Genomic DNA, 112430 nt, shown 5'->3' on the forward strand with positions numbered 1-112430 from the left:
GGCGCGCGCGTGCTGCCCGACAGCGTCGGCGTGTCGGAGTACCGGCGCTTCTACCTCGCCTCGACCGCCTACGCGAAGCGCCGCAGCGACGTGCTGGGCCGCGTCTATGCCGAGCTGCAGAAGGCCGGCACGTGGATCAAGCAGAACCCGCAGGCGGCCGCCGAATGGCATGCGCCGGTCATCGGGCTGGATGCGGCCACCGTGGAAGCCGCCAACGCGCGCCGCAGCTACCGGGTCCAGGCGGTCGATGCCGACGGCCTGGCCGAGCAGCAGCGCATCGTCGATGCCTTCACCGGCGCAGGCGTGCTGCCGCGCAGGGTCGTGGTGGCCGAGTCGCCGGTGTGGCGGCCGGCCGCATGAGTTAGCGCAAACCGCAAGCCCTTGCCGCAGCCGCCGGCATCGCCGCGCGTGGCAGCATGAACGCCTTCGGGTCGACCGCTCGTGTCGACCCGCCTTCATTTCCGAGAGCCTGCATGAGCCAACTGTTCGAACCCGTCGCCGCCGGCGCGCTGCAACTGTCCAACCGCATCGTGATGGCGCCGCTGACGCGCAACCGTTCGCCGCGCGCCGTGCCCGGCGAGCTGGGCGTGACCTACTACAGCCAGCGCGCCAGCGCCGGCCTCATCATCACCGAGGCCACCGCGATCTCGCACCAGGGCCAGGGCTATGCCGACGTGCCCGGCCTGTACGGCGCCGACCAGCTGGCCGGCTGGCGCCGCATCACCGACGCGGTGCACGCGCAGGGCGGCCGCATCGTCACGCAGCTGTGGCATGTGGGCCGCGTCTCGCACGTCGACCTGCAGCCGGGCGGCGCGGCGCCGGTCGCGCCGTCGGCCCTCGCGGCCAAGACCAAGACGGTGCTGATCCGCGACGGCGTACCGACCTTCGTCGACACCTCCGAGCCGCGCGCGCTGCGGCAAGACGAGCTGCCCGGCATCGTCGACGACTACCGCCGCGCGGCGCTGGCGGCGGTGAACGAGGCCGGCTTCGACGGCGTCGAGATTCACGGCGCCAACGGCTACCTGCTGGACCAGTTCCTCAAGACCGGCAGCAACCAGCGCGACGATGCCTACGGCGGCTCGATCGAGAACCGCGCCCGCCTGCTGCTGGAGGTCACCTGCGCGGTGGTCGAGGCCATCGGCGGTGCGCGCGTGGGCATCCGCCTGTCGCCGGTCACGCCAGCCAACGATGTCGTCGATGCCGACCCGCAGCCGCTGTTCGAGCACGTGCTGCGCGAGCTGGGTCCCCTGGGCCTGGCCTACGTTCACGTCATCGAGGGCGCCACCGGCGGCCCGCGCGACCTGGCCGACCGCCCCTTCGACTACGCCGCCGCCCGTGCCGTCTACCTCGCCGCTGGCGGCAGCGGTCTCTGGATGGTCAACAACGGCTACGACCGCGCGCTGGCCGAACAGGCGCTCGCCAACGGTGCCGACCTGGTCGCCTTCGGCAAGCCCTACATCGCCAACCCCGACCTGGTCCGCCGCCTGCGCGAGAACGCACCGCTGAACGAGCCGGACCGCAACACCTTCTACGGCGGCGGGGCGCAGGGGTACACGGACTATCCGGCGCTGGGGTGAAGGCGTTGAACGCCGTCGTGGACCGGAGGCCCATGGGCATCAGCCCGTCGGACACATCGTGTCCGACGCGGTGCCTCACACCCGCTCGACGACCAGCGCGATGCCCTGCCCCACGCCGATGCACATGGTGCACAGCGCGTAGCGGCCGCCGATGCGGTGCAGCTGGTTGACCGCCGTGGTCACCAGCCGTGCGCCGCTCGCCCCCAGCGGGTGGCCCAGCGCGATGGCGCCGCCGTTGGGGTTGACGCGGGCATCGTCGTCCGCAAGGCCCAGGTCACGCAGCACCGCCAGGCCCTGCGCGGCGAAGGCCTCGTTCAGCTCGATCACGTCCATCTGGTCGAGCCGAAGGCCGGTCAGCGCGAGCACCTTGCGCGTCGCCGGGGCCGGGCCGAAGCCCATGATGCGCGGCGCGAGGCCGGCCGTCGCCATGCCGACCACGCGGGCTCGCGGCGTGAGCCCGTGGCGGGCGGCGCTGGCCTCGTCGGCCAGCAACAGGGCGCAGGCGCCGTCGTTGACGCCGCTGGCATTGCCGGCCGTCACGGTGCCATCGGGGCGCACGACGCCCTTGAGCCTGGCGAGCGCCTCCAGACTCGTTTCGCGCGGATGCTCGTCCTGGCTGACGACCACCGCATCGCCCTTCTTCTGCGCGATGGTGACCGGCACGATCTCGGCCGCGAACAGGCCGGCCTTCTGCGCTGCGACGGCCTTCTGCTGCGAGGCCAGCGCCATGCGGTCCTGTGCCTCGCGCTCGATGCGGAAGTCGGTGGCGACGTTCTCGGCCGTCTCCGGCATCGAGTCGACGCCGTACTGCGCCTTCATGAGCTTGTTGACGAAGCGCCAGCCGATGGTGGTGTCGTACACGGCGTTCGAGCGCGAGAAGGCGCTCTCGGCCTTGGGCATCACGAAGGGCGCGCGGCTCATGCTCTCGACGCCGCCGGCGATCATCAGGCCGGCCTCGCCGGCACGGATGGCACGAGCGGCCGAGCCGACCGCGTCCATGCCCGAACCGCACAGGCGGTTGAGGGTCGCGCCCGGCACGTCCATCGGCAGGCCCGCCAGCAGCGCGCTCATGCGGGCGACGTTGCGGTTGTCCTCGCCGGCCTGGTTGGCGCAGCCGTAGAGCACGTCGGTGACGGCGGCCCAGTCGACGTTCGGGTTGCGTTCCATCAGCGCCCGGATCGGGATCGCGCCGAGGTCATCGGCGCGGACGCTGGACAGCGCGCCGCCGTAGCGGCCGAAGGGGGTGCGGATGGCGTCGCAGATGTAGGCGTGGGTCATGGTGATCGTGTCGGACAGCGCCGGCGGGGCCGGCGAACAAGGGCTTCAGGCCGGTGGATTCGCGTTGCGCACGGTGTCGAACAGGCTGGTGGCGTCGATGCTCAGCACCTCCGCGCCGTGCTGGTTGAAGAGCTGCCAGCGCCAGGTCAGGATGCCCAGCTGCGGCTGGCTGCGCGAGCGGCGCACGTCCTGCACGGTGCAGCGCAGGCGCAGCGTGTCGCCGGGGCGGACCGGCTCGGGCCAGCGGATCTTGTCCAGGCCCGGCGAGGCGAACGACTCCGAGCCCTTCAGGAAGGCATCGGCCGCCAGCCGCATCGCGATGCCGCAGGTGTGCCAGCCGCTGGCGATCAGGCCGTTGAACGGGCCGCTGGCGGCGGCCTCGGGCTGGGTGTGGAACCACTGCGGGTCCCATTGCCTCGCGAAGGCCAGCAGCTCGTCCTGGCTGACGTGCCAGGGGCCGGCCTCCAGCACCTGGCCGACGGCGAACTCGTCGAACGTCATGGCTGGCCCTCCTGCCGTGCGGCGGCCTGCCAGGCCTGCTGGCGCAGCCACGGGCTGACGCGGTAGCGCTCGCCGCAGTAGCCGGCATCCAGGCCCTCGATCAGGCGCACGACCGAGGCGGCATCCCAGCGCGCCAGCCACTCGAACGGGCCGGCGGGATAGTTGACGCCGAGCTTCATCGCCGCGTCCGCGCCCTCGGGCGTGCAGACGCCTTGCAGGACCGCGTCGGCCGCCTCGTTGACCAGCATGGCCAGCGTGCGGGCGACCACCAGGCCGGGCGTGTCGGCCACGCGCTGCGGGTGGAAGCCCAGCGCCATCAGCCAGCGCGGCACCTTCTCGGCCCAGGCCTCGGTGGCACGGCCCGACAGCGCCCAGGCCAGCGGCTGGCCGGGCTCGGCACCGGCCGGCTGCATCGGCAGGTCGAAGACGGCGACGTTCACGCCGATCTCGCTGGCGCAGCGGCCATCGGTCAGGCGCAGCTGCGCATCGTCGATGTCCAGGCCGACCCAGTCGCTGTGTTCCTTGCGCTGGAAGACCCGGCCGAGCTGCGTCAGCGCGGCGGCCAGGCGATCGGCGACCGGACCGTGGCCCATCACGCGCAACAGGCCACCGACCGGCACGGCGGCCGGCTCGAAGGCCGGCAGCACCGGGTTGACCGCGCCGGGACGGTGGTCGTAGAAGCCGCGCCCGCTCTTGCGGCCCAGCAGCCCACCGTCGACCAGGTCGCGCTGCACGCCCGAGGGCTGGTAGCGCTTGTCCTGGAAGTTGGCCTCGTAGACCGACTGGGTGACCGAGAAGTTGGTGTCGTGGCCGATCAGGTCCATCAGCTCGCAGGGGCCCATGCGGAAGCCGACCGCGCGCAGGCAGGCGTCCAGCACGGTGGGCGTGGCGGCGCGTTCGTGCAGCAGCGCCAGGGTCTCGGCGTAGTAGGGCCGGGCGATGCGGTTGACGATGAAGCCGGGCGTGGAGCGCGCATGCACCGGCGTCTTGCCCCAGTGCAGGCCCAGCGCGAAGACGGCCTCGGCGATCGCCGCATCGGTGTGCAGGCCCGACACCACCTCGACCAGCTTCATCAGCGGCACCGGGTTGAAGAAGTGCATGCCGACCAGGCGCTCGGGCCGCTTCAGGCCGTTGGCGATGGCGGTGACCGAGATCGACGAGGTGTTGGTGGCCAGCACCGCGTCCGCAGCCAGCAGGCCTTCGAGCTGCTGGAACAGCGCGCGCTTGGCGTCGAGCTTCTCGACGATGGCCTCGACCACCAGCGTGGCCCCGGCGGCCTCGGCCAGGTCGTTGATCGGGGTGATGCGCGCGAGCGCCTGGGCCACGGCGTCGGAACCGAGCTTGCCCTTGGCCACCAGGGCGTCGAGGCTGGCGGCAAGCTTGTCCTTCGCCTGCGCGGCCGCGCCCTCGCGGGCATCGTGCAGCCAGACGGCATGGCCGGCCTGGGCGGCGACCTGGGCGATGCCGGCGCCCATGATGCCGGCGCCGACGACCAGCAGTGGCGCACCGCGCAGGTCGATCGTGGAAGGTGGGGTCATGGTGTCGTGGCTCCAGTGCCGGGGTCAGGCTTGCGGGATCCAGCGGGCGGGGCGCTTGGCCAGGAAGGCCGCGAAGCCCTCGCGGGCCTCGTCGCTGCCGCGCACGCGGGTGATGGTCTGGGCGGTCAGCTCGCGCACCTCGTCGGTGATCGGGCCGACCTCGAGCTGCGCGAACAGCGCCTTGATCTCGCGCTGCGCTTCCGGGCCGCCGGCCAGCAGGTCCTGGACGGTGGCGTCGACGGTGGCATCCAGCCCGTCCAGCGTCGTCACCTGGTGGACCAGGCCGATGCGCAGCGCCTCGTCCGCGCCGATGCGCGCGGTCGTCAGCGCGAGGCGCCGGGCGTGGCGCTTGCCGACCGCGTTGGTGACGTAGGGGCCGATGACCGAGGGCAGGATGCCGAACTTGGCCTCGCTGACCGAGAAGCTGGCGTTGTCGGCCGCGATGGCGACGTCGCAGGCGCAGGCCAGGCCGACACCGCCGCCGAGCGCCGCGCCCTGGATGCGCGCGACCACCGGCTTGGGGCAGCGCTCGATGCGCGCGTAGACGCCGGCGAAGCGGCGCGAGTCCTGCAGGTTCCATTCCGGCGTGGCCTGGCTGGCGCGCTGCATCCACTGCAGGTCGGCCCCGGCGCTGAAGTGCTTGCCGGCCCCGGCCAGCACGATCACGCGCACGGCGGGATCGGCGACCAGGCGGGCGAAGGCGTCGTCCAGCTCGCCGATCATGGTCTCGTCGAAGGCGTTGAAGACGGCCTCGCGCGCCATCGTCACCTGGGCCACGCCGGCCTGGCGCTGGCTGAGTTTCAGGGTGGTGTAGACGGGGGTCGGATCGGACATCGCGGGGGTTTTCCTGAAATGCGTCGCCCCGGTCGAGCCGGGGCTTGGTGGTTCATCGTGGACCGCGCGGCGGACCGAGCGCCGGGCCGCCCCAAGCCGGTCCGCCATCCCATCGGGGGATCGCCCGACGTACCCGGCGGGCGAGGGGCTCAAGGTCAATACGTTTCGAGGTGGAGACGGCCTTCGCGTTTCATCGCAGCACCGACCGTATCCCAGTCCAGGCCGGCCTTCTGCACGATCTCGCGCAGCGCCATGACCACGCCTTCTTCCATGGCCTTGAGGCCGCAGACGTAGAAGCAGGCGTTCGGGTCGGTCAACAGCGGCAGCAGGTCGGCGGCCCGCTCGCGCAGCGCGTCCTGCACGTAGCGCTTGGGCTGGCCCGGGTTGCGGCTGAAGGTGAACTCGATGTCGATGAAGTCCTTGGGCAGGTTCTGCAGCGGGCCGAAGTAGGGCAGCTCTTCCTGCGTCCGGGCGCCGAAGAACAGCATCAGCTTGCCGCCTTCGAACTTGCCTGACTGTCTCAACCTGCGGCGCCATTCGGTCATCGCCCGCATCGGCGCGCTGCCGGTGCCGGTGCAGATCATGACGATGTGGCTGCGCGGGTGGTTGGGCATCAGGAAGCTGCTGCCGAACGGACCGATCACCTGCACCTTGTCGCCGACCTGCAGGTCGCACATGTAGTTGCTGCCGACGCCGCGCACCGGCCGGCCCTGGTGGTCCTCCAGCACGCGCTTGATGGTCAGCGAGAGGTTGTTGTAGCCGGGGCGCTCGCCGTTGCGTGGGCTGGCGATCGAGTACTGGCGGGCATGGTGCGGCCGGCCCTTGTCGTCGGTGCCGGGCGGGACGATGCCGATGGACTGGCCTTCGAGCACCGGGAAGGGCATCGCGCCAAAGTCCAGCACGATGTGGTGGGTGTCGTAGTCGCTGCCGGCGGTGCGGCCGACTTCGGTGACGCGCACGTTGCCCGTGACGGTGGCGGTGATCGTCTTCTCGGCGGCCTTGGGGCCGTAGAGGTTGGTGTAGGCGTGCGCGGCCGACCAGGGCGGCAGCGTGGCGCCGTACTGGGCGCTGTGGAAGGCGGTCTCGCCGGTGACGGCGGCCGGCAGCGCAGGCATGACCGGCTCGACCGCGGCGGGCGCATCGGCGCCGACACCGGCCTCGGCCAGCTGCTCGGGGCTCAGTTCGGCGGGCAGTTCGTCCCAGCCGAGCTGGTCCTCGATCGTCCAGGCCCGCACCTTGGGCATCGTGCGCCAGTTGTCGATCGAGCCGGTCGGACAGGGCGAGATGCAGTCCATGCACAGGTTGCACTTGCCGGCATCCACCACGTAGTTGCGCGAATCGTGCGTGATCGCGCCGACCGGGCAGATCGCCTCGCAGGTGTTGCAGCGGATGCAGATCTCGGGATCGATCAGGTGCTGCTTGATGACGGCGGCGTCGCTCATGTCCATGACCTTGTCTCTTCTGTTCGATGGTCGGTCAGTATCCGGCCTGGGTCGGGTGGGGGTGCTGCTTCATGCGTCAGCGTGAGCGCGGGTGGCCCACTGCGCTCATGTCCCCCGCCGACCCCGCTGGGGTCGGCTCCTCCTTGACTTCGCTTCGTGGGCCACCCTCGCTCACGCTTCGGGGTGGTTCACGTCGTGCGAAGGTCGGAGGGGAGGTGGGGTCAGGCGAAGCGGATGTACTCGAAGTCCACCGGCTGGCGGTTGATGCCCATGACCGGCGGGGCGATCCAGTTGGCGAACTTGCCGGGTTCCACGACGCGACCCATCAGGCTGGCGACGTAGGCACGGTCCTCGGCGCTGGGCAGCCAGTCGTTGACCTTGGCGGCCCATTCGGCCTCGCTCACCACGCGGCCTTCCGGGCTGACCTTCACGCCCTTGAGCGCGCCGATGTTGCGGTGGAAGGCCTTGTGCGGCGTGGTCAGGCGCACGGGGATGCCGGCCTTCTCGATGACCTTGTTCCAGCGTTCGACGCCGGCGATCGAGTCCTTGATGTAGTCGTCGCGCAGCACCTCGTTCAGGGCGTTGAGCATCGGCACCTCGCGCTCGACCAGCTGGCCGTTCTGGACCGCCAGCACGCGGTAGGTCTGGCCGCGCAGCTGGTGGTCGTCCATGCGCTTGCCCTCTTCGTAGCGGCCCTTCAGGCCGGTCGAGTAGAAGGTCGCGGCGTTGCTGGACTCGTCGGCGCCGAACAGGTCGATCGTCACCGAGAAGTGGAAGTTCAGGTAGCGCTGGAGGGTCGGCAGGTCGATCACGCCGGCGGCACGCAGCTTCTGCGGGTCGTCGGTCTTCAGCTCGTTCATCGCCTGGCAGGTGCGGTTGATCACCCGCGACACGCCCGACTCGCCCACGAACATGTGGTGCGCTTCCTCGGTCAGCATGAACTTGGTCGTGCGGGCCAGCGGGTCGAAGCTCGACTCGGCCAGCGCGCAGAGCTGGAACTTGCCGTCGCGGTCGGTGAAGTAGGTGAACATGAAGAACGACAGCCAGTCGGGCGTCGGCTCGTTGAACGCCTCCAGGATGCGCGGGTTGTCGGTCTGTCCGGAGCGACGCTCCAGCAGCGCCTCGCCTTCCTCCCGGCCGTCACGGCCGAAGTACTTGTGCAGCAGGTAGACCATCGCCCACAGGTGGCGGCCTTCCTCGACGTTGACCTGGAAGAGGTTGCGCAGGTCGTACTGGCTCGGCGCGGTCAGGCCCAGGTGACGCTGCTGCTCGACCGAGGCCGGCTCGGTGTCGCCCTGCGTGACGATGATGCGGCGCAGGTTGGCGCGGTACTCGCCGGGCACGTCCTGCCAGGCGTCCTCGCCCTTGTGGTCGCCGAAGTGGATCTTGCGGTCCTTCTCGGCCGGGTTGAGGAAGATGCCCCAGCGGTAGTCGGGCATCTTGACGTGGCCGAACTGCGCCCAGCCCTGCGGATCGACGCTGACCGCGGTGCGCAGGTAGACGTCGAAGTTCTGGCTGCCGTCCGGACCCATGTCGTCCCACCAGCTCAGGAAGTTGGGCTGCCACTGCTCGAGCGCGCGCTTGAGCGTGCGGTCCTCGGCCAGGTTCACGTTGTTGGGAATCTTCTCGCTGTAGTCGATGCTCATGAAGTTCTCCGTCAGGGAAAGCAAAGTGGCCGATGAGCCAGTGGTGCGTGTTGTCCAGTGCCGCGGTGGATCCGGCTTCGCCGGTCCACACGGGGCGCCCCCTTGAGGGGGAGCGGCGTCAAGCCGCAACGGGGGTGGGCCTCAGACCCGATTCCAGTCGAAGGCGGCCTTGTCGCCCTTGCCATAGACCTTCAGCGCGCCCTTCTCGCCGACGGCGTTGGGGCGCTGGAAGATCCAGTTCTGCCAGGCGGTCAGGCGGCCGAAGACGCGGGTGAACATGTTCTCGGGGCCGTTGAAGCGCAGGTTGGCCTCCATGCCGGTCAGGGCGTCGGGCGACATGGCCACGCGTTCCTCGATCGCGATGCGGGTCTCGTCGGCCCAGTCGATGTCGTCGGGGTTGCTGGTGACCAGGCCCAGCGCGTAGGCGGCGTCGGCGTCCAGCGGCTGGCCGATCGCGGCGCGCACGGCGGCCAGCGGGGCGGCCTCGTCATAGAAGCGGCGGCCCAGTCTGCTCTGGCCGGTGACCATCGGGTAGCGGCCGAAGTTGCTGGCGGTGACGGTGAGGCGCGGCGCGGCGGCCTCGTCGTCCGGCAGGGCCAGGTGGTAGCTGCGGTCGCAGGCCAGGGCCAGCTCCAGCAGCGGGCCGGCGAAGCACGAACCCGGCTCGATCAGCGCGAACAGGCTGCGCGAGCTGACGTCCAGGCGGCTGAAGGTGCGGCGCAGCAGGCCCAGGGTCTCGCGCACCAGCCAGTGGTCGGCGTTCGCTTCGAGCACCGCGTCGGTGGCGAGCAGCGCGGCGCTGTCGCCGGCGGTCTTGATCAGCCAGGTGCCGATGTCCAGCTCGTTGGTGCGCATCGACAGGATGGCGTCCTCCAGCTCGCGTGCCATCTGCAGCGGATACCAGGCCGAGCCGGCCGCCTCGATGCCGGCGACGTCGCCCGGCTGCGCGCCCTGCGGGCCTTTGACGGTGAAGGTGGCGGTGCGCTTGGCGCGGTCGATCTCGACGGTCACGAAGGGGTAGCGCAGCGCGTCGGCCTCGATCACGCGCTCGACCGGCGGCAGCGTGACGCCGCGGGCGCCGGCCGGGCGGTCGCTCTGCGCGGCCAGCTGCAGCGCGCGTTCCTGCACCTTGGCGGCGAACTGCGCCGGCTTGGCGATGTCGTCGACCAGGCGCCAGTCCTTGGCCTTCTGGCCGCGCACGCCTTCGGTGGTGGTGCAGAAGATGTCGGCCAGGTCGTGGCGAACGCGGCGCTTGTCGGTCACGCGGGTCAGGCCGCCGGTGCCGGGCAGCACGCCCAGCAATGGCACCTCGGGCAGGCTGACGGCGCTGCTGCGGTCGTCGACCAGGATGATCTCGTCGCAGGCCAGGGCCAGCTCGTAGCCGCCGCCGGCGCAGGCACCGTTGACGGCGGCCAGGAACTTCAGGCCGCTGTGGGCGGAGGAGTCCTCCAGGCCGTTGCGGGTCTCGTTGGTGAACTTGCAGAAGTTCACCTTCCAGGCATGGCTGGAGACGCCCAGCATGAAGATGTTGGCGCCCGAGCAGAACACCTTCTCCCTGGCGCTGGTGACGACCACCGTGCGGACCTCCGGATGCTCGAAGCGGATGCGGTTGATCGCGTCGTTCAGCTCGATGTCCACGCCCAGGTCATAGCTGTTGAGCTTGAGCTTGTAGCCCGGACGCAGGCCGGCGTTCTCGTCGAAGTCGGCGGCCAGCGTGGCGACCGGGCCCTCGAAGCTCAGCTTCCAGTGGTGGTACTGGCTCGGGTGGGTCTGGTAGTCGACGCGGGGGGCGGCGGCGGTGGTGTCGTGGCTCATGGGTCTCTCCTGGTGGGGACGCGTCCTGCACGATGTTGCAACGACGCCGGAAGTCATGATGTGCATTTTGCTGCATCTGACGTGAGCGTCAAGCATTTTTGTGCATGTTGGCCGGTGTCTGCGGGTTTGCACCGACCTGCCCGGGGTCAAGAAACGCTCAATCCGGCATCTGCAGGGCCTGCCTGACCATCGCGCGCAGCGCCTCGAAGGTGGGTTGCAGCGGCTGGTGGCTGGTGTCGAGCTGGAACTCGGCCTTGGAGTAGAACGCCGCCCGCCCGGCCAGGATGCGCCGAAGGTCATCCATCGCCTCGCGGCTGGCCGCCATCGGCCGCAGGTCGCCCTGGGCCTGCACCCGCTTCATGTGGTCCTCGGCATCGGCCTGCAGCCAGACGGTGGTGCAGTGGGCCAGCAGCAGGTTGAAGGTGGCCGCGTCCGACACCAGGCCGCCGGGCGTGGCGATGACGGCTTCGGGGTAGATCTGGATCGCCTCCTCCAGCGCCCGGCGCTCGTAGCGGCGGTAGGCGTTCTGGCCGTAGAGCGCCTGGATCTCGCTGATGCTGCAGCCGGCGAACTTCTCGATCTCGCGGCTCAGTTCGACGAAGGGGAAGCCGAGGTCGTCGGCCAGCATCTGGCCCAGCGTCGACTTGCCCGCGCCGCGCAGGCCGACCAGCGCGACGCAGCTGCTGCGCGCGACCCGGCCGCTGCCGGCCAGGCCGTTGCTGCCGCCGGTGCCCAGCAGCTGGCCGATCGCCTCGCGGGCGCGCCGCAGCGTGGCCTCGTCGCGGTCCTGCAGCAGCTCGCGGATCAGCAGCCATTCCGGGCTGGACGCGGTGACGTCGCCGATCAGCTCGGCCAGCGAGCACTGCAGCGCGCCGGCGACCTGCAGCAGCACCAGGATGGAGGCGTTGCCGGTGCCGTATTCCAGGTTGGCGAGGTGGCGCTCGGACACGTCGGCCGCCGTGGCGACCGCCTTGCGCGTCATGCCGCGACGGGCCCGCAGCGAGCGCACCCGCTCGCCGAGCGCGACCAGGAAAGGGTTCTTCTCGTCGCCCGTGGGGTCGTGCGCCGGCGCGGCCGGCTCGTCGGCGGCGGGCGTCGGGGTTATCCCGGGAGCATGCAATATAGTGCTTGACATGGTTTGGAGGCGGACCTAAGGTGCCGACACGCACAATAATTCATCCGCCCTGGACCCGCAAGCCGGGGCGGTCAACGGAGTTGCACCGTGAGCCTCGAAGCCTTCCGTACCGAGATCGCCGCCGTCACCGCCGACATCGCCGCCGAGCTGGCCGGCCGCCAGCCCGATGCCGCGCTGGATGCCTGGCTGAACGCCCGCCACGGCGCCGGCAGCGCCACCTTCGAGCGCCTGAGCGCGCTGTGCCGCAGCGGCGTCGCCGAGGGCTGGCTGTGCCAGCGCGAGGGCGGCGGCATCCGCTACGGCCGCGTCTTCAAGCCCGATGCCGAGCTGCACCAGCACTCGGTCGACGTGGTGGACATGACCGACATCGCCGGTCCGCACCACAGCCATCCGAACGGCGAGATCGACCTGATCATGCCGATCGACCCCGAGGCCCGCTTCGACGGCCGTCCGGCCGGCTGGCTGGTCTGCCCGCCCGGCAGCGCCCACCAGCCGACCGTCAGCGGCGGCCGCGCGCTGGTGCTCTACCTGCTGCCCGAGGGCCGCATCGAGTTCACGCGCTGATGTGCTGACGCGCTGATGCGCTGACCTGCGGCCCCGCGCCGCCCCGCCGACGAGGAGACACGACATGAGCATCCACCCGACCCACGCGACGGTCCAGCCGCCGCCCGAGCGCTTCAACTTCGCCGCCCACCTGATCGCGCGCAATGCCGGCCGGGCCGCCAAGACCGCCTACATCGACGACCACGGCAGCCTCAGCTACGGCGCGCTGGCCGAGCGCATCGCCCGCACCGCCGCCGCGCTGCAGGCCGCCGGCGTGCGCCGCGAGGAACGCGTGCTGCTGCTGATGCACGACTGCAGCGACTGGCCGGTGAGCTTCCTCGGCGCGATGTACGCCGGCATCGTCCCGGTGGCCGTCAACACGCTGCTGACCGCCGAGGACTATGCCTACATGCTGCGCCACAGCCGCGCGCAGGCGGTGCTGGTGTCGGCCGCGCTGCTGCCGGTGCTGCAGGGCGCGCTGGACCTGTGCGCGGTCGACGGCGGCCACGAGGTCCGCCAGGTGCTGGTCTCGCGCCCGACCGGTCCGCTGGCGGCCGGCCAGGCCGTGGCGCAGGTCGCGCTCGATGCGGCGCTCGACGCGGTCGCGCCGCTGGCCCGCGCGGCCGACACCGGTGCCGACGATCCCGGCTTCTGGCTCTATTCCTCCGGCTCGACCGGCCGGCCCAAGGGCACGCTGCACAGCCAGTCCAACCCCTACTGGACGGCCGAGCTGTACGGCATGCCGATCCTGGGCCTGACCGAGCGCGACGTCTGCTTCTCGGCCGCCAAGCTGTTCTTCGCCTATGGCCTGGGCAACGCGCTGAGCTTCCCGCTGAGCGTGGGCGCGACGACCATCCTGATGGCCGAACGGCCGACCCCGGACGCGACCTTCCAGCGCTGGACCGGCGCGGTCCGTCCGACCGTCTTCTTCGGCGCGCCGACCGGCTTTGCCGGCATGCTCGCGTCGCCGAAGCTGCCGGCCCGCTCGGACGTCTCGCTGCGCATGTGCTCGTCGGCCGGCGAGGCCCTGCCGGCCGAACTCGGCCAGCGCTTCACGGCCCGTTTCGGCTGCGAGATCGTCGACGGCATCGGCTCGACCGAGATGCTGCACATCTACCTGTCCAACCGTCCCGGCGACGTGCGCTACGGCACCACCGGCTGGCCGGTGCCGGGCTACGACATCGAGCTGCGCGGCGAGGACGGCCGGGCCGTGCCGGACGGCGAGACCGGCGACCTCTACGTCCGCGGCCCGTCGTCGGCGCTGATGTACTGGGGCAACCGGGCCAAGTCCCGAGCCACCTTCCAGGGCGAGTGGACGCAGTCGGGCGACAAGTACGTGCGCAACGCCGACGGCACGTACACCTACGCCGGCCGCAGCGACGACATGCTCAAGGTCAGCGGCATCTACGTCTCGCCCTTCGAGGTCGAGTCCACGCTGGTCCAGCACCCGGCCGTGCTGGAGGCGGCGGTGATCGGCGTCAACGACAGCGACGGCCTGACCAAGACCAAGGCCTATGTCGTGCTCAAGGCCGGCGCCCAGGCCGACGAGGCCGAGCTGAAGGCCTTCGTCAAGGACCGCCTCGCGCCCTACAAGTACCCGCGCAGCATCAGCTTCGTCGACGAACTTCCCAAGACCGCCACCGGCAAGATCCAACGCTTCAAGCTCCGCGAGAAAGAGAAGGCCGGCTCGTGAGCATTGCCTTCATCGAGATCCCCTGGCGCGAGCGCACGGTCCGCGTCGAGCACGAGTTCCTGCAGCCGGCGACTGGCGTGGCGGCCGATGCGCCGCTGCTGGTCTTCCTGCACGAGGGGCTGGGCTCGCGTTCGATGTGGCGCGACTTCCCGCAGCGCCTGTGCGATGCCGTCGGCCTGCCCGGGCTCGTGTACTCGCGGCCCGGCTACGGCCGTTCGACGCCGCGGGCGGCCGATGAGCGCTGGGGCCTGGACTTCATGCACCGCCAGGCCGACGAGGTGCTGCCGGCGCTGCTCGATGCGCTGGACGTGAGCCGGCCGGTCTGGCTGTTCGGCCACAGCGACGGCGGCTCGATCGCGCTGCTGCATGCCGCACACCACCCGACGCGCGTGGCCGGCGCGGTCGTGCTGGCGCCGCACATCCTGGTCGAGGAATTCGGCCTGGTCAGCATCCGCCAGGCCCGCACCGCCTACGAGACCACCGACCTGCGCAGCCGGCTGGCGCGTCACCACGACGACGTCGACTCGGCCTTCTGGGGCTGGAACGACATCTGGCTGCACCCCGATTTCCCGGGCTGGACGATCGAGGCCGAGCTGCCCGCCATCGCCTGCCCGCTGCTGGCGGTGCAGGGGGTCGACGACCCCTACGGCACGCTCGAACAGATCCGCGGCATCGCCAGGGCCCGGCCGTCCCGGCCCGGCGCGCCGACCGAGCTGCTGGAGCTGCCGGCCTGCGGCCATGACCCGCAGCGCGACCAGCCCGCAGCGCTGATCGCCGCCGTGACAGCCTTCATCGGCCGCCACCGCTGACCCTTGATTCCGCATCCCCACGACCGACACGACAGGAGACAAGCCCGATGAACACGATGAACACGAAGAACGCCGTGCAACGCCACACGCTGGCGCTGGCCGCCGCCGCCCTCTGCACCGGCCTGGCCGCGCTGCCGGCGCAGGCCCAGTCCGCCAAGCTCAAGGTCGGCCTGATGCTGCCCTACACCGGCACCTTCGCCGCGCTGGGCACCGCGATCGAGAACGGCTTCCGCCTGCACGTGAGCGAGCAGGGCGGCAAGCTCGGTGGCCGCGAGGTCGAGTTCTTCAAGGTCGACGACGAGTCCGATCCGGCCAAGGCGACCGACAACGTCAACAAGCTGATCAAGCGCGACAGCGTCGACGTGCTGATCGGCACGGTGCATTCCGGCGTCGCCATGGCCATGGCCAAGGCCGCCAAGGACAGCGGCACGCTGCTGATCGTGCCCAACGCGGGTGCCGATGCGGTGACCGGCCCGATGTGCGCGCAGAACATCTTCCGCAGCAGCTTCAGCAACTGGCAGCCGGGCTACGCGATGGGTGACGTGGTGGCGAAGAAGGGCCACAAGAAGGTCGTCACCATCACCTGGAAATACGCCGCCGGCGACGAGTCGGTGCGCGGCTTCAAGGAAGGCTTCGAGAAGGCCGGCGGCACGGTCGTGAAGGAGCTGAACCTGCCCTTCCCGAACGTCGAGTTCCAGGCCCTGCTGACCGAGATCGCGGCGCTCAAGCCCGATGCCGTCTACACCTTCTTCGCCGGTGGCGGCGCGGTCAAGTTCGTCAAGGACTACGCGGCGGCCGGCCTGAAGAAGAGCATCCCGCTGTACGGTGCGGGCTTCCTGACCGACGGCACGCTGGAGGCCCAGGGTGCCGATGCCGACGGCCTGTTCACGACGCTGCACTACGCCGACGGCCTCGCCACGCCGCGCGACCAGGCCTTCCGCAAGGCCTATGCGATCGGCTACAAGCTGCAGCCCGACGTCTACGCCGTGCAGGGCTACGACGCCGCGCAGATGCTGGCCACCGGCCTGAAGGCGGTCGGCGGCGACGTGTCGAAGAAGGCCGAGTTCGCCGCCGCGCTGCGCGCCGCGAAGATCGACAGCCCGCGCGGCACCTTCACGCTCAGCGCCGCGCACAACCCGGTGCAGGACATCTACCTGCGGCAGGTCAAGGGCAAGGAGAACGTCTCCGCCGGCATCGCCAGCAAGGCCCTTTCTGATCCCGCACGCGGCTGCAGGATGTGACTCCCCCCCTACGCGCTTCGCGCGCCCCCTCAAGGGGGCAACGCCAGTGGCCGGGCAAAGCCCGTTCCACGGCGTTTGCTGGGTGGGTCCTGAGCGCCGCCAAGTTGGTGGTGTCGGCCAACCTCGAGAACTGACATGGACCTTGCCACCTTCCTGATCCAGTGCCTGAACTCGCTGCAGTACGGGCTGCTGCTGTTCCTGGTCGCCTCCGGGCTGACGCTGATCTTCGGGATCATGGGCGTCATCAACCTGGCGCACGGCAGCTTCTACATGATCGGCGCCTACATGGCCTATGCGCTGGCGCCGATCGTCGAGCGCACCTTCGGCGGCGGCTTCTTCGCCACGCTGGCCTGCGGCCTGGTGCTGTCGGTGCTGCTGGGCTACCTGCTCGAATGGGTGTTCTTCAGCTACCTCTACGAGCGCGAGCACCTGCAGCAGGTGCTGATGACCTACGGCCTGATCCTGGTCTTCGAGGAACTGCGCAGCCTGAGCGTGGGTGACGACGTGCACGGCGTGCAGCCGCCGGCGATGCTGTCGGGCACGCTGCCGCTGGGCGAGCTGATGACCTACCCGGTCTACCGGCTCTTCATCTCGGCGGTCTGCCTGCTGCTGGCGCTCGGCATGTACCTCGTGTTCACGCGGACCCGACTGGGCATGACGATCCGCGCCGGCAGCAGCAACCGCGAGATGGTGCAGTCGCTGGGCATCGACATCCAGTTCCTCTACCGCGTCGTGTTCGCCGCCGGTGTCGCGATCGCCGTGCTGGCCGGCATGGTCGCCGCGCCGGTGTCCTCGGTCTATCCGGGCATGGGCAACTCGGTGCTGATCATCTGCTTCGTCGTCGTCGTGATCGGCGGCATCGGCTCGATCCGGGGCGCGCTGCTGGCCTCGCTGCTGATCGGCGTGGTCGACACCTTCGGCAAGGTCGTGTTCCCGCAGGCGGCCGGCGTGCTGGTCTACGTGCTGATGGCGCTGATCCTGCTCTGGAAACCCAACGGCCTCTTCAAAGCTGGATGATGGGCTCCCCCCCTACGCGCTGCGCGCGCCCCCTCCAGGGGGCCAGGCCAGTGGCCCGGCAGAGCCGGTTCCACGGCCTGTGCTGGCTGAACTCCGAACCTATTCCCGAGGTGACGTGACATGACGACTCAACACGCGGGGCCGCCCCGCACGCGCCGGGCCATCGGCTTCGAGCTGATCGCCTATGCGCTGCTTGCGGCCTACCCGCTGGTGGCCGGTGGCTACGGCATCGACCTGGTCACCAAGATCATGGTCTATGCCGTGCTGGCGCTGAGCCTGGAGCTGCTGGTCGGCTCGACCGGCCTGGTGTGCTTCGGCCAGGCGGCCTTCTTCGGCATCGGTGCCTATGCGGCCGTGCTGGCCGCGCCGCAGGGCGACACGCCGGCGCTGCTGGCGCTGCTGCCACTGAGCCTGATCGCGGCCGGGCTGTATGCGCTGGCGGTCGGTGCGCTGTCGCTGCGCACCCAGGGCGTCTACTTCATCATGGTGACGCTGGCCTTCGCCCAGATGGCCTACTACATCGTTCACGACACGCCGCTGGGCGGCGGCAGCGACGGCATCTACCTCTACATCAAGCCGGTGCTCGACGTGGGCGGCACGGTCTGGCTGGACCTCGACAAGCCCAAGGTCTTCTACGGCTTCACGCTGGCCTGCCTGCTGGCCGTGCATGTCTTCCTGGCCGTGCTGCTGCGCTCGCGCTTCGGCCGGGCGCTGGCGGGCATCAAGGTCAACGAGCAGCGCATGCGTGCCACCGGCTATGCGACCTATCCGTACAAGCTCGCCGCCTTCGGCGTGTCCGGCGCGATCGCTGGCCTCGCGGGCTTCCTGTTCGGCGTCAAGGACGGCTACGTCAACCCCGAGCTGCTGAGCTGGCACATGTCCGGCGCGGTGCTGATCATGATCATCCTCGGCGGCCTGGGCCGGCTGCGCGGGGCGCTGATCGGGGCCTTCGCCTTCGCGCTGCTGCAGGAGTTCTTCAAGTCCGAGGCCATCTTCGGCGCCTACGCCAAGCACTGGCACCTGGGCCTGGGCCTGACCATCATCGCCAGCGTCGCGCTGCTGCCGCGTGGCCTGGTCGGCGTGCCCGGCCAGATCCGTGAACGCCTGGACGGCCGCCTGAGCGGTGCCCGTCGTGTCGAAGGGGAGGCCGCCCGATGAGCGCCATGACGAAGGACGAGACCCTGCCCGGCGACGTGCTGCTGCGCGGCTTGAAGCTGACCCGCCGCTGGGGCGGCCTGGTGGCGGTGGACGGCGTCTCGCTGGACCTGCGCCGTGGCGAGGTGCATGCGGTGATCGGCACCAACGGTGCGGGCAAGTCCACGCTGATCAACCTGCTGTCGGGCGAGATCCCGCCGTCCGACGGTGGCGTCGAGCTGCTCGGCGAGGACGTGACGCGCTGGAGCCAGCCGCGCCGCGCCCGTGCCGGCCTGGGCCGCAGCTACCAGCGCAACACCATCTACCCGACCTTCAGCGTGTTCGAGAACTGCCGGCTCGCCGCGCAGGCCCGCACGCCGCGTCCGTGGGCCTGGTGGCAATCGGCGCAGTCCTGCCAGCCCAGCCGCGAGGCCGCGCTCGCGGCGGCCGGACAGGCTGGCCTGTCCGGCCTGCTGGAGCGCACCGCCGGCCTGCTGTCGCATGGCCAGAAGCGCCAGCTGGAGATCGCGATGTGCCTGGCCACCGGGCCGCAGGTGCTGCTGCTCGACGAGCCGCTGGCCGGCATGGGTGCCGAGGAGACCGAGCGCATGCTCGCGCTGCTGGCCGCGCTGCGTGCGAGCCACGCCATCCTGCTGGTCGAGCACGACATGGACGCGGTCTTCCGCATCGCCGACCGCATCACCGTGATGGTCAACGGCGCGGTCATCGCCAGCGACACACCCGACGCGGTGCGTGCCGATGCCGGCGTGCAGGCCGCCTACCTGGGAGGCCATTGAGATGGCGAGCGAACTGATCCTCGATGCCCGCGACCTGCAGGCCTGGTACGGCTCCAGCCACGTCCTGCACGGCATCAGCCTGCAGATCGCGCGCGGCGAGACGGTCGGCCTGCTGGGCCGCAACGGCATGGGCAAGAGCACGCTGATCCGCACCCTGCTGGGCCACGTGACGCAGCGCGACGGCCACATCGGCCTGTTCGGCCAGGACATGTCGAAGGCGCGACCGCATGCGGCCGCGCGTCTGGGCGTGGCCTACGTGCCCGAAGGCCGCGGCGTCTTCCCCAACCTCAGCGTGCGCGAGAACCTCGTGATGGCCGCGCGCCGTGGCCGCGACGGCCGCAGCGACTGGACCTTCGAGCGCGTCATGGCCACCTTCCCGCGCCTGCAGGAACGCCTGACCAACATGGGCAACCAGCTGTCCGGCGGCGAGCAGCAGATGCTGTCGATCGGCCGGGCGCTGATGACGCATCCCGAGCTGATCATCCTGGACGAGGCCACCGAGGGCCTCGCCCCGCTGATCGTGGCCGAGATCTGGCGCGTCATCGGCGAGATCCGCGCCAGCGGCATCGCCACCCTGATCGTCGACCGCGACTGGCGCAAGGTCCTCGCCCGCAGCGACCAGGCGCTGGTGCTGCAGAAGGGCCAGGTGGTCCTGTCCGGCCGCAGCGCCGACGTCGCGCAGGACCCCGAGCTGGCGCGCTACCTGGGCGTCTGACCTGTCGGCCCCGGAGCGCGCCGCTCGACCGAGGCATGCGTCGCGTCGCGCCCTCCGCGATCGTGGGCTGGCGAACATCGCTGCGTTGGGGCTGTCGTTCACCGCACCCCTTCGCGCCACGTCGACCCCTCGATGCCACACCCGCAGGCCAGCGCCGGGCCGCCCCAAGCGGCCTGCGTTGCCCCCCCGGGGGGCGGCCTTGCGTACCCGCGAGGCCGGGGGCTCTATCTCTCCCGGAATGCGTTCTCGCGCACGCCCAACAAGGGCTTGAGCAGGTACTCCGCCACCGTCCTCGACCCGGTCACGATGTCGCTCTGGGCCTGCATCCCGGACAGCATCTTCAGCTCGCGGCCGAGCGACTCGATGGCCGGGCGGTCGGTCTCGAGGTGGACGATGTAGTGGCTGTCGCCGCGTTCGTTGGTGACGGCGTCCGCGCCCACGCGCGTCACGCGGGCGGGCAGGCTGCCGTAGATCGCGTAGTCGTAGGCGGTCAGCTTGACGCGGGCATCCTGGCCGGTGCGGATGAAGCCGATGTCCTTGGGCAGCACCATCGCCTCGACCACCAGCCGGTCCTCCACCGGCACCAGCTCGACCACCGGTTCGCCGGCCCGGGCGACCGCGCCGACGTTGCTGACGAAGACGCGGTTGACGACGCTGCGCACCGGGGCCTTCAGCGCCGTGCGCTCGATGCGGTCCTGCAGGGCCGGCAGGGTCGGGCCGAGCGCACGCAGCTCGGCCTGCACGCGGTTGAGCTCGTCGCGGGCCTGGGCGCGGAACTGGCGCTGCAGGTTCTCGCGCCGGGCCTGGGTCTCCAGCAGGCTCTGCTCGATGCGCGCCAGCGTGGCGATGGCGCCTTCGCGGCGGCCTTCGGCCTCGGCGATCTGGCGCTCCAGCCGGACCAGCTCGATGCGCGGCTCCAGGCCCTGCTGGACCAGGTTCTCGACCAGCACGCGTTCCTCGCGGGTGGTCTTCAGGCTGCGCTGCGCCGTCTCCAGGCTGTTCTGGACCTCGACCCGCTCGGCCGTCTTCTGCGCCACCTGCGCATCGAGCATCCGCAGCTGCGTGGCCTGCTCGCTGGCGCGGCTCTCCCAGGCGGCCCGTTCGGCGGCCACCAGCTGCGGCTGGCGCTGCCGCAGCGCGGCATCGAAGACCGGCGTGCCGCCACCGGCCTCGGCCTGCAGCCGGGCGCTGCGGGCAAGCTGGTTGTCCGACTGGGCCGAGCGGCTGCGCAGGTCGGCATCGACCTGCACCGGGCTGAGCGAGACCAGCAAGGCGCCGGCCTCCACGACCTCGCCCGGCTGCACGTGGATCTCCTGCACCACGCCGCCTTCCAGGCTCTGCACCACCTGCACCCGCGCCGACGGCACGACCTTGCCGAGCGTCTGTGCCACGGTGTCGATCTTGGCGAGGGCGGCCCAGACGCCCAGCGCGACGAAGGCGGCGGTGATGGTCAGCAGCAGGACCGTCGCCGCACGCGAGACCTCGCCCAGCCGCGAGGCGGTCGACAAGGTCTCGCGGCCGCGCATCGGCACGGCGTGCGGCGACCGGGCCGGCTTGTGAGAGGGCGAGGGCGAGGGCGAGGGCGCAGGCACGGGCAGCGAGAACAGCGGACCGGCGTCGGCGGGGGAAGGCGGGTGTGCGGGCATCGGGACGGCTCCAGGCGTTCGGTCGTTCGGGATTCAGGCGGCCGCCTGTGACGCAGCGGTGGCTGGGGTGCCGGACGTGCTGCCGGACGTGCTGGCCGGCGTGGCGCTGCGCACCGGGGCGACCTTGCCGCCCTGGCGCATCACCACGTCCTTCGGGCCCTGCGCGACGATGCGGCCGCCGTCCATCACGATGACGTGGTCGACCAGCTCCAGCATCGACGGCTTGTGCGTGACCAGCACCAGCGTGCGGCCGGCCAGCTCGGTCTTCAGCCGCGCCAGCAGCTGGGACTCGGCGGCCGGGTCCATCGCGCTGGTCGGCTCGTCGAGCACGACGATCGGCGCATGGCCGACCAGCGCGCGGGCCATCGCGACGGCCTGGCGCTGGCCACCCGACAGGCCGGCGCCGTTCTCGCCCAGCCGCATCTGGTAGCCCTGCGGATGCGCGGCGATGAAGTCGTGCGCGCCGGCGATCTCGGCGGCGCGGCGGATCTCGTCGTCGCCGGGCCGGTCCGCGCCCAGCGCGATGTTCTGGCGCAGCGTGCCCGACATCAGCCAGCAGTCCTGCAGCACGGCCGCGACGTGGCGGCGCAGGTCTGCCGGGTCGATCTGGCGCACGTCGATGCCGCCGACGCTGAGCTGGCCGGAGACCGGCCGGTAGAGGCCCACCAGCATCTTCAGCAGCGTCGACTTGCCCGAGCCGATGCGGCCGATGATGGCCACGCGCTGGCCGGGCTCGATGCGCAGGCTGACCGTGTCGAGCACCGGCACCTCGCTGCCGGGGTAGCTGAAGCGCACGTCGCGCAGCTCGATCGAGCCGCGCAGGCGGTCATGCGGCATGGCCGCGACGCCGGGCGTGTGTTCGCGCGGCAACGCCATCACGCGAGCCAGCGCCCGGTAGGACGCCAGCGACTGGTTCAGCCGCAGCAGCAGCTGGGTCAGCTGGGCCAGCGGCTGGACCGCCCGGCCGCACAGGATCGAGGCCGCGACGATCGCGCCCGAGCCGATCTGGCCGTCCACCGCGAGGAAGACGCCGACGCTGACCACCGCGACCTGCGAGGCCATCAGCACCAGGTTGGCCCAGTGGCCGGCGAGCTGGCCCATCAGCCGGCTGCGCAGGCTGATGCGGGCCTGGTGCGTGACGGCGTCCTGCCAGCGCCGGCGCATCACCGCACCCGCGCCGATCGCCTTGATCGTCTCCAGCCCGGCCAGCGTCTCGATCAGCACCGCCTGCTTGGTCTGGCTGTCTTCCTGGCTGACCTCGGAATCGCGCCGCATCGACGGCTGCATGGCCAGACCCACGATCACCACGAGTGGAATCGCGATCAGCGGCACCCAGGCCATCGGCCCGCCGATCAGCCACAGCACCGCGATGAAGAGCAGCGCGAAGGGCAGGTCGATCAGCGTCGTCAGCGTGGCCGAGGTGGCGAAGTCGCGCAGCGTCTCGTATTCCTTGAGCAGGCTGGCGAGGCCGCCGGAGGAGCCACGCTGCTCGCGCAGGTCGAGGTCGAGCACCTGGTCGAACACCGCGTCGGCGATCTCGACATCGGCGCGGCTGCCGGCCACGTCGAGGAAGTAGCCCCGCACCGCGCGGATCGCGAAGTCGCTCAGCAGCACGATGCCGATGCCGGCCAGCAGCGCCCACAGCGTCTCGGTGGCGCTGTTCGGGATCACGCGGTCGTAGACGATCATCGTGAAGACCGAGGTCGACAGCGCGAACACGCTGGTGACGATCGAGGCCAGCACGGCGCGCAGGTAGAGCGGCCGGGCGACCCGGTTCGGGCCCCAGAACCAGTGGCCGTGGCGGCCGCGCACGGCCTGGGCCTCGGAGGCGGGCAGGCGGCGCGGCGGCAGCACCTGAAGCCAGTGGCCGCCGTGGCGGGCCGACAGCTCGGTGGCGGTCAGCGCGATGACGCGGCCGCTGCGTGGCAGGAAGACCTCCCAGCGCTGCCATTCGGGCGCGCTGCCGGGCTGGCCGAGGGCACCGATCAGCACGTGCGGCTCGTCGTCCGGGCCGATCAGCAGCACCGGCTCGTGCGGGCCGGGCGCGGGCGGCTCGGCACCGTGGCAGGCGACGGTCTCGAAGCCCAGGCGCTCGATCGCGTCGATGAAGTCGGCCTGCGTCCAGGCCCCGTCCGGGCGCGCCACGCGGGCCCGCAGCGCGGCCGGCGACAGCGGGCGCTCATGGTGGTCGAGCAGGAAACACAGGCAGGCTTCCCACGGGTCCTGCGCGGGTGCGTCGGTGGGCTGGGACGCTGGCGGCAGGTGGGGTGCGTCGGCCACCCGCAGGCTGGCGGCGGGATCGGCGTCGGGGAGGGACATCGGGTTCATGGTGGCCTGGGGTGTTGCGTGTCGGAAGCTCGTCGGGAGCGCGGCGGCGAATGCGTCGTCGGTTGCGTCGTCGGGGCCCTTCAGGGCCCTGCCGTGACCCAGGGCAGCAGCGCGGCGGTGAAGTGGGCCAGTCGCCAGTGCGCCAGCGCCCGGGCGTGTTCGGCCTCGACCCAGGCGTTGCCGGCGGCCTGCAGCGCGTCCTGCGCGTTCATGACGTCCAGCAGGCTGCCGCGCCGGTTGGCGAACTGCTCGCGCACGCCGCGCAGCGCATCGACCGCCAGCCGCACGCCTTCGCGCCGGGCCTCGCGCAGCGGCTCGCCGATCTGCGCGTCGGCCAGCGCCTGGCGCATCGAACGATCCAGCTGAAGGCGGGTGTTGCGCAGCTGTTCGGTGGCTTCATCGAGCCGGGCCTGGGCCTGGGCGATGCGTGCATCGTCCGCGCCGCCGCTGTAGAAGCTGTGGCGCAGCGTCACGCCGGCCTGCCAGTCGGTGCCGGCGCGGCGACCGCCGACCAGGTCGCGGCGGCTGATGCCGGCATCGAGGTCGACGCGCGGGCCGTCGCGCCGCCGTGCGACGTCGCGTTCATGCTCGGCGGTGCGCACCGCCGCCTGGGCCGCGCGCACGGCGGCGAAGTCCTCGGCCGCGCGCAGGCTGGCGTCGCGCTCGCGCACCTGCCGGGCCAGTTGCGGCAACGGTGTCAGGCGCGGCAGACCCAGGTCCAGCCCGGCCGGTGCATCGGCGCCGAGCAGCTCGACGCAGGCCGCCTCGGCCTGGGCCAGCCGCGCTTCGGCCTGCACCACCGCCCCGCGGGCCTCGACCGCCCGCGAGCGGGCCCGCCAGACGTCGCTGAGCGTGCCGCCGCCGAGCCGGTGGCGGCGTTCGAGGTCGACCACCATCTCCTCGCGTGCCGCCAGGTGGCTGCGGGCCTGTTCGAGCAGGCGCTGGCTGCGCACCCGCTCCAGCGCGGCCTGCAGCGAGCGCAGCAGCAGGTCGACGCTGCGGGCCTCGGCGCGGGCCTCGACGCCGTCGGCAAAGGCGGTCGAGGCGTCGACCTGGGCCTGGACCGTGCCGCCGTCCCAGAGCGGCTGGCGCAGCGTCAGGCCGATGCTGCCGGTGTCCCAGTCGCGCCGGGGCGTGCCCTGCAGCTCGTTGGCGGCGTTGTCGCGGTGACCGGTCTCGGCTTCAAGCCCGAGCTGTGGCCGTTGCGCCGCCGCAGCCTCGCGGGTGGCCGCGCGGGCGCCCTGGCCGCTGGCGCGGGCGGCGCGGGCCTCCGGGTGCTGCAACAGGCTGTCGGCCAGCTGGCGCCGCAGGGCCTGCCAGGCCGGGCCGGCTTCCGGCCTGTCGTCGCCGTCATCCGCAGCGACCGCCGCGAGCAGGTCGCGGGCCTGCCGCTCGCCCCAGCTGGCGGTCAGGGCCGGGCTGGCGGCTGCCGACTCCGCCGGACCCGAAGGCCCCGCCGGCCCCTGCGCCCATGCGGCTGGGGCCAGGGTGCCGAGGGCCAGCAGGACCGCGGGTAACCGCGCGGTCAACGGCGTGGGCAACCACGTCAAGGAAGGCAGCAGGGCCATGGCAAGGTGCGACGAAGAAAAACGCCTCGCGCAAGGCGAGGCAGAAAGGCGGACACCCACGGGGGGACAAGACGGTGCCCGCACAGGAAGAGCGTCACGGTGACCGGGTGCGTGCCGACGGCCGGGGCCTGCTTCGGGCCCCGGCCGGGCGGGTCACAGCACGAACTGACCGGCGTTGAGCGCCAGCGTGCCGTTGAGCTGGATCTCGAACTCGGCGGTGGCCGTGTTCGCGTCCGTGTTGCCCTGCACGATGGTGTTGCCGCCGGCATTGACGTAGCGCACCTGGCCCGCGGCGGTGAAGCCTGCGGCGCCCCGGAAGGTGAAGGCTAGGTTGCCGGCGAGGGCGCCGTTGGCGTCGATGGCGCTCAGGTCGATCTGGTCGGCGCCGGTGGCGAAGTCGACGATGACGTCGCGCGCCGCGCCGGTGCCCATCTCGCCGATGGCCGCGAAGATGAAACGGTCGCCCGCCGCACCGCCGGTCATCCGGTCGGTGCCGATGCCGCCGCTGAGCTGGTCGGCGCCGGTGCCGCCGTCGAGCGTGTCGTTGCCGCTGCCGCCGTTGAGCTGGTCTGCACCGGCATCGCCCAGCAGCTGGTCGGCACCGTCCAGGCCGTTGAGCGTGTCGGCACCGCCCGCGCCGTTGAGCACGTCGCCCAGCGCGCCGCCGCTGATCACGTTGGCCAGCGCGTTGCCGGTGCCCGAGAAGGCAACCACCGCCGCGCCGGTGGCGGCGTAGACCAGGTTCTCGACGTTCGCGCCCAGCGTGTAGCTCGCCAGCAGCGAGCGCACGAGGTCGGCGCCGCCCCCGGCCAGCTCGGTCACCGTGTCGCCTGCCGCATCGACCACGTAGGTGTCGTCGCCGTTGCCGCCGGTCATCGCGTCGGCCCCGGTGCCGCCGTTCAGCACGTCGTCGCCGTTGCCGCCGAGCAGCGTGTCGTTGCCGGCGTTGCCGTTGAGCGTGTCGTTGCCGCCGCCGGTGTTGGCGATGTCCGCACCGGCCGTGCCGGTGAAGACCTGGGCGCCGGCGCCACTGTTGAACAGGTCACCGACCACCTCGGTGGCGGCCGAGACCTGGGTTTCCAGCGTGCCCTGGCCGTCGGTGAAGGAGGTCTGCACGCGCAGCTGGGCACCGACCTGGGCCTGCACCGGCGTGAAGCTGGCGGTGGTCGCGCCGGCGACGTTGGTCCAGGTCTGGCCGCCGTTGGTCGTGCTCTGCCACTGGAAGGAGAAGGTGCCCAGGCCGTTGGCATCGGTGATGCCGGCCGTCGAGGCGGTCAGCGCGCCGCCCTCGGTCGGCGTGCCGTCACTGATCGTCGGTTCGCCGACCGCGGCGGAGTTGACCGCCGCCAGCGACACGTCCTCCCAGGTCAGCGCCGCGCCGGTCACCGCGTCGCGGGTCAGCACGAAGCGCAGCACCTCGACGTTGCGGACCCGGTCGACGCCCTCGGTGCCGACGTTGTCGGTGATGGTGCGGCTGCCATCGGCCTGGCGCGCGCCGATGGTGAAGTTGGCGCGCGGGCCGTCGAACAGGGCGATGTCGGTGCCGCCGCTGCCCAGCTGGATCACGCGGTCGATGCTCAGCTGGCCCGGGTTGATCGTGCCGTTGAGCATGCGCGTCGTCAGCGGGGCCATCGAGTTGACGTACTCGACCGCGCCGTTGGTGTGGGTCAGCTTGATGCGGGCATCGAGCCAGGCGTCGCCGTCGATCACGTCGTCGCCGGCGCGGCCTTCGAGCAGGTCGGAGCCGCCGCCGCCCAGCAGGATCTCGCCGCCGGTGTAGCCGGCCGCCGTGCCCAGCACGGTCGACAGGCCGCCGATCCGGGCGATGCCGGCCGCGTCGAGCGCATGGCCGACCTGGTCGGCCGCCAGCAGGTCGGTGCCCCGCAGCGTGTCGTTGCCGTTCCAGCCCGAGACGCCTTCGACCAGGTCGAAGCGGTCGCTCACGTTCGCGATGTCCGGCGGCAGCAGGGCGGTGCGGGTGAGGTCGGCATCGACCACCTCGGTCGAGCGGGCGTAGGTCACCCAGTCGAAGCCGAGCATGCCCTCGGCCCGGTTGATGCCCGGCGTGCCGAACATGATGTCGTCGCCCGACTCGGCGTCGTAGTCGTCGTTGGCATCGCCGAACAGCACGTCGTGGCCGATGATGCCGCTCTGCTGGAACGGATCGCCGTTGTCGCCCTGCAGCAGGTCGGCACCGTCGCCGCCCTCGATCCAGTCGTTGCCGGAGTCGCCGAACACCGTGTTGATGCCGGTGCCCGCGCTGATGAAGTCATCGCCGTGGCCGCCGAAGGACTCGGCATCGCCGACGCCGCCGAGGATGAAGTCGTTGCCGTCGCCACCGAACAGCAGGTCGAAGCCGCTGCCGTTGCTGATGACGTCGTGGCCGCCCTGGCCCTTCATGTTGTCGTCGCCGAAGGTGTCGGTGAGGATGTCGTTGCCGTCGCCGGCGAAGAAGAAGTCGTTGCCGGCGCCGCCTTCCATGCGGTCGTTGCCAGCGTCGCCGTGCAGGGTGTCGTCACCGGCACCGGCGCGCATGCTGTCGTTGCCGGCGGTGCCGCCGAAGAGCACGTGCTCCGCGCCGGCATAGCGCACCGTGCCGTCGGCCATGCGCGTCAGCAGCGTGGCCTCGTCATAGCCGGCCGTGCGGCCGTCGTCGACGATCGGCCCGGTGGTGGCCTGGGCGTCCAGCTCGAAGGTGTAGGCCGGCGTCGAGAAGATGTCGCCGGGCAGGTGGCGGGCGCTCGAGTTGCGCATCACCAGCTCGGCCATCGAGCCTTCTTCCAGCTGCGTCAGCACGTTCAGGCCGGCGGTGCGGGCCAGGTAGTACAGCCGGTCGTTGTTCTGCAGCGCACGCAGCTGGGTCGAGAAGACGTAGTCGAAGGTCGAGCCCAGCATGCCGCCGAAGGGCTGGATGTTCTCGGCCAGGCCGCCGATCCAGAAGTCGACGTTGTTCAGGCCGCCCAGCGAGCCGCCTTCATGGGCACCGGTGGCGTTGAGGAAGTCGACCGCGCCGTTGCTGTTGTCGCCGAGCGCGGCCTGGTCCAGCAGGGCCTGGGCAGCCGCGCGCTTGCCCGCCACCGTGGTCAGGTTGGCCAGGCTGGCATGGGTGCCGTAGGCGGCGATGAAGTTGACCAGCGACTCCGGGTTCTTCATGCCCAGCTCGAAGTCGGCCCAGCTCTCGTAGGGCCGCAGGATGGACAGGCCGGTGTCGTCGAAGAACAGCTGGCGGGCCGCGTTCAGGCCGGGGATGCCGGTGTCGCGGCCGCGGGCGATGTTCAGTGCGCCCAGGTCCAGCGGCAGGCCGACGAGGTTGTTGCGCAGCGCCTCGGTGAGGAACTCGTCGATGTCGTTGCCGGTCTGTCGCGTCAGGCCGGTGACGATGGCACCGACCGCGTCATGGGTCGTCGCGCCACTGGCCGCGAACTCGGCCGGATTGAGGAAAGCCTCGATCAGGCCGATGGTGTCGGTCGCGCCACTGTTCGGGTCGATGCGGTCGATGGTGTCGGTCAGCATCGAGTGGCCGAAGCGGTACACCACGTTGGCGAACTCGCTCATGATGGCCGGGTCCACCGTGCTGTTGTAGCCGCTGAACACGTCGATCGAGGGCTGCACCTTGCGGGCGAACTCCTCGAACACGAAGTGCTGGTACTGCATCTCGGTGGCAAAGCGCGCGGCCTGGAACAGCCGTGCGCCGTCCCACTGCAGCGCGTCGATCTGCGCCTGGGTGGTCGGCAGGGCGGTCACGTCGGTGCTCAGCCATTCGTTGAGCGTGGCCAGGTTGCCGCTGCCCGAGACCAGCGTCTTGACCTGTTCGACGATGCGGTTGTGCTCCGAGTGGAAGACGCTGTGAACCGCGGTCAGGCCGATGTTCTCGTTGCCCCGGCCGTCGCCGGTGATGTAGTGCAGGTCGAGCAGCTCGTTGTCGTAGGTGCCGGCCGGCTGGCTGCCCGGCACGGTGCTGACGGCGGCGTCGACATCGGCCGTCTTGGCGATGGGCAGCGTGCTGGGATCGCGGTCGTGATCGAAGGTCCCGGGCGCCGCGTTGTGCGCGATGTCGTCCAGGAAGGCATGGTCGGTGCGCAGCGCGCCGGCGGTCGACACGGGGTTGGCGAGGTTGCCTTCACGCAGCAGCATCGGCGGGCCTTCGCTGAGGACCAGCTGCGGCAGGCCGTTCGCGCCGGGGATGAAGTTGCCGTATTCGTCCGTCAGCAGCAGCGGGATGTTGCCGAGGTCGGCATCGGTCAGGTTGATGCCCAGCATCTCGCGGGCCTGTGCCTTGACCTCGCCCCAGTTGCCGATCGAGCCCTCGATCGCGCCGTCCAGCAGCCGGCCGGTCGAGACCGGGCGTCCGGCGAGGTTGAAGTCGTAGTCGCGCAGGAAGACCTGGTGCGACGGGTGCGAGGTGTAGGTCTGGTTCTGGTCGATCCACGGCGTGGTCGAGTTGTTGTACATCCGCTGGCCGGTGGCCGGATCAGGGTCGAACTGGGCCCGCGTCAGCACCATGAAGTTGGTCTGGCTGCCCGGGATGTAGAGCGGATCGTCCGGCTGCAGCGACACGATCACCGAGCCCCGGCCGCCCTTGCCGATCAGGTCCAGGCCGTGGTCGAAGAACTGGCCAAAGATCGTGAACCACGAGTTGAAGGGCGCGGACAGGCCCTCGTCGGGCGCGACGTTCTCGATGAACAGCGTGCCCTCTTCCGATCTGTCCGGATTCGGGCCGGCCACCGCGACGGCGGCCGAGTTGCGCACGGTCTGGTCGGAGATCAGGTTGCTGATGGTGCGCGGCTGCGAGTCGAACACCAGGCCGCCGGTCTGGCCGTAGCTCGACAGGTCGCCCTGCTGCACGGGTCCGAGGCCGTCGTAGTCGAACAGGACCGATTCGGCCGTGCGCCAGATCTGCGGCAGCGCGTTGGGCATGGGACGGTCGGCCGCGCCGAACTCCTCCTGCCCGGGCACGACGTTGTTGTACGAGCCGTCGACCGTGCGCAGGCCATAGGGCAGCAGCGGGTTGCCGATCAGGGTCAGCAGGTCCTCGCCAGCGGTGTGGCGTTCGGCCAGCTTGATCTGGGCCAGGATGAATTCGAGGTCGTGCAGGACGAGTTGCATGGTGATCTTCCGTTGGCGGTGATGGGGCGCGTACAGGCGCAGGCAAGCCAATCCCCTCCGGTGCGTGCGCACCGGATCAAGGGCCGTTCAGTTCAGGGGCGGGAAGGGGAGCCGAGCGGGATGACCGGGCGGTCGCTCAGTTCCAGACCGGACGCCAACATCGGCGCCAGGACCCGACGCCGCCAGCGGCCATGCCCGACCGATGGGGCGGTCGGGTGGCGGGTGCGCTGCGGTGCAGGTGCATGACTCCTCCGTCGTTGATCCTGTGAAGAGAACCTGCATTAAGGTTCTCTTCAGGTGAATCAATTCTGAATCAGTTCTCTGACCTGACGCAAGACGAGATCGCCCCTGTTTCAGGTGGCAGTCCACGCAGGTCGTTGATTTGAGAGGGCTTTTTCAGAAGTTCGTGAACAGGGTCACGAATCGGGTCTCGGAGAAGCCGATTAAGCTGAACCGAACCTGATGAAACTGACGCCGGCAGAGCGGCTGCAGCCATTAGTGCTGCTACTTGCCTAGGGCCGGGTGTACGCGTCCCCCTGTTCTGGGGGGGGGCGGCGACGCGTCCCCGCGTCACCGGGGCTCGCCGTCACGGCAACCAGCCGTCCAGTTCGCCCAGGCCCCAGATCAGCGCGCTGATCGTGAAGAACGAGGCCACCGTCGCGGCCAGCAGGGCGGCGGCGCAGAAGTCCTCGTCGTGGTGTTTCTGGGCCAGCACCGGGTAGACGCTCAGCATCGGCATGGCCGCGAACAGCACCGCACCCGTGCGCAGCAGCGGGTCGATCGGCGGCAGCAGCCAGAGCAGCGCGGCCATGGCCAGCGGCATCAGCACGAGCTTGCCGAAGACCACCTGCAGGACCTCGCCCAGCATGCCCTGCAGTCGCAGGCCGACCAGCGTGCCGCCGATCAGGAACAGCGCCAGCGGGCTGGATGCAGTCGACACCAGCGCCACCGTCCGGGCCACCGGCTCCGGCAGCCGCAGGCCGGTGAGCGCGCAGAACAGGCCCGCGATGATGGCCAGGATCAGCGGGTTGCGCAGCAGCCCGCGCAGCGACACCGCCAGCGCCGGCCACATGCGGCTGCGCTGCTGCGCGCCGCTGTCGGCCAGGGCCATGGCCAGCGGCAGCACCAGCAGGTTCTCCACGATCATGTTCAGCGCCAGCACCACGCCGGCGATCGGGCCGATCACCTGCTGCGCGATCGGCAGGCCGACGAAGCCGCTGTTGGATGCGGACATGCCCAGCCCGCGCAGCGCCGCCGGCGACAGCGGCAGGCCGCGCACGCGGCGGGCGTACCAGAGGCCGCCCAGCTGCATCGCCAGCGAGCCGCCTGCGTAGGCCAGCAGGTAGACCGGGTGCAGCACCTCGGCGATGCGGCGCTGCGACAGCGCCGTGAACACCAGCGCCGGCAGGCAGAAGCTGACGACGAAGCGCCCCAGCACGCGCATCTCGGCCTTCTGGAACATGCCGCTGCGCACGGCGAGCCAGCCCACCGCGATCAGCAGGTAGATCGGGATGGTGACCGAGAGGATGAAGCGCAAGGGGGTGGCTCAGCCGTTGAGCTGCTGTTCCAGCTCGTGCAGCACGCGGTAGCAGTCCATCACGCCGGCGATGCTGCTGTTGGGCTCGCGGCCTTCGCGGATGGCGGCGAAGAACTCGCGGTCCTGCAGCTCGATGCCGTTCATCGAGACGGCCACGCCGGACACGTCGATCTTTTCTTCCTTGCCGCTGAACAGGTCGTCGTAGCGGGCGATGTAGGTCGCGCTGTCGCCGATGTAGCGGAAGAAGGTGCCGAGCGGGCCATTGTTGTTGAACGACAGGCTGAGCGTGCAGATCGCGCCGTTGGCGGCCTTCAGCTGGATGCTCATGTCCATCGCGATGCCCAGCGCCGGATGGATCGGTCCCTGGATGGCGTTGGCCTTCACGATCGGGCTGCCGCACTGGTAGGCGAACAGGTCGACGGTGTGCGCGGCGTGGTGCCACAGCAGGTGGTCGGTCCAGCTGCGCGGCTGGCCCAGCGCGTTCATGTTGGTGCGGCGGAAGAAGTAGGTCTGGACATCCATCTGCTGGATGTTGAATTCGCCGGCCCTGATCTTGCCGTTGACGTACTGGTGGCTGGGGTTGAAGCGGCGGGTGTGGCCGACCATCGCGACCAGGCCGGTCTGCTGCTGCATCGCCAGGACCTCCTGGCCCTCTCGGTAGACGTCGCACAGGGGGATCTCGACCTGCACGTGCTTGCCGGCCTTCAGGCAGGCCAGGGTCTGGCTGGCGTGCATCTGCGTGGGCGTGCAGAGGATGACGGCGTCGACCTCGGGCAGCGCCAGGCTCTCGTCCAGCTCGGTGGTGACGTGGCCGATGCCGTACTGGGCGGCGACCTCGCGGGTCTTCTCCAGGTCGCGGCTGATCAGCGAGACCACCTCGACGCCGTCGATGTTCTTGATGCCGTCCAGATGCTTGATGCCGAAGGCGCCCGCGCCCGCCAGCGCGACCTTGATCGTCTTGCTCATTGGAGCCCCCCGTTCGTCGAATACGCCGTCCGGCCCCCCAAGGGGGCATCGCCCGCCTTGGGGCGGCCCGGCGCCGGGCGATGCGTTGCGCAGTCCTGTTTCAGTTCCATCTCAGTTCTCCTCGAGGATGACGTGACCGACCGCCGTGTTCGACGCGGGCACGTGATAGAAGCGGTGGCGCAGCGTGGGCTTGGGGCCGCCGGCGACATCGGCCATCGCGCCGCGCGCGATCAGCCACATGACCAGCTCGATGCCCTCGCTGCCGGCCTCGCGCACGTAGTCGATGTGCGGCGTGCTGGCGGCGGCTTCCGGGTCGTGGATCAGCTGGTCCAGCCAGGCGTTGTCCCACTCGCGGTTGATCAGGCCGGCGCGTGCGCCCTGCAGCTGGTGGCTCATGCCGCCGGTGCCCCAGATCTGCACCTTCAGCGGCTGGTCGTAGCTCTCGACCGCCTTGCGGATGGCCTTGCCGAGGTTGAAGCAGCGGCGGCCGTTGGGCACCGGGTACTGCACCACGTTGACGGCGAAGGGGATGACCGGGCAGGGCCACGCGTCCGGCTGGCCGCACAGCAGGCTCAGCGGCACGGTCAGGCCGTGGTCGACGTCCATCTTGTTGACGATGGTCAGGTCGAAGTCGTCCTGGATCACGCTCTGCGCGATGTGCGCGGCCAGGTCGGGATGACCGATGACCTTGGGCACCGGGCGCGGGCCCCAGCCCTCGTCGGCGGGCTGGAACTCGGCCGCGCAGCCGATCGCGAAGGTCGGGATCATCTCCAGGCTGAAGGCCGTCGCATGGTCGTTGTAGACCAGGAAGATCACGTCGGGCTGGTTGTCCTTCATCCACTGCTTGCTGGGCTCGTAGCCGGCGAAGAGCGGCTGCCAGTACGGCTCGGCGGTCTTGCCCAGGTCGAGCGCCGCGCCGATGGCCGGCACGTGCGAGGTGTAGACGGATGCGGTGATGCGGGCCATGGTCAGGCGTCCTTCTTCTGGTGGGCCAGGCCCTGGGGCAGGGGCCGTCCGGCGGCACCCTGCGGTTGCCGGTGCGGTTGCGCGTCGCCGTCCTCGCCCAGGTGGCGGTTGCCTTCGGCCGAGCGGCCACCGGCCAGCATCATGGCCATGTACTCCTCCTGCGTCATGCCCGTCATGCTGGCGGCCATGTACTGGAAGCTCTTGCCGTCGGTCGCGCCGATCTTGGCCAGGAAGTAGATGTTCCCGCCGGCGGCGATGCAGCGGTTCAGGTCACGCGTGAGCACGCCCTGCTTCTGCTCCTCGGTCATCGGCCACTGGTCCAGGTAGGCGCGCTCGTCGGCCTTGAAGCGCTCGCGGTTCTCGGCCTTCATCAGCGACATGCAGAACTGGTTGAGCCAGTAGCCCTTGCGCGACTGCTCGGCGTCGAAGATGGTCGTGCCGGGCACGTCCTTGTAGGGTTTGTCGAGTGCCATGGTGCTCAGGCTCCCTTCGATTCTTCAGGCCAGTACAAACGCATCGGGTTGTCGACGAGGAGCTTCTTCTGCAACTCGGCGGTCGTCGCGATGTGCGGGATGAAGTCGACCAGCAGGCCGTCGTCGGGCATGTGGTCCTTGAGGTTGGGATGCGGCCAGTCGGTGCCCCACAGCACGCGGTCGGGGAACTCCTCGACCACGCGGCGCGCGAACGGGATCACGTCGACATAGGCATGGCGCTCGCCGTCCAGCGCCTTCGGGCCGGTGACCGACAGGCGCTCCGGGCAGCTGACCTTGCTCCAGACGTTCGGGTGCTGGCGCATGAACTTCAGGAACAGCTCGAACTCGGGGCCGTCGACCGGCTTGGACACGTCCGGGCGGCCCATGTGGTCGACCACCACGGTGGTGGGCAGCGCTGTGAAGAAGTCCCACAGCTCGGGCAGGTCGACCGCCTCGAAGTAGATGACCACGTGCCAGCCCCACTTGGAGATGCGCGCGGCGATCTCCATCAGCTCGTCCTTGGGCGTGAAGTCGACCAGGCGCTTGACGAAGTTGAAGCGCACGCCGCGCACGCCGGCATCGTGCATGGCCTGGATCTCGGCATCGCTGACGCTGCGCTTGACCGTGGCCACGCCACGCGCCTTGCCGCCGCTGTGCACCAGCGCGTCGACCATCGCGCGGTTGTCCGCGCCATGGCAGGTCGCCTGCACCACCACGTTGCGGGCGAAGCCGAGGTGGTCGCGCAGCGCATAGAGCTGCTGCTTGCTGGCGTCGCAGGGCGTGTACTTGCGCTCGGGTGCGTAGGGGAACTCGGCGCCGGGGCCGAAGACGTGGCAATGCGCGTCGACCGCGCCGGCCGGCAGCTGGAAGGCGGGCTGGCTCGGGCCGGTGTACCAGTCCATCCAGCCGGCAGTCTTGGTGAAGTCGCCCGTGACGGGTTTGCTCATGGTGGTCACTCCTTGTGGGGTTGGACGAAGGCGAGGATGCGATCGGCCTCGGTGCGCCAGTCGGCGCTGCGGGCGAAGGCGGGCGTGCCCTTGTGGCCGAACAGGCCGTTGTCGGCCAGGTCGGCGACCCAGGCCTGGCGCTCGGCGGTGCCGCTGGCCGACCACGGCGTCAGGCCGGCCTCGCGCACGGTCTCGGCGACCTCGCGCACTTCCTCGCTGCGACGGCGGCCGTGCTCGATGACGCGCTGGAAGAAGTAGCTCGCCTGCTTCTCCCAGTCGATGCCGGGAAAGGTCTCCTGCAGCGAGGCGATCACCGCGTCCTCGACGCCGTGGAAGCGCGCGGCGGTGAAGCTCTCGATGACCATGGCCTCCAGGCCCTTGATCATCACGCTGCGGCACATCTTGGTGGCCGAGGCGACGCCCAGCACCGGGCTCGACACCTTGGGCGCGAAGCCCAGCGCGGCCAGCACCGGCTGCAGCGCCTCGGCCGAGCCGCCGCCCAGCAGCAGCGGCACGCGGATGCGGTAGGGCGGGATGCTGGTCATCACCGCGCCCTCGACGTAGCGGCCGCCGGCCGCGTCGATCAGCGCGGCGGCGCGCTGCTTGGCACCGGGCGAGGCGGAGTTGAAGTCCAGGAAGAAGCTGCCGTCGCGCACGCCCGGCACGCAGGCCTTCGCGACCGGCACGGCCTGGCTGGCGGTCACCGCGCTGAGGATCAGGTCGGCACCGGCGGCCAGCGCCGTATGGCTGTCGGACAGGCTCACGCCGTGAGCCTGTGCATGCGCGACCAGAGGGCCGCGCGTGGCCGCATCGGCCAGCTTGAGGTCATGGGCACTGACCGCGACGCCCTGCGCGCGCAGGTCCTCGGCCAGGATGCGGCCGACCTCGCCGTAGCCGACGATGCCGACCTGCCAGGCCAGCGGGGTGCGGCCGTCGGAGATGCCCGTGCTTGGCATGTCGGTCTCAGTCCAGGGAGGCCTTGGCGCGCTGGACCACGCCGGCCCACTTGCCCGATTCGCCGCTGATGAAGGCATTGAACGCGTCGCGCGTGACGGGGAACTGCTCGTAGCCGAAGGTCGCGTAGCGCTGCGCGATGTCCGGTTCGGCCAGCGCGTCCTGGATGTCCTTCTGGATCTTGTCGGCAACCGCCTTGGGCAGGCCGCGGGGCGCGGCGATCGCCGTCCAGCCGGTCACCTCGTAGCCGGCCGGGCCGCCCGATTCGGCTACCGTGGGCACGTCCGGGAAGGCCGGATGGCGCTTGGGCGCGGTCACCGCGATGAACCTGATCTTGCCGGTGCGCTGCAGCGGGCCGGCCGTCGCCAGCGAGCCCAGCGACCAGTTCAGTTCGCCGTTGGCCACGCCGGTGTAGAGCATCGACGTTTCCTTGTAGATGATGTGCTGCATCTCGGTGCCCGTCATCGACTCCAGCAGCGCCGACCCCAGGTGCACCGGGTTGCCCACGCTCCAGGAGCCGTAGTTCAGCTTGCCGGGATGGGCCTTGGCATCGGCCACGATGTCGCCGACCGTGCGGTACGGGCTGTTGGCGGCCACGCCGACGAAGAAGTAGGTGCGGAACAGCGGCGCGATGACGTCGAAGTCCTTGACCGGGTCGTAGGGCAGCTTCTTGAACAGGTGGGGATAGGCGACCAGGTGGACGTTGTCGATCTGGATCAGGTCATGGCCATCGGTGGCGCCGCGCTTGAAGGTGTCGATCGCGATGAAGCCGTTGCCGCCGGGCTTGTTCTCGACCACGACCGGCTTGCCCCACTTCTTCTGCAGCTTCTCGGCCAGCACGCGCAGCACGGCCTCCGGACCGGCACCGGCCGGGAAGGGCGTCAGGATGCGCACGGGCTTGCTCGGGAAGTCCTCGGCCTGCGCGGGCAGACCGGCCAGCAGGGCGGCGCTGGCCAGCATGGCCAGGCCGACGTGGCGCAGGGTGCGCCGACGGGCGCTCGGGTGTCGCGTGTTCATGGGGGTCTCCTTGTGGCAGGTCCGGGGCAGGCCCGTCTCAGTCGATGTACTTGAGGCCGGCGGCGGCCAGCGGCTCGCGCATCTTGTACATGTCCAGGCCCAGCACGCCGCTGGCCAGCTTGGCGCGCTTCTCGCCCTCGAAGCTCTCGCGCTTGATGGCGGCTTCGAGCGTCTGCGCCGCGCGGGCGGCCGGCACGCAGACGACGCCGTCGTCGTCCGCCACGATCACGTCGCCGGGGGTGACCAGCATGCCGGCGCAGACCACCGGGATGTTGACCGAGCCCAGCGTCGCCTTGATCGTGCCCTTGCTGCTGATGGCCTTGCTCCAGACCGGGAAGCCCATCTCCTGCAGCACCTTCACGTCGCGCACGCCGGCATCGATGATCAGCGCACGCGCGCCGCGGGCCTGGAAGCTGGTCGCCAGCAGGTCGCCGAAGTAGCCGTCGCTGCACTCGGCCGTGACCGCCGCGACGACCACGTCGCCCGGCTGGATCTGCTCGGCGGCCACGTGCATCATCCAGTTGTCGCCCGGTTGCAGCAGCACCGTGACGGCCGTGCCCGAGACCTGGCAGCCCGGGTAGATCGGGCGCATGTAGGGCTTCAGCAGGCCGACGCGGCCCATGGCCTCATGCACCGTGGCCGAGCCCAGCGCAGCCAGGCCATCGGCGGCGGCGCGGTCGGCGCGGTTGATGTGGCGGTAGACGACTCCGAGTTCGTACATGGTCTTGCTTCCTTGTCAGTGAGACTTCGATCGAAGGGCTGGCATAACGCTGGGCGTTGCCGGCCGAGCGCCGGGCCGCCCCAAGCCGGCCGGCGAGCCCCCTCGGGGGGCAAGGCTGGCGTACCCGCCAGCCTGGGGGCTCACGTTCACAGGCCCTTGGCCTTGAGGGCGGTATCCAGGCGAGAGAAGACGCGGCGGGCGTTGCCCTCGAACACCATGTGGCGCTCCTCGTCCGTGAGGTTCGCGGTCGCCGCGACGTAGCGCTTGGTGTCGTCGTAGTAGTGGCCGGTGGTCGGGTCGATGCCGCGCACCGCGCCGATCATTTCGCTGGCGAACAGGATGTTCTTCACCGGGATCACGTGGGTCAGCAGGTCGATGCCCGGCTGGTGGTACACGCAGGTGTCGAAGAAGATGTTGTTGAGCAGGTGCTCGTCCAGCAGCGGCTTCTTGAGCTCCTGGGCCAGGCCGCGGAAACGGCCCCAGTGGTAGGGCACCGCGCCGCCGCCGTGCGGGATCAGGAACTTCAGCGTCGGGAAGTCCTTGAACAGGTCGCCGGTCAGGCACTGCATGAAGGCGGTCGTGTCGGCGTTCAGGTAGTGCGAGCCGGTGGTGTGGAAACACGCGTTGCAGCTGGTGCTCACGTGGATCATGGCCGGGATGTCGTGCTCGACCATCTTCTCGTAGATGGGATACCACTGGCGGTCGGTCAGCGGCGGGCTGGTCCAGTGGCCGCCGGACGGATCGGGGTTCAGGTTGATCCCGACGAAGCCGTAGTCCTTGACGCAGCGCTCCAGCTCGGGGATGCAGGTGGCGGGGTCGACGCCCGGCGACTGCGGCAGCATGGCCGCGCCGATGAAGTGGTCGGGAAACAGCTCGCTGACCCGGAAGCACAGCTCGTTGCAGATCGCCGCCCAGGTCGACGAGGTCTGGAAGTCGCCGATGTGGTGGGCCATGAAGCTGGCGCGCGGGCTGAAGATGGTCAGGTCGCTGCCGCGCTGCTTCATCAGCTTGAGCTGGTTGGTCTCGATCGACTCGCGCAGCTCGTCGTCGCTGATCTTGAGCGACTTCGGGTCCGGCGTCTGGCTCGGGTCCTTGAGCGCCGCGATCTGCAGGTCGCGCCAGGCGCCGAGGGCGGCCGGTGCGGTGGTGTAGTGGCCGTGGACGTCGATGATCATCGGGGCTCTCCGGGTGGGGCTTGAGGCGGAACGGGTCTGTGGGCCTCCCCGGAAGCGATGCCACCCCGGTTCAGCGTGGCGCGATTGTGAGAACGCGCAGCCATGCCGGCAACGGGGGGTGACGGACTAGCAGCTATCGCGGAGCGGCATGGATTGGCCTGCGGCTCGCACCGGCTCCGTCCGGCGGCTCCCTCACCCCGGCAACGACCCCGCCGCCGCGTTCTGCGGCAGGCGGGTGACCAGCTCGCGCAGGACCTGGCAGCTCTGGCGGACCAGGGCGTTGGGACGCTTGTGGGCCGGGGTGGCCAGGCAGAGCACGCTGCTCAGGGCCGGACCGGTCAGGGGGCGCACCACCAGCCGGTCGGCCTGGCCGCTGGCCTGCACGGCGCTGGCGGTCAGGACCGCGTGGCCATAGCCGGCGGCGACCAGGTCGATGATGGCGGCGATGCTGGAGACCTCCCAGGCGATGTCCAGCTGCAGGCCGACCAGCGTCGCCTGGCTGTCGAGCAGGCGGCGGATGACGTGCTGGCGTTCGGGCAGCACCAGCGCGTAGCCGGCCAGCTCGCGCAGCGGCAGCGGGGCACGGCTGGCGTCGGCCGGGTCGGGCGTGGCGGGGCTGACCAGGCAGAGCGTTTCCTGCAGCAGCGGCGAGATCTGCAGGGCCGGCTGGGCCTCCGGGTTGTAGAGCAGGCCGAGGTCGACCCGGCCGGTGGCGATCCATTCGCTGACGTGGGCGGACATGCCCTCGACGATGGCCAGGCGGGCCTGCGGCAGGCGGCGCTGGAAGGCGTCGATCAGCGGCAGCGTGAGCTGGCGGCCGATGGTCGGCGGCAGGCCGATGTTGACGCGGCCGACCGGGGCGTCGCGGCTGGTGCCCATGTCTTCCTGGGCCTGCGCGACCTGCTGGAGGATCTGCACGCAATGGTCGAACCAGCGCCGGCCGGCCTCGGTCATCTCGACGCCGCGGCCGTTGCGCGTCAGCAGGGTCTCGCGCAGCTCGGTCTCGAGCGTGCGGACCTGCCGGCTCAGCGCCGGCTGGGCAATGTCCAGCACGACGGCGGCCTTGCTGAAGCTGCCCAGTTCGGCGACCTGGACGAAGTATTCGAGCTGCTTGAGGTTCATCGCGGTGCGGCAGGGGTGGCCGTGCCAGTGTCGCCCAGCGGACCGGCGTCGCCGCGTGCGGGCATACCCCGGCGGGTGAGTCTGCCGCTTGGCGGCGGACATCGGCCCGGCCCGGAGGGCATGACATGATCCGCGCCCGTGCCATGAAGATCGGAGACCTCGCGTGCGTCGATACAAGGGCTGGCTGATCGCCGGCGTGCTGCTGGCCGTGGCGATCGGTGGCGGAACCTGGTGGTGGCGCCTGTCGCCGCTGGAGGTCACGACCGCCCGGGTCGGCCGCGGGCCGGCGGTCGAGGCGGTCTATGCGACCGGGCTGGTCGAGCCGACCGTGCAGATGCCGGTGGCGCCGCGCACCGGCGGGCGACTGGTGCAGTGGCTGGTCGAGGAGGGCGCGCAGGTGCGGCGTGGCCAGGTGCTGGCCCGGCTGCAGGCCACCGAGCTGGACCAGACCGTGCAGGAGCTGGGCGCACGCGAGAAGCTCGCCCGCATCCAGCTGGACCGCACGCAGGCGCTGGTCAGCGAGCAGTTCCTGTCGCGCGCCGAGCTGGACCGGGTCCAGGCCGAGGTCAGCGCCGCCGAAGCCGCGACCCGGCGCGCCCAGGCCCAGCGCGACGACATGGAATTGCGCGCCCCCGCCGACGGCACGGTGCTGCGGCGCGACGGCGAGCCCGGCCAGGTCATCGCCGCGGGCCAGACGCTCTACACGCTGGCCTGCTGCGCGCCGCTGCGCGTGACGGCCGAGGTCGACGAGGAAGACATCGTGCGGGTGCGCCGCGGCCAGCGGGTGCTGCTGCGCAGCGAGGCCCTGCCCGGCCGCGTCTTCGAGGCCGAGGTGGCCGACATCACGCCCAAGGGCGACCCGGTGGCCCGCAGCTGGCGCGTGCGCATCCGCCCGCGCGAGGCGGCGGTGCTCGAAGCCGCCGGTGCCCGCGCGGGCATGACCATGGACGCCAACATCGTCATCGCCCGCCGCGACGACGTGCTGCTGATGCCCAGCCGCGCGCTGACGGTGCCGGGGCTGGCGCCGGAGAAGGGCGCGTCGAACGCGTCGAACGCGGTGGCGACCGGTGCGATCGAGCCGGCGTCGGCTGCGTCGACGTCTGCATCTGCATCTGCGGCTTCGGCGCCGCCGCCCGTCACGCCCAGCCGCAAGCTGCAGGTCTGGGTGGTCGATGCGCGCGGCGCACTGCGGCGCCAGCCGGTCACGCTGGGCGTGGCCGGTGGCGAGCGCAGCGAGGTGCTGGCCGGGCTGGCCGAGGGCGACACGCTGGTGGTTGGCGCGGTCGAGCAGGGCGCCGGCCTGCGTGAGGGCCGTCAGGTCCGCGCCCAGCCGGCCGCTGTGTCGCCGGTTGTGGTGCCGGCGGCGGCGCCGCGCTGAACCGGCGGTCCCGCACGACATGGCGATCGCCCTCGACATCGCGCTGGCGCACCTGACCAGCCGCCGCCGCCAGACCCTGGTCTCGCTGACCGGCGTGGTGCTGGGCGTGGCCTTCTTCCTCGCGGTGTCCTCGCTGATGCGGGGCTCGGAGGCCGACTTCCTCAGCCGCCTGGTCGATAACAGCCCGCACATCACCGTCTACGACGAGTTCCGCAGCGCGCCGGTGCAGCCGGCCGAGCTGGCCTTTCCGGATGCGGCGGTGTCCATCGCGCACGTCAAGCCGCAGCGCGAGACGCGCGGCATCCGCGGCTGGCGCGAGCGGCTGGCGCAGGTGGAGTCGCTGCCCGGCGTGCGGGTCGCGCCGGTGCTGTCGGGCTCGGCGGTGCTGACCTTTGCCGGGCGGCAGCAGGGTGTGTCGCTCAGCGGCGTGGTGCCCACGCGCATGAAGGACGTCAGCACGATCGAGCAGAAGATGCGGGTCGGCTCGCTCGATGCGCTGTCGGCCGACTCGAACGGCGTGATCGTCGGCCAGGGCCTGATCGACAAGTTCGGCCTGCGCCTGGGCAGCGCCATCAGCGTGGCCGGGGCCGACGGCCAGGCCCGCACGCTGCGCGTGGTCGGCATCTTCCGCACCGGCAACGCCGGCTACGACGAGGGCCAGGCCTTCGTGCTGCTCAAGCGCGCGCAGAGCCTGCTGGGGCGCGAGAACCGGGTCAACCGCTTCGTGATCCAGCTCGACGACGCCTACCGGGCGCGCGACGTGGCGCTCGCGATCGAGGCGGCCACCGGCTACAAGAGCGTCTCGTGGATCGAGGCGTCCGAGGACTTCCTGAGCCTGCTGCTGGTGCGCAACATCATCATGTACAGCGTGGTCGCCGCCATCCTGGTGGTGGCGTCCTTCGGCATCTACAACACCATCTCGACCATCGTGATGGAGAAGACCCGCGACATCGCGATCATGAAGTCGATGGGCTTCCACGCCCGCGACATCCGCCACATCTTCCTGCTCGAAGGCGTCATCGTCGGCCTGCTGGGCAGTGCCGCCGGCGTGCTGCTGGGCGTGGGGCTGATGCGGCTGCTGGGCATCGTCGAGATCAAGCCGCCGGGCGTGCAGGAAACGGTGCGCCTGCCGCTGTGGTGGGGTGCCGACCAGTTCATGCTGGCAGCGGCCTTCGCGCTGGTGTCCTGCGTGGCGGCGTCCTACTTGCCGGCGCGCCGGGCCGGCCGGGTCCATCCGGTCGACATCCTTCGGGGGGCGGCATGATCGAGCCGAGCTTCGGGCCGGAAGCCGGCGGCGGCGCGGCGGTCGCCGTGCCGGTCGATCCGGTTGGTGATCCGGTCGGCGATCCGGCCACCGCCGCCATCGCCGCGCAAGGGCTGCGCAAGCGGCTCGACGGCGAGGTGCCGGTCACGCTGATCGACGGCGTGGACCTGCGCATCGAGCGCGGCGAGTTCGTCTGCATCATGGGCCCGTCGGGCTCGGGCAAGTCCTCGCTGCTCTACCTGCTGGGCCTGCTGGACGTGCCCACCGAAGGCCGCATCTGGATCGCCGGCCAGCGCACCGATGCGTTCGACGAGGACGCCATCACCGACCTGCGGCTGGCGCGGCTGGGCTTCGTCTTCCAGTTCCACTTCCTGCTGGCCGAGTTCAGCGCGCTGGACAACGTGCTGCTGCCGATCCGCAAGCTCGGCCGTCTGCGCGACGAAGCCGCGATCGAGCGCGGCCTGGCGCTGCTGGAACGCTTTGACCTGAAGGCGCATGCCCACAAGCATCCGAGCCAGCTCTCGGGCGGCCAGCGCCAGCGCGTGGCGATCGCCCGGGCGCTGGCCAACGACCCGCCGGTCATCCTGGCCGACGAGCCGACCGGCAACCTCGACTCGGCCTCCAGCGCCAACGTGCGCGACCTGCTGCGCGAGCTGACGCGCGAGATGGGCAAGACGGTGGTGGCGGTGACGCACGAGAGCCGCTTCGCGTCGGTGGCCGACCGCCGCATCGGCATCGTCGACGGCCGCATCGACCTGGACTGGCGTCCCGCCTGATCGGGCGGCGTGCGGCTCAGGCCGGCGAGCGCTGTTCGTCGTCCGGCAGCGGCATCGGGTAGGTCGACGGCGGCGGTGCCGGGGCCGGTGCCGGTTCCAGCGGCAGGCCGTGGCCCAGCGGTCGGGCGGCGGCGTGGGCGTCGCCCTGGCGGGTCGACGGCGCGCTCAGCATGTGGGCGCCGACCAGGTGCAGTGCGCGCGGCAGCACCCGCACGCTGAAACGGGTGGTGGCGGGCTGCGGTTCGCCGTCGATCGAGATCGGCATCGGCTCGGCCGCGTCGACCAGCAGCTTGCGGGTGTTGTGCAGGCTGACCTGCGGCGGGTGGACGTGGCGGCCCTGGCGCATGCGCCACAGCACGGCCGGGCCGGCATCGGCCAGCACCAGGGTGTCGAGCCGGTGGTCGTCCAGCCGCGCGTGCGGTGCCTGCGGCAGGCCGCCGAGCGCGCCTTCGGCATTGCAGACCGACACCGACCAGGCCGTGCCGTCGTGTTCGAGCTGGCCGTTGACCCAGATCTTCAGCGCCTGCGATTGGCTCGCGGCGCGGGCGGCCAGGCCGCTCCAGAGCTGTCGCACCGGCAGCGGCCACCAGCGCGGCAGCGCGCTGGCGCGGGCGTCCTGGCGCGCGGCCAGGCCGGCGCCCAGGCGGCCGACGAAGTGGCGCGTGTCGGTGTCCGTCTCGTACTGGCCCAGGTCGACCGCGGCGGTCGGCGCGTAGAGCGCGTAGGGCAGGGCCTCGCGCCAGGTCAGGCCGGCCACGCCGAGCGCGCGGGCGATGTCGTTGTGACGGCCGGCCGCGATCAGCCCGACGCGGTGGCCGCAGCGCATCAGCGCGGGCAGCATGCGCTGCAACGTGCCGTCGCCGCCGACCAGCACGACGCGGGTCCGCACCGCCAGGATGGCCAGCGTGGCCAGTGCGGCATCGGGGCTGTCGGGCACCAGCAGCGCGACACCGGGCGCGTGGCGCGCCAGCCAGGCCTCGATGGGCCGGCGCAGCGCCAGCGCACGGCCGCCATCGGCATGGCGGTTGAGCATCACGACGCCCGCAGGCTGGCTCGACGGAGGGAAGGGCATCGGCAGGCGCGGGCTCGTGCGGCGGGCGGGTCCGGACTCAGTAGGTGTAGACGCCGCGCCCGGTCTTGCGGCCCAGCCAGCCGGCCGCGACCATCTCCTTGAGCAGCGGCGCGGGGCGGTACTTGCCGTCGTTGTATTCGGCCATGTAGACGTTCATCACGGCCAGGCAGACGTCCAGCCCGATCATGTCGGCCAGCGCCAGCGGGCCGATCGGCTGGTTGGTGCCGAGCTTCATGCCCGCGTCGATGTCCTCGGCGGTGGCGATGCCCTCGGCCAGCACGAAGAAGGCCTCGTTGATCATCGGCACCAGGATGCGGTTGACGACGAAGCCCGGCGCGTTCTTCACCGTGATCGGCGTCTTGCCCAGGCGCTCGGCCAGGTCCTTGACGGCGGCGTGCGTGGCATCGCTGGTCTGCAGGCCGCGGATGATCTCGACCAGCGCCATCAGCGGCACCGGGTTGAAGAAGTGCATGCCGATGAAGCGGTCGGCGCGCTGCGTCGCGGCGGCCAGCTTGGTGATCGAGATCGAGCTGGTGTTGCTCGCCACGATCACCTCCGGTGCCAGCAGGCCGTCGAGCTGCTGCAGGATCTTGACCTTCAGCGCCTCGTTCTCGGTCGCGGCCTCGACGACGATCTGCGCGCCGCTCAGCGCGGCATGCTCGGTGGAGGTCTGGATCAGCGCCAGCGCCGCATCCTTCTGCGCGGCGGTCAGCTTGTCCTTCTTGATCAGGCGGTCCAGGCTGCCGGCAACGGTGGCGACGCCCTTGGCCAGCGCGGCCTCGGCCACGTCGATCATGACCACGTTCAGGCCGGCCACCGCGCAGGCTTGCGCGATGCCGTTGCCCATCGTGCCGGCGCCGATGATGCCGACGGTCTGGATGCTCATGGGAATGCTCCGGATCAGGGGGAAAGGCAGGTCGGACACGGGGCACGGCGGCACCCGCATCCAGGGGTGCGGCGCATTCTGCCGTCGCGACATGGCCGGCGTGGCGGTCCGGCGGTGCCGCACTCCATAAAATCCGCCCCTCCGATCCCGCAGCCCGGCCGCGAGTGTGGCGACCCCACCACTCGGAACCCCTCGCCGCAGCCGCGCAGCCACCCCAGAAGAGCCATGAGCGACGCCCTGACCAAATCCTTTGAACCCGCCCCGATCGAAGCCAAGTGGGGCCCGGCCTGGGAGGCCAGCGGCGCCTACGTCCCGACGCTCGACGCCTCGCGGCCGAGCTTCTCGATCCAGCTGCCGCCGCCCAACGTGACCGGCACGCTGCACATGGGCCACGCGTTCAACCAGACCATCATGGACGCGCTGACCCGCTACCACCGCATGCGCGGCCACAACACGCTGTGGGTGCCGGGCACCGACCATGCCGGCATCGCCACGCAGATCGTGGTGGAGCGCCAACTGCAGGGCCAGGGCATCAGCCGGCATGACCTGGGCCGCAAGAACTTCGTCGCCCGGGTCTGGGAATGGAAGGAGCAGAGCGGCTCGACCATCACCCGCCAGATGCGCCGCATGGGCGACAGCGTGAGCTGGGCGCACGAGTACTTCACGATGGACGAGAAGCTCTCGAAGGTCGTGACCGAGACCTTCGTGCGCCTGCACGAGGAAGGCCTGATCTACCGCGGCAAGCGGCTGGTCAGCTGGGACCCGATCCTGAAGTCCGCCGTCTCCGACCTGGAGGTCGAGAGCGAGGAGGAGGACGGCTCGCTCTGGCACATCCGCTACCCGGTTGACGGCTCGGATGCATCGCTGGTCGTGGCCACCACCCGGCCCGAGACGATGCTCGGCGACACGGCGGTGATGGTCCATCCGGAGGACGAACGCTACGCCCACCTGATCGGCCGCAGCGTGCGCCTGCCCATCACCGGCCGCCTCGTGCCGGTGATCGCCGACGACTACGTCGACCGCGCCTTCGGCACCGGCGTGGTCAAGGTCACGCCCGCGCACGACACCAACGACTACCAGGTTGGCCTGCGCCATGGCCTGCCGATGATCACGATCTTCACGCTCGACGCGAAGGTGGTCGACACGCTCGACGAGATCCCCGCCGCCTACCGCGGGCTGGACCGCTTCGTCGCCCGCAAGCAGATCGTCGCGCAGCTGGAGGCCGACGGCCTGCTGGTCGAGGTCAGGAAGCACAAGCTGATGGTGCCGCGCTGCGCCCGCACCGGCCAGATCATCGAGCCGATGCTGACCGACCAGTGGTTCGTCGCGATGAGCAAGCCGGGCCACAACGGCCAGTCGATCGCGCAGGAGGCGATCGAGGCGGTCGCCTCCGGCGACGTGCGCTTCGTGCCCGAGAACTGGGTCAACACCTACAACCAGTGGATGAAGAACATCCAGGACTGGTGCATCAGCCGCCAGCTCTGGTGGGGTCACCAGATCCCCGCCTGGTACGGCAGCGGCGGCGAGCTGTTCGTCGCCCGCAGCGAGGCCGAGGCGCGCGCCAAGGCCGATGCGGCCGGCTACGTCGGCGAGCTGGTGCGCGACGAGGACGTGCTCGACACCTGGTACTCGTCCGCGCTGGTGCCCTTCAGCACGCTGGGCTGGCCCGAGCAGACGATCGAGCAGGACCTGTTCCTGCCCAGCAGCGTGCTGGTGACCGGCTACGACATCATCTTCTTCTGGGTCGCCCGGATGATCATGATGACCAAGCACTTCACCGGCCGCGTGCCCTTCCGCGACGTCTACATCCACGGCCTGGTGCTCGACGCGCAGGGCAAGAAGATGAGCAAGTCCGAAGGCAACGTGCTCGACCCGGTCGACCTGATCGACGGCATCGCCCTGCCCGAGCTGCTGGACAAGCGCACCCAGGGCCTGCGCAAGCCGGAGACCGCGCCCAAGGTCCGCAAGGCGACCGAGAAGGAGTTCCCCGACGGCATCCCGGCCTACGGCGCCGACGCGCTGCGCTTCACCTTCGCGGCCATGGCCAGCCTGGGCCGCAGCGTCAACTTCGACAGCAAGCGCTGCGAGGGCTACCGGAACTTCTGCAACAAGCTCTGGAACGCCACCCGCTTCGTGCTGATGAACACCGAGGGCGAGGACTGCGGCCTGATGCCGCACACCAAGGCCGAATGCGCGGTCGGCGGCGCGGCCCACGGCTACATGCGCTTCAGCGCGGCCGACCGCTGGATCAGCAGCGAGATCCAGCGCGTCGAGCAGGCGGTCGAGCAGGGCTATGCCGACTACCGGCTGGACAACGTCGCCAACGCCATCTACCAGTTCGTCTGGGACGAGTACTGCGACTGGTACCTGGAGATCGCCAAGGTCCAGCTCGCCGAGGCCAAGGCCGCCGGCGACGAGGCCAGCGCGCGCGCCACGCGCCGCACGCTGATCCGCGTGCTGGAGACCATCCTGCGCCTGCTGCACCCGATCACGCCCTTCATCACCGCCGAGCTGTGGGAGGTGGTCGCGCCGGTGGCCGGCCGCAAGGCGCCGGGCTCGACCGACGGCATCGTCACCGCCGCCTACCCGAAGGCCGAGCCGGACCGCATCGACGCGGCCGCCGACGCCTGGGTGGCCCAGCTCAAGAGCCTGGTCGGCGCCTGCCGCGCGCTGCGCGGCGAGATGGGCCTGTCGCCGGCCGAACGCGTGCCGCTGATGACGCTGGGCGACGCCGCCTTCATCGACGTGGCCGCGCCGGTGCTCAAGGCGCTGGCCAAGGTCAGCGAGGTGCAGCGCTTCGACGACGAGGCCGCCTACGCCGCCGCCACCCAGATGGCGCCGGTGCTGGTGCAGGGCGAGGTGCGCCTGGCGCTGAAGGTCGAGATCGACGTGGCCGCCGAGCGCGAGCGCCTGGGCAAGGAAATCGCCCGCCTGAGCGGCGAGATCGCCAAGGCCGAGGCCAAGCTGGGCAACGAGAGCTTCGTCGCGCGCGCCCCGGCCGCCGTGGTGGCGCAGGAGCGTCAGCGCATGGCCGACTTCGGCGCGACCCTGGTCAAGCTGCGAGACCAGCTGACGCGTCTGGCCTGACGCGTCGCGGCGCGCCGCCCGGGTCCGGGCCGGGACCCGGTTCGGGCGCCTGCCCGCCGGTGCCCTGCAGGTGAGAGGGCATCGGCCGGTGGCCGTTCCCGTTCGTGTTCCCGTTCCCGTTCCCCGGCGTCGGCATGTGCCCGTTCACGCCGGCCGCCCGCTGGGCCGATTCGGCCGCCGCCGCCTGCCGCCGCGTGCCGGGGCGCGGTGCCTGCGGCGCCGTGCGCAGCACCTCGTCGACCTGCTTGGCGACGCCCCAGGCGCTGCGCACGCGGGCCTCGCGGGTGTAGGCCGCCAGGCGCGGCGTGGCCAGCAGGCCGCGCACGCCGTGCAGCGGCTGGCCGGGCTCCAGCGAGCTGGCGCCGATGTTGTCCATCCAGGCGGCGGTCAGCTGGCCGCCGGTCAGGGCCTGGGCCAGCACGTCCTCGTCGAACAGCTCCAGCGGCGACACGCTCACCAGCACCTGGCCATGCTTGGCGAACGCGAGCGCCCGCTCGCCCAGCAGGCCGCGGTAGCGGCTGAAATAGCCCATCTGCACGCAGACCGCGTCGCAGCTCTCGAACAGCTCGCGCAGGCCCAGCGGCTGGATGCCCCAGCGCGGCCAGTTGCCGTCGCTGGCATGCAGCGACGGGTCGTAGCCGACCACCCGGGTGCCCAGCGGCTGGACCATCCGGGCGACGGTGCGCGCGGTCGCGTTCATGCCAATCAGGCCGACGGTGCTGGTGCCCAGCTCGCGGCCGGCGACCCGGCCCATCTCCTCGGGACTGGGTCGCAGCAGGGCCAGCAGGGCGCCGAGGATGAACTCGGCCTCGGCCGGCGCGGCCGCCTCGATGCAGCGCACCACCTCGACGCCGGCGCGGGTGCAGGCGCTCAGGTCGATGTTCTCGTGACCGCCGACGATGCGGCCGATCACCCGCAGCCGTGGCGACTGCGCCAGCACGCGCTGGTCGACCGACAGGTGCGGCGGCAGCAGCACGCCGCGGGCCTGCGACAGGGCATCCAGGAAGACCCGCCGGTCCTGTGCCAGGCGCGGCGCATAGAACAGCTCATGGCGGGCATCCAGCCACTGCAGGACCTCGGCTTCGAGCGGTTCGGCGATGAGCAGGTCCATGCGGGGGCGCGGGCGGTCTGGGCACTATTTGGAGTCTCTCGATGGTAGGGAGAGGGGCGCCCCGGACGTCCCCCTCGAACAGGGGCCAAGCGGTCATGTCTGCGTGCCAGAATGAATCCGTTTGTCCAGTTCCAGACCACCCGGATGTGGCACCCAGGCCTTCCGCGATCCCTCCAGCACCATCCATGAACACCCTCAGGCAGGACATGAAAGTCAACAAGGCAATCTTTCCCGTGGCCGGTCTCGGCACCCGTTTCCTGCCGGCCACCAAGGCCCAGCCCAAGGAAATGCTGCCGGTGGTCGACAAGCCGCTGATCCAGTACGCGGTCGAGGAAGCCTATGCGGCCGGGGTGCGGGAGATGATCTTCGTGACCGGCCGCCACAAGCGCCCGATCGAGGACCACTTCGACATGACCTTCGAGCTGGAGGTGGCGCTGGAGCAGGCCAACAAGCTGGAGCTGCTGGAGGTCGTGCGCAGCGTCAAGCCCAAGGACATGGAATGCATCTACGTGCGCCAGGCTCAGGCGCTGGGCCTGGGCCACGCCGTGCTGTGCGGCCAGCGCCTGGTCGGCAACGAGCCCTTCGCGGTGCTGCTGGCCGATGACCTGATGATCGGCCAGCCGCCGGTGCTGTCGCAGATGGTCGAGCAGTTCAACGAGTGGCGCGCCTCGATCCTGGCCGTGCAGGAAGTGCCGGCCGAGCACACCAAGCGCTACGGCATCGTCGCCGGCACGCTGGTCAACGACCGGCTGATGGACGTCACCAAGATCGTCGAGAAGCCGGCTCCCGAGGTCGCACCATCGCGCTGGGGCGTGGCCGGTCGCTACATCCTCACGCCGGGCGTCTTCCACGAGATCGCCACCCAGCCGCGCGGCGTGGGCGGCGAGATCCAGCTGACCGACGGCATCGCCGCGCTGCTGCGCCGCGAGAAGGTCTTCGCCTACCGCTACGAGGGCAAGCGCTACGACTGCGGCAGCAAGGAGGGCTTCCTGCAGGCCAACGTCGAGCTGGCGCTGGACCACCCCGAGGTCGGCGAGAGCTTCCGGGCCTTCCTGCGGGACCTCAAGGTGTGAGTTGAGCCCCTCGTCCGACGGGTACGTCGGCCGATCCCCCAAGGGATGTCCGAGCTACCGGGCGGGCAGCGGGCGGCCCTGAATGCAGGAAGCCCACGCAGCGATGCGTGGGCTTCGTCGTTTCTGGTGGCCGGAGCGGGTTCAGCGGTGCCGCAGCACGTGCAGGAACTCGTTGTTGGGCAGGTTCTCCTGCTCGATCAGCAGGTGGCCGGTCTGGCGCGCGAAGGCCTGGAAGTCGCGCACCGAGCCGGGGTCGGTGGACAGCACCCGCAGCGTTTCACCGGCGGCCATGTCGGCCAGCGCCTTCTTGGTCTTCAGGATGGGCAGCGGGCAGGTCAGACCGCGCGTGTCGAGTTCCTTGTGGGCATCCATCAGCATCTCCTTATGCATGGATTCTAGCCAGACACCCACGCCGGTCCGCGTCGACCGGCATCACCGGGCCCCTGGGTTTTCTCGCGTGACGGATGCTGGCTGCTGACTAACATGTCAGTGTGCTTCCAGTTCTTCCTGCCTCTTCCCACCGCATGCACGTGCCCCGCAGGCTCAGGCCGGGCAAGGGGCTGGCATGAGCTCCCTGCGAGAGCGGGCCTACGAGAATTTCCAGCAGCAGATCGTCGAGGCCCACATCCGCCCCGGCCAGTTCGTGTCGCAGCGTGAACTGATGCAGCTGCTGGACATGCCGCTGGGTGCCGTGCGCGAGCTGATCCCGAGGCTGGAGGCCGAAGGCCTGCTGCGCACCGTGCCGCAACGCGGGCTGCAGATCGTGCAGGCGGACATCACGCTGGTGAACAACGCCTTCGGCCTGCGCCGGCTGATCGAGCTGGAGGCCGCGCGGCGCTACGTCGAGACCGTCTCCGGTACCGAGCTGGATGCGGTCGAGGCGGCCCACCGCGCCATCGTCGAACGCGCCCGCAGCGGGCCGATCGACGATGCGCTGCTCAACGACGCCACCGCCGTCGACTGGGGCCTGCACGACCGCATGGTCGATGCGCTCGGCAACGCGCTGGTCTCGCAGACCTACCGCATCAACAGCCTGCGGGTGCGGCTGATCCGGCTCGAAGGCTCGCTGCTGTCGGCCGATGCGCTGCTCCCGGCGATGGAGGAGCACCTCTGGTTCCTGACCGCGCTGCGGCGCCGCGATGCCCCCGCCGTGCTGGCGCGGCTGGGCCACCACATCGACAGCGCGCATCGCCGCGTGCTGGGGCTGGCGCGGCCACCGCTGCCGGCCGAGCCTGGCGAAGCACAGACCGCGAACGACGCGAACGACGCGAACCCAACGACCTGAAGGAAGTCCCGCCATGAGCCCCCATCCCATCGACCGCCTGCCCGGCATCTGGCCCGCGATGCTGACGCCGCTGCGCGCCGACGGCACGATCGACCTTGAACGCTTTGCCGCCCATGGCCGCGCGCTGCTGGCCTCCGGCTGCGGCGGCCTGACGCCCTTCGGGACGACCGGCGAAGGGCCTTCCTTCAGCGTGGCCGAGCGCATCGCCGCGGTCGACGCGCTGGTCGCCGGCGGCATCCCGGCCGAGCGGCTGCTGGTCTCGACCAGCGCGTGCGCGCTGACCGACCTGATCGATCTGACCGTGCACGCTACCCGCATCGGCGCCTGGGGCACGATGCTGATGCCGCCCTTCTTCTTCAAGGGCATGTCCGATGCCGGCGTGGTGGCCGTCTACGATCAGGTCATCGCCGCCGCCCGCGCGGCCCATGCCGAGCAGGCACGGACCCAGCCGTTGCGCCTGATGCTCTATCACATCCCCCAGGTCGCCGGCATCGGCCTGACCCACGGCGTGATCGGCACGCTGCTGGCGCGGCATGCCGACCTCATCGTCGGCGTCAAGGACAGCCAGTGCCAGCTGGCTCATTCGCTGAGCCTGCTGGAAGCCTTCGGTCCGGCGCTGATGGTGCACGTCGGCAACGAACCCGACCTGCCCGAGCTGGGCCGGCGCGGCAGCACCGGCGCGGTCAGCGGCCTGGCCAACTTCATCCCGCGCACGGTCCAGCGCCTGGTCGGCCAGCCCGATGCGCCGACCACGCCGGACGACCTCGCCTTCGTCCAGGCCCTGCTGGGCGCCCTTGGCGGCTATGCGCTGGTGCCGGCCTTCAAGGGCATCCTGGCGCTGCGCGAACACGACCTCGGCTGGCTGCCGGTGCGCGCGCCGCTGCAGGCGCTGACGCCCGAGGACCTGCCGAAGCTGCAGGCCGCGCTGGCCGCCGTCGGCCATCCGCAGCGACCCGATTGACGGCCCTGCGCAGGCCCACGACAAAGCGCACCTGACGACCCGTTCCACCGAGGAGACACACCATGAAGAAGACCGCCCTGCTGCGCTGCCGCAGCTTCCAGACCCTCGCCGCCGCCGCCGCGCTGGTCGGCCTGGGTGCGCTGATCAGCCCGCTGGCACAGGCCCAGTCCAAGGTGCTGCTGCGCATCTCGACGCCGGCCGTGCCGGACGACTGGCACGGCAAGATGTGGACGGTCTTCAAGGACGCGCTCGACAAGAGCGCGCCGGGCGAGTTCGACGTCCAGATCAACCTCAACGCGACGCTGTTCAAGCAGGGCACCGAGCCGGCCGCGATGGCGCGCGGCAACCTGGAGCTGTCGTCGATCTCGGCCTTCGACATCGCCAAGCAGGTGCCGGAGTTCAGCCTCTTCACCGCCGGCTACGTGATCCGCGATCCGCAGCACCAGGCCAAGGTCTTCGCCGGCCCGGTCGGCCAGGAGATGTTCAAGCTGGCGACCGAGAAGATGGACGTCACGCTGCTGACCCCCATCTACCTCGGCACCCGCCAGGTCAACCTGCGCGACGTGCGCGACGTCAAGACGCCGGCCGACCTCAAGGGCGTCAAGCTGCGCATGCCCGGCAGCAAGGAATGGCTGTTCCTCGGCGAGGCGCTCGGGGCGACCGCCACGCCGCTGGCCTTCGGCGAGGTCTACCTGGGCCTGAAGACCGGCACCATCGACGGCCAGGACAACCCGCTGCCGACCGTGCGCGCGGCCAAGTTCTACGAGGTCACCAAGCAGCTGGTGATGACCAACCACCTGGTCGACGGCATCTTCATCGCCATCTCCGACAAGGCCTGGAAGGCGATGACGCCGGCCCAGCAGCAGAAGGTTCAGGCGGCGGCCAACGCGGCCGCGGCCTACAACAACGAGAACCGCATCAAGGAAGAGGCCGCCATCGTCGACTTCTTCAAGCAGCAGGGCCTGAGCGTGACCACGCCCGATGTCGAGGCCTTCCGCCGCCACGTCCAGCAGGCCTATGCCGGCAGCGACATGGCCAAGACCTGGCCCAAGGGCATGCTCGAGCGCATCAACGCGACCAAGTAAGCCGGACGGCCCGCGATGCGCCAGCTGTTCAAGCGCCTGGGCGACGGCGTGTCCGTCGCCCTGTTCACCGCGCTCTTCCTCGTCTTCATCGTCCAGATCGTCGCCCGCTTCGTCTTCCAGCGGCCCTTGCCGTGGACCGACGAGCTGGCGGTGATGCTCTACGTCTGGGTGATCCTGTGGTCGGCCGCGCTGGTCGTGCCCGAGCGCGAGCACGTCATGTTCGACCTGGTCTGGAACGCGGTCGGCCCGGCCGTGCGGCGGGTGCTGCGCATCGTCGGCCACGGGATGCTCGGCGGCCTGTGCGCCTGGGCCTTGCCGGCGACCTGGGACTACGTCCACTTCATGGCCCGGGAAGGCACACCGGTGCTGGGCGTGCCCTTCATGCTGGTGTTCGCGCCCTTCGTGCTGCTGATGGTGGCGCTGATCGTGCGCAGCGCCGTGGCGATCGTGCGGGCCTGGCGCGGCCTGGACCTCGGCGACGCCGCCATTCCCTCGGCCTGAGAACGACATGAACCTTGCCCTCTTCGCCTTGGCGGGCGTGCTGGTCGGCGGCATGCTGATGCGCCTGCCGATCGGCTTCGCGATGATCGCCTCGGGCATCGCCTACCTCACGGTCAAGCAGCAGGACCTCGGCCTGGTGGCCGAGCAGATCGGCAACGGCCTCTACAACAGCTATGTGCTGCTGGCCGTGCCGATGTTCGTGCTGGCCGCCAACCTGATGAACGCGGGCACCGTCAGCGAGCGCCTGTTCGACTTCTGCCGCATCCTGGTGGGACGCATGCGCGGCGGGCTGGCGCAGGTCGACATCCTCGTCAGCGTGATCTTCTCGGGCATGAGCGGCAGCGCCATCGCCGATGCGGCCGGACCGGGCCTGGTGACGATCCGGCAGATGCTGCGCAAGCCCGAATACAGCCGTGGCTTCGCCGGTGCGGTGGTGGTGGCGAGCGCGACGCTCGGGCCGATCATCCCGCCGTCGATCCCCATGGTGATCTACGGCCTGGTCTCCGGTGCATCGGTCGGCGCGCTGTTCCTGGGCGGCGTGCTGCCGGGCGCGCTGATGGCGCTGTCGATGATGGCGGTGGTCCACGTCATCGCCGTGAAGCGCGACATGCCGCGCGAGGCACCGGTGCCCTGGTCCGAGTGGCCGGCGGTGATCTTCCGGGGCGCGCTGCCGCTGTCGATGCCGGTGGTGCTGCTGGGCGGCATCTACTCGGGCGCGTTCACGCCGACCGAGGCGGCGGCCGTCGCGGCCTGCCATGCGCTGATCCTGTCGACCGTCATCTACCGCGCGCTGAACCTGCGCCAGCTCGCCGGCGTGGTGCTGGAGTCGGCCCGCTCCAGCGCGGTCATCACGATGATCCTGGCCGGCTCCTTCATGCTGAACTACGCCTTCACGGCCGAGGGCGTGCCGCAGGCCATGGCCCAGTGGGTCGATGCGATGCAGCTCGGACGTGTGGCCTTCCTGCTGCTGGTCAACGTGATGTTCCTGGTGCTGGGCTGCTTCCTGGACGTCTCGGTGCTGCTGCTGGTCTTCGTGCCCATGCTGCTGCCCGCGGTCAACGCGCTGGGCATCGACCGGGTCCACTTTGGCGTGCTGGTGGTGCTCAACATGATGATCGGCATGATCCACCCGCCCTTCGGCATGCTGCTGTTCGTGACCAAGGCGCTGACCGGCATCCCGATCGGCGAGATGATGAAGGAGGGCTGGCCCTTCATCGTCATGCTGCTGATGCTGCTGCTGGCGCTGACGCTGTTTCCGCAACTCGTTCTTTGGCTTCCGCAAACCATGGGCTACGGGATCAAGTGATGAGCCACCCTCCTTGTGATGTCGTCTGCCTCGCCAGCTGGAACGCCGACCTGGTCTCGCGTGTGCCGCGTCCCCTGGCAAGGGGCGAGACCCTGATGGCCAGCGCCTTCGAGGTCAGCCCCGGCGGCAAGGGCAGCAATGCCTCGGTCGCGGCGGCGCGGCAGGGCGCGCGGGTCGCGGTGCTGGCGCGCATCGGGGCCGACGACTTCGGCCGCATGGCGCTGGACCTGTGGCAGCGCGAGGGCATCGACACCGCGCAGGTCGAGGTGGTCGAGGGCGAACGCAGCGGCGTCGCGCAGATCTGGGTCTACGACGGTGGCGACAACAGCATCGCGGTGTTCGCCGGTGCCGGCGCCGGCCTGGGGCCGCGCCATGTTGAGGCTGCCGCTTCGACCCTCGCCGCCGCCCGGGTCGTGATGGCGCCGTGCGAGGTGCCGATCGAGGCCACCCAGGCCGCCTTCGCGCTGGCCCGCCAGCATGGCGTCACGACGCTGCTGAACCCCGCGCCGGCGCGACCACTGCCCGACGCGCTGCTGGCCCTGTGCGACCTGCTGACGCCCAACGAGGGCGAGCTGCTCGCGCTGGCCGGGCTTGGTGAGGACGCGCCGCTGGAGACTGCCGCGCAGGCGTTGCTGGCGCGCGGCGCCGGCGCGGTGATGGTCACCTGCGGGGCCGATGGCGTGCGGCTGTTCCGGCCCGGCCAGCCGGCCCTGCACGAGCCCGGCTGGTCCGTCGACGTGATCGACACCATCGGCGCGGGCGACACCTGCACCGGCGCGCTGGCCGCGGCGCTGGCCCGCGGCCTGGCCCTGCCCGAGGCGATGCGGCAGGCCAACGCGGCCGCCGCGCTGGCCGTCACCGGCAGGGGGGCGATCGTCGCGATGCCCGATCGCGACGGGGTTTCCGCCCTGCTGGCCACACGGCCGACGGCCTGACCGGATCCGCCCCGCGCGATGTGGCTGTGGGGTGTCGGTGAGGTGTCGGTGAGGTGTCGGTGAGGTGTCGGAGAGGTGTCGGAGAGGCGTCCGTGGCGCGGCAGGGATCACCGGCCCTGCCTAGAATCGCCCGCTTTCCCTGAACCACCCTGACCGGGAGAGCCTGATGACCGAGACCGTGACGCCGCCCGAGACCCTGCGGGGCGACACACGCGACGACAGCCGCCGCGACTTCCTGCGCACGGCGGTCGGCACCGGCTTCGCGGCGGCCGTGCTGCCGGTCGTGGCGCAGACCGAGGTCCGCACCGACAGCGTCGGCCTGGACGTTGGCGAGGTCATGATCGACGTGGCCGGATTCCAGCTGCCGGCCTACCGCGCCGCGCCCAGCGGCAAGACCGGCCTGCCGGTGATCCTGGTGGTCAGCGAGATCTTCGGCGTGCATGAGCACATCGCCGACGTGGCCCGCCGCTTCGCCAAGCTCGGCTACCTCGCGATCGCGCCGGAGCTGTTCGTGCGCCAGGGCGATCCGTCGTCCTACGGCGAGATCGACAAGCTGATGGCCGAGATCATCCGGTTGACGCCCGATGCGCAGGTGCTGGCCGACCTCGATGCGTGCGTGGCCTGGGCCGGCAGGCAGGGCGGCGACACCCGTCGGCTCGGCATCACCGGCTTCTGCTGGGGCGGCCGCATCACCTGGCTCTATGCCGCGCACAACCCGGCGGTGAAGGCCGGCGTCGCGTGGTACGGCCGCCTGACCGGGCCGGTGACACCGCAGAACCCGCGCCATCCGGTCGATCTCGCCGGCGAGCTGAAGGCGCCGGTGCTGGGCCTCTACGGCGGCCAGGACGGCGGCATCCCGCTGTCGGCGGTCGAGCAGATGAAGGCCGCGCTGGCCGCAGGCTCGACGCGGTCGGCGGCGGCCCAGGCCTCGCGGTTCGTGGTCTATCCGGACGCGCCGCATGCCTTCCATGCCGACTACCGCCCGAGCTACCGCCAGGCCGATGCGCAGGACGGCTGGCGCCGCTGCCTGGACTGGCTGGCCAGCCATGGTGCGGCCTGAGGCCGGCGACCGATGATCCTGGCCTCCATCCTGATCGCGACCTTCGCCAGCGGCGTGCTGTCGGTGCTGCTGGCCGGCTGGCTGGCGCTGCCCTTGCTGGCTCGCATGCTGCCGCACATGGTCAGCCTGTCAACCGGCGTGATGCTGGCCGCCGCGCTGCTGGACATCATGCCGGAGGCCTTCGAGTCGCACGTCGGCGCCGGCCATGCCGAGCCGCAGGCCCTGTTCGCGACGCTGCTGGGCGGCCTGCTGTTCTTCTTCCTGCTGGAGAAGGTTGAGCTCTACCGCCACAACCATCACCACGAGGGCGACGACCCGCACCACCACCACCACCACGGCTTCGATGCCGAGCAGGCCGGCAAGGGCGGCTGGAGCGTGCTGGTGGGCGATGCGACGCACAACTTCTGCGACGGCGTGCTGATCGGCGCGGCCTTCCTGGCCGATCCGGCGCTGGGCTGGCTGACCGCGCTGGCGGTCGGCGTGCACGAGATCCCGCACGAGTTGAGCGCCTTCATCGTGCTGCTGCATGCGGGCTTCTCGAAGCGCCGCGCGCTGATGTTCAACTGCTTCACCGGGCTGGCCTCGGTGCTCGGCGGCGTGCTGAGCTATGTCGCGCTGGCGCCCTTCGAGGCGGCCTTGCCCTACATGCTGATGGTGGCCGCCAGCACGCTGATCTACATCGCGGTGGCCGACCTGATCCCGCAGCTCCAGAAGCGCCTGGACTGGCGCGACACCGCCACGCAGCTGGCCTGGATGGCCGGTGGCATCGGCCTGATCGCCACGATCAGCGGCGTCGCGCACGGCCACTGACGCGACACCGTCCCGCCCGCAACGACGAAGGCCGCTGGACAGCGGCCTTCGTCATGGGCGTTCGGACCGGACCGGGCGCCGCTTCAGTGTTCCTCGCCGGCCATCTGCCGCAGCGCGCTCAGGTCATGCACGGTGACGTTGTAGCCGCGCACGCTGAACACGCCACGCGACTCGAAGCTGCGCATCAGGCGCGACAGCGTCTCGGGCGTCATCGCCAGCTGCTGGGCGATGTCGCGCTTGCGCTCCTGCAGGCGCAGCTCGCAGCTGTCGCCATGGCCGGGACAGCGCTGCACCAGCCAGCGCGCGAACCGGGCCGGCGCGTCGTTGTGCAGCAGGTTGCGCGAGGCCTCGGTCAGCGAGCGGACCTCGCGGGCCAGGTTGGCGCAGAAGCGCAGGCCCAGCAGCGGCATGTTCACCAGGTGCAGGCGCAGCAGCTCGATGGGCAGCTCGGCCACGACCACGTCGGACAGCGCCAGCGCCTCCATCGTGTGCGGCTCGGCCAGCCAGGCCGAGTGGCCGTCCAGCCAGGCCGGTCCGGCGACGCTGCGTTCGGTGCGCAGGCTGCCATCCGCCGCGCGCGAGCCCAGCACGGCGTCGCCCGACAGCAGCAGCACCAGTGCGCGGGCCGGCTGGCCATCGCGGAAGACCGAGTCGCCCGCGGCGACCGGACGCCGGATCGCGATCTGCTGCAGCACCGCGACCTCGCCGGTGCCCAGCGGCGGCGTGCCGAAGGCGATCAGCCAGGGCGTCGGGTCGGCCGGTGCCGGCGGCGCGGCCGCGAGGCGGCGCCGGGGCTTGGGCAGATGCACCGCTCGCGGCGCACGGGTGATCGGGTGAGGGGTGTCCAAGAGCTGCACAACCAAGAACCAGCGAGTGATTCGACAAGGCGGTTCGGCGAACCGCATGTTGTCGAATGTGCGCCAGTGAACATGCGTGGCGCTTGAGGCAGGTCAACCCCCAGTCAGCAAACCCCGATGGTTTCGGGGGGTATGCGACGGTTGGGCAGCAATTCTTTCAATCCAGGCCCAGTTCCTGGATCTTGCGGGTGATGGTGTTGCGGCCGATGCCCAGCTTGTGCGCGGCCTCGATGCGGCGGCCCTTGGTGATGGCCAGCGCGGTCGTGATCAGGCGGCCCTCGAACAGCCGGGTCAGGTGGTCCCAGACGTCGGGCTGGCCGCTCTCCAGCAGCGAACGGGCTTCCTGCTCCAGGTCGGCCAGCCAGCCGCTGCCCAGCATGACCGGCGCCGCGCCGCGCGGGGCTTCGCCGGGCTGCGCGTGGGCGACGGTCGCCGACGCGCTCGGCACATGGCCGATCGGCGCGGACGACAGCCCCGCCAGGCCGTGGCCATGGCTGGGCAGCGAGCCCAGCACCTCGGGCGGCAGGTCCTTGGGATCGACCGTCTGGGCCGGCGCCATGACGGTCAGCCAGTGGCACAGGTTCTCGAGCTGGCGCACGTTGCCGGGGAACTCGAAGCCGACCACCAGCGCCATCGCGGCGTCCGACAGCTTCTTGGTCTCGACACCCAGTTCCTTGGCGCTGCGCTGCAGGAAGTGGCGCGTCAGCGAGGGGATGTCCTCGCGCCGCTCGCGCAGCGCCGGCAGGCGCAGGCGGATCACGTTGAGGCGGTGGAACAGGTCCTCGCGGAAGGCCCCGTCGCGCACGCGCTCCTCCAGGTTCTGGTGGGTCGCGGCGATCACGCGCACGTTGGACTTCAGCGGCGCGTGGCCGCCGACGCGGTAGAACTGGCCGTCCGACAGCACCCGCAGCAGCCGGGTCTGCAGGTCGAAGGGCATGTCGCCGATCTCGTCGAGGAACAGCGTGCCGCCCTCGGCCTGCTCGAAGCGCCCGCGCCGCGTCGCCTGTGCGCCGGTGAAGGCGCCGCGCTCGTGGCCGAACAGCTCGCTTTCGAGCAGGTCCTTGGGGATCGCTGCCGTGTTGATCGCGACAAAGGGCCCGCCCTGCCGCGGGCTGTGCTTGTGCAGCGCGCGGGCGACGAGTTCCTTGCCGGCGCCGGACTCGCCGGTGATCAGCACCGTCACGTTGCTCTGGCTCAGGCGGCCGATGGCGCGGAACACGTCCTGCATCGCCGGGGCCTGGCCGAGCATCTCGGGCACCTCGGCGGCATGTTCGTCGACGCTTTCCTCGCGCTGGCTCTCGTCGACCGCACGCCGGATCAGCTCGACCGCCTTGGGCAGGTCGAAGGGCTTGGGCAGGTACTCGAAGGCGCCGCCCTGGAAGGCCGACACGGCGCTGTCCAGGTCGGAATAGGCCGTCATGATGATGACCGGCAGGCCAGGCAGCCGTTCCTTGACCTTGGCGAGCAGGTCGAAGCCGGAGCCGCCGGGCATGCGGATGTCGCTCACCAGCACCTGCGGCTCGTCCTCGTCAAGGGCGGCCAGCACGTCGCGCGGGTTGGTGAAGCTGCGCACCGGCAGCTCCTCGCGCGCCAGCGCCTTCTCCAGAACGAAGCGGATGGATTGGTCGTCGTCAACGATCCAGATGGGTTTCATGCGTGGGCCTGTCCTGGCTGAGCCGTTCCGGTTGACGGGCCACGCCGGCCCGTCATGGCAGAGGGATCTGAATCTTGAACACGGTACGCCCGGGGTCGCTCTCGCATTCGATCAGGCCCTGATGCTGCTGCACGACGTCCTGCGCCAGCGTCAGCCCGAGGCCTGAACCCCCGTCCCGGCCGGTGACCAGCGGGAAGAAGATGCGATCGCGGATGTCGGCGGGCACGCCGGGTCCGTTGTCCTCGATATGCAAGTCCAGTGCCAGTCGATAGCGGGTCCGGCCGATCGTGACCTGGCGCGAGGCGCGGGTGCGCAGCACGATGCGGGCCTTGCCGTCGGCGATCTGCCCGACCAGCGCCTGGGCGGCGTTCTGGGTGATGTTCAGGACCGCCTGGATCAGCTGCTCGCGGTCGCCGCGGAACTCGGGCAGCGAGATGTCGTAGTCGCGCACGATCACCAGGCCGCGCGAGTGTTCGGCCAGCACCAGCGAGCGGACCCGCTCCAGCACCTCGTGGATGTTGACGTCGGCCACCACGCGAGGACGGCGGTGCGGCGCCAGCAGCCGGTCGACCAGGGCCTGCAGCCGGTCGGCCTCGTGGATGATGACGCCGGTGTATTCGGTCAGCGACTTGTTGTCGAGCTCCATCTCCAGCAGCTGCGCCGCGCCGCGGATCCCGCCCAGCGGGTTCTTGATCTCGTGGGCGAGGTTGCGGATCAGCTCCTTGGTCACGCGGGCCTGGTCGAGCGTGCGGCTCTCGCGGTCCTGGCGGGCCTGCTGCTCGATCTCGACCAGCTCCAGCAGCACCTGCTCGCCGTGGCCGATCTGGGTCAGGATCGCATGCACCGGCAGCGGCTCGCCGCCGGTGGCGGTGCGGCGCATCAGGGCCTCCAGCCGCCCGGTGGCGTATTCGTTGTCGACCACCGAGCGGAAGGTCGTCTGTAGCAGCGCCGGATCGACGAACCAGTCGAAGATGCGCGACTTCTGCAGCGTGCGCCGGGGCAGCCCGAGCGTGGCCTCGAAGGCGGCGTTGACGAACACGCAGCGGCCATCCGCGCGCAGCACGGCGACCATGGTGGCGAGGTGGTCGAAGGCGTCGTAGCCAGGACCGCGCAGCAGGCTCATCGGTTTTCCTTCCGGCTCAGGGCGTGGCGCCGAGCTTGGCCAGTTCGCGCCGGATCGCGGCCACGTCGGCCTCCTTGCGGGCGAGCGCCGCGCGCAGCTCGGCCTGGCGTTCGGGCGTGGCGCTGCTGGCGTCCTTCAGGTCCTTCTGGAGCTGGGCCAGGCGGTCCTCTTCCTTGCGCAGCTCGCCGTCGAGGATGCGGCGCGCGTCGGTGTCACGGGCCCGCTGTTCGGCCGGGTCGATGCGGGCACCTTCGTTGGCCGAGGGCCGCGAGGCCGGGCCACCGGCCGACGAGGCCGCCGCAGCGCCCGAGGCCAGCGGCTTGGGCGCGTCCGGACGGCGGGTCTGCACGACGGTGACGGCCGCGCCTTCCAGCGTCTTGCAGCCGCGCTCGGCCGCCTCGCGCACGCTGATCTGGTCGGTGTAGAGGTTGCCGGGGCAGCGGTAGACGGAGCGGTCCTGGGCCAGTGCCGGGGCCGACAGGGCCACCAGGCCCATCGCGCAGGCGGTCGAACCCAGCGCAAGCAGCGTGGTCGGCAGGGACTTCGGTCGGGTCAGGGAAGGCATCACGAACCAGTATCGCCCAAGCATCCCGGCAAAAAAAAGACGGCCCCGAAGGGCCGTCCACGCGTGTGACTGGGTCACGTGAGCCGCAGCAGCCGGGGGCCGCCGCCGGGCATCACAGCGTGTAGTACATGTCGAACTCGATCGGATGCGTGGTCATGCGCATGCGCTGCACTTCCTGCATCTTCAGGTCGATGTAGGCATCGATGTACGCGTCGGTGAACACGCCACCCTTGGTCAGGAAGCCGCGGCCCTTGTCCAGGTACTCGAGGGCCATTTCCAGGCTCGAGCAAACGGTCGGGATCTTCGCGTCCTCTTCCGGCGGCAGGTGGTACAGATCCTTCGTGGCGGCTTCGCCCGGGTGGATCTTGTTCTCGACGCCGTCCAGGCCGGCCATCAGCAGCGCGGCGAAGCCCAGGTACGGGTTCATCAGGGGATCCGGGAAACGCGCCTCGACGCGACGGCCCTTCGGGTTCGCGACATAGGGGATGCGGATCGAGGCCGAGCGGTTCTTGGCCGAGTACGCCAGCTTGACCGGCGCCTCGTAGCCCGGGACCAGGCGCTTGTAGCTGTTGGTGCCGGGGTTGGTGATCGCGTTCAGCGCACGGGCGTGCTTGATGATGCCGCCGATGTAGTACAGCGCGAAGTCGCTCAGGCCGGCATAGCCGTCACCGGCGAACAGGTTCTTGCCGTCCTTCCAGACCGACTGGTGCACGTGCATGCCGCTGCCGTTGTCGCCGACGATGGGCTTGGGCATGAACGTGGCGGTCTTGCCGTAGGCAGCGGCCACGTTGTGGATGATGTACTTCTGCAGCTGGACCCAGTCGGCGCGCTGGATCAGCGTGCTGAACTTGGTGCCGATCTCCATCTGGCCGGCGTTCGCCACTTCGTGGTGATGCACCTCGACCGGGATGCCGACCGATTCCAGGATCAGGCACATCTCCGAGCGCATGTCCTGGCCGCTGTCGACCGGGGGCACCGGGAAGTAGCCGCCCTTGACGGTCGGGCGGAAGCCCTTGTTGCCGTGCTCGTAGTCCTTGCCGGTGTTCCAGGCCGCTTCTTCCGCCTCGATCGAGCAGAAGGAGCCGGACATGTCGGCGCCCCAGCGCACGCTGTCGAACACGAAGAACTCGGGTTCCGGACCGAAGTAGGCGGTGTCGCCCAGGCCGGTCGACTTCATGTAGGCCTCGGCGCGCTTGGCCAGCGAACGCGGGTCGCGCTCGTAGGGCTTGCCGTCGGCCGGGTCGATGACGTCGCAGGTCAGGATCAGCGTCGACTCTTCGAAGAAGGGGTCGATGTTGGCGGTGTTCGGGTCGGGCATGAGCTGCATGTCCGACGCCTCGATGCCCTTCCAGCCGGCGATCGACGAGCCGTCGAAGGCGTGACCCGACGTGAACTTGTCTTCATCAAAGTGCGAAACAGGCACGGAAACGTGTTGTTCCTTGCCGCGGGTGTCGGTGAAACGGAAGTCGACGAACTTGACTTCGTTTTCCTTCACCATCGACATCACGTCGGCGACGGTCTTGGCCATCAGGAGGCTCCTAGCGAGAAGGGAAGTGACGGGGGAGAAAGTGCGGTCGTACCGGGCGCAAGCGCCGAGACGGCGGGAAATTTAGCAGAAAGCGTGCCCGCGCCCGAGGTCGGTGCAAGCCCGGATGGCGAGGCGGCGGCGGCTTGGGCTCTCACGGGCTTCGGTGCGGCATCGGTCACAAGGCTGCACCGAAAAGGTGCCATGCGACGCACCAGGTTCGTGAATCACGGTCGCACCATTTCGGGGCCCAGTTCGGCGCCGAAGTTCCGCAGGCCGTCGAGCAGCGCGGCGTAGGCGTCCGACAGGGCCTGGCCGTCGCGGCCCTTCACGCCCAGCTCGATGTGGCGGCCGTGCACCGGGTGGTCGACGCTGGGCAGGCTGAACACCTTGATCGGCGGGAAGCGGGCTTCCAGCTCGATCATCAGCGGCGTCAGGCTGGCCTCCATCGAACCGTAGACCACCACCGATCGCTCGACCTGGGCCGCGCCGCCGTGCAGGTGCGCGTAGCGGCTGTCCAGCAGCGCCTCGATCATCGGGTGCGCCATCACCGGGAAGCCCGGCACGAAGTGGACGTCGCCGACCGAGAAGCCGGGGATCTGGTTGTAGGGGTTGGCGATGATCTCCGCGCCGACCGGGAACACGCCCATGTTGAGGCGGTGCACGGTGTCGGGGTGCTCGGGATCGTCCGGCCAGCCCTTCTCGGCAGCCATCAGCCGGACCCGCGCCATGATCAGCTCGCTCGCTTCGGGATGCAGCGCCAGCGGCCGGCCCAGCGCGGCGGCGGCGCAGGGGCGGGTGTGGTCGTCCGGCGTCGCGCCGATGCCGCCGCAGCTGAAGACCACGTCGCCGCTCTCGAAGGCGGTGCGCAGGATCGCGGTGATGCGTGCCGGGTCGTCGCCGACGTAGTGCGACCAGGCCAGCGCGAGGCCGCGCGCGGACAGCAGCTCGATGACCTTCGCCAGGTGCTTGTCCTGGCGCTTGCCGGAGAGGATCTCGTCGCCGACGATGATGAGGCCGAAGTTCATGGTGTGGACGTGGGTGGGTTCGCGGGGGAAGCCGGCGGCAGCGCGATCGGCGGATCGGCGGCCAGCGCGGGCAGGGGCGGCAGGTTGTCGCGGGCGGGCTGGACCGGCGCGGGCGGCGGCACGATCTCCGGGAAGCTGCGGGCGCGCAGCTCGGCCAGCGCGGCCAGCGCGTAGTGCGCGAACCAGGCCGAGGCGAAGGCGAACACCAGCGTGTAGAGCCAGACGAAGCCCGGCAGCAGCAGCGGCATCATCGGCAGCGCCATCGCGCCGGTGGCCCAGATCAGCGACGGCGCCGCGCCCAGGTAGCCGGTGATCAGGCCGATCGCCAGCAGCGGCAGGCGATGCTCGTGCATCAGCAGCACACGTTCCTCGCGGCTGGCGTGGTCGGCCAGCGCGTCGTAGCTCATCAGCCGCATCGCCAGCCAGCCCCAGATCAGCGGCGGCAGCACCAGCGCCAGCGGCGGGATCAGCCACAGCGGCAGCGAGGCCACCAGCATCAGCAGCGCCAGCAGCGTGTGGAACAGCGAGCCGGCCAGCGAGCCGAGCCAGTTGCCGCCGCGCTTGCGGGCCAGCTCGGGGAAGCGGCGCCGCGCCACCAGGTCGACGATGGCGCTGCTCATGAACACCGACACCAGCAGCAGCGAGGCGATCAGCAGCACCGGGATCGACAGTGCCACGACCACCAGCGGGCCGATCACGCTGCGGAAGCGCCCGCCGCTGATCTCGTTGAACCAGCCGGTCAGCGGCGACAGCCAGGCGATGCCGTCCAGCCACAGCCGGACCGCGTCGATCGCCGGCTCCCAGAAGAACCAGGCCAGTCCGAAGGCGGCCGCGCCGGCCACCAGCACCGGCAACAGCGACAGCACGATCACGCGCGGGTGCAGGCAGTAGGCGGCGGCGCGCCAGAAGGCATTCATCACGGACAACATGGGCCGCGAGGATAGCGGCGGCACCTGTCAGGCCGTGAGGCGGCCGGCCCGCATCCTGGTGCAAACCCTGGTTCGTGCTTCTTGCGGCGTCGGATCAAGTCTCGAATAATTTACCGACCGGACGGTTAATGAAAGACCGCCCCCACTGAGCGAGGACAGGCATGTACACGCAGGCGATGGACACGATGGGCAAGGAAGGCGCCGCCGAGGCGCCGAAGACGCTGCGCAGCGCCGAGGAACTGGCGCTGCAGGTCCGCTTCGACGAACGCATCGACGCCGGTGCCTTCATCGAGGCCAAGGACTGGATGCCCGAGAACTACCGCAAGACGCTGACGCGCCAGATCAGCCAGCACGCCCACAGCGAGATCGTCGGCATGCTGCCCGAGGGCAACTGGATCAGCCGGGCGCCGACCCTCAAGCGCAAGGCCATCCTGCTGGCCAAGGTGCAGGACGAGGGTGGCCACGGCCTCTACCTCTACGCCGCAGCGGAGACGCTGGGCAGCAGCCGTGACCAGCTGCTCGATGCGCTGCACACCGGCAAGGCCAAGTACAGCTCGATCTTCAACTACCCGACCCTGACCTGGGCCGACGTCGGCGTGATCGGCTGGCTGGTCGACGGCGCGGCGATCATGAACCAGGTGCCGATCTGCCGCTGTTCCTACGCGCCGTATGCGCGGGCGATGGTGCGCATCTGCCGCGAGGAAAGCTTCCACCAGCGCCAGGGCTACGACGCGCTGCTGACGATGATGCGCGACGGCACCGACGCGCAGCGCGCGATGGTCCAGGACGCCGTCAACCGCTGGTGGTGGCCGTCGATCATGATGTTCGGCCCGCCCGATGACCAGAGCCCCAACAGCGCGCAAAGCATGCGCTGGGGCATCAAGCGGATCTCCAACGACGATCTGCGCCAGAAGTTCATCGACGCCACCGTGCCGCAGGCCGAGGTGCTGGGCGTGAGCCTGCCGGACCCGGACCTGAAGTGGAACGAGGCGCGCGGCCACCACGACCATGGCCCGATCGACTGGGCCGAGTTCTGGCGCGTGGTCGGCGGCGACGGCCCCTGCAACCGTGACCGACTGGCCACCCGCGTGCGGGCCTGGGAGGACGGCGCCTGGGTCCGCGAGGCGGCACTGGCCCATGCCCGCAAGCAGGCCGAGCGCGACGCCGCTGCGCAGGGCCGGGCGGCCTGAGCACCGTCGCCGGCCATCCCCGCATCCATCGACCTTCCGGAGGCTCCACCCATGAGCAACGCCAACCCCGCCAGCCCCGCCGCCGGCCCCGCCACCACGACCGAATGGCCGCTGTGGGAAGTCTTCGTGCGCAGCAAGGCCGGCCTCGACCACAAGCACTGCGGCAGCCTGCATGCGGCCGACGCGGCCATGGCGATCCAGCTGGCGCGCGACGTCTACACCCGGCGCCAGGAAGGCACCAGCGTCTGGGTCGTGCGCAGCAGCGACATCGTCGCCAGCGACCCGTCCGACAAGGACATGTACTTCGACCCGATGGAAGACAAGGTCTACCGCCACCCGACCTTCTACCAACTCCCCAAGTCCGTCGACCACATGTGACATGTCGGCCCCCACGCTCACTTCGTTCGCTGCCCCCCAAGGGGGCGCGCAAGGCCCTTCGGGCGGCCGTGCGGGCCTTGCGAGATGAAGGCCCCCACGCTCACTTCGTCCGCTGCCCCCCAAGGGGGTGCGCAAGGCCCTTCGGGCGGCCGTGCGGGCCTTGCGTCCGCCAGGAACACCATGCAAGCCTCCATCCTTCGTCCCGCCGACCCGTCCGCGCAGTACGTGCTGCGCCTGGGTGACACCTGCCTGATCCTGGCCCAGCGGCTGGGCGAGTGGTGCGGCCATGCGCCCATCCTCGAGGAGGACATCGCGCTGACCAACATGGCGCTGGACCTGATCGGCCAGGCCCGCGGGCTGCTGACGCGGGCCGGCCAGCTGGGCGCGGCCGCCGGCGACCCGCCGCTGGACGAGGACCAGCTCGCCTTCCTGCGCGAGGAGCGTGACTACCTCAACCCGACCCTGGTCGAGCTGCCCAACGGCCCCTATGGCGCGCTGGCCGGCGGCGGGCGCGATTTCGCGTTCACCGTGATGCGCAACGCCATGGTCGCGACCTGGCTGCGGTTGCTGTGGGAGCGCCTGCAGGGCTCGTCCGATGCCGAGCTGGCCGCCATCGCCGCCAAGGCCGTCAAGGAAGCCCGCTACCACCAGCAGCATGCGGCCGACTGGGTCGTGCGCCTGGGCGACGGCACGGCCGAATCGGCCCAGCGCATCGCCCGCGCACTGGAGGCACAGTGGCGCTATGCCGCCGAGCTGTTCGAGGACGACGCGCTGGATCGCCACGCCCAGGCCACCGGCCTCGGCCCGGCCGCCTCCGGGCTGCGCCAGCCCTGGCTGGACGAGATGAACGCGCTGCTGGCCGCCGCGCAGCTGGCCGCGCCGGCCGAATCGGCCTTCCGCAGCACCGGCAAGCGCGGCCTGCACACCGAGCACATGGGCCCGCTGCTGGCCGAGATGCAGACGTTGCAGCGCACCTATCCCGGCGGCGCGTGGTGATGGACGCCGCCACCGCCGCCACCGCCGTCGACCGGGCCTGGCAGGTGCTGCACGGCGTGCCCGATCCGGAGGTGCCGGCGGTGTCGGTGACCGACCTCGGCATCGTGCGCGACGTGCAGGCCCGACCCGATGGCGACGGCCTCGACGTCGTGCTGACGCCGACCTATTCCGGCTGTCCGGCCACCGAGGTGATCGAGGCCAGCGTGCGCGAGGCGCTGGAGCAGGCTGGGCTTGGCCCGGTCCGAACGACGCTGCGCCGCGACCCGGCCTGGACCACCGACTGGATCAGCGCCGAGGGCCGCGACAAGCTGCGCGCCTACGGCATCGCGCCGCCCGGACCGGCCGACGGTGGCGCGCTCGAACCCGGCACCGCCGTGCTGCGCTTCGTGCCGCGCGCACCGCAGGCGCTGGCCTGCCCGCGCTGCGGCAGCCGCGACACCGAGCGCCTGTCGGCCTTCGGCTCGACCGCCTGCAAGGCCCTCTGGCGCTGCCGGGCCTGCCGCGAGCCCTTCGAGCACTTCAAGCCGATCTGATCGGCCTTCCCGTCCATCCGCCTCCACACGAGGACCGCCCATGAGTGTTCTCTTCCACCCGCTCCAGGTGCGCGCCATCGAGCCCGACACCGCCGAGGCCGTCATCGTCACCTTCGCGGTGCCAACCGGGCTGCGCGAGGCCTTCGGCTTCACCCAGGGCCAGTACCTGACGCTGCGCCACACGGTCGACGGCCAGGACCTGCGCCGCTCCTACTCGATCTGTGCGGGTGTCGACGACGGCGAACTCCGCGTGGGCGTGCGCAAGGTGCGCGGTGGCGTGTTCTCGAACTGGATCAACAGCGCGCTGAAGGTCGGCGACACGCTGCAGGTCATGGCCCCGCAGGGCCGCTTCTTCGTGCCGATCGAGCCGGGCGCGCGCCGCCACCACCTCGGCATCGCCGGCGGCAGCGGCATCACGCCCATCCTGTCCATCCTCAAGACCGTGCTGGCGCGCGAGCCGCACAGCCGCTTCACGCTGATCTACGGCAACCGCACGCTGCAGTCGACGATGTTCAAGGAGGCGCTGGAAGACCTCAAGAACCGCTACCTGACCCGGCTGGCGCTGCACCACGTCTTCTCCGACGAGCAGACCGACGTGACCGATGGCCCCCACGCGGCTGCGCAGCTGCCCCCCGAGGGGGCGCACGGCGGGCTTGGGGCGGCCCGGCGCCCGCCGCCGATCAACGCCGGCCTGATGAACCGCGACAAGCTCGGCGAGTTCCTGGCCACGCTGGTGCCGGCCGCGAGCATCGACCATGCCTATGTCTGCGGACCGTTCCAGATGAACGACGAGGCCGAGGCCGCGCTGCTGGCCGCTGGCGTTGACGAGTCGCGCATCCACATCGAGCGCTTCGGCATCTCCCAGCCGGCCGCCGGCAGCGCGGCCACGCAGGTCGGTGCGGTCATCCACGAGCCGCAGCCCGGCGACGCCGAACAGGCCCGCGTGACGCTGATCCGCGATGGCCTGAGCCGCGAGATCCTGTTCCGGCGCGACCAGCCCAGCATCCTCGACGCCGCCAGCGCGGCCGGCATGGAGCTGCCGTTCTCCTGCACCTCGGGCGTGTGCGGCACCTGCCGCGCCAAGGTGATGGAGGGCGAGGTCCGCATGGAGCGCAACTTCGCGCTCGACAAGGCCGAGGTTGCCGCCGGCCACGTGCTGTGCTGCCAGGCCCACCCGCTGACCGAGCGCGTGGTGCTGAGCTTCGACGCGCGCTGACGCGTCCGGCGCCCGCACCGATCGATGGCACGCCCCCGCGCCCCCGGCCACGACGAGCAGCGCGAGGCCATCCTCGGCCACGCGGCGGCGCTGTTCGCGGCCCAGGGCTACCCGAGCACGACGATGACCCAGGTCGCGGCTGCGGCCGGCCTGTCCAAGGCGGCGCTGTACCACTACGTCGCCGACAAGCAGCAGCTGCTGCGCGAGATCGCGCACACGCAGGTCGACCGCCTGCATGCCAGCGTCGACGGGGTCATCACCGGATTCGATGTCGACCGGACAGGCTCGCCTGATGAGCCACCCGAACGGGCGCTGGTGCGGGCGCTGGTCCATCACCTGGTGATGGCCTACGACGGCCGCAGCGACGCCCTGCGCGTGCTGACCGACGAGGTGCGTTACCTCGATGCCGACGAGCATGCCCGCCTGCTGCAGCGCCAGCGCGAGCTGGTCACGCGCATCGCGGACGCCATCGCGCGCTGGCAACCGGCGCTGGACTCGTCCGGCCTGGTCAAGCCGGTCACGATGCTGCTGTTCGGCATGGTGAACTGGCTGGGCACCTGGCTGCGGCCTGGCGGCGAGCTGGGCCACGCCGCGCTCGCGCCGCTGGTCGCCGAGCTGTTCGTGCGGGGCGTGCCCTGTGTCCGAGCGCCCCGTGTCCAGCCCGACACCGAAACGATTTCCTTCGGAGACCTTCCCACGTGAACACCCAGACGCATGCTCCCGTCCGCCAGCTGCAAAGCCACATCGCCGGTCGCTGGTTCGGCACGCAGCCCGGCGCGCTGCTGCGCAGCGCCGTCAACGGCCAGCCGGTCGCCCGCACCCATGCCGATGCGATCGACTTCGGCGAGGCGGTCGACTTCGCCCGCCGCGTCGGCGGTCCGGCCCTGCTGGCGCTGGACTTCCAGCAGCGCGCACAGCGCCTGAAGGCTCTGGCCAAGTACCTGCTCGAACACAAGGAGACGCTCTACGCGATCTCGGCCCACACCGGCGCGACCCGCGTGGACAGCGCGATCGACATCGAGGGCGGCACCGGCACGCTGTTCGCCTACGCCAGCATGGGCGGCAACGAGCTGCCCTCGGGCAACCTGATCCATGAAGGCCCGGCCACGCCGCTGGGCAAGACCAACCGCTTCGCCGGCAGCCACATCCTGGTGCCGCGCCAGGGCCTCGCGGTCCACATCAACGCCTTCAACTTCCCCGTCTGGGGCCTGCTGGAGAAGTTCGCGCCGTGCTTCCTCGCGGGCATGCCCTGCATCGGCAAGCCGGCCACCGCGACCAGCTACCTGACCGAGGCGCTGGTGCGCCTGGTCGACGCCAGCGGCATCCTGCCGCCCGGCGCGATGCAGCTGGTGATCGGTGGCACCGGCGACCTGCTCGACCGGCTCGACGGCCGCGACGTGGTCACCTTCACCGGCTCGGCCGACACCGCCGCGACGCTGCGCACGCATCCGAACGTGGTGCGCCAGTCCATCGCCTTCAACGCCGAGGCGGACTCGCTGAACTGCGCCATCCTGGCCCCGGACGTCACGCCCGACGACGAGGAGTTCGACCTCTACGTCAAGGAGGTGGCGCGCGAGATGACCGTCAAGGCCGGCCAGAAGTGCACCGCCATCCGCCGCGCCATCGTGCCGCGCCGGCACCTCGACGCGCTCGCGCAGGCGCTGCGTGCGCGGCTCGCCAAGACGGTGGTCGGCGATCCGTCGCTGGCCGCCGTGCGCATGGGCGCGCTGGCCTCGCAGGCGCAGCTGGCCGACGTGGCCGGGCGCGTCGCCCTGCTGCAGCAGGGTGCCGAGACCGTCTGCAGCGGCGCCGACGGCTTCGCGCCGCAGGGCGAGGGCGTGGCCGAAGGCGCGTTCTTCGCGCCGACGCTGCTGCTCAGCCGCCAGCCGCTGCAACACGATGCCGTGCACGACATCGAGGCCTTCGGCCCGGTCAGCACGCTGATGGCCTACGACGACCTCGACGAGGCGCTGGCGCTGGCCGCACGCGGTCGCGGCAGCCTGGTCGGCACGCTGGTGACGCGCGATCCGGCGGTGGCCGCCCGCGTCATCCCGGTGGCCGCGGCCCATCACGGCCGCATGCTGATCCTGGACCGCGAGGCCGCAGCCGAATCGACCGGCCATGGCTCGCCGCTGCCGATGCTCAAGCACGGTGGCCCGGGCCGCGCCGGCGGCGGCGAGGAACTCGGCGGCATCCGCGCCGTCCGGCACTACCTGCAGCGCGCCGCCATCCAGGGCTCGCCGACCATGCTGGCGGCCGTCACCGGCGAACACGTGCGCGGTGCGCAGGTGATCGAGACGGAGGTCCATCCCTTCCGCCGCCACTTCGAGGACCTGCGCATCGGCGAGAGCCTGCTGACGCACCGCCGCACCGTGACCGAGGCCGACATCGTCAACTTCGGCGGTGTCTCGGGCGACTACTTCTACATGCACTTCGACGCCATCGCCGCGCAGGACACGCAGTTCGGCCAGCGCATCGCGCATGGCTACTTCGTGCTGTCGGCCGCCGCCGGCCTGTTCGTCAGCCCGGCGCCCGGACCCGTGCTGGCCAACTACGGCCTGGACACGCTGCGCTTCGTCAAGCCCGTGCCGATCGGCGACACGATCCAGGCCCGCCTGACCGCCAAGCGCAAGATCGACCGCAACCGCACCGACGCCAGGGGCATCGGCCAGGGCGTGGTGGCCTGGGACGTCGAGGTCACCAACCAGCACGGCGAGCTGGTCGCGAGCTACGACATCCTGACGCTGGTCGCCAAACGGGCCTGACCCGCGCCCGATCCCCGGCAAGCCCGTTCCACACGGGCAGAAACGACAAGAGGCCCCGCGGGGCCTCTTGTCGTTGCACGACCGCGTCAGGCGCGGCGTGAGGTCACTTCTTCTTGGCGGCCTTCTTGGCCGGTGCCTTGGCGGCGGGCTTCGCGCCGGCGGCCTTGGCGGCCTTGCGCGCAGCGGCCTTCGGGTCGACGGCGGCCTTGAAGGCGGTGCCCGGGGTGAACTTGGGCAGCTTCACCGCAGCGATCTTGATCTTGTCGCCGGTGCCGGGATTGACGCCGTTGCGGGCCGCGCGCGAGTGCTGCTTGAACGTGCCGAAACCGGGCAGCGTCACCGAGCCGCCCTTCTTGACGGTCGTCACCACGGTGTCGAGCACGGTGGCGATGATGCGGCCGGCAGCGGCCTTGGTCAGGCCATGGTCGGTGGCCAGTTTCTCGATCAGTTCGGCTTTGTTCATGGGGCTCCTCTGGTGGGCTGGTTGGCCGCCGAGCGCTGGCGGACGGGGCGAATTGTCGCCGAGAGCGATCTGACACCCGCGTCGGCGGACACGGGCTGCGCTGGATCAGGCCACGGGCGTGATCGGATGTCAGTGTGGCCATGCCCGATTGACAGCCGCTTACAACTGTTCCGCCTGCGACTCGCCAGCGCGTGTCGGCGGCGCTCCAATCGCGCCCGTTGCAGGTTCTGGCCGGATGGCCTGAAGGCTCGACGGCCGGACCGCCTCGGCAACCGAAACGGGCGCATCGCCTGCCCGTCCCCGGACGACACGAACACACAGCAGAACGGAGTTCCCCCATGGCCCAGATCCTGGATCCCCACGTCGTCGACGTCACCCCCAACGCCCGCGCGTCCGGCGCGATGACCTCGGTGCCCGGCAGCCCCATCGCTGCCGCACCTGCGCGGTCGGTGCCGGCCGGCTGGATCGTCGGCGGCGTGATCGCCCTGCTGGCCGTCGGCGCGGGCGCCTACTTCGCCGGTCGGCAGTCGCCGACCGCACCGACCGAGGCCGCCGCTGCCGTCGCGCCGACCGGCAAGGCCGCCAACGCAGGCGCCGCCAAGGCCCCGGGCGTCCGATCGGACCGGGTCGACGCGTCGGCTCCTGCTCCGGTCTGCGGCAACTGCGGCGTGGTCGAGTCGGTCACCGCCGTCAAGCGCAAGGGTGAAGGCAGCGGTGTCGGCGCCGTCGCCGGCACGGTGGTCGGCGGGGCCGTCGGCAACCAGTTCGGCAAGGGCGACGGCCGCACCGCGATGACGGTGCTTGGCGCCATCGGCGGTGCGGTCGCCGGTCACGAGGTCGAGAAGCAGGTCAAGGCCACGACCGTCTACGTCGTCAAGGTCCGCACCGATGACGGCGAACTCCGCACCGTCGAGCAGGCCAGCGCGCCGGCCGTTGGTGCCCGCGTCAAGGTCGAGGGCAAGACGCTCAAGCCGCTGCAGGGCTGAAGGCCGGTCCCCGCGCGGGCGCGCTCGCCGGCGGCCTGACACCGGGATGTCACACGGGGCCCTCCGGGGCTTCCTATGATCCCGGCATGACGACCTCGCGCGGCCCCCGTGCCCTGTTTCCCTGGCTGATGCTCGCGGCAAGCCCGTGCCTGGTGGGCCTGGCGGGCCCGGCCCGGGCCCAGTCGCCCGCCGCCCACCAGCATGGCCAGGTCGACCTTGCGATCGGCCTGGACGGCCCGATGCTGACCCTCGCGCTCGAAGCCCCGCTCGACAGCCTGGTCGGCTTCGAGCATGCGCCGCGCACCGCCGCGCAGCGGCAGCTGGCGCAGGCCCTGCTCGCCCGCCTGCGCGTGCCGACTGGCCTGTTCACGCCGGACCCGGCGGCCGGCTGCACGCCGGGCGCGGCCGAGCTCGATGCCGGCGTGCTCGAACCCGGCGCGAAGCCATCGGCCAACGGCCATGCCGAGCTGTCGGCCACCTACACCTGGACCTGCACGAGCCCGGCCGCGCTGCGCAGCGTCGACCTGGCTGGACTGATGTCGGCCGCGCCGCGCATCGCCCGTGTCAACACCCAGGTCGCCGGTCCGCAAGGGCAGTTCAAGGTGACCCTCAGGCGCCCGGCCACCGTGCTGCGCTGGGGTCGCTGAATGTCCGGACGGCCCGACGCGGTGCCCGCCGCCGCCGCACCGCTGCTGCGCCTGAGTGGCCTGCGCCACGGCTGGCCCGGCGAGGCGCGCGACGTGCTCGACATCGACACGCTCGACCTCGCGGCCGGCCAGACCGCCTTCGTGCGCGGCCCGAGCGGCTGCGGCAAGAGCACGCTGCTGGCGTTGATCGCCGGCGTGCAGCGGGCCCGCGCCGGCAGCGTCGAGCTGCTGGGCCAGGACTGGGCCGGGCTGTCCGGCTCGGCCTGCGACCGCCGCCGGGCCGACCACATCGGCATCGTCTTCCAGCAGTTCAACCTGCTGCCCTACCTGAGCGTGCTCGACAACGTGCTGCTGCCGTGCCGGCTGTCGGCGCTGCGTGCCTCGCGAGCCGGTGCGGATGCCGCCACGCGCGAGCGCTCGGCCCGCGAGCTGCTCGACCGCGTCGGCCTGCGCGGCGAACTGGCCACGCGCCGGGCCGACCGGCTCAGCGTCGGCCAGCAGCAGCGCGTGGCGGCCGCCCGCGCGCTGGTCGGCGCGCCCGAACTCGTACTGGCCGACGAGCCGACCTCCGCGCTGGACGAGACCCGCCGCGACGCCTTCATGGACCTGCTGCTGGGCGCCTGCGCCGAGGCCGGCAGCACGCTGGTCTTCGTCAGCCACGACGCCCGCCTGGCGCCGCGCTTCGACCGCGTGATCGACCTGCCGACCCTCAACCGCGCCGCCACGGCCGAGGAGGCCGCATGAACGCCGCCCTGCTGTCGCTGGCCGCGCGCAGCGCCTGGAACCGGCGCGGCGTGCTGGCGCTGGTGGTCGCCTCGATCGCGCTGTCGACGCTGCTGCTGGTGGGCATCGAGCGCATCCGCCACGAGGTGCGCGAGAGCTTCTCGCAGTCGGTCTCCGGCACCGACCTGATCGTCGGTGCGCGCACCGGGCCGGTCCAGCTGATGCTGTATGCGGTCTTCCGCATCGGCAGCGCGACGAACAACATCAGCTGGGATGCCGCGCAGATGCTGGCCCAGCATCGCGCGGTCGCCTGGACCCTGCCGATCTCGCTGGGCGACAGCCACCGCGGCCATGCGGTGGTCGGCACCCGCGCGGCCTACTTCGAGCGCTTCCGCTACGGCGAGCGCCAGGCGCTGGCGCTGGCCGAGGGCCGCGCCTTCGTCGATGGCATCGAGGGTGTCTTCGATGTCGTGATTGGCTCGGAGGTTGCACACCGGCTCGGCTACCGGCTCGGTCAGCGCGTCGTGCTCAGCCATGGCGATGGCGCCATCGCGGCCAACGACCATGCCGACAAGCCGTTCAAGGTGGCCGGCATCCTCGCGCCCACCGGCACGCCGGTGGACCGCTCGCTGCATGTCTCGCTGGAGGCGATCGAGGCGCTGCACCTGGACTGGCAGGCCGGCGTGCCGATCGCCTCGATGGCCGTGCCGGCCGACCAGCTGGCGCAGCAGGACCTGACGCCGCGCAGCGTCACCGCCGTGCTGGTCGGGCTGAAGTCGCGCGCGGCGGTGTTCTCGGTCCAGCGCCAGGTCGCCAACCACCGCGCCGAACCGCTGATGGCGGTGCTGCCCGGCGTCGCGCTGGACGAGCTGTGGGAGGTCATCGGCGTGGGCGAGCGTGGCCTGCTGGCGGTCGGCGTGCTGGTGTCGGTGGTCAGCTTGGCCGGACTGGTCGCGGTGATCCTGGCCGGGCTGGCGCAGCGTCGACGCGAGCTGGCGATCCTGCGCACGGTCGGCTGCGGACCGCGCACGCTGCTGGCGCTGCTGGCACTCGAAGGCGCGCTGGTGACGTTGGCCGGCGTCGTGCTGGGCCTGCTGGCCGGCGCGCTGCTGCTGGCGCTGGGCGCGGACCTGATCCAGCAGCACACCGGCCTGCGCCCGGGCCTGGGCTGGCCCGGCGCGGACGAATGGCGCTGGGTCGGCGCGGTGCTGGCCGGTGGCTGGACCGCCAGCCTGCTGCCGGGCTGGCGCGCCTACCGCCTGTCGCTGACCGATGGCCTGTCGCCGCGCCTGTGACCTATGCACGTCTCGAAGCCAAGACCATCCCCATCCTGCGGAGCTCGACCATGAACGCTGTTTCCCCCCTCGAACGCCGCCGCCTGCTGCAACTGGCCCTGGCGGCCAGCCTGTCGGCCCTGTCGCCCTGGGGCCTCGCGGCCGAGCCGAAGGAGACCTCCTGGGACGCGCTGATGCCCAAGGGCTGGGACCCGATGAAGGGCTTCAAGGGCCGCAACTTGCAGAACCTGGTCGACGGCGACCCGAAGACGCAGGCCCTGATGGACGAGCTGCGCGCGGCCTGGGACCAGGCCCCGACGGTGGCCGAGATGGACGGCCGCAGCATCCGCATCGCCGGCTACGTCGTGCCGCTGGAAGAGGGCAAGGGTGAGCTGCGCGAGTTCCTGCTGGTGCCGTACTTCGGTGCCTGCATCCACACGCCGCCGCCGCCGGCCAACCAGATCATCCACGTCGAGCCGGACAAGCCGGTCAAGGGCATCAAGGGCATGGTGCCGGTCTGGGCCAGCGGCACGCTCAAGGTCCGGCGCGACGCGTCGACGATGGGCGTCAGCGGCTACCACCTCGATGCCGTGAAGGTCGAGCCGTACGAGGAACGTGCCGGGCGCTGATCGCCGCGGCAGATCGTTCGTTCGAGACGTCGTTCACGGTGTGCGCCACCCCGTGCGTTCAGGCTACGTGTCGGGATGCAAAGGCCTTGTTCCAGCTCTTAGCACTCTCAGGGGTCGACTGCTAACATCGAGGAACTCAAGGAGCCCAGACCCGTCTATGTCCACCATGAACCTGTCTGCTGCCACCGCCAACACCGCCGTCATCGTCCGCGACCCCTGGTCGCTGCTGCCGTCGCTGGGCAACCTGGACGCCTACATCAGTGCCGTCAACCGCCTGCCGCTGCTGACGCCCGAGGAAGAAGGTCGCTTCGCCCGCCAGCTGCGCGACGAGCAAAGCGTCGAAGCCGCCGGCCGCCTGGTGCTGTCGCACCTGCGCCTGGTCGTCTCGGTGGCGCGCCAGTACGTCGGCTACGGTCTGCCGCAGGGCGACCTGATCCAGGAAGGCAATGTCGGCCTGATGAAGGCCGTCAAGCGCTTCGACCCCGAGCAGGGCGTGCGCCTGGTGAGTTACGCGATGCACTGGATCAAGGCCGAGATCCACGAATACATCCTGAAGAACTGGCGCGTCGTGAAGCTTGCGACCACCAAGGCGCAGCGCAAGCTGTTCTTCAACCTGCGCTCGATGAAGCGCCAGCTCAAGGGCGTGGCCTCCGAGTCGCCCGACGGCGCGACCCACCGCAGCACCCTGACCGACGCCGAGATCGACACCGTCGCGCGTGAACTCAACGTCAAGCGCGAGGAGGTCATCGAGATGGAGGCCCGCTTCGCCGGCGGCGACGTCGCGCTCGAACCGGGTGCCGACGAGGACGACGAGAGCTACGCCCCGATCGCCTACCTTGCCGACGAGCGCCAGGAGCCGACCCGTGCGCTGGAAGCCCGCCACCGCGACGAGCTGGCCGGCCCCGGCCTCGTGCGCGCGCTGGACGTGCTCGACGCCCGCAGCCGCCGCATCGTCGAGCAGCGCTGGCTGCAGGTCAACGACGACGGCTCCGGCGGCATGACGCTGCATGAGCTGGCGGCCGAGTACGGCGTCAGCGCCGAACGCATCCGCCAGATCGAGGTCGCGGCGATGAAGAAGATGCGCAAGGCGCTTGTCGAGCACGCCTGACCAGCGCCTGCCCCTCGCCCGGCGGTTACGCCGGGCGATCCCCCGCGGGGATGGCGGGCCGGCTTGGGGCGGCCCGGCGCTCGGCCCGCTCGAACGCACCCGACACCAGATCCCGAACACCCAGCATCACGCCGGCCCCGAGCCGGCGTTTTTCATGGTCGACCGCGCTGCGGTGAACGCCTTCCAGAATGCCGCGTCCTGCGAGGAGGCGAAGTTGATGCGCATCGCGGTGCTGGGGCGGCGGTGGGCGTGGAACAGGCTGCCGGGAGCGATCAGCCAGCCGGCGTCGAGCAGGGGCAGGGCCAGGCGTTCGGTGTCGACGCCGGTGTCGACCCAGCCGAACAGGCCCTGCGGCGGCGTGATGAAGCGGCAACCGGCCGACTCGGCCAGGCGCACGCTGCGGCCGCGTGCGCTGGCCAGCAGGGCGTCGACCTTCTCGGCGTGGCGGCGCAGCAGGCCCTGTTCGAGGCAGACCGCGACGGCCTGTTCGAGCAGCGCCGGGCTGGTCAGCGTGCTCAGCATCTTGGCGTCGATCAGCCGCTCGACCAGCCCGGCCGGCGCGGCCAGGTAGCCAACCCGCCAGCTCGGCGCCAGGATCTTCGAGAAGCCGCTGACGTAGACCGTGCGCTGCAGCCCGTCCAGGGCCGACAGGCGCGGCGCGTGCGGCGGTGCCAGGTAGGCATAGGTGTCGTCCTCGGCGATCAGGAAATCGTGTGCCTGCGCCAGCTGCAGCAGGCGGTGCGCGGTGTGCAGGCCGAGCGTGTGGCCGGTCGGGTTGTGCAGCACCGACACGGTCACGTACAGCCGCGGCCGGTGCTCGCGGGCCAGCGCCTCCAGCACGGCCAGGTCCGGACCCTCGGCGTCGCGCGGCACCGGCAGCAGGCGCAGCCCCTGCCGCGACAGCCGTGCCGACTCGACCGCCCAGCCCGGGTCGTCGATCAGCACCGCATCGCCGGGCGCGAGCAGGGTGCGCGAGACCAGGTCCAGCGCATGCGTCGCGCCCACCGCCGTCACGATGCTGGCCGGCGTGGCGGGGATGCCCAGGTCCTGCAGACGCACCGACAGCGCCTCGCGCAGGCGCCGGTCACCAGCCGGCTCGCCGTAGAGCAGCGAGCTGGCCGCCGCGCCCGCATGCCGGTCGTCGGCCAGCACACGCCGCAGCGCACCGTGCAGCAACGGCAGGTCCAGCCAGGTCGCCGGCAGGGTGCCCAGGCCGGGCCCCGGCCTGCCGCCGCCGGCCTGGAACATGCCGCGGATCAGCGCGGTCGCGTCGATCGGGGCGACGCGCGGCGTGTGCGGGTCCTGCGGCCCGGGCCCGGCGGCGGGCGAGCTGCGGCTGCGCGGCGTCGACGCGTCGGGCTGCGGTCCGCGCACGAAGAAGCCGCGCTGCTTGCGGGCCTCGACCAGGCCTTGCGCCAGCAGCTGGTCGTAGGCCGCGACGACGGTGTGCGGGCTGACGCCATGCCGCCGCGCCGCATCGCGCACCGAGGGCAGCCGCGCGCCCGGCCCCAGCAGGCGCTGGCGGATGCGATCGGCGACCTGGCTGGCGAGCTGCTCGCTCAGGGTCTGGCCGCTGTGGCGGGTCAGGGGTGCGGCCGACAATGGCAGGTCGTTCTTCATGGGACGGCTCCGGCAGGGCGTGTATCGCCCGGATCGGCGACACAGATCGATGCTGTGATCGGGTCAACTGTACTGCACTTGTATTGTCGCTGGCGCCTAGACTGTGGCGCATGTTCCCCACCTTCCAAACGAGCCGCGATGCCGCTTGCCGACTACCTTGCGCTGCTGGCGATGATCACGGCGATGGCCTTCACGCCCGGTCCGAACACCACGCTGTCGACCGCGCTGGCCGCCAACCTGGGGCTGCGCCATGCGATGCGCTTCGTGCTGGCCGTGCCGGTGGGCTGGTTGCTGCTGCTGCTCGGTGCCAGCCTGGGCGTGGCCGGCGCGGTGCAGGCCTGGCCGCCACTGGGCTGGGTGATCCAGGCGATCGGCCTGGGCTACATGACGTTGCTGGCCTGGCGGCTCTGGCACGCGCGGCATCTGTCCGAGGCCGATGCGGCCCAGCTGGGCGTGGGCTTCCGCGAGGGCGTGGCGCTGCAGTTCGTCAACATCAAGGCCTGGATGGCCGCGCTGACCGTCAGCGCCGGCTGGGTGCTGCCCGGGCCGCTGGGCGAGCGCTTGCTGGTGGTCGTGCCCACCATGATGTTCTATGCCTTCGCCAGCAACTTCAGCTACGCGCTGATCGGCGCGCTGCTGCGGCGCTGGCTGGCGCAGGGCCGGCGTCTGCTGGTCTTCAACCGGGCCATGGCGACGCTGCTGGCGCTGACCGCGCTGTGGCTGGCGCTGGGTGGTGCTGCGCTGGGTGGTGCCGCGCGGGGCTGAGCGCATGAGCGCCGCCCCGTCCCACCCCTCGCGCCGCGACGAGGCCCGCGGGCTCTGGCTGGGCCTGCTGGGCGTGCTGATCTTCGCGCTGACCTTCCCGATGACGCGGCTGGCGGTCGGCCCGCAGGACGCGCCGCAGCTGCCGCCTTTCTTCGTGACCGCCGCCCGCGCCGCCGGTGCCGGCCTGCTCAGCGCGGCCTGGCTGCTGTGGCAGCGCGCCAGCCGGCCGCGCCGCGACGAGTGGCTGCCGCTGGCCGTCAGCGCGCTGGGCACCGTGCTCGGCTTTCCGCTGTTCATCGCGCTGGCGCTGCGCCAGGTGCCGGCCATGCATGCGGCCGTCGTGACGGGCGTGCTGCCGCTGGCGACCGCCGCGCTGGCCGCCGTGCGGCTGCGCCAGCGGCCGTCGACCGGCTTCTGGCTCTGCGCGGTCGGCGGCTGCGCGCTGGTGCTGGCCTTTGCCTGGCAGGCGGGTGGCGGCGGCCTGGTGCTGGCCGACCTCTGGCTGCTGCTGGCGGTGCTGAGCGCGGCGACCGGCTACGTGTCGGGCGCGCAGTTGTCGGCCCGCCGGCCGGCCGAGCAGGTCATCGGCTGGGTGCTGGCCTGCAGCCTGCCGCTGACCGTGCCGGCCGCGCTGCTGGCCTGGCCGGAGGCGCCGGCCCGCGCCGCATCCTGGGGCGCGCTGGGCTACCTGACGGTGTTCTCGATGTGGCTGGGCTTCTTCGCCTGGTACCGCGCGCTGGTGCTGGGCGGCATGGTGCGCGTCAGCCAGGTGCAGCTGGTCCAGCCCTTCCTGGCGCTGCTGATGGCCGTGCCGGTGCTGGGCGAGCCGCTCGAAGCCGTGACGCTCGGCTATGCGCTGGCCGTGCTCGCGCTGGTGCTGATCGGCAAGCGCCTGCCGGTGCGCGCCGTGTCGCCACGCTGACAATCGATCCCTGGACCTGCTGACCGTACGGAACCCGACATGACCTCGACCTCGCACCCTTCGACCTCACCCTGGCACCTGGCGCAGCGCGCCGCGCGGCTGAACCCGTCGGTCATCCGCGAGATCCTCAAGGTCACCGAGCAGCCCGGCATCCTGTCGCTGGCCGGCGGCCTGCCCTCGCCCGACGCCTTTCCGATCGAGGCCATGCGCGAGGCGAGCGAGCGCGTGCTGCGCGACCACCCGCGCGAGGCGCTGCAGTACGCCGCCAGCGAAGGCTACGGCCCGCTGCGCGACTGGGTGGCCGAGCACCTCAAGACCCAGGGCCTGGCCGTGCAGGCCAGCCAGGTGCTGATCACGACCGGCTCGCAGCAGGGCCTGGACCTGGTTGCGAAGGTGCTGGTCGATCCGGGCGCGCCGGTGGCCGTCGAGACGCCGACCTACCTCGGCGCGCTGCAGGCCTTCTCGCCCTTCGAGCCGCGTTTCATCCCGGTCGACAGCGACGAGCAGGGCGCGCGGCCCGAGTCGCTGCGCTCGCTGTCGATGCATGCGCCGGCCGGCCGCTTCTTCTACGTCCTGCCCAACTACCAGAACCCCACCGGCCGGGTGATGGGCGAGGCCCGCCGCGTCGCGCTGGTCGAGGCGGCCGAGCAGTGCGGCGTGCCGCTGGTCGAGGACAACCCCTATGGCGACCTCTGGTACGACGCACCGCCGCCGCCCGCGCTGAGTGGCCGCTGGGCCGAGGGCTCGGTCTACCTGGGCTCGTTCTCGAAGGTGCTGGCGCCGGGCCTGCGGCTGGGCTACGTGGTCGCACCGCCGGCGCTCTACCCCAAGCTGCTGCAGGCCAAGCAGGCGGCCGACCTGCACACGCCGGGCTACAACCAGCGCATCGTGCATGCGGTCATCGCCGACGGCTTCCTGGACCGCCACCTGCCGACCGTGCGCGCGCGCTACAAGGCCCAGCGCGACGCGATGCAGCAGGCCCTGACGCGCCACCTGCCGGCCGGCACACGCTGGCAGCCGCCGCAGGGCGGCATGTTCTTCTGGCTCACGCTGCCCGACGGCTGCGACGCGCTGGCGCTGCTGCCGCAGGCGGTCGAGGCCGGCGTCGCCTACGTGCCTGGCGCGGCCTTCTATGCCGACCATGCCGACACGCGCACGCTGCGCCTGTCCTTCGTGACGCTGAGCCCCGAGCAGATCGATGCCGCCGTCGCGCTGCTGGGCGGCGTGCTGCGTCGCCACCTCGAACGCTGAGCCGGAGTCCCGCATGCCGAACCCGTCCCGCCGCTACGCCCAGGTCGACGTCTTCAGCGCCGTGCCCCTGCTCGGCAACCCCCTCGCGGTCGTGGTCGATGCCGAGGGCCTGGACGACGCCACGATGCAGGCCTTTGCCCGCTGGACCCAGCTGAGCGAGACGACCTTTCTGCTGCCGCCGACCGATCCGGCCGCCGACTACCGGGTGCGCATCTTCACGCCCGGCCGCGAGCTGCCCTTTGCCGGCCACCCGACGCTGGGCAGCTGCCAGGTCTGGCTGGACCACGGCGGCCGGCCACAGCACGATGGCGAGGTGGTGCAGCAATGTGGCGTCGGCCTGGTGCGCATCCGCCGACAGGTCCGGGAGGACGGCCACGCGCGGCTCGCGTTCGCGGCGCCGCCGTTGCGCCGCAGCGGTCCGGTCGATGCGGGGCTGCACGCGCAGGTGCTGGCCGCGCTGCAACTGCCGGCCGAGGCGGTGCGGGCGGTCCACTGGGTCGACAACGGCCCGCCGTGGATCGCCGCGCTGCTGCACGACGCAGCGGCGGTGAACGCGCTGCGGCCCGATCCGGCCTTCATGCGCGGGCTCGAACTGGGTGTCGTCGGCGCCTACCCCCAGGGCAGCGATCTGGACTTCGAGGTGCGTGCCTTCGTGCCCGAGCTGGGCGTGCCGGAAGACCCGGTCACCGGCAGCCTCAACGCCGGCATCGCGCAGTGGCTCATCGGTGCCGGGCTGGCGCCGCGCCGCTATGTCGCCGGACAGGGCCGGGCGCTGGGCCGCGACGGGCGCATCCACGTCGAGGCCGAGGCCGGCGCCGACGGCGACACGGTCTGGATCGGCGGCGACGTTTGCGGGCTGATCGCCGGCAGCGTCCGTCTATCCTGAGCGCCATGCACGTCGAACCCGATCACCTCGTCCTGGCCTGCCGCGATCTCGACAGCGGCGCGCGCTGGCTGGCGCAGCGCCTGGGCGCCGAGCCCGTCGCCGGCGGTCGCCATGCCTTCATGGGCACGCACAACCGCCTGCTGCAGGTCAGCTCGCCGACCCACGCGCGCTGCTACCTCGAACTGATCGCGATCGACCCGGACGCGCCCGCGCCGGCCCGGCCGCGCTGGTTCGGGCTCGACGATGCCGCGCTGCAGGCCCGCCTGGCCGACGCGCCCGAACTGGTCGCCTGGGTCGGCCGTTCGCCGCAGGTCGACATGCACCGCTGGGGCCTGATCACGATCGGCCTCCAGCCAGGCACCCTCGTGGCGACCGAGCGTGCGGTGCCCGGTTCGGCGACGCCGTTGCGCTGGCAGGTCGTGCTGCGCGAGGACGGCGCGACCTTGCTGGGCGGCGCGGTGCCGGTGCTGATCCAGTGGCAGGGCGGCCACCCCTGCGATGGCCTGCCCGCCAGCCCGGTGGCGCTGCGCCGCCTGGTCGTTCGCGGCCTGCCGCCTCGCGCAGCCGAGGTCATGCGCCTGCGCGGCGTGCAGCGCGACGAGGTGCCCGACGCGCCGGTGCTGTCGGCCACCTTCGACACGCCGATCGGCGAAGTCGTGCTGCGCAGCGCGACCTGAGCAGGCGACGTCGGGCCGATCGGGGCACGGCCATGAAAAAGGCCCGTCGATGACGGGCCTGTTCGATGACGCGAGCGGGCCGCAGCCCGCCAGCATCACTCCTTGCGGTAGTCGTCGTGGCAGCCCTTGCAGGTCTTGCCGGTCTCGCCGAAGGCGGCCTTGAACTGGTCGGCATTGCCGGACTTGGCGGCGACGTTCAGCGCGGCCATCGCGTCCTGCATCTTCTTGGCGGCGGCGTTGAACTTCTCGGTCTCGGACCAGATCTCGGCCTTCGCCTTGGTGTCGCCCTTGTCGGTGCCGGGCACGAAGCCGGCGAACGGCAGGCTCGACATCGACGCGGCGATCGCGATGTTGTCAGCGACGGTCTTGGCATCGAACGGCACGCGGCCCTGGGCCATCGGGCCGAGGCGACCGAAGTGGGAGGCCATCACCGTGAAGGCGGCCTTGCGGTACTTGATGGCGTCTTCAGGCTTCTGGAACTGCGCAGCGGCCGGCAGGGCCAGCATCAGTCCAACGGAGGCGCTCAGGGCCAGGGTGAGGCGTTTCATCGACGGTGACTCCAGTGCATTCGTGACGGTTTCGTGAGGTGCGCGCTCTGAGGCAGGTCAAGACCTGTCCAGAAGCTGACTCAGTGTACGCTTGGGTTCCGTGAATTTAAGACGCACTTCATCTGCGTGATCCGTGCGCAACAGCGTGGGGATCGGGCTTCCTGGCGCGCGGCGTCCGCGTCGATGACCGAGGATGGACCGCTACGATGACGGCCGTGAACCGCGCTGAAACCTCTTCCGCCAACGTGCGCCGCGTGCGCGTCTGGGACCTGCCGACGCGGCTGTTCCACTGGACCTTGCTGGTCTGCGTCCTCGGGTCCGTCGTGACCGCCAAGGTCGGTGGCAACGCCACCGTCTGGCACTTCCGGCTGGGCCTGGCGACGCTGGCGCTGATCGCCTTCCGGCTGGTCTGGGGCCTGGTCGGCGGGCGCTGGTCGCGCTTCACGTCCTTCATCTACGGCCCCGGTGCGGTGCTGCGCTACCTGCGTGGCCAGCCGCGCCCGGGCGAGCACTTCGAGGTCGGCCACAACCCGCTCGGCAGCCTGTCGGTGTTCGGGCTGCTGGGCATCCTGGCCGTCCAGGTCGCCACCGGCCTGGTGGCCGACGACGAGATCGCCAGCACCGGTCCGCTGATCACCTTCGTCAGCGGCGCGGTGTCCAGCGCGGCGACCGCCTGGCACCGCACCGGCGGGCAGTGGCTGATCTTGGCGCTGGTCGGCCTGCATGTCGCGGCGATCGTGTTCTACCGCCTGCACAAGCGTGTCGACCTGGTCGGGCCGATGCTGCATGGCGACAAGCTGCTCGCGGTCGAGGCACCCGACACCGGCGACACCGCGCTGCGGCGTGTGCTGGCCCTGCTGATCGGCGCGGCCTGCGCGGCACTGGCCATCTGGGTGAACTCCTTCGGGGCTTGACGTGGACGACGCGATACCGGCGCTGTCGCTGGTCCGGGCCGAGTCCCCGGAATCGATCGAGGCGGTGCGTCTGGTGTTCCACGAATACGCCGCCAGCCTCGGCATCGACCTGTGCTTCCAGGGCTTCGAGGACGAGCTGGCCGGCCTGCCCGGCGACTATGCCGAGCCGCGTGGCCTGCTGCTGCTGGCGATGGTCGACGGCGAGGTCGCCGGCTGCGGCGCCTTCCGGCCACTGCCCGATGCCGACGAGCCCAATGCCTGCGAGATGAAGCGCCTGTTCGTGCGCCGCGCCTTCCGCCGTTTTGGCTTCGGCCGGCTGATCGCCGAGCACCTGCTCGACCGTGCCCGCGAGGCCGGCTACTCGTCGATGTACCTCGACACGCTCGACGACATGGAGGCCGCGCGCGAGCTCTACGCCTCGCTCGGCTTCACCGAGGTGCCGCCGTACTACTACAACCCGATCCCTGGCGCGCACTACCTGCGGGCCGACCTGTCGGACGGCGTCACGCGGTACTAGCTCCGGCCGACGACGGGCCGCGCCGGCTCGCGCCCGCCCGGGTCGGGACATGCCCGGAGCGGCGCGGTTACCGCGAGGTACGGCCTTAGCATCGCGCCGCCGCCGACCCCGGCGTACCGCTATCCGGAGACCGTGCCCATGCATCCCGACGACGACATCCGACCGGTTACCGAGCAGGCCCTGCTCGGTGAATCGCCGATGTGGCACCCGACCGAACAGGTCCTGTATTGGTGCGACATTCCCGGCCGCCGCCTCCACCGGCTCGATCCGGCCACCGGCGCGACGCGGCACTGGGACTTTCCGGTCGAGCCGTCCTGCTGCGCGCCGCTGCTCGGCGGTGGCCTGCTGCTGGGCATGCGCGATGGCATCTGGCGCTTCGACCCCGGGACCTCCGGCCGCGCCCGACTGTCCGCACCGCCCTACGACGTCGCCAGCGAGCGCTTCAACGACGGCAAGTGCGACCCGCAGGGCCGTTTCTGGGTCGGCACCATCCACGAGCCGCGTCAGCCGCAGGCCGCGCTGTACCGCTGGCAGCCGGGCGCGCTGGACCGTGTCGCCGGCGACATCACCGTCAGCAACGGCCTGGCCTGGAGCCCGGACGGCCGCACGCTGTACTGGTCCGACACCAAGGCCCATCGCATCAGCGCCTTCGACTTCGATCCGGCCGAGGGCAGCCTGAGCCGCGAGCGCGTCTTCATGGACTTCCCCGTCAAGCAGGCCGGCCAGGACCTGTCGACCTACGGCGGTCGGCCCGACGGCGCGGCGGTCGACAGCGAAGGCTGCTACTGGGTGGCGATGTTCGAGGGCCAGCGCCTGCTGCGCATCGCGCCGGACGGGCGGATCGTGCGCGAGGTCCGCCTGCCGGTGCGGTGTCCGACCATGCCCTGCTTCGGCGGCGCCGACCTGCGCACGCTCTACATCACGACCTCGCGCGAGAACCGCCCCGAGGCCGAGCTCGCCGCGCAGCCCTGGGCCGGTTGCGTGCTCGCGATGCGGGTCGACGTGCCTGGACTGCCGGCGCATTTCGGGCGAGCCTGAGCCACATCCGAGGGCCGGTCAGCAAGTCATTTCCGGGCGACCTTCGGGGCTATCCCAAGCGTCGTGACCGTTTGTTGTTTTCAGCGCACGTTCGCGGTGCGGCTGCCCCGGGTTGGTGTTTTGCCGCTCAGGAAGTGGCTGGAAGTGTGGGGGTTTCCACGTACAATTCGCCGGCTTTGCTGGACCCGACCGGAAGAACGCCCATGTCCACGGTTTCACGAGAACCCGACGGCGAACCCGACAAGGCGTGGCGCGACAGTCCGGTCGATCCCAACGAGGCTGAAGAGCCGATCAAGGTCTGGACCCGTGAAGAGGTCCTGGCCATGAGGTCTCGCCATCCGCTGCTGTCTCCCTGGCGGGTGGTTGCGGCGCAAGCCGCGGCGGGTTGCCTGCTGGCCATCTTCGCGTGGCTGCTGGCAGATCGTCAGGAAGTTGTGTGGTCCGCGCTGTATGGTTCGGCCGCCGTGGTTCTGCCCAACGCCTTGATGGCGCGCGGGATGGGCCGGCTTCAGGTCGAGAAGGCGGGCGCTGCGGCGTTCGGCTTCATGGTCTGGGAGTTCGCGAAAGTTGCATTGACCGTCGCCATGCTGGCGGCGGCGGTGAAGGTTGTGCCCGATCTGAGCTGGCCAGCGTTGTTGGTCGCCGTGGTCGTGTGCCTCAAGATGAATTGGCTGGCTCTGCTGTTGCAGGGCTGGAAGATCAAACGGTCTCCGGACCAGCGTTCGAGTACCCACGATGGCTGCTGAAGGACAAGTTGCGGAACACGGCCCGAAGGCGGGCGAGTACATCGTTCATCACCTGCAGCATCTGCAGAAGAACTTTGACTTCCAGAGCGTCAAGCAGACGTCGATCGTCGATTTCAGCGTGTTCAACCTGGATTCGGTCTTCTATTCGATCGTGCTGGGCGTGATCGGCTGCTTCCTGATGTGGCGCGCCGCTCGCGCCGCGACTTCGGGTGTTCCGGGTCGTTTCCAGGCTGCGGTCGAGATCCTCGCGGAGATGGTCGAGAACCAGGCCAAGGGCGTCATCCACAACGCCAAGAGCCGCAAGCTGGTCTCCCCGCTGGCGCTGACCGTGTTCGTCTGGATCTTCCTGATGAACTTCATGGACATGCTGCCGGTCGACCTGATCCCCCAGTTCTGGCACTCGGCAGGTCCCGCGCTGGGATTCAAGGACTACATGCGCGTCGTGCCGACGGCCGACCTGTCGACCACGCTCGGCCTGTCGACCAGCGTGCTGCTCGTCTGCGTGTTCTACAACATCAAGATCAAGGGCATTGGCGGCTGGGCGCATGAGCTCGTGGCCGCGCCGTTCGGCGACAAGGTCGTGCTCTACCCGGTCAACTTCCTGATGCAGATGATCGAGTTCCTCGCCAAGACCGTGTCCCACGGCATGCGACTGTTCGGCAACATGTTTGCCGGCGAACTCGTGTTCATGCTGATCGCCCTCATGGGCGGTGCCTTCACCCTCAGCGCCACCGGCATCGGCCTGGCGATCGGTCACCTGATCGCGGGCACGGTCTGGACGCTGTTCCACATCCTCGTGATCACGCTTCAGGCCTTCATTTTCATGATGCTGACGCTGATCTACGTGGGTCAGGCGCACGACGCGCACTGAGTCCGAGGCGTCGTCCGGCCCTCACTGCTCCCTCCCTTTTCCTCACCCTTCCTTTCCAATCCAACAGGAGAACTTCATGGAAAACGTCCTCGGCTTCGTCGCTCTGGCTTGCGGTCTGATCGTCGGTCTGGGTGCCATCGGCGCTTCGATCGGTATCGCCCTGATGGGTGGCAAGTTCCTTGAATCGTCGGCTCGCCAGCCTGAGCTGATCAACGAACTGCAGACCAAGATGTTCATTCTGGCCGGCCTGATCGACGCGGCCTTCCTGATCGGCGTGGCCATCGCCCTGCTGTTCGCCTTCGCGAATCCGTTCGTCATCGCGGCCTGATTCCTCACGACCCTTTCACGAGCGAAAGGATCGAGCCGTGAACATCAACGCAACCCTGTTCCTGCAGGCGATCGTCTTTGCGATCCTTGTCTGGTTCTCGATGCGCTTCATCTGGCCGCCGCTGACCAAGGCACTGGACGAACGCGCCCAGAAGATTGCCGACGGCCTCGCGGCTGCCGACAAGGCCAAGGCTGAGCTGGCCACCGCCAACAAGCGGGTCGAAGAGCAACTGGTCCAGTCGCGCAACGAGACGACCAAGCTGCTGGCCGACGCCGAGAAGCGTGCCCAGGCCATCGTCGACGAGGCGAAGCGCCGTGCCGAGGAGGAGGGCGCGAAGATCGTCGCCGCCGCCAAGGCCGAAGCCGAGCAACAGTCCATCCAGGCTCGTGAAGCTCTGCGTGAACAGGTCGCCGGCCTTGCCGTCAAGGGCGCCGAGCAGATCCTCAAGCGCGAAGTCAACGCCGCCGTGCATGCAGAACTGCTTGCGCGTCTGAAGACGGAGCTCTGAGCATGGCCGAGCTCGCAACCATCGCGCGTCCCTATGCGGAAGCGCTGTACCAGGTCGCGCGCCAAGGCAACCTCGCGGACTGGGGCCGGCAATTGCAGGTCCTGGCCGAGGTGGCAGCTCACGAAGGCGTGCGCCAGCTCGCCGGCAACCCCAAGGTGACCTCTGAACAGGTCTACGAGGTGGTGGTCGGTGCGGCGCGCTCCGAGCTGCTTCCTGGCGTGCAGAACTTCCTGCGCACCGTGATCGACAACGGGCGCCTGACTGTCCTGCCGCAAGCGGTTGAACAGTTCCATGCGCTGGTCAACGCGGCCACGGGCGTTTCTGACGCGGTCATTCACAGTGCCTACCCGATCGATGCCCAGCAACTGGCTGAGGTCGTGTCGGCACTCGAGCAGCGTTTTGGACGCAAGCTCGCAGCCACCGTCGTCGAGGCCCCCGAGTTGATCGGTGGTGTCCGCGTGGTGGTTGGCGACGAGGTGCTCGACACCTCGGTGAAGGCCCGTCTTGAACGCATGAAGGTGGCGCTCGGTGCTTGAAGCACCTTGCGCTTTCCCCCATCCCCGAGTCAAACGACGCCACTCAGCGATGAGGCCGATTGACCAGACTGGGAGCAAGCTATGCAACTGAATCCCGCAGAAATTTCCGAACTGATCAAGAGCCGCATCGAGGGCCTTGGCGCGAACGCTGACATCCGCAACCAGGGCACCGTCGTGTCGGTGACGGATGGCATCGTGCGCGTCCACGGTCTGAGCGACGTCATGGCCGGTGAAATGCTCGAGTTCCCGGGCAACGTCTTCGGCCTGGCGCTCAACCTCGAGCGCGACTCCGTCGGCGCCGTGATCCTGGGCGAGTACGAGGGCATCTCCGAGGGCGACACGGTCAAGTGCACCGGCCGCATCCTGGAAGTCCCCGTCGGCCCCGAACTGGTGGGTCGCGTCGTCAACGCGCTGGGTCAGCCGATCGACGGCAAGGGCCCGATCAACGCGAAGATGACCGACGTCATCGAGAAGGTCGCTCCGGGCGTGATCGCACGGAAGTCGGTCGACCAGCCGGTGCAGACCGGTCTGAAGTCGATCGACGCGATGGTGCCCGTCGGCCGTGGCCAGCGCGAGCTGATCATCGGCGACCGCCAGACCGGCAAGACCGCCGTGGCGATCGACGCGATCATCAACCAGAAGGGTCAGAACATGACCTGCATCTACGTCGCGATCGGCCAGAAGGCTTCGTCGATCAAGAACGTGGTGCGCGCTCTGGAACAGAACGGCGCGATGGACTACACCATCGTCGTCGCCGCGTCGGCCTCCGAGTCGGCCGCCATGCAGTACATCTCGGCCTACACCGGCTGCACGATGGGCGAGTACTTCCGCGACCGCGGCCAGGACGCGCTGATCGTCTATGACGACCTGTCCAAGCAGGCCGTCGCCTACCGTCAGGTCTCGCTGCTGCTGCGTCGTCCCCCGGGCCGCGAAGCGTTCCCCGGCGACGTGTTCTATCTCCACAGCCGTCTGCTCGAACGTGCAGCCCGCGTGAACGCCGACTACGTCGAAGCGTTCACCAAGGGCGAGGTCAAGGGCCAGACCGGCTCGCTGACCGCGTTGCCGATCATCGAGACGCAAGCCGGTGACGTGTCCGCCTTCGTTCCGACCAACGTGATCTCGATCACCGACGGTCAGATCTTCCTGGAAACCAGCCTGTTCAACGCCGGTGTCCGCCCCGCCATCAACGCCGGTATCTCGGTGTCGCGCGTCGGTGGTGCCGCCCAGACCAAGCTGATCAAGAGCCTGTCCGGCGGTATCCGTACCGACCTGGCGCAGTACCGTGAACTGGCCGCGTTCGCGCAGTTCGCCTCGGACCTGGACGAAGCGACCCGCAAGCAGCTCGACCGCGGTGCCCGCGTGACCGAGCTGCTCAAGCAGGCCCAGTACCTGCCGCTGCCGATCAGCCTGATGGGTGCTTCGCTGTACGCCGCGAACAAGGGCTTCCTGGACAACGTGGACGTCAAGAAGGTCCTGGCCTTCGAAAGCGGTCTGCACCAGTACCTGAAGACCAGCCACGCCGCGCTGCTGAAGAAGCTCGAGGATGCCAAGGCCATGGACAAGGACGCGGAAGCCGAGCTGCAAGGCGCGATCGCTGCGTTCAAGAAGTCCTTCGCCTGATCCCCCACGGTTGACCCACTAGGAGCACCGTCATGGCGGCAGGCAAGGAAATCCGCGGCAAGATCAAATCGGTGGAGAACACCAAGAAGATCACCAAGGCCATGGAAATGGTCGCCGCGTCCAAGATGCGCAAGGCGCAGGAACGCATGCGGGCGGCCCGCCCGTATGCGGACAAGATCCGCAACATCACGGCCAACCTGTCGCGTGCGACGCCCGAGTACCGCCACCCCTTCGTGGTGAAGAACAGCGGGACCGGGGCGGTGGGCATGATCGTCGTCACGACCGACAAGGGTCTGTGCGGCGGCATGAACACCAACGTGCTGCGCGCGGTCACGACCAAGATGCGCGAGCTCGACGCGGCGGGCGTGAAGGTCCAGGCTGTTGCCATCGGCAACAAGGGCCTGGGCTTCCTCAACCGCATCGGCGCGAAGGTGGTCTCGCAGGCCACCCAGCTCGGCGACACGCCGCACCTGGACAAGCTCATCGGGCCGGTGAAGGTGCTGATGGACCAGTACGCCGAAGGCAAGCTCGACGCGGTCTACTTCTGCTACACGCGCTTCATCAACACGATGAAGCAGGAGCCGCAGGTCGAGCAGCTGCTGCCGCTGTCGGACGAGCGCCTGGCGCAGTCGGCCGACGAGCAGAAGTCGCATGGCTGGGACTACATCTATGAGCCGGATGCGCCGTCGGTCATCGACAACCTGATGGTGCGATACGCCGAAGCCCTGGTCTACCAGGGCGTGGCCGAGAACATGGCGTCCGAGCAGTCCGCGCGCATGGTCGCGATGAAGGCGGCGACCGACAACGCCGGCAACCTGATCGCCGAACTCAAGCTGGTCTACAACAAGACCCGCCAGGCCGGCATCACGAAGGAACTGTCGGAAATCGTCGGTGGCGCTGCCGCCGTGGGCTGATCCGCGCCACAGGCCGGACGACGCAACGAATCAAGTTTGAAGGAACGAAAAATGGCAAACACGACTCAGGCGGTCGGCAAGATCGTTCAGTGCATCGGTGCCGTGGTGGACGTCGAGTTCCCGCGCAGCAACATGCCCAAGATCTACGACGCGCTCAAGCTCGAAGGCACGGCGCTGACCCTCGAAGTCCAGCAGCAGCTGGGCGACGGCGTGGTCCGCACGATTGCGCTGGGCTCGTCGGACGGTCTGCGCCGCGGCATCGAGGTGACCAACACCGGCGCCCCGATCACGGTGCCGGTCGGCCCCGCGACGCTGGGCCGCATCATGGACGTGCTGGGCAACCCGATCGACGAGCGCGGTCCGGTCAGCATGGAGCTGTCGGCGTCGATCCACCGCAAGGCCCCGGCCTATGACGAGCTGAGCCCGTCGCAGGAGCTGCTGGAAACCGGCATCAAGGTGATTGACCTGATCTGCCCGTTCGCCAAGGGCGGCAAGGTGGGTCTGTTCGGTGGTGCCGGCGTGGGCAAGACCGTCAACATGATGGAGCTCATCAACAACATCGCCAAGGCGCACTCGGGTCTGTCCGTGTTCGCCGGCGTCGGTGAGCGCACCCGCGAAGGCAACGACTTCTATCACGAGATGGCCGACTCCGGCGTCGTCAACCTCGAGAACCTGGGCGAGTCCAAGGTGTCGATGGTCTACGGCCAGATGAACGAGCCCCCGGGCAACCGTCTGCGCGTCGCGCTGACCGGCCTGACCATCGCCGAGTCGTTCCGCGACGAAGGCCGTGACGTGCTGTTCTTCGTCGACAACATCTACCGCTACACGCTGGCCGGTACCGAGGTGTCGGCGCTGCTGGGCCGCATGCCTTCCGCCGTGGGCTACCAGCCGACGCTGGCCGAGGAAATGGGCCGCCTGCAAGAGCGCATCACGTCGACCAAGGTCGGCTCGATCACCTCGATCCAGGCCGTGTACGTCCCTGCGGACGACCTGACCGACCCGTCGCCTGCCACGACCTTCGCCCACCTGGACGCCACCGTCGTGCTGTCGCGTGACATCGCTGCGCTGGGCATCTACCCGGCCGTGGACCCGCTGGACTCGACCTCGCGCCAGGTCGACCCGAACGTGGTCGGCGAGGAACACTACTCGACCACCCGTGCGGTGCAGGCCATCCTGCAGCGTTACAAGGAACTGCGCGACATCATCGCCATCCTGGGCATGGACGAACTGGCTCCGGAAGACAAGCTGGCCGTCTCGCGCGCCCGCAAGATCCAGCGCTTCCTGTCGCAGCCCTTCCACGTCGCCGAGGTGTTCACCGGCTCGCCGGGCAAGTACGTGCCGCTGAAGGAAACCATCCGTGGTTTCAAGATGATCGTCGCCGGCGAGTGCGATCACCTGCCGGAGCAGGCGTTCTACATGGTCGGCACCATCGACGAAGCCTTCGAGAAGGCGAAGAAGATCCAGTAAGCCGCACGCACGACGCCCGGGCGCCCAGTCCGGACGTCGTCTGCTTGCTTACTGAACTGTCTTCAATCGCAAAAGAAGGAAAACCATGGCAACGATTCACGTCGACGTCGTCTCCGCCGAAGCGCAGATCTTCTCGGGCGAGGCGAAGTTCGTCGCGCTGCCGGGCGAGAACGGCGAGCTGGGCATCCTGCCCAAGCACACGCCGGTGATCACCCGGATCAAGCCGGGTGCGGTGCGCATCGAGCGCGCCGACAGCGGCGAAGAAGAGTTCGTCTTCGTCGCTGGCGGCATCCTCGAGGTCCAGCCCGACCGCGTCACCGTGCTGGCCGACACCGCCATCCGCGGTCATGACCTGGACGAGGCCAAGGCCGAAGAGGCCAAGCGCGTGGCCGAAGAGGCCATGAAGAACGCCAAGAGCGACCTGGACCTGGCCCGTGCACAGAGCGAGTTCGCGGCCATGGCCGCGCAGATCGCCGCCGTGCGCCGCTTCCGCAAGAAGTGAGGGTCCGGCGATGCCCGACACGGCATCGCCCGACGAGACCGGACGCTGCGCGTTCGAGGCTCATCCCGCAACGCCCGCCTGCCAGCGGGCGTTGTCGTTTCTGGAGCTGCCCCCGCGGGGCGCCGTCTGACGCTTCCTACAATCGCACGATGAACGCTCCACTGCTCAACGACACCTTCCTGCGCGCGCTGCGCCGCCAGCCCACCGACCACACGCCCGTCTGGCTGATGCGCCAGGCCGGTCGCTACCTGCCGGAGTACTGCGCCACGCGCGCGAAGGCCGGCAGCTTCATGGGGCTGGCGACCAACGTGCAGTACGCGACCGAGGTCACGCTGCAACCGCTGGACCGCTATCCGCTGGATGCGGCGATCCTGTTCTCCGACATCCTGACCGTGCCCGACGCGATGGGCCTGGGCCTGAGCTTCGCGCAGGGCGAAGGTCCGAAGTTCGCCAAGGTCGTGCGTGACGAAGCGGCCGTCGCGGAACTCGCCGTGCCCGACATGGCCAAGCTGCGCTACGTGTTCGACGCGGTCACCTCGATCCGGCAGGCGCTGAACGGGCGCGTGCCGCTGATCGGCTTCTCGGGCAGCCCGTGGACGCTGGCCTGCTACATGGTCGAAGGCGGCGGCAGCGACGACTACCGCCTGGTCAAGTCGCTGATGTACCGCCGGCCCGACCTGATGCACCGCATCCTGGCGGTCAATGCCGACGCGGTTGCGGCCTACCTGAACGCCCAGATCGAGGCCGGTGCCCAGGCCGTGATGGTGTTTGACAGCTGGGGCGGCGTGCTGGCCGACGGTGCCTTCCAGGCCTTCAGCCTCGCCTATACCCGCCGCGTGCTCGACCAGCTGCACCGCAGCCACGACGGCCAGCAGATCCCGCGCATCGTCTTCACCAAGGGCGGCGGCCTGTGGATCGACGAAATCGCCGGCCTGGACACCGACGCGATCGGGCTGGACTGGACCGTCAATCTCGGCCGCGCCCGCGAACGCGTCGGCCACCGCGTCGCGCTGCAAGGCAACCTGGATCCGAACGTGCTGTTCGCCGGTCCCGATCAGATTGCCGCGGAGGCCCGCAAGGTGCTCGACAGCTACGGCAACCACCCCGGCCACGTCTTCAACCTGGGCCACGGCATCAGCCAGCACACGCCGCCCGAAGCGGTCACTGCACTGGTCGAAGCGGTGCACAGCCACTCCCGTCGGATGCGGCAGACGACCTGAGCGTGACAGGCTGCGCGGTCGCGTCGGCCTGCCTGTTTGGGGGTGCAATGCCACAAAGATGTGGGTTCCGGCCACCACTTGTCCCCAGACCAGAGGAAGAACCCGCAGCATGTCAAGCTTGCTGCAATGGCACATGCCAACGCACAAGACAGGTGCTAAGTCCTTGATCTGGCAAAACTTTGGGGCTGCCTCCCAATTGCGCAATCCAAGGCCGGGGCTTGATCTGCAAGGGCTTGCGAGCCGTTTTCGCAGCTTACCCACAAAGTTATCCACAGGACTCGTGGACAGATCGGGAAAAGCCTTTTCGATCATGGACTTGCGTCCTCAATCTCGAAGGCGCGCGAACTCCGCCGGCTAACTGAATGGCTCTGGACGATCGGACACCCCCGCAAACCGGGCATGGCGTGGCGGTGCTCGTTGAGCTACCGAAACATGCAGGTCTGTCGGGCACCCTGAGCTACCGCGCCGCCACGCCGCTGCCCGTCGGCCAGCTGCTGAGGGTGCCCTTGGGGCGGCGGGTGGTGTGCGGCATCGCCTGGGGCGACGAAGGACCGCTGGCCGACGCCCGCGCCACCCCGGTCCTCGACGAGGGCGCCGCCGATGCACCGGTCCGGCGCGACGTTGCCGAGGTGCTGGACGCCCTGCCGCCGCTCGGCCCGGGCTGGCGCGCGCTGATCCGCTTTGCGGCCGCCTACTACCAGCGCGCGCCCGGCGAACTGGCGCTGTCGGTGCTGCCGGCCGACTTGCGCGAGCTCGACACCGCCGCGCTGCAGCGGCGACTGCGCCGGCTCGACAAGCGTCTGGGCCGCACGCCGCCGCCGGCCCCGAAGCGGCGACGTGGTGCCGCTGCCGCGACGACCGCGCCCGAGACACCCGTCGAGCCTGGGCCGGAGCCCCTGCCCCCTCCCGTCCTCCCCGACCTGAGCGAGGAACAGCGCCTCGCCCTCGACGCGCTGGCCGATGCCGCCGAGCGCGCCGATCCGGTCTTGCTGCACGGTGCCACCGGCAGTGGCAAGACCGAGGTCTACCTGCGCCGCGTCGCCGCTGCGCTCGACGCCGGTCGACAGGCGCTGCTGCTGGTGCCCGAGATCAACCTGACGCCGCAGCTCGAAGCCCGCATCCGGGCCCGCTTTCCTGGCCGCGTGACGGTCGCCCTGCACAGCGGCCTCGGGCCGGCCGAGCGGCTGCAGAACTGGCTGGCGGCGCACCTGGGCTGGGCCGACATCGTGCTCGGCACGCGCATGGCGGTGTTCGCGTCATTGCCACGGCTGGGGCTGATCGTGGTCGACGAGGAACACGACCCGTCCTACAAGCAGCAGGAAGGCGCGCGGTATTCGGCCCGTGACCTGGCGGTCTGGCGGGCCCGCCAGGAGGGCGTGGCGGTGATCCTCGGTTCGGCCACCCCGTCGCTGGAGACCTGGCACAACGCCTTGCCCTCGCCCGAAGGCACCGGCCGCTACCACCGCCTGGGCATGCCCACGCGCATCGGCGCGGGTGCACTGCCGCAGGTCCGGCTGGTCGACCTGACGCGGCTGCAGGAACAGTTCGGCCGCCAGATGCTGCGTGACCAACCCTTCGCGCCGCCGCTGCTGGCCGCCTTGCGCGACCGGCTCGAACGCGGCGAGCAGAGCCTCGTGCTGCTGAACCGGCGTGGTTATGCGCCGGTGCTGCACTGCCCGGGCTGCGGCTGGAAGAGCGACTGCCCGCACTGCAGCGCCTGGCGGGTCTTCCACAAGCTCGACCGCACGCTGCGCTGCCACCACTGCGGCTTTGCCGAGCGCGTGCCGCGTGCCTGCCCGTCCTGCGGTGACCCGGACATCCAGCCGATCGGCCGCGGCACCGAACGGCTGGAGGAGCAGCTCGCCACCGCCCTGCCCGGCGCGCGCATCGGCCGCATCGACGCCGACACCACGCGTGGCAAGGGCAGCCTGGAGGCGCAGCTCGCGCAGGTCCACGATGGCGACATCGACGTGCTGGTCGGCACGCAGATGGTGGCCAAGGGGCATGACTTCCGCCGCATCACGCTGGTGGCCGCGCTGCAGGCCGATGCGGCGCTGTTCAGCAGCGACTTCCGTGCGCCCGAGCGCCTGTTCGCGCTGCTGATGCAGGCCGGCGGACGGGCCGGTCGCGACGCCGCCCAGGCCGCGCGCAGCGAGCTGTGGATCCAGACCTGGCATCCGCAGCACCCGCTCTATGCGGCGCTGACGGCGCACGACTACCCGGCCTTCGCCGCCGGCCAGCTGCTGGAGCGCCAGCAGGCCGGCCTGCCGCCGTTCTCGCACCTGGCGCTGCTGCGCTGCGAGGCGCGCACGCAGGAGTCCGCCATGGCCTTCCTGGCCCAGGCCGCACGCCGGGCCGCCGAGCTGCAGACCCAGCAGCCGGCCTGGGCTGACATCCTGGTCTACCCGCCGGTGCCGCCGTCGGTGCAGCGGGTGGCCAACGTCGAACGCGCGCAGATGCTGGTCGAATCGCCGTCGCGGCCGGCGCTGCAGCGCCTGCTGGCGGCCTGGCTGCCGTCCTTCCAGGACGATGCACGGCAGGCCGGCGCGCGGGTGTTGCGCTGGGCGGTCGACGTCGATCCGCTGGCGATCTGACGCGTCCGGTTGCCGCATCGGCTTGACCTCGCCGGCCTCGTCGTTGCGACCGACCCGCCAGAATCTGCCGTTCTTCACGGACCCCACGATCGAGCCCTCGCCATGACGCCTGACGCCCCCGACCTCGCCGACGCCACGTCCCCATCGACGCCGCCGCCGCACGCGCTGCGCCTGGCCATCATCGGCGCCGGTCCGGTCGGCCTGGCGCTGGCGCTGCAGGCCCGGCGCGCGCTGCCGCAGGCCCGCATCACCGTGCACGACGCGCTGCCGCCCGAACACGATGTCTCGCACGATGCCCGGACGCTGGCGCTGGCCCAGGGCTCCGTGCTGGACCTGGCCCGGCTGGACCTGTGGGACGGCGCGATCGCGGCCCAGGCCGAGCCGATCCGCGCGGTCCATGTGTCGCAACAGCAGCCGGCCTTGCTGGACCTCCTGCCGCTGCCGGGCCGCAGCCGCCTGGGCGAGCCGGAGGTGCTGATCCGGGCCGAGACCGAAGGCCTGCCGCAGCTCGGCGCGGTGATCGCCTACGGCCACCTGGTGGCGCCGATGCGCGCGGCCTGGCTGGCCGCCTGTGCCGAGGAGCCGCAGCGCCTGTCGGCCCGCTGGGGCACCAAGGTCGCGGCGGTCGTGACGCGCGGTGCAGAGGTCGAGATCGACGCCGGCGTGACCGAGACCCACGACCTCGCCGTCATCGCCGAAGGCGGCGTGTTCGCCGACCAGGCCCGCAAGGGCGTGCACCACGACTACCAGCAGTCGGCCTGGGTCGGCACGGTCGAGCTCGAAGGTGCCGAGCCTGGCACCGCCTACGAACGCTTCACGCCGCAAGGCCCGCTGGCGCTGCTGCCGCTGCCGGCGCGCGAAGGCCGCCAGCGCGCCGCGCTGGTCTGGTGCGTGCCGACCGGCGACGACCCGGTGCGTGACCTTGACGACCGCCAGCGCCTGATGGTGCTGGCCGACCAGCTGCCGCGCCGGGTCGGACGGCTGACCGCCATCGGCCCGCTGAAGTGCTTCCCGCTCGGCCTGAACGCCGAGCGCAGCCTGGTGCAGGGCCGCACCATGCGCATCGGCAACGCGGCGCAGACGCTGCATCCGGTGGCGGGGCAGGGCCTCAACCTCGGGCTGCGGGATGCCCATGTGCTGCTCGACGCGCTGGCCGACGTGCGCGATCCGGCCACCGACGTCGAACGCGCGCTGGCCCGGGCCGCGCTGCGGCGTGCGCCGGATCGCTGGACGCTGATCGCCACGACCGACTTCCTCGCCCGCAGCTTCACCTGGAACGCGCCCGGCCTGAGCACGCTGCGCGGCGCGGGGCTGGCGCTGCTGGAGCGGCTCGGACCGGTGAAGTCGCAGGTCGCACGACGCATGATGTTCGGCTCGCGCTGAGCATCCCGTCCAGCCAGGCCTGGCGCGCCGCGCCGGAGCGCCTCACATCACCCGATGCGCCAGCGCCGGCAGCTGGCGCCGCACGTCACCCTGGCGGGCCAGGTCGACCTGGCCCATCACCACGCCTTCGCCTTCGGGCTGCACGGCCTGCACGACGCCCCAGGGGTCGATGACCAGGCTGTGGCCCCAGGTGCGCCGGCCGTTGGCGTGGGTGCCGCCCTGCGCGCTGGCCAGCACGTGGCACTGGTTCTCGATCGCGCGGGCGCGCAGCAGGACGTCCCAGTGCGCCTGCCCGGTCGGCCAGGTGAAGGCCGCGCCCATGACGAACAGGTCGCAGGACTGCGGCGACATCAGCGCGCGGTAAAGCTCCGGGAAGCGCAGGTCGTAGCAGGTCGACAGGCCGACCCGCACGGACGTGCCGGCGCGCGAACGGATGTCGAAGGCGACCGGCTGGCTGCCGGCGCAGAGCGTGGCGGCCTCGTCGTAGCGGCGCTCGCCGTCGTCGTAGCGGAACAGGTGGATCTTGTCGTAGCGCGCCGCCAGCGAGCCGTCCGGCGCATAGGCCAGGCAGGTGTTGCTGGCATGGTCGGGATCCCCCGCGATGCGCAGCGGCAGCGTGCCGCCGACCAGCCAGATGCCGTGCTGCGCGGCCCAGCCGGCCAGCGCCGCCTGGATCGGCCCGTCGCCGGCGGGCTCGGCGATGGCGAGCTTGTCGCGGTCCTTGTGGCCCATCAGGCAGAAGTACTCGGGCAGGGCGACGAGCTCGGCGCCGGCCGCGGCGGCCTGGGCAATCAGGCGTCCCGCCCGCACGAGGTTGTCGGCCACATCGGGGCTGGAGACCATCTGGACGGCGGCGACGGCAAGGCTCGAAGTCATGGCGGATGTCCTGCAGAAACTTCACGGCCGGACCCTGGGGCGGGGCGGCTCTCCGGCGATTCTGGCGTGGCGGGGGAGAATCCCCATTGCCCCGTCAGCGCGGGCGCGACGACGATACTCGCGCCGTTTCTGCTGCGGTTCCCCTTCGGGTGACCACCCCGACAGAGCCGGAGCCAACCACGCTGGCCCGGGCATGCGAGGGCGACGACTTGACTGACAACGTGACCAACGAGACGGGCCTCGAGGCCCTGCCACAGGCCGACGCGGCCCACAGCCGCTACGTGCAGCGGGTGCGCCGCGTGCTCGGCGACAAGCTGGCGCTGCTGCCACCCGGACCGCCCTGCCGCGCCACCATCGAGGCCGCGATGGCCCGCCTGGCACACCGGCCGCTGCCGGCCGCGCTGCGCACCGTGCGACAGCTGGTGATGGAGCGCCTGGTCGTGCTCGACATCGAGCAGCAGGCGCCGATGCCGGTGGTGACGCTGGCGATGACCGAGCTGGCCGAGGTCACGCTCGATGCCGCGCTGGCCCATGCCCGCGCCGAACTGGATGCGCTGCACGGTGCGCCGCGCAACGAGGCCGGCGGCGACATCGACTTCTGGATCATCGGCATGGGCAAGCTCGGCGCGCGCGAGCTCAACGTGTCCTCCGACATCGACCTGGTCTACGTCTACGAGGAAGAAGGCCAGACCACCGGCCAGCCCGACGGCCGTGGCGTGATCACCGCGCACGAGTACTTCGCGCGGCTGGCGCGCTCGCTGCAGACGCTGATCGGCGAGGCGACCGAGGATGGCTTCGTCTTCCGCATGGACCTGGCCCTGCGCCCCAACGGCAACGCTGGCCCGCCGGTCGTCAGCCTGGCGATGCTGGAGGAGTACTTCCTCGTCCAGGGCCGCGAGTGGGAGCGTTTCGCCTGGCTCAAGAGTCGCGTCGTCGCGCCGCGTTCGGCGGTCGAGACCGGGCGGGCCAGGCCGCTGGGCGAGGTGGTCGCGCCCTTCGTCTACCGCCGCTACCTCGACTACGGCGTGTTCGAGGGCCTGCGCCAGCTGCATCGCAAGATCCGCGACGAGGCCAACCGCCGCGCCGCCGGCCGGCCCGAGCGCGCCAACGACGTCAAGCTCTCGCGCGGCGGCATCCGCGAGATCGAGTTCATCGTGCAGCTGCTGCAGGTCGTGCGCGGTGGCCAGTTCCCCGAGATCCGCACCCGCCAGACGCTCAAGGCCTTGCCGAGGCTGGCGGCGGTCGGGCTGATCAAGCCGGAGATCGCCGACAAGCTGGCCCTGGCCTACACCTTCCTGCGCCGCGTCGAGCACCGCATCCAGTACCTGGACGACCAGCAGACCCACCAGCTGCCGACCGCCGATGCCGACCTGGCCTGGATCGCGCGCTCGCTGGGCCTGGTCTGCAAGGCCGAGGCCTGCGAGCTGATCGACCAGCTGTGTGACCACCGCGAGACCGTGGCCACCGAGTTCGACGCGCTGCTGCACGACGGTCGTCCGCCGGTCCGCAACGGTGGCGGCTGCAAGGGCTGCGGCGGCGAGCCGGTCAGCCTGGACAGTCCGGCGCTGCTGGTCGGCCTGAGCGCCGAGGTGGCCGAGCGGGTGCAGCGCTTCGTCGAGCATCCGCGCGTGGTCATGCTGCGCGACGAGGCCCGCCAGCGCCTGACCCACCTGTTCGTGCGGGCCCGCAAGACCATCGATGAACACGAGGCCCTGACGCCGCGCCAGCGTGACGAGGCGATGCTGCGCTTCATCGACTGGGTCGAGCCGCTGCTGCGCCGCGACAGCTACCTCGCGCTGCTGGCCGAGCGGCCGCAGGTGCTCGGCCGGCTGCTGCGCCTGCTGGCGCTGGCACGATGGCCGATGCGCTACCTGATGCAGCACCCGGGCGTGATCGACGAGCTGGCCGATGCCCGGCTGGCGCGCGAGCGCTTCGATGCCACGGGCTTCCAGCAGGACCTGGAAGACCGCCACTCGGCCTGGGTCCGCTCCGGCCAGGCCGACGAGGAATCGCTGCTCGACACGCTGCGCCGCGCCCACCATGCCGAGACCTTCCGCACGCTGGTGCGCGACGTCGAGGGCGAGATCACGGTCGAGCAGGTCGCCGACGACCTGTCCCTGCTGGCCGACGCGACGCTGGACTGCACCCTGCGCTGGGCCTGGCAGCACCTGCGCCAGCGCCACCGCGAGACGCCGCGCTTCGCCGTCATCGCCTACGGCAAGCTGGGCGGCAAGGAACTGGGCTACGGCAGCGACCTCGACATCGTCTTCCTGTTCGATGACGAGGACGAGCGCGCGCCCGAGGTCTATGCCGCCTTCGCCCGCAAGCTGATCCCGTGGCTGTCGCTGCGGACCTCGGCTGGCGCGCTGTTCGACATCGACACCGCCCTGCGGCCGAACGGCAACTCGGGCCTGCTGGTGACCTCGCTGGCCTCGTTCGAGCGCTACCAGCAGGGCCGCGGCAGCAACACCGCCTGGACCTGGGAACACCAGGCCATCACGCGGGCGCGCTGGTGCGCCGGGGCGCGCGAGCTGGCCGGGCCCTTCGAGGCCACCCGCCGTGCCGTGCTGTGCGCGCCGCGCGACGAGGCCGCGCTGCGCGAGGAGATCCGCGCCATGCGCGAGAAGGTCCGCGCGGCCCATCCGGTGCCGGACGGCCAGTTCGACCTCAAGCACGGCCCCGGCGGGATGATGGACGTCGAGTTCGCGGTCCAGCACCTCGTGCTCAGCCACAGCGCAACCGTGCCGGCGCTGCAGGACAACGCCGGCAACATCGCGCTGCTCCAGCGTGCCGAGCACGCCGGCCTGCTCGGCCCCGGCATGGGCCACGCCGCTGCCGACGCCTACCGCGAGATGCGTCGCGCGCAGCACCGGGCCCGTCTGGACGAGGCCGCGACGCGGCCGTCGCTGGACGATCTGGGCGAGATGGCCGCGCACCGCGAGGCCGTGCTGGCGCTCTGGCGTCACGTCTTCGGCGCCTGAGTCCGGGCGCACCGACCGCCACGCCGGGCCATGACCTGGAAGCTGCTGCGGCGGCCTCGCCGCTGGAGTTCCGGCCAGGTCGCCTGGCTGGTGATGCTCAGCGTGCTGGTCGTGCCGGCGCTGCTGGAAGGGCCGGGCGACGCGCTGGGCCGCGAGGTGCTGGCCTGGCGTCCGGACCGGGCCTTCAGCGAGCCGTGGCGCTGGTGGAGCGCGGCCTGGATGCACCTGAGCACGACCCACCTGCTGGCCAACCTGGCCGGCGCCACGCTGGTCGCTGCACTGGGCTGGCTGCTGCAACCGGCCCGCCAGATGGCCTGGGCCTGGGCGCTGGCCTGGCCGCTGACCCACCTGAGCCTGCTGCTGCAACCGGGGCTGCAGCGCTACGGCGGTCTGTCGGGCGTGCTGCACGCCGGCGTCGCGGTCTGCGCGGTCTGGCTCTGGTCACGCGGTGAGCGGCGCGGCGAGCGCTGGCTCGGCCTTGCGCTGGCTGGCGGACTGCTGCTCAAGCTGCTGCTGGAGCGGGCCTGGGAAGTCCCGCTGAACCGCGTCGCCGGCTGGGACATCGTGGTCGCCCCCCTGGCCCATGCCGCCGGCGCCTTCTGGGGCGCCCTGCTGGCGCTGCTGGTCGTCCGCCTGATGCGGGGGTGAGGCAGAACAGCGTTGACATCGCTCACCTGGAGGTGGGCGAAGGTCGGTCGAGCGCCGGGCCGACACCCCCTCGGGGGGGGCTGCGGTAAGCCGCAGCCGGGGGCCGTCAGATCTCGACTTTTGCGCCGAGTTCGACGATGCGGTTGGACGGCAGGTTGAGGAAGTCCGCCGCCGCCGCCGAGTTGCGGTGCATGTTCGCGAACAGCTTCTCGCGCCAGATCGCCATGCCTTCGCCGATCGTCGGGATGACGATGTCGCGCGAGAGGAAGTAGCTGGTGTCCATCTCGTCGAGCGGCACGCCGCGGCCTTCGAGCAGCTTGAGCGCTGCGGGCACGTCGGGGTCGTCCTTGAAGCCGAAATTGAGCATCACCTGCCAGCAGTCGTTGCCCAGCGGCTCCATCTGGATGCGCTGGTCGTGCCGGATCCAGGGAATGTCATGGTGGCGCACCGTCACGAACAGGTTGTGTTCGTGCAGCACCTTGTTGTGCTTGAGGTTGTGCAGCAGCGCATTGGGCGTCATGCCGGCCTCGGCGGCCAGGAAGACCGCCGTGCCCTCGACGCGGGTGGGCGGGCTGATGAAGACGGCTTCCAGGAAGCTCTTGAGGTCGATCGCGTCGTCGCGCAGGCGCTCGCTCATCAGCGCGCGGCCCTGCTTCCAGGTCAGCATCAGCGTGAACATGCCGACGCCGATGACCAGCGGGAACCAGCCGCCGCCGAACAGCTTGAGCATGTTCGAGGCGAAGAAGGTGACGTCGATGATGAAGAAGAAACCCGTGGCCGCCAGGCACAGCCACAGCGGGTAGCGCCAGCCGTAGCGGATCACGTAGAAGGTCATGACGGTGGTGATCGTCATGTCCAGCGTCACCGCGATGCCGTAGGCCGAGGCCAGGTTGGACGAGCTCTTGAACAGCGCCACCGCCAGCACGATGAACACGTACAGGCCCCAGTTGATGAAGGGCACGTAGATCTGGCCGGTGTCGCGCTCGGAGGTGTGCTTGATCGCCATGCGCGGCAGGATGCCCAGCTGGATCGCCTGCTTCGTGACCGAGAAGGCCGCCGAGATCAGCGCCTGCGAGGCGATCACCGTCGCGGCGGTCGACAGGATGACCAGCGGCAGGCGGGCCCATTCCGGGGCCATCAGGAAGAAGGGGTTCTCGATCGCCGCCGGATCGGCCAGCAGCATCGCGCCCTGGCCGAAGTAGTTGACGACCAGCGCCGGCATCACCAGGCCATACCAGGCCAGCCGGATCGGCAACTTGCCGAAGTGACCCATGTCGGCATAGAGCGCCTCGCCGCCGGTCACGCACAGCACCACCGCGCCCAGCGCGATGAAGGCCACCAGCGTGTTCTCGGCAAAGAAGTGGATGGCATGGCCGGGGCTCAGCGCCACCAGCACCGACGGGTTCTCCAGCACGTGCGGCAGGCCCAGCGCGATCAGCACCATGAACCACACCAGCGTGATCGGGCCGAAGAACTTGCCGATGCCGCCGGTGCCGAAGCGCTGCACCGCGAACAGGCCGGTCAGCACCACCAGGGTGATCGGCAGCACCACGTGGTGCAGCTGCGGCGCGGCGACCTCCAGGCCCTCGACGGCCGACAGCACCGAGATCGCCGGCGTGATGACGCCGTCGCCATAGAACACCGCCGTGCCGAACAGGCCGACCACCATCAGCGTGTCGCGCAGCTGGGGCCGCTCGCGCACCGCGTGGGTGGCCAGCGCCAGCATCGCGATCAGGCCGCCTTCGCCGTTGTTGTCCGCGCGCAGGATCAGCAGCACGTACTTCAGCGAGACCACGATGGTCATGGTCCAGAAGATCAGCGAGAGCACGCCGAGGATGTTGTCTGGCGTGGCCGGCACATGGCCGGCGTGGAAGACTTCCTTGAGGGCGTACAGCGGGCTGGTGCCGATGTCGCCATAGACCACGCCGAGGGCGCCGAGGGTCAGTCCGGCGAGTGCGCGCGGACTGGCATGCGAGGAGGAGGAAGTGCTCACGAAGCAAGGCCGGTGCGAGGCCGACCAGGGGGGCAGGGAGCGCGATTGTGCGCGTCGGTCCTGTCGATGCAAGCGTCCCGGCGTGACGTCCGCGCCACGCAGGGCCTTGGCATCGAGCGCCGCCTCAGGCCGCTTGCAGCAGCGCCTGGAGACCGCCGCGCTGGTCCAGCGCGATCAGGTCGTCGCAGCCGCCGACGTGGGTCTCGCCGATGAAGATCTGCGGCACGGTGCGCCGGCCGGTCAGCGACATCATCGCGTCGCGCTGCTGCGGGTCGAGGTCGATGCGGATCTCCTCGATCTGATCGACCCCGCGCTGCTTGAGCAGGGCCTTGGCGCGCAGGCAGTAGGGGCAGACCTGCGTGGTGTACATCTTGACGTGGTTCATGACGGGCAACTTCGCAAGCATCGGGCCAGGGAGGGCGGTGCGCGGCGGAACGGGCCGCGCATCGGGGTCAGGCCGGAATTGTCATCGGCCCGTCACGTCCTTGCAGCGCCGGGGCGTCGCGGCCCCGTTGCGAACAGGACGAATGTGGCGCGGCTCAGGCCGTTTTCTCGACCGGCAGGTTGGCGTCGCGCCAGGCACCCATGCCGCCGCTGAGGACGTGCACGTTCTGGTGGCCGAGCTTGACGAGCCGGGCGGCTGCACGCGAGGCGCGGCTGCCGGTGGCGCAGACGATCACCAGCGGCTGGTCCTTGTTCGACGGCAGGTTCTTGGCGCCCTCCAGCTGGTCGAGCGGGATGTTGCGCGAGCCAGCGACGTGGCCGCCGGCGTATTCGTCGCTCGAGCAGACGTCGATGACGACGGCCTTCTCGCGGTTGATCAGTCGGACGGCATCCTGCACGGCGATGCCGGCGCGGCTGCTGCCGAGGCCGGGAACGAGCAGCGCAATGCCGGAAACCACGGCTGCTGCGAGCCAGTACCAGTTGTCGATGAGGAAGCTCACGGGGGTGCGGCCGGGTCGGGCCGATCTCAGCAAAGAAGGGGGCGGATTATAGAATTCGCCGCCCCAACGAACCGGCCCGACCACCATGTACAAGCTCGTCCTGATCCGCCACGGCGAATCCACCTGGAACCTCGAGAACCGCTTCACCGGCTGGACCGATGTGGAGCTCACGCCGACCGGCGTCGAGCAGGCCAAGGAGGCCGGTCGGCTGCTGAAGGCGGGGGGCTACGAGTTCGACCTGGCCTACACGTCCGTGCTCAAGCGCGCGATCTGGACCCTCTGGCACACGCTCGACCAGATGGACCGCACCTGGCTGCCGGTCGCCCACAGCTGGCGCCTCAACGAGCGTCACTACGGTTCGCTGCAGGGCCTCAACAAGGCCGACATGGCCAAGCAGTACGGCGACGAGCAGGTGCTGATCTGGCGCCGCAGCTACGACACCCCGCCGCCCTCGCTGGAGGCCGATGACCCGCGCGGCCAGCGCGCCGACGTCCGTTACGCCAAGCTGAACCCCGAGGACATCCCCCTGACCGAGTGCCTCAAGGACACCGTGGCACGCGTGCTGCCGTTCTGGAACGACGCGATCGCGCCGGCCATCCGCTCGGGCAAGCGCGTGCTGATCGCCGCGCACGGCAACTCGATCCGCGCGCTGGTGAAGTACCTCGACAACATCGCCGACGCCGACATCGTGGGCGTCAACATCCCCAACGGCGTGCCGCTGGTCTACGAGCTCGATGCCGACCTCAAGCCGATCCGCAGCTACTACCTGGGCGATGCCGAGGCGGTCGCCAAGGCCGCCGCAGCCGTGGCCAATCAGGGCAAGGCCTGAGGCCGCGATGAGTTCGCGCCACACGCCTGTCGCCCAGCCCGTCGCGCTGACGCTGCACCAGCAAAGCCGGATGCTGGCCATCGAGTTCGCCGACGGCGCGAGCTTCTCCATCCCCTTCGAGCTGATGCGCGTGTACTCGCCCTCGGCCGAGGTCCAGGGCCACGGCCCCGGCCAGGAAACCCTGCAGACCGGCAAGCGGCTGGTCAACGTCGACGCGGTCGAGCCGGTCGGGCACTACGCCATCCAGCCGCACTTCAGCGACGGCCACGACAGCGGCATTTTCACCTGGGACTACCTGTACCAGCTGGGCGCGCGTCAGGCCGAGCTGTGGGCCGACTACGAGGCCCGCCTGAAGGCCGCCGGCGTCGACCGTGACGCCGCCATGCCCCCGCCTGCGGGCAGCGCCTGCGCCAGCCACTGAGGCACCCGATGAGCGACACCCATTTCGGTTTCAAGACCGTCGACGAACGCGAGAAGGCCCGCATGGTGCGGGGCGTGTTCGATTCGGTGGCCTCGCGCTATGACGTCATGAACGACGTCATGTCGATGGGCCTGCACCGGGTCTGGAAGGCTTACACGATCGCGGTGTCGGGTGCGCGCGAGGGCCAGCAGGTGCTGGACATCGCCGCCGGCACCGGCGACCTGACGCAGCAGTTCGCGCGCAAGGTCGGACCGACCGGCCTGGTGGTTCACACCGACATCAACGAGGCCATGCTGCGCACCGGCCGTGACCGCCTGCTCGATGCCGGCATGAGCCTGCCGGCGGCCTGCTGCGATGCCGAGAAGCTGCCCTTTCCGGACGCCCGCTTCGACATCGTCAGCGTCGCCTTCGGCCTGCGCAACATGACCCACAAGGACGCCGCGCTGGCCGAGATGGCGCGTGTGCTCAGGCCCGGTGGCAAGCTGCTGGTGCTGGAGTTCTCGCAGGTCGCCGCACCGCTGCGCAAGGTCTACGACTGGTACTCGTTCAAGGTGCTGCCGCGCATGGGCCAGCTGATCGCCGGCGATGCCCAGAGCTACCAGTACCTGGCCGAGTCGATCCGCATGCACCCGCCCCAGGCCGAGCTCAAGCGGATGATGAAGACGGCCGGCTTCGGCCATGTCGACGTGCACAACCTGTCGGCAGGCGTGGTCGCGCTGCATGTCGGCCTGAAGTGTTGAGTGACGTGCTGGATGACGTGCTGGAAGGCGTGCCGGATGACCTCCTGAAGCATGTCCCGACGGCGGCGCCCCGCCACTGACGACCCGCCCGGCCCGGGCGCAGCACGCGTCCGCGACGCCCTGAGGGTTTTCCATTTCCGGCCTTGGCGTCGCCTGAAGTGAACAAACGCGTTGCCGCCACGTTGCAACAGCGCGCCACTCCTTCACGCTTCCCCGCTGTTGCATGCGATAAGGGCCTTCAACACGCGGATGAAGGGTTGTTCCGGGCAGGTCCGTGCCGAAAATCCCTCTCATCGTGTCAAGGAAGCCACCGGAACACCGGCCGGCAGTGACACACGAGGGAGTCCCTGAATGTTCCGAGTCTTTCAGCATCGCACGTCCGGCACGCATTTCGTCGAGCTGCTGGCCGACGGTCTGCTGTGCTTCGTCGCCACCCTGATGGCCGCGATGACCCTGTCCCACGCGACCGGCGGCTCCGCCGCGATCGCCTCGGTCAGCACGCCCGACGTGATCCTGTCGGCCCTGGCCTTCGCGCTGGTGATGGCGCTGATGTATTCCTTCGTGGGCCTCTACCGGCACCGCAACCTGGGCCTGGTCCCGGTCGTCCTGCGGGTCGCCTTCGTCTTCCTGGTCGGTGGCTACATCACCTACCTGGCCGTCAAGTTCATGGCCTACGACGGCTATGCCAGTCGCCTGACGGGCTACTCGCTGCTTTACCTCATGGGCGGCATGGCCCTGTACCGCGGCACCGCCTTCATGGTCCGCCGCGCCGTCGGCACCCGTCGCGTGATGATCGTCGGCAGCGGCGCCGAGGCCCACCAGGTCTGCGCCGACCTGCGCTCGGCCGAGCAGTGGCAGGGCTACGAGGTGGTCGGCGTGTTCCCGTCGGCCAACGCGGCGGCCGAATCCGGCTCGACCCTGGAGGCTGGCGTGCCGATGTTCGACGTGCGTCGCCGCATGACCGACCTGGTGCGCGAGCACCGCGTCAACGAGATCATCGTGGCCGTGCGCGAACAGCGCGGCGGCGGCGTGCCGATGGACCAGCTGCTGGACTGCCGCATCGCCGGCGTGCCCATCCTGGACCTGGCCGGCTTCTACGAGCGCACCAAGGCCGAGGTGCCGGTCGACAGCCTGAAGTCGAGCTGGCTGGTCTACGGCGAAGGCTTCGTGCAGGGTCGCCTGCGCGAGTTCACCAAGCGCACCTTCGACATCGTCAGCTCGGCCACGCTGCTGACGCTGGCCTCGCCGCTGATGCTGGTGACCGCCGTGCTGATCAAGCTCGACAGCCGCGGCCCGGCGCTGTATCGCCAGGAGCGTGTCGGCCTGGGCGGCCAGACCTTCCAGTGCATCAAGTTCCGCAGCATGCGCACCGATGCCGAGAAGGACGGCGTGGCGCGCTGGGCGACCAAGAACGACAACCGCATCACCCGCATCGGCGCCTTCATCCGCAAGACCCGCATCGACGAGCTGCCGCAGCTCATCAGCGTGCTGCGCGGCGAGATGTCGATGGTCGGCCCGCGCCCGGAGCGTCCGTCCTTCGTGGCCCAGCTGCGCGAGCAGATCCCCTTCTACGACCTGCGCCACACCGTCAAGCCGGGCCTGACGGGCTGGGCCCAGGTGCGCTTCTCCTACGGCGCGTCGATCGAGGACGCCCGCCGCAAGCACCAGTTCGACCTGTACTACGTCAAGAACAACTCGCTGCTGCTGGACGTGCAGGTGCTGATCGAGACGGTCTCCGTTGTCCTTTTCCG

The 112430-nt window shown here is 70.5% G+C and carries 102 protein-coding genes (2 of these 102 only partly in view); 62 read left to right on the forward strand and 40 right to left on the reverse strand.

Annotation, left to right across the window (positions count from 1 at the left end; genetic code table 11):
* Positions 1-360, forward strand: the 3' portion of a protein-coding gene (locus Q8X39_RS11355; RefSeq protein WP_369538102.1) for a type 2 periplasmic-binding domain-containing protein. 147 nt of this gene lie to the left of the window's left edge; the window shows 360 of its 507 coding nt (coding positions 148-507); the start codon falls outside the window, past its left edge; the stop codon is at positions 358-360.
* Positions 361-473: 113 nt separating this feature from the next.
* Positions 474-1577 (forward strand): alkene reductase, encoded by a 1104-nt coding sequence (locus tag Q8X39_RS11360; protein ID WP_305749781.1) that lies wholly within the window; start codon positions 474-476, stop codon positions 1575-1577.
* A gap of 75 nt (positions 1578-1652) precedes the next feature.
* Here Q8X39_RS11360 and pcaF read toward each other — a convergent pair whose 3' ends face one another.
* The 8 genes from pcaF to Q8X39_RS11400 all read right to left on the reverse strand — a co-directional run bounded on the left by pcaF (position 1653) and on the right by Q8X39_RS11400 (position 11766).
* Positions 1653-2855: a 3-oxoadipyl-CoA thiolase gene (gene pcaF / locus Q8X39_RS11365; protein ID WP_305749782.1), complete on the reverse strand. Its 1203-nt coding sequence runs from the start codon at positions 2853-2855 to the stop codon at positions 1653-1655.
* A gap of 45 nt (positions 2856-2900) precedes the next feature.
* On the reverse strand, positions 2901-3356 hold the full coding sequence (locus Q8X39_RS11370) for a MaoC family dehydratase (protein ID WP_305749783.1): 456 nt from the start codon (positions 3354-3356) through the stop codon (positions 2901-2903).
* Positions 3353-4894, reverse strand: a complete 1542-nt coding sequence (locus Q8X39_RS11375) for a 3-hydroxyacyl-CoA dehydrogenase (protein ID WP_305749784.1) — start codon at positions 4892-4894, stop codon at positions 3353-3355. Before Q8X39_RS11375 ends, Q8X39_RS11370 begins: the two co-directional genes overlap by 4 nt.
* Before the next feature lie 24 nt (positions 4895-4918).
* Entirely contained in the window at positions 4919-5728 is an 810-nt protein-coding gene (locus tag Q8X39_RS11380; protein WP_305749785.1) for an enoyl-CoA hydratase-related protein, read from the reverse strand.
* Between the two features lie 155 nt (positions 5729-5883).
* Positions 5884-7176: a benzoyl-CoA 2,3-epoxidase subunit BoxA gene (gene boxA / locus Q8X39_RS11385; protein ID WP_305749786.1), complete on the reverse strand. Its 1293-nt coding sequence runs from the start codon at positions 7174-7176 to the stop codon at positions 5884-5886.
* Positions 7177-7391: 215 nt separating this feature from the next.
* Entirely contained in the window at positions 7392-8816 is a 1425-nt protein-coding gene (gene boxB, locus Q8X39_RS11390) for a benzoyl-CoA 2,3-epoxidase subunit BoxB (protein ID WP_305749787.1), read from the reverse strand.
* A gap of 141 nt (positions 8817-8957) precedes the next feature.
* Positions 8958-10631, reverse strand: coding sequence for a 2,3-epoxybenzoyl-CoA dihydrolase (gene boxC, locus Q8X39_RS11395; protein WP_305749788.1), 1674 nt, complete (start codon positions 10629-10631; stop codon positions 8958-8960).
* Between the two features lie 157 nt (positions 10632-10788).
* Positions 10789-11766, reverse strand: coding sequence for a helix-turn-helix transcriptional regulator (locus Q8X39_RS11400; protein ID WP_305749789.1), 978 nt, complete (start codon positions 11764-11766; stop codon positions 10789-10791).
* Between the two features lie 87 nt (positions 11767-11853).
* Here Q8X39_RS11400 and Q8X39_RS11405 point away from each other — a divergent pair, with 87 nt between their 5' ends.
* The 8 genes from Q8X39_RS11405 to Q8X39_RS11440 all read left to right on the forward strand — a co-directional run bounded on the left by Q8X39_RS11405 (position 11854) and on the right by Q8X39_RS11440 (position 19715).
* On the forward strand, positions 11854-12330 hold the full coding sequence (locus tag Q8X39_RS11405) for a DUF4863 family protein (RefSeq protein WP_305749790.1): 477 nt from the start codon (positions 11854-11856) through the stop codon (positions 12328-12330).
* 64 nt (positions 12331-12394) lie between these two features.
* Positions 12395-14002, forward strand: a complete 1608-nt coding sequence (locus tag Q8X39_RS11410; RefSeq protein ID WP_305749791.1) for a benzoate-CoA ligase family protein — start codon at positions 12395-12397, stop codon at positions 14000-14002.
* Positions 13999-14811, forward strand: coding sequence for an alpha/beta fold hydrolase (locus tag Q8X39_RS11415; RefSeq protein ID WP_305749792.1), 813 nt, complete (start codon positions 13999-14001; stop codon positions 14809-14811). Before Q8X39_RS11410 ends, Q8X39_RS11415 begins: the two co-directional genes overlap by 4 nt.
* Before the next feature lie 47 nt (positions 14812-14858).
* Positions 14859-16052 carry an ABC transporter substrate-binding protein gene (locus Q8X39_RS11420; RefSeq protein ID WP_407068003.1) on the forward strand — a complete coding sequence of 398 codons (1194 nt, stop codon included), beginning with the start codon at positions 14859-14861 and terminating at the stop codon, positions 16050-16052.
* Positions 16053-16187: 135 nt separating this feature from the next.
* A complete protein-coding gene (locus Q8X39_RS11425; RefSeq protein WP_305749793.1) occupies positions 16188-17069 on the forward strand; it encodes a branched-chain amino acid ABC transporter permease in 882 nt (293 codons plus the stop codon).
* 120 nt (positions 17070-17189) lie between these two features.
* Positions 17190-18227 (forward strand): branched-chain amino acid ABC transporter permease, encoded by a 1038-nt coding sequence (locus tag Q8X39_RS11430; protein ID WP_305749794.1) that lies wholly within the window; start codon positions 17190-17192, stop codon positions 18225-18227.
* Positions 18224-19000: an ABC transporter ATP-binding protein gene (locus Q8X39_RS11435; RefSeq protein WP_305749795.1), complete on the forward strand. Its 777-nt coding sequence runs from the start codon at positions 18224-18226 to the stop codon at positions 18998-19000. Before Q8X39_RS11430 ends, Q8X39_RS11435 begins: the two co-directional genes overlap by 4 nt.
* Before the next feature lies 1 nt (position 19001).
* Positions 19002-19715 (forward strand): ABC transporter ATP-binding protein, encoded by a 714-nt coding sequence (locus Q8X39_RS11440; protein WP_305749796.1) that lies wholly within the window; start codon positions 19002-19004, stop codon positions 19713-19715.
* A gap of 224 nt (positions 19716-19939) precedes the next feature.
* Here the strand turns inward: Q8X39_RS11440 and Q8X39_RS11445 are convergent, their stop codons facing one another.
* The 14 genes from Q8X39_RS11445 to Q8X39_RS11510 all read right to left on the reverse strand — a co-directional run bounded on the left by Q8X39_RS11445 (position 19940) and on the right by Q8X39_RS11510 (position 40241).
* Positions 19940-21361, reverse strand: coding sequence for an HlyD family type I secretion periplasmic adaptor subunit (locus Q8X39_RS11445; protein WP_305749797.1), 1422 nt, complete (start codon positions 21359-21361; stop codon positions 19940-19942).
* 33 nt (positions 21362-21394) lie between these two features.
* A complete protein-coding gene (locus Q8X39_RS11450) occupies positions 21395-23680 on the reverse strand; it encodes a type I secretion system permease/ATPase (RefSeq protein ID WP_305749798.1) in 2286 nt (761 codons plus the stop codon).
* 89 nt (positions 23681-23769) lie between these two features.
* Positions 23770-25257: a TolC family protein gene (locus Q8X39_RS11455; RefSeq protein ID WP_305749799.1), complete on the reverse strand. Its 1488-nt coding sequence runs from the start codon at positions 25255-25257 to the stop codon at positions 23770-23772.
* Positions 25258-25410: 153 nt separating this feature from the next.
* Entirely contained in the window at positions 25411-30363 is a 4953-nt protein-coding gene (locus Q8X39_RS11460) for a peroxidase family protein (RefSeq protein ID WP_305749800.1), read from the reverse strand.
* Positions 30364-30949: 586 nt separating this feature from the next.
* A complete protein-coding gene (locus tag Q8X39_RS11465) occupies positions 30950-31900 on the reverse strand; it encodes an AEC family transporter (RefSeq protein WP_305749801.1) in 951 nt (316 codons plus the stop codon).
* Between the two features lie 9 nt (positions 31901-31909).
* On the reverse strand, positions 31910-32866 hold the full coding sequence (locus Q8X39_RS11470; protein ID WP_305749802.1) for a Gfo/Idh/MocA family oxidoreductase: 957 nt from the start codon (positions 32864-32866) through the stop codon (positions 31910-31912).
* A 111-nt stretch (positions 32867-32977) separates the two neighbouring features.
* Positions 32978-33832, reverse strand: a complete 855-nt coding sequence (locus tag Q8X39_RS11475; RefSeq protein WP_305749803.1) for a class III extradiol dioxygenase subunit beta — start codon at positions 33830-33832, stop codon at positions 32978-32980.
* Between the two features lie 2 nt (positions 33833-33834).
* On the reverse strand, positions 33835-34305 hold the full coding sequence (gene ligA, locus Q8X39_RS11480; RefSeq protein WP_305749804.1) for a protocatechuate 4,5-dioxygenase subunit alpha: 471 nt from the start codon (positions 34303-34305) through the stop codon (positions 33835-33837).
* 5 nt (positions 34306-34310) lie between these two features.
* The gene (locus tag Q8X39_RS11485) at positions 34311-35252 is read right to left on the reverse strand and encodes an amidohydrolase family protein (protein WP_305749805.1); all 942 of its coding nucleotides are present in this window, start codon (positions 35250-35252) and stop codon (positions 34311-34313) included.
* Between the two features lie 5 nt (positions 35253-35257).
* Positions 35258-36208, reverse strand: coding sequence for a DUF1932 domain-containing protein (locus tag Q8X39_RS11490; protein ID WP_305749806.1), 951 nt, complete (start codon positions 36206-36208; stop codon positions 35258-35260).
* A 7-nt stretch (positions 36209-36215) separates the two neighbouring features.
* Entirely contained in the window at positions 36216-37223 is a 1008-nt protein-coding gene (locus tag Q8X39_RS11495; protein ID WP_305749807.1) for a Bug family tripartite tricarboxylate transporter substrate binding protein, read from the reverse strand.
* Between the two features lie 37 nt (positions 37224-37260).
* Positions 37261-37944 (reverse strand): 4-carboxy-4-hydroxy-2-oxoadipate aldolase/oxaloacetate decarboxylase, encoded by a 684-nt coding sequence (gene ligK / locus Q8X39_RS11500; protein ID WP_305749808.1) that lies wholly within the window; start codon positions 37942-37944, stop codon positions 37261-37263.
* Between the two features lie 146 nt (positions 37945-38090).
* Positions 38091-39119, reverse strand: a complete 1029-nt coding sequence (locus tag Q8X39_RS11505; protein ID WP_305749809.1) for an amidohydrolase family protein — start codon at positions 39117-39119, stop codon at positions 38091-38093.
* Positions 39120-39311: 192 nt separating this feature from the next.
* The gene (locus Q8X39_RS11510) at positions 39312-40241 is read right to left on the reverse strand and encodes a LysR family transcriptional regulator (protein WP_305749810.1); all 930 of its coding nucleotides are present in this window, start codon (positions 40239-40241) and stop codon (positions 39312-39314) included.
* Positions 40242-40404: 163 nt separating this feature from the next.
* On the opposite strand from Q8X39_RS11510, the gene Q8X39_RS11515 reads away from it, so the two are divergent.
* Genes Q8X39_RS11515 through Q8X39_RS11525 form a run of 3 tightly spaced genes read left to right on the forward strand, consistent with a single transcriptional unit; the run spans position 40405 to position 43659 of the window.
* On the forward strand, positions 40405-41619 hold the full coding sequence (locus Q8X39_RS11515) for an efflux RND transporter periplasmic adaptor subunit (protein WP_305749811.1): 1215 nt from the start codon (positions 40405-40407) through the stop codon (positions 41617-41619).
* A gap of 19 nt (positions 41620-41638) precedes the next feature.
* Entirely contained in the window at positions 41639-42883 is a 1245-nt protein-coding gene (locus Q8X39_RS11520; protein ID WP_305749812.1) for an ABC transporter permease, read from the forward strand.
* The gene (locus Q8X39_RS11525; protein WP_305749813.1) at positions 42880-43659 is read left to right on the forward strand and encodes an ABC transporter ATP-binding protein; all 780 of its coding nucleotides are present in this window, start codon (positions 42880-42882) and stop codon (positions 43657-43659) included. The genes Q8X39_RS11520 and Q8X39_RS11525 overlap by 4 nt, the downstream gene beginning before the upstream one ends.
* A 16-nt stretch (positions 43660-43675) precedes the next feature.
* Here Q8X39_RS11525 and Q8X39_RS11530 read toward each other — a convergent pair whose 3' ends face one another.
* Together Q8X39_RS11530 and Q8X39_RS11535 are read right to left on the reverse strand one after the other, a co-directional pair.
* A complete protein-coding gene (locus Q8X39_RS11530; protein WP_305749814.1) occupies positions 43676-44731 on the reverse strand; it encodes a diacylglycerol/lipid kinase family protein in 1056 nt (351 codons plus the stop codon).
* A gap of 37 nt (positions 44732-44768) precedes the next feature.
* On the reverse strand, positions 44769-45617 hold the full coding sequence (locus Q8X39_RS11535) for a 3-hydroxybutyryl-CoA dehydrogenase (RefSeq protein WP_305749815.1): 849 nt from the start codon (positions 45615-45617) through the stop codon (positions 44769-44771).
* A 225-nt stretch (positions 45618-45842) separates the two neighbouring features.
* On the opposite strand from Q8X39_RS11535, the gene Q8X39_RS11540 reads away from it, so the two are divergent.
* Positions 45843-48704, forward strand: coding sequence for a valine--tRNA ligase (locus tag Q8X39_RS11540; RefSeq protein WP_305749816.1), 2862 nt, complete (start codon positions 45843-45845; stop codon positions 48702-48704).
* On the opposite strand, the gene Q8X39_RS11545 is transcribed toward Q8X39_RS11540, so the two are convergent.
* On the reverse strand, positions 48670-49815 hold the full coding sequence (locus Q8X39_RS11545) for an NAD(P)-dependent oxidoreductase (protein ID WP_305749817.1): 1146 nt from the start codon (positions 49813-49815) through the stop codon (positions 48670-48672). The genes Q8X39_RS11540 and Q8X39_RS11545 overlap by 35 nt on opposite strands.
* A gap of 206 nt (positions 49816-50021) precedes the next feature.
* Between Q8X39_RS11545 and galU the strand changes: the two genes are divergently transcribed.
* Positions 50022-50888 (forward strand): UTP--glucose-1-phosphate uridylyltransferase GalU, encoded by an 867-nt coding sequence (gene galU, locus Q8X39_RS11550; protein ID WP_305749915.1) that lies wholly within the window; start codon positions 50022-50024, stop codon positions 50886-50888.
* A gap of 141 nt (positions 50889-51029) precedes the next feature.
* On the opposite strand, the gene Q8X39_RS11555 is transcribed toward galU, so the two are convergent.
* Positions 51030-51260 carry a sulfurtransferase TusA family protein gene (locus tag Q8X39_RS11555; protein WP_305749818.1) on the reverse strand — a complete coding sequence of 77 codons (231 nt, stop codon included), beginning with the start codon at positions 51258-51260 and terminating at the stop codon, positions 51030-51032.
* A gap of 193 nt (positions 51261-51453) precedes the next feature.
* Here Q8X39_RS11555 and Q8X39_RS11560 point away from each other — a divergent pair, with 193 nt between their 5' ends.
* The 8 genes from Q8X39_RS11560 to Q8X39_RS11595 all read left to right on the forward strand — a co-directional run bounded on the left by Q8X39_RS11560 (position 51454) and on the right by Q8X39_RS11595 (position 58831).
* A complete protein-coding gene (locus Q8X39_RS11560; protein WP_305749819.1) occupies positions 51454-52173 on the forward strand; it encodes a GntR family transcriptional regulator in 720 nt (239 codons plus the stop codon).
* Between the two features lie 13 nt (positions 52174-52186).
* Positions 52187-53134, forward strand: coding sequence for a dihydrodipicolinate synthase family protein (locus Q8X39_RS11565; protein ID WP_305749820.1), 948 nt, complete (start codon positions 52187-52189; stop codon positions 53132-53134).
* A 62-nt stretch (positions 53135-53196) separates the two neighbouring features.
* A complete protein-coding gene (locus Q8X39_RS11570) occupies positions 53197-54219 on the forward strand; it encodes a sialic acid TRAP transporter substrate-binding protein SiaP (RefSeq protein WP_305749821.1) in 1023 nt (340 codons plus the stop codon).
* Between the two features lie 15 nt (positions 54220-54234).
* Complete coding sequence (locus tag Q8X39_RS11575) at positions 54235-54720, forward strand: TRAP transporter small permease (RefSeq protein WP_305749822.1); 486 nt, start codon at positions 54235-54237, stop codon at positions 54718-54720.
* 7 nt (positions 54721-54727) lie between these two features.
* Positions 54728-56026: a TRAP transporter large permease gene (locus tag Q8X39_RS11580; RefSeq protein WP_305749823.1), complete on the forward strand. Its 1299-nt coding sequence runs from the start codon at positions 54728-54730 to the stop codon at positions 56024-56026.
* Positions 56026-56961: a ribokinase gene (locus Q8X39_RS11585; RefSeq protein ID WP_305749824.1), complete on the forward strand. Its 936-nt coding sequence runs from the start codon at positions 56026-56028 to the stop codon at positions 56959-56961. The genes Q8X39_RS11580 and Q8X39_RS11585 overlap by 1 nt, the downstream gene beginning before the upstream one ends.
* Positions 56962-57127: 166 nt before the next feature.
* A complete protein-coding gene (locus Q8X39_RS11590) occupies positions 57128-58021 on the forward strand; it encodes a dienelactone hydrolase family protein (RefSeq protein WP_305749825.1) in 894 nt (297 codons plus the stop codon).
* Between the two features lie 12 nt (positions 58022-58033).
* Entirely contained in the window at positions 58034-58831 is a 798-nt protein-coding gene (locus tag Q8X39_RS11595; protein WP_305749826.1) for a ZIP family metal transporter, read from the forward strand.
* 83 nt (positions 58832-58914) lie between these two features.
* On the opposite strand, the gene Q8X39_RS11600 is transcribed toward Q8X39_RS11595, so the two are convergent.
* From Q8X39_RS11600 to Q8X39_RS11630, 7 genes are all read right to left on the reverse strand, one after another.
* Positions 58915-59679 carry a Crp/Fnr family transcriptional regulator gene (locus Q8X39_RS11600; RefSeq protein ID WP_305749827.1) on the reverse strand — a complete coding sequence of 255 codons (765 nt, stop codon included), beginning with the start codon at positions 59677-59679 and terminating at the stop codon, positions 58915-58917.
* A gap of 166 nt (positions 59680-59845) precedes the next feature.
* On the reverse strand, positions 59846-61342 hold the full coding sequence (ntrC, locus tag Q8X39_RS11605; protein ID WP_305749828.1) for a nitrogen regulation protein NR(I): 1497 nt from the start codon (positions 61340-61342) through the stop codon (positions 59846-59848).
* Positions 61343-61394: 52 nt separating this feature from the next.
* The gene (gene glnL / locus Q8X39_RS11610) at positions 61395-62465 is read right to left on the reverse strand and encodes a nitrogen regulation protein NR(II) (protein WP_305749829.1); all 1071 of its coding nucleotides are present in this window, start codon (positions 62463-62465) and stop codon (positions 61395-61397) included.
* Between the two features lie 16 nt (positions 62466-62481).
* Positions 62482-63030 (reverse strand): hypothetical protein, encoded by a 549-nt coding sequence (locus tag Q8X39_RS11615; RefSeq protein ID WP_407068004.1) that lies wholly within the window; start codon positions 63028-63030, stop codon positions 62482-62484.
* Positions 63031-63142: 112 nt separating this feature from the next.
* Entirely contained in the window at positions 63143-64558 is a 1416-nt protein-coding gene (gene glnA / locus Q8X39_RS11620; RefSeq protein WP_305749830.1) for a type I glutamate--ammonia ligase, read from the reverse strand.
* Between the two features lie 224 nt (positions 64559-64782).
* On the reverse strand, positions 64783-65583 hold the full coding sequence (locus Q8X39_RS11625) for a competence/damage-inducible protein A (RefSeq protein ID WP_305749831.1): 801 nt from the start codon (positions 65581-65583) through the stop codon (positions 64783-64785).
* Positions 65580-66512, reverse strand: coding sequence for an EI24 domain-containing protein (locus Q8X39_RS11630; protein WP_305749832.1), 933 nt, complete (start codon positions 66510-66512; stop codon positions 65580-65582). The genes Q8X39_RS11625 and Q8X39_RS11630 overlap by 4 nt, the downstream gene beginning before the upstream one ends.
* Positions 66513-66673: 161 nt before the next feature.
* On the opposite strand from Q8X39_RS11630, the gene paaA reads away from it, so the two are divergent.
* From paaA to paaZ, 7 genes are all read left to right on the forward strand, one after another.
* Positions 66674-67702: a 1,2-phenylacetyl-CoA epoxidase subunit PaaA gene (gene paaA, locus Q8X39_RS11635; RefSeq protein ID WP_305749833.1), complete on the forward strand. Its 1029-nt coding sequence runs from the start codon at positions 66674-66676 to the stop codon at positions 67700-67702.
* Between the two features lie 51 nt (positions 67703-67753).
* Positions 67754-68080, forward strand: coding sequence for a 1,2-phenylacetyl-CoA epoxidase subunit PaaB (gene paaB, locus Q8X39_RS11640; RefSeq protein WP_305749834.1), 327 nt, complete (start codon positions 67754-67756; stop codon positions 68078-68080).
* A gap of 180 nt (positions 68081-68260) precedes the next feature.
* Complete coding sequence (gene paaC, locus Q8X39_RS11645; RefSeq protein ID WP_305749835.1) at positions 68261-69076, forward strand: 1,2-phenylacetyl-CoA epoxidase subunit PaaC; 816 nt, start codon at positions 68261-68263, stop codon at positions 69074-69076.
* Positions 69076-69609, forward strand: coding sequence for a 1,2-phenylacetyl-CoA epoxidase subunit PaaD (paaD, locus tag Q8X39_RS11650; protein ID WP_305749836.1), 534 nt, complete (start codon positions 69076-69078; stop codon positions 69607-69609). Before paaC ends, paaD begins: the two co-directional genes overlap by 1 nt.
* Positions 69610-69649: 40 nt before the next feature.
* On the forward strand, positions 69650-70825 hold the full coding sequence (locus Q8X39_RS11655; protein ID WP_305749837.1) for a 2Fe-2S iron-sulfur cluster-binding protein: 1176 nt from the start codon (positions 69650-69652) through the stop codon (positions 70823-70825).
* A 24-nt stretch (positions 70826-70849) separates the two neighbouring features.
* Positions 70850-71527: a TetR/AcrR family transcriptional regulator gene (locus Q8X39_RS11660; RefSeq protein WP_305749838.1), complete on the forward strand. Its 678-nt coding sequence runs from the start codon at positions 70850-70852 to the stop codon at positions 71525-71527.
* Complete coding sequence (gene paaZ / locus Q8X39_RS11665; protein WP_305749839.1) at positions 71524-73590, forward strand: phenylacetic acid degradation bifunctional protein PaaZ; 2067 nt, start codon at positions 71524-71526, stop codon at positions 73588-73590. The genes Q8X39_RS11660 and paaZ overlap by 4 nt, the downstream gene beginning before the upstream one ends.
* 103 nt (positions 73591-73693) lie before the next feature.
* Here the strand turns inward: paaZ and Q8X39_RS11670 are convergent, their stop codons facing one another.
* Positions 73694-74053, reverse strand: coding sequence for an HU family DNA-binding protein (locus Q8X39_RS11670; RefSeq protein WP_305749840.1), 360 nt, complete (start codon positions 74051-74053; stop codon positions 73694-73696).
* 338 nt (positions 74054-74391) lie between these two features.
* Between Q8X39_RS11670 and Q8X39_RS11675 the strand changes: the two genes are divergently transcribed.
* The 6 genes from Q8X39_RS11675 to rpoH all read left to right on the forward strand — a co-directional run bounded on the left by Q8X39_RS11675 (position 74392) and on the right by rpoH (position 79420).
* Complete coding sequence (locus Q8X39_RS11675) at positions 74392-75039, forward strand: outer membrane lipoprotein (protein WP_305749841.1); 648 nt, start codon at positions 74392-74394, stop codon at positions 75037-75039.
* A gap of 86 nt (positions 75040-75125) precedes the next feature.
* Positions 75126-75686, forward strand: coding sequence for a DUF2796 domain-containing protein (locus tag Q8X39_RS11680; protein WP_305749842.1), 561 nt, complete (start codon positions 75126-75128; stop codon positions 75684-75686).
* Positions 75687-76430, forward strand: coding sequence for an ABC transporter ATP-binding protein (locus Q8X39_RS11685; protein WP_305749843.1), 744 nt, complete (start codon positions 75687-75689; stop codon positions 76428-76430). It abuts the gene before it with no gap.
* A complete protein-coding gene (locus Q8X39_RS11690) occupies positions 76427-77704 on the forward strand; it encodes an ABC transporter permease (protein WP_305749844.1) in 1278 nt (425 codons plus the stop codon). The genes Q8X39_RS11685 and Q8X39_RS11690 overlap by 4 nt, the downstream gene beginning before the upstream one ends.
* Before the next feature lie 50 nt (positions 77705-77754).
* Positions 77755-78312 carry a DUF3299 domain-containing protein gene (locus tag Q8X39_RS11695; protein WP_305749845.1) on the forward strand — a complete coding sequence of 186 codons (558 nt, stop codon included), beginning with the start codon at positions 77755-77757 and terminating at the stop codon, positions 78310-78312.
* Between the two features lie 166 nt (positions 78313-78478).
* Entirely contained in the window at positions 78479-79420 is a 942-nt protein-coding gene (gene rpoH, locus Q8X39_RS11700; protein ID WP_407068005.1) for an RNA polymerase sigma factor RpoH, read from the forward strand.
* A 126-nt stretch (positions 79421-79546) separates the two neighbouring features.
* Here rpoH and Q8X39_RS11705 read toward each other — a convergent pair whose 3' ends face one another.
* Complete coding sequence (locus Q8X39_RS11705) at positions 79547-81040, reverse strand: aminotransferase-like domain-containing protein (RefSeq protein WP_305749847.1); 1494 nt, start codon at positions 81038-81040, stop codon at positions 79547-79549.
* Positions 81041-81178: 138 nt separating this feature from the next.
* Here Q8X39_RS11705 and Q8X39_RS11710 point away from each other — a divergent pair, with 138 nt between their 5' ends.
* The 5 genes from Q8X39_RS11710 to Q8X39_RS11730 are packed head-to-tail and all read left to right on the forward strand — an operon-like array spanning position 81179 to position 85541.
* Positions 81179-81805: a LysE family translocator gene (locus tag Q8X39_RS11710; protein ID WP_305749848.1), complete on the forward strand. Its 627-nt coding sequence runs from the start codon at positions 81179-81181 to the stop codon at positions 81803-81805.
* A 4-nt stretch (positions 81806-81809) separates the two neighbouring features.
* Positions 81810-82727 carry a DMT family transporter gene (locus Q8X39_RS11715; RefSeq protein WP_305749849.1) on the forward strand — a complete coding sequence of 306 codons (918 nt, stop codon included), beginning with the start codon at positions 81810-81812 and terminating at the stop codon, positions 82725-82727.
* A 39-nt stretch (positions 82728-82766) separates the two neighbouring features.
* The gene (locus Q8X39_RS11720) at positions 82767-83978 is read left to right on the forward strand and encodes an aminotransferase-like domain-containing protein (protein ID WP_305749850.1); all 1212 of its coding nucleotides are present in this window, start codon (positions 82767-82769) and stop codon (positions 83976-83978) included.
* Between the two features lie 13 nt (positions 83979-83991).
* Entirely contained in the window at positions 83992-84864 is an 873-nt protein-coding gene (locus tag Q8X39_RS11725) for a PhzF family phenazine biosynthesis protein (protein ID WP_305749851.1), read from the forward strand.
* A gap of 5 nt (positions 84865-84869) precedes the next feature.
* On the forward strand, positions 84870-85541 hold the full coding sequence (locus tag Q8X39_RS11730) for a VOC family protein (RefSeq protein WP_305749852.1): 672 nt from the start codon (positions 84870-84872) through the stop codon (positions 85539-85541).
* A 95-nt stretch (positions 85542-85636) separates the two neighbouring features.
* On the opposite strand, the gene Q8X39_RS11735 is transcribed toward Q8X39_RS11730, so the two are convergent.
* Positions 85637-86089 (reverse strand): c-type cytochrome, encoded by a 453-nt coding sequence (locus tag Q8X39_RS11735; RefSeq protein WP_305749853.1) that lies wholly within the window; start codon positions 86087-86089, stop codon positions 85637-85639.
* A gap of 206 nt (positions 86090-86295) precedes the next feature.
* Between Q8X39_RS11735 and Q8X39_RS11740 the strand changes: the two genes are divergently transcribed.
* The 15 genes from Q8X39_RS11740 (at position 86296) to Q8X39_RS11810 (ending at position 101247) form a co-directional block, all read left to right on the forward strand.
* The gene (locus Q8X39_RS11740; RefSeq protein WP_305749854.1) at positions 86296-87003 is read left to right on the forward strand and encodes a cytochrome b/b6 domain-containing protein; all 708 of its coding nucleotides are present in this window, start codon (positions 86296-86298) and stop codon (positions 87001-87003) included.
* A 22-nt stretch (positions 87004-87025) separates the two neighbouring features.
* Positions 87026-87520, forward strand: coding sequence for a GNAT family N-acetyltransferase (locus Q8X39_RS11745; RefSeq protein ID WP_407068007.1), 495 nt, complete (start codon positions 87026-87028; stop codon positions 87518-87520).
* Between the two features lie 138 nt (positions 87521-87658).
* On the forward strand, positions 87659-88558 hold the full coding sequence (locus Q8X39_RS11750; RefSeq protein ID WP_305749917.1) for an SMP-30/gluconolactonase/LRE family protein: 900 nt from the start codon (positions 87659-87661) through the stop codon (positions 88556-88558).
* A 203-nt stretch (positions 88559-88761) separates the two neighbouring features.
* Positions 88762-89304, forward strand: coding sequence for an ATP synthase subunit I (locus Q8X39_RS11755; protein ID WP_305749856.1), 543 nt, complete (start codon positions 88762-88764; stop codon positions 89302-89304).
* Entirely contained in the window at positions 89294-90175 is an 882-nt protein-coding gene (gene atpB / locus Q8X39_RS11760; RefSeq protein ID WP_305749857.1) for a F0F1 ATP synthase subunit A, read from the forward strand. The genes Q8X39_RS11755 and atpB overlap by 11 nt, the downstream gene beginning before the upstream one ends.
* 76 nt (positions 90176-90251) lie before the next feature.
* Positions 90252-90503 (forward strand): F0F1 ATP synthase subunit C, encoded by a 252-nt coding sequence (gene atpE, locus Q8X39_RS11765; protein WP_130482658.1) that lies wholly within the window; start codon positions 90252-90254, stop codon positions 90501-90503.
* Positions 90504-90540: 37 nt separating this feature from the next.
* Positions 90541-91011 (forward strand): F0F1 ATP synthase subunit B, encoded by a 471-nt coding sequence (locus Q8X39_RS11770; RefSeq protein WP_305749858.1) that lies wholly within the window; start codon positions 90541-90543, stop codon positions 91009-91011.
* Positions 91012-91013: 2 nt separating this feature from the next.
* Positions 91014-91547, forward strand: a complete 534-nt coding sequence (locus Q8X39_RS11775) for a F0F1 ATP synthase subunit delta (protein ID WP_305749859.1) — start codon at positions 91014-91016, stop codon at positions 91545-91547.
* Between the two features lie 81 nt (positions 91548-91628).
* A complete protein-coding gene (gene atpA / locus Q8X39_RS11780; protein ID WP_305749860.1) occupies positions 91629-93167 on the forward strand; it encodes a F0F1 ATP synthase subunit alpha in 1539 nt (512 codons plus the stop codon).
* 32 nt (positions 93168-93199) lie between these two features.
* Entirely contained in the window at positions 93200-94081 is an 882-nt protein-coding gene (atpG, locus tag Q8X39_RS11785) for a F0F1 ATP synthase subunit gamma (protein ID WP_305749861.1), read from the forward strand.
* A 51-nt stretch (positions 94082-94132) separates the two neighbouring features.
* Entirely contained in the window at positions 94133-95548 is a 1416-nt protein-coding gene (atpD, locus tag Q8X39_RS11790) for a F0F1 ATP synthase subunit beta (protein ID WP_305749862.1), read from the forward strand.
* 85 nt (positions 95549-95633) lie between these two features.
* Positions 95634-96050: a F0F1 ATP synthase subunit epsilon gene (locus Q8X39_RS11795; RefSeq protein ID WP_305749863.1), complete on the forward strand. Its 417-nt coding sequence runs from the start codon at positions 95634-95636 to the stop codon at positions 96048-96050.
* Between the two features lie 149 nt (positions 96051-96199).
* A complete protein-coding gene (gene hemE / locus Q8X39_RS11800; protein WP_305749864.1) occupies positions 96200-97270 on the forward strand; it encodes a uroporphyrinogen decarboxylase in 1071 nt (356 codons plus the stop codon).
* Between the two features lie 362 nt (positions 97271-97632).
* Positions 97633-99864 (forward strand): primosomal protein N', encoded by a 2232-nt coding sequence (locus Q8X39_RS11805; RefSeq protein WP_305749865.1) that lies wholly within the window; start codon positions 97633-97635, stop codon positions 99862-99864.
* A 102-nt stretch (positions 99865-99966) separates the two neighbouring features.
* On the forward strand, positions 99967-101247 hold the full coding sequence (locus Q8X39_RS11810) for an FAD-dependent monooxygenase (RefSeq protein WP_305749866.1): 1281 nt from the start codon (positions 99967-99969) through the stop codon (positions 101245-101247).
* Between the two features lie 42 nt (positions 101248-101289).
* Here Q8X39_RS11810 and Q8X39_RS11815 read toward each other — a convergent pair whose 3' ends face one another.
* Positions 101290-102123: a carbon-nitrogen hydrolase family protein gene (locus Q8X39_RS11815; RefSeq protein ID WP_305749867.1), complete on the reverse strand. Its 834-nt coding sequence runs from the start codon at positions 102121-102123 to the stop codon at positions 101290-101292.
* A gap of 209 nt (positions 102124-102332) precedes the next feature.
* Between Q8X39_RS11815 and glnE the strand changes: the two genes are divergently transcribed.
* Entirely contained in the window at positions 102333-105104 is a 2772-nt protein-coding gene (gene glnE / locus Q8X39_RS11820) for a bifunctional [glutamate--ammonia ligase]-adenylyl-L-tyrosine phosphorylase/[glutamate--ammonia-ligase] adenylyltransferase (protein WP_305749868.1), read from the forward strand.
* A gap of 30 nt (positions 105105-105134) precedes the next feature.
* Complete coding sequence (rrtA, locus tag Q8X39_RS11825; RefSeq protein WP_305749869.1) at positions 105135-105752, forward strand: rhombosortase; 618 nt, start codon at positions 105135-105137, stop codon at positions 105750-105752.
* A 106-nt stretch (positions 105753-105858) separates the two neighbouring features.
* Here rrtA and Q8X39_RS11830 read toward each other — a convergent pair whose 3' ends face one another.
* The 3 genes from Q8X39_RS11830 to Q8X39_RS11840 all read right to left on the reverse strand — a co-directional run bounded on the left by Q8X39_RS11830 (position 105859) and on the right by Q8X39_RS11840 (position 108689).
* Positions 105859-107745 carry a potassium transporter Kup gene (locus tag Q8X39_RS11830; RefSeq protein WP_305749870.1) on the reverse strand — a complete coding sequence of 629 codons (1887 nt, stop codon included), beginning with the start codon at positions 107743-107745 and terminating at the stop codon, positions 105859-105861.
* A gap of 124 nt (positions 107746-107869) precedes the next feature.
* Positions 107870-108130 carry a glutaredoxin 3 gene (grxC, locus tag Q8X39_RS11835; protein ID WP_305749871.1) on the reverse strand — a complete coding sequence of 87 codons (261 nt, stop codon included), beginning with the start codon at positions 108128-108130 and terminating at the stop codon, positions 107870-107872.
* A 154-nt stretch (positions 108131-108284) separates the two neighbouring features.
* Positions 108285-108689, reverse strand: coding sequence for a rhodanese-like domain-containing protein (locus tag Q8X39_RS11840; protein WP_305749872.1), 405 nt, complete (start codon positions 108687-108689; stop codon positions 108285-108287).
* 85 nt (positions 108690-108774) lie between these two features.
* On the opposite strand from Q8X39_RS11840, the gene gpmA reads away from it, so the two are divergent.
* The 4 genes from gpmA to Q8X39_RS11860 form a co-directional block, all read left to right on the forward strand.
* Positions 108775-109518, forward strand: coding sequence for a 2,3-diphosphoglycerate-dependent phosphoglycerate mutase (gene gpmA / locus Q8X39_RS11845; protein WP_305749873.1), 744 nt, complete (start codon positions 108775-108777; stop codon positions 109516-109518).
* A 7-nt stretch (positions 109519-109525) separates the two neighbouring features.
* On the forward strand, positions 109526-109939 hold the full coding sequence (locus tag Q8X39_RS11850) for a gamma-butyrobetaine hydroxylase family protein (protein ID WP_305749874.1): 414 nt from the start codon (positions 109526-109528) through the stop codon (positions 109937-109939).
* A gap of 8 nt (positions 109940-109947) precedes the next feature.
* Entirely contained in the window at positions 109948-110679 is a 732-nt protein-coding gene (gene ubiE, locus Q8X39_RS11855) for a bifunctional demethylmenaquinone methyltransferase/2-methoxy-6-polyprenyl-1,4-benzoquinol methylase UbiE (RefSeq protein ID WP_305749875.1), read from the forward strand.
* A 351-nt stretch (positions 110680-111030) separates the two neighbouring features.
* Positions 111031-112430 carry the 5' portion of a TIGR03013 family XrtA/PEP-CTERM system glycosyltransferase gene (locus Q8X39_RS11860; protein WP_305749876.1) on the forward strand. It continues 16 nt past the right edge of the window, so only the first 1400 of its 1416 coding nucleotides appear in the window; its start codon is at positions 111031-111033; its stop codon lies beyond the right edge, outside the window.

The organism is Leptothrix discophora (assembly GCF_030705305.1).
Taxonomy (GTDB): domain Bacteria; phylum Pseudomonadota; class Gammaproteobacteria; order Burkholderiales; family Burkholderiaceae_C; genus Sphaerotilus; species Sphaerotilus discophorus.

Coding starts and splice junctions, on each gene's coding strand:
- Q8X39_RS11360 (WP_305749781.1), top strand. CDS start 474: ATGAGCCAACTGTTCGAACCCGTCGCCGCCGGCGCGCTGCAACTGTCC.
- pcaF (WP_305749782.1), bottom strand. CDS start 2,855: ATGACCCACGCCTACATCTGCGACGCCATCCGCACCCCCTTCGGCCGC.
- Q8X39_RS11370 (WP_305749783.1), bottom strand. CDS start 3,356: ATGACGTTCGACGAGTTCGCCGTCGGCCAGGTGCTGGAGGCCGGCCCC.
- Q8X39_RS11375 (WP_305749784.1), bottom strand. CDS start 4,894: ATGACCCCACCTTCCACGATCGACCTGCGCGGTGCGCCACTGCTGGTC.
- Q8X39_RS11380 (WP_305749785.1), bottom strand. CDS start 5,728: ATGTCCGATCCGACCCCCGTCTACACCACCCTGAAACTCAGCCAGCGC.
- boxA (WP_305749786.1), bottom strand. CDS start 7,176: ATGGACATGAGCGACGCCGCCGTCATCAAGCAGCACCTGATCGATCCC.
- boxB (WP_305749787.1), bottom strand. CDS start 8,816: ATGAGCATCGACTACAGCGAGAAGATTCCCAACAACGTGAACCTGGCC.
- boxC (WP_305749788.1), bottom strand. CDS start 10,631: ATGAGCCACGACACCACCGCCGCCGCCCCCCGCGTCGACTACCAGACC.
- Q8X39_RS11400 (WP_305749789.1), bottom strand. CDS start 11,766: ATGTCAAGCACTATATTGCATGCTCCCGGGATAACCCCGACGCCCGCC.
- Q8X39_RS11410 (WP_305749791.1), top strand. CDS start 12,395: ATGAGCATCCACCCGACCCACGCGACGGTCCAGCCGCCGCCCGAGCGC.
- Q8X39_RS11420 (WP_407068003.1), top strand. CDS start 14,859: ATGAACACGATGAACACGAAGAACGCCGTGCAACGCCACACGCTGGCG.
- Q8X39_RS11425 (WP_305749793.1), top strand. CDS start 16,188: ATGGACCTTGCCACCTTCCTGATCCAGTGCCTGAACTCGCTGCAGTAC.
- Q8X39_RS11430 (WP_305749794.1), top strand. CDS start 17,190: ATGACGACTCAACACGCGGGGCCGCCCCGCACGCGCCGGGCCATCGGC.
- Q8X39_RS11435 (WP_305749795.1), top strand. CDS start 18,224: ATGAGCGCCATGACGAAGGACGAGACCCTGCCCGGCGACGTGCTGCTG.
- Q8X39_RS11440 (WP_305749796.1), top strand. CDS start 19,002: ATGGCGAGCGAACTGATCCTCGATGCCCGCGACCTGCAGGCCTGGTAC.
- Q8X39_RS11445 (WP_305749797.1), bottom strand. CDS start 21,361: ATGCCCGCACACCCGCCTTCCCCCGCCGACGCCGGTCCGCTGTTCTCG.
- Q8X39_RS11450 (WP_305749798.1), bottom strand. CDS start 23,680: ATGTCCCTCCCCGACGCCGATCCCGCCGCCAGCCTGCGGGTGGCCGAC.
- Q8X39_RS11455 (WP_305749799.1), bottom strand. CDS start 25,257: ATGGCCCTGCTGCCTTCCTTGACGTGGTTGCCCACGCCGTTGACCGCG.
- Q8X39_RS11460 (WP_305749800.1), bottom strand. CDS start 30,363: ATGCAACTCGTCCTGCACGACCTCGAATTCATCCTGGCCCAGATCAAG.
- Q8X39_RS11470 (WP_305749802.1), bottom strand. CDS start 32,866: ATGAGCAAGACGATCAAGGTCGCGCTGGCGGGCGCGGGCGCCTTCGGC.
- Q8X39_RS11475 (WP_305749803.1), bottom strand. CDS start 33,832: ATGGCCCGCATCACCGCATCCGTCTACACCTCGCACGTGCCGGCCATC.
- ligA (WP_305749804.1), bottom strand. CDS start 34,305: ATGGCACTCGACAAACCCTACAAGGACGTGCCCGGCACGACCATCTTC.
- Q8X39_RS11485 (WP_305749805.1), bottom strand. CDS start 35,252: ATGAGCAAACCCGTCACGGGCGACTTCACCAAGACTGCCGGCTGGATG.
- Q8X39_RS11490 (WP_305749806.1), bottom strand. CDS start 36,208: ATGCCAAGCACGGGCATCTCCGACGGCCGCACCCCGCTGGCCTGGCAG.
- Q8X39_RS11495 (WP_305749807.1), bottom strand. CDS start 37,223: ATGAACACGCGACACCCGAGCGCCCGTCGGCGCACCCTGCGCCACGTC.
- ligK (WP_305749808.1), bottom strand. CDS start 37,944: ATGTACGAACTCGGAGTCGTCTACCGCCACATCAACCGCGCCGACCGC.
- Q8X39_RS11505 (WP_305749809.1), bottom strand. CDS start 39,119: ATGATCATCGACGTCCACGGCCACTACACCACCGCACCGGCCGCCCTC.
- Q8X39_RS11510 (WP_305749810.1), bottom strand. CDS start 40,241: ATGAACCTCAAGCAGCTCGAATACTTCGTCCAGGTCGCCGAACTGGGC.
- Q8X39_RS11520 (WP_305749812.1), top strand. CDS start 41,639: ATGGCGATCGCCCTCGACATCGCGCTGGCGCACCTGACCAGCCGCCGC.
- Q8X39_RS11525 (WP_305749813.1), top strand. CDS start 42,880: ATGATCGAGCCGAGCTTCGGGCCGGAAGCCGGCGGCGGCGCGGCGGTC.
- Q8X39_RS11530 (WP_305749814.1), bottom strand. CDS start 44,731: ATGCCCTTCCCTCCGTCGAGCCAGCCTGCGGGCGTCGTGATGCTCAAC.
- Q8X39_RS11535 (WP_305749815.1), bottom strand. CDS start 45,617: ATGAGCATCCAGACCGTCGGCATCATCGGCGCCGGCACGATGGGCAAC.
- Q8X39_RS11540 (WP_305749816.1), top strand. CDS start 45,843: ATGAGCGACGCCCTGACCAAATCCTTTGAACCCGCCCCGATCGAAGCC.
- Q8X39_RS11545 (WP_305749817.1), bottom strand. CDS start 49,815: ATGGACCTGCTCATCGCCGAACCGCTCGAAGCCGAGGTCCTGCAGTGG.
- galU (WP_305749915.1), top strand. CDS start 50,022: ATGAAAGTCAACAAGGCAATCTTTCCCGTGGCCGGTCTCGGCACCCGT.
- Q8X39_RS11555 (WP_305749818.1), bottom strand. CDS start 51,260: ATGGATGCCCACAAGGAACTCGACACGCGCGGTCTGACCTGCCCGCTG.
- Q8X39_RS11560 (WP_305749819.1), top strand. CDS start 51,454: ATGAGCTCCCTGCGAGAGCGGGCCTACGAGAATTTCCAGCAGCAGATC.
- Q8X39_RS11565 (WP_305749820.1), top strand. CDS start 52,187: ATGAGCCCCCATCCCATCGACCGCCTGCCCGGCATCTGGCCCGCGATG.
- Q8X39_RS11570 (WP_305749821.1), top strand. CDS start 53,197: ATGAAGAAGACCGCCCTGCTGCGCTGCCGCAGCTTCCAGACCCTCGCC.
- Q8X39_RS11575 (WP_305749822.1), top strand. CDS start 54,235: ATGCGCCAGCTGTTCAAGCGCCTGGGCGACGGCGTGTCCGTCGCCCTG.
- Q8X39_RS11580 (WP_305749823.1), top strand. CDS start 54,728: ATGAACCTTGCCCTCTTCGCCTTGGCGGGCGTGCTGGTCGGCGGCATG.
- Q8X39_RS11585 (WP_305749824.1), top strand. CDS start 56,026: ATGAGCCACCCTCCTTGTGATGTCGTCTGCCTCGCCAGCTGGAACGCC.
- Q8X39_RS11590 (WP_305749825.1), top strand. CDS start 57,128: ATGACCGAGACCGTGACGCCGCCCGAGACCCTGCGGGGCGACACACGC.
- Q8X39_RS11595 (WP_305749826.1), top strand. CDS start 58,034: ATGATCCTGGCCTCCATCCTGATCGCGACCTTCGCCAGCGGCGTGCTG.
- ntrC (WP_305749828.1), bottom strand. CDS start 61,342: ATGAAACCCATCTGGATCGTTGACGACGACCAATCCATCCGCTTCGTT.
- glnL (WP_305749829.1), bottom strand. CDS start 62,465: ATGAGCCTGCTGCGCGGTCCTGGCTACGACGCCTTCGACCACCTCGCC.
- Q8X39_RS11615 (WP_407068004.1), bottom strand. CDS start 63,030: ATGCCTTCCCTGACCCGACCGAAGTCCCTGCCGACCACGCTGCTTGCG.
- glnA (WP_305749830.1), bottom strand. CDS start 64,558: ATGGCCAAGACCGTCGCCGACGTGATGTCGATGGTGAAGGAAAACGAA.
- Q8X39_RS11625 (WP_305749831.1), bottom strand. CDS start 65,583: ATGAACTTCGGCCTCATCATCGTCGGCGACGAGATCCTCTCCGGCAAG.
- Q8X39_RS11630 (WP_305749832.1), bottom strand. CDS start 66,512: ATGTTGTCCGTGATGAATGCCTTCTGGCGCGCCGCCGCCTACTGCCTG.
- paaA (WP_305749833.1), top strand. CDS start 66,674: ATGTACACGCAGGCGATGGACACGATGGGCAAGGAAGGCGCCGCCGAG.
- paaB (WP_305749834.1), top strand. CDS start 67,754: ATGAGCAACGCCAACCCCGCCAGCCCCGCCGCCGGCCCCGCCACCACG.
- paaC (WP_305749835.1), top strand. CDS start 68,261: ATGCAAGCCTCCATCCTTCGTCCCGCCGACCCGTCCGCGCAGTACGTG.
- paaD (WP_305749836.1), top strand. CDS start 69,076: ATGGACGCCGCCACCGCCGCCACCGCCGTCGACCGGGCCTGGCAGGTG.
- Q8X39_RS11655 (WP_305749837.1), top strand. CDS start 69,650: ATGAGTGTTCTCTTCCACCCGCTCCAGGTGCGCGCCATCGAGCCCGAC.
- Q8X39_RS11660 (WP_305749838.1), top strand. CDS start 70,850: ATGGCACGCCCCCGCGCCCCCGGCCACGACGAGCAGCGCGAGGCCATC.
- Q8X39_RS11670 (WP_305749840.1), bottom strand. CDS start 74,053: ATGAACAAAGCCGAACTGATCGAGAAACTGGCCACCGACCATGGCCTG.
- Q8X39_RS11675 (WP_305749841.1), top strand. CDS start 74,392: ATGGCCCAGATCCTGGATCCCCACGTCGTCGACGTCACCCCCAACGCC.
- Q8X39_RS11680 (WP_305749842.1), top strand. CDS start 75,126: ATGACGACCTCGCGCGGCCCCCGTGCCCTGTTTCCCTGGCTGATGCTC.
- Q8X39_RS11685 (WP_305749843.1), top strand. CDS start 75,687: ATGTCCGGACGGCCCGACGCGGTGCCCGCCGCCGCCGCACCGCTGCTG.
- Q8X39_RS11690 (WP_305749844.1), top strand. CDS start 76,427: ATGAACGCCGCCCTGCTGTCGCTGGCCGCGCGCAGCGCCTGGAACCGG.
- Q8X39_RS11695 (WP_305749845.1), top strand. CDS start 77,755: ATGAACGCTGTTTCCCCCCTCGAACGCCGCCGCCTGCTGCAACTGGCC.
- rpoH (WP_407068005.1), top strand. CDS start 78,479: ATGAACCTGTCTGCTGCCACCGCCAACACCGCCGTCATCGTCCGCGAC.
- Q8X39_RS11705 (WP_305749847.1), bottom strand. CDS start 81,040: ATGAAGAACGACCTGCCATTGTCGGCCGCACCCCTGACCCGCCACAGC.
- Q8X39_RS11710 (WP_305749848.1), top strand. CDS start 81,179: ATGCCGCTTGCCGACTACCTTGCGCTGCTGGCGATGATCACGGCGATG.
- Q8X39_RS11715 (WP_305749849.1), top strand. CDS start 81,810: ATGAGCGCCGCCCCGTCCCACCCCTCGCGCCGCGACGAGGCCCGCGGG.
- Q8X39_RS11720 (WP_305749850.1), top strand. CDS start 82,767: ATGACCTCGACCTCGCACCCTTCGACCTCACCCTGGCACCTGGCGCAG.
- Q8X39_RS11725 (WP_305749851.1), top strand. CDS start 83,992: ATGCCGAACCCGTCCCGCCGCTACGCCCAGGTCGACGTCTTCAGCGCC.
- Q8X39_RS11730 (WP_305749852.1), top strand. CDS start 84,870: ATGCACGTCGAACCCGATCACCTCGTCCTGGCCTGCCGCGATCTCGAC.
- Q8X39_RS11735 (WP_305749853.1), bottom strand. CDS start 86,089: ATGAAACGCCTCACCCTGGCCCTGAGCGCCTCCGTTGGACTGATGCTG.
- Q8X39_RS11740 (WP_305749854.1), top strand. CDS start 86,296: ATGACGGCCGTGAACCGCGCTGAAACCTCTTCCGCCAACGTGCGCCGC.
- Q8X39_RS11750 (WP_305749917.1), top strand. CDS start 87,659: ATGCATCCCGACGACGACATCCGACCGGTTACCGAGCAGGCCCTGCTC.
- Q8X39_RS11755 (WP_305749856.1), top strand. CDS start 88,762: ATGTCCACGGTTTCACGAGAACCCGACGGCGAACCCGACAAGGCGTGG.
- atpB (WP_305749857.1), top strand. CDS start 89,294: ATGGCTGCTGAAGGACAAGTTGCGGAACACGGCCCGAAGGCGGGCGAG.
- atpE (WP_130482658.1), top strand. CDS start 90,252: ATGGAAAACGTCCTCGGCTTCGTCGCTCTGGCTTGCGGTCTGATCGTC.
- Q8X39_RS11775 (WP_305749859.1), top strand. CDS start 91,014: ATGGCCGAGCTCGCAACCATCGCGCGTCCCTATGCGGAAGCGCTGTAC.
- atpA (WP_305749860.1), top strand. CDS start 91,629: ATGCAACTGAATCCCGCAGAAATTTCCGAACTGATCAAGAGCCGCATC.
- atpG (WP_305749861.1), top strand. CDS start 93,200: ATGGCGGCAGGCAAGGAAATCCGCGGCAAGATCAAATCGGTGGAGAAC.
- atpD (WP_305749862.1), top strand. CDS start 94,133: ATGGCAAACACGACTCAGGCGGTCGGCAAGATCGTTCAGTGCATCGGT.
- Q8X39_RS11795 (WP_305749863.1), top strand. CDS start 95,634: ATGGCAACGATTCACGTCGACGTCGTCTCCGCCGAAGCGCAGATCTTC.
- hemE (WP_305749864.1), top strand. CDS start 96,200: ATGAACGCTCCACTGCTCAACGACACCTTCCTGCGCGCGCTGCGCCGC.
- Q8X39_RS11805 (WP_305749865.1), top strand. CDS start 97,633: ATGGCTCTGGACGATCGGACACCCCCGCAAACCGGGCATGGCGTGGCG.
- Q8X39_RS11810 (WP_305749866.1), top strand. CDS start 99,967: ATGACGCCTGACGCCCCCGACCTCGCCGACGCCACGTCCCCATCGACG.
- Q8X39_RS11815 (WP_305749867.1), bottom strand. CDS start 102,123: ATGACTTCGAGCCTTGCCGTCGCCGCCGTCCAGATGGTCTCCAGCCCC.
- rrtA (WP_305749869.1), top strand. CDS start 105,135: ATGACCTGGAAGCTGCTGCGGCGGCCTCGCCGCTGGAGTTCCGGCCAG.
- grxC (WP_305749871.1), bottom strand. CDS start 108,130: ATGAACCACGTCAAGATGTACACCACGCAGGTCTGCCCCTACTGCCTG.
- gpmA (WP_305749873.1), top strand. CDS start 108,775: ATGTACAAGCTCGTCCTGATCCGCCACGGCGAATCCACCTGGAACCTC.
- Q8X39_RS11850 (WP_305749874.1), top strand. CDS start 109,526: ATGAGTTCGCGCCACACGCCTGTCGCCCAGCCCGTCGCGCTGACGCTG.
- ubiE (WP_305749875.1), top strand. CDS start 109,948: ATGAGCGACACCCATTTCGGTTTCAAGACCGTCGACGAACGCGAGAAG.